The following is a 115,343-nucleotide window of genomic DNA, read 5'->3' as shown; positions in this document are numbered from 1 at the left end:
TAATTCGAAATGTAAATGAAAACGATTATCAAAATACATAAATTAAAAAAAGAAAGATAGGAGACGATTTTATGAAAAAAAGAGAATTAAAAAGAATTTTCGCGAAATTCTTAATGGTAGGTGCCAGCGCAACGCTTTTAACTGCTTGTAACAGCGGTGGAGACACAAAGGAACCTGCAGAAACGACTGAGGAAACAGCAGCAACAGAAGAAGTAACAGAAGAAGCAGCAGATGATGCAGAAAAAGAAGAAGTAAACTACGCTCAGGTTTTTGAAGAAGCAAAGACTGAACTGGATAAAGCAAAAGAAGGAAAAGAAGTAGATTTCGATAAAGTGACGGATTTATATACTACTAATTTGCAAAGCTTAGTTCAAGAACGGGATGCAGAACTTGAAAGCAAGCACGATGAGCAAATTACAGCAGCACTGCAGGCAGGAAAAGATGGCTCAATGGACAAAGTCGTCGCAAAGCAAGTGTTTGATAAATTGATGCAAAAAGTGTTTTATACAACGATGAAGCAGGAATTTAAGGAAGTAGAGGAAGGCTGGGCAGATAAAGAAGAAGTTAAAGCGGAAGTTGAGGAAGCGAAAGAATTTTATGCGATCCTGCAATCAACCGTTGAAAAGCGCGATGCTGCATACGGAACCACAATGGTGGATGTGATTGCCGGTGGATTTGACGAAATCGATAAAGCGGTTGAAGCCGATGATCTGCTTGCATTCCAGCTTGGAAAACAAGTCGTTGATAAAACGTTAATCAAAACGTTCTACTTCGCAACAGGTGCCATTCCAAACGGCTACGCAACAAAATTAGCGGAAGAAGCGAAAAAAGACGAGAAAGTGGCAAAAGTGGAACAAGCAGAAGGATGGGCTTTTTATCAGTCCGTTTCAAAATATTTAGGAAATCATGCGCCAGAAGAAGCTGCGTTTATTGAAAAGCAATTTGATTTGCAGACAGATGTGAAAACAGTAGACGCCGCTCAAGTAAACAAAGCATTTGTACGCGGATTTGCTCAAACCGCGATTGACGAGTACACAGAAAGCATTGAATTGTGGGGAGAAGACAAATCGGTTATTACGGCTTTAGAAGGTGCCCTGTTCATTGATGTAATCGGACAAGACATTAAAGCATCGCTGGGCGAGGAAGCTTATACAAAATTAACAGAACAAGCACAGCAGTATCTTGAAGCAGCAAAAGCAAAAGATAAAGCAGCAGGCGAACCTGTATTGAAAGAAATGGAAGCAACATTGCAAACAGTTATTGAAAAAGCAAAGTAAATCGTCTTTTGCTTGAAAAAACCTTGTTTATTACACAAGGTTTTTTCCTTTTCTCCTGAAGGATTGATAAGATGGTGAAGAAGCTTTTAATTGAATAAATGACTGAGGTGTTACGTTTGAAAATCATTGTAACAGGCGGGGCTGGATTTATCGGCAGCCATCTGGCCAAAAACCTAATACAAGAAGGCCATGAAGTATACATAATAGATTGTCTTCATCCTTATTACTCTATTGAAAGAAAAAGAAAACATTTAACCAATATTGAATCACATGGTGCTTTTCATTATAGTGACCTTAATTTATTGAATCAGGACGAAACAATGGCTGAATTTATCCGAATCCGGCCGGATGCAATCGTTCATTTAGCTGCCTTGCCCGGAGTGGCTTATTCCATTGAAAAACCGCTTGAGTATGTTGACTTTGATATTAAAGCGACGATCAATGTGTTAGAAGCCGCAGGGAAAGCCGGTGCTTCAAAGATTGTGTTTGCTTCTTCTTCTTCCGTATATGGAAATCAAGAGGGGCCTTTTACCGAGGAAATGGCGGTTGGAAAAGTCATTTCACCTTACGCGGCTTCCAAATTTTCAGCGGAATCTTTTTGCCATGTGTATGAAGATTTGTACGGTTTTCAAATGAATATTTTACGGTTTTTCACGGTTTACGGTCCATGGGGCCGCCCCGATATGGCGATCGGCAAGTTTATTAAGCAGTTAATACGAGGGGAAGAAATCACCGTGTTTGGTGAGGGAAGAGCCCGTGATTTTACCTATATAGAGGATATCATCCATGGTATTTATCTGACTTTGACTGTCCAAACGAATAGTGACATTTTAAATATTGGCTCCGGAAGGCCAATTACGATGGATACGTTATTGCAGGAATTAAAACAGCATTTCCCTGATATGAAAATAAACAAGGAAACGTCTCGCGCCGGAGATGTATTAAAAACATGGGCGGATATTAGTAAAGCTAAGCGGCAGCTTGGCTATGAGCCAAAGGTGGATTTTAAAAAGGGGCTCGATGAAACAGTAAAATGGGCAAAAGAGAATGAAGTATTCCTTTAAAACGGTCCTCTCCATTTTAACACTCGCTGGTTTTGCATTTTTAACGATTCATTCCTTCGATGCAAACTATTTAGGAAACAGTATAAAAAAAATCTTTCAGCATCCTGTTCTGCTCGCAGCCGTTCTGATAGTTTATTTTCTTTCCTTTTGCTTGAAAGCAGCAGCATGGAAACTTTATTTAAATGGGAAAGCCCACTTTTCAACCTGTCTAATCGGCATTTTATACAGCTTATTGATCAATCATCTGCTTCCTATCAAAGTGGGAGACCTTGTGAGGGCGAAAATAGCCAGCACAAGAGAGCCCATGCTGAAAGATGATGAAGCCTTTCATTCTGTTGTTGTATTGAGATTGCTGGATATGTTTTGCTTGGTTGGCATAGCGATGATCGGTTTATGGGCTTTGAAGGTTCAATTCCGCTTCCCACTGTGGCTCGTTATGATTAGCAGTTTTATTAGTCTGCTTGTTTTATTCACAGTTCATCATTATGCGCCCCTTTTTTTGAACAAGCATATTCAATTGTTCAAAAAAGCGTTCTCTGGGAAAAAGGGGCTTTTCATTATTGCCTGCACCTTTTTAAGCTGGCTGCTCGAAGCCGGAATTCTGTATGGAACAGTGATGATGCTACAAGGAGATTTGTCTTTTTTGGCATCGGTATTTGCCAATAGTGTAACGATTGCAGGGCAGGTTCTTCAAATCACGCCGGGCGGCATCGGCAATTATGAAAGCTTTCTTGTGTTTGCCTTAACTTTATTTGGTTTTCCGGTCAAGGAAGGCTATACGATCGGTGTTGTAACCCATGCGTTGAAATTTGTGGTTTCTTATATAGCGGGAGCCGTTGTGCTTCTGCTATATCCGATCTCGTTGAACACAATGAAAGAATGGATCAAGGTAAGGAGAGTGAGAGAAAAATGAAAAGTGCATCTAAATTTGAGAAAGTGGCTGCACGCTGTTGGAATTTGTTAAATGAGGGGAAACCCTTTACACCGATTTTTGTTGTTGGAACAATGTTGCTATATCATCTGATGACTCTCGGATCGATGGACGAAGCGCTGGATCTTTTCGGCGCATTTATCTACGTGGTTCCTTTGTTAATCTTTTTTTATTTGTTTGATTTTCCACTGTTTTTAAGAAATTATTTATGGGCACCGTTTATCGTTTATTTAATTGTATGGAACAAAGTAGAGGTCGAGCTTCTGTTTTTTGCCGTCGGTCTTTATTTCTTTTTTACCGTGTTTTTTTGGGGGACTTTTTATTATCACCTGCGAATTGGAACTTCATGGTTGAATTTTACCCGCTTTTGGAAGCTTGTCATGAAAAATAGTGATTCGACGAGTGGAAATGCGCAGGAACAGCTGCCAAAGTTTTTGTTGGTTTTATCAATTTGGGAATGGATTTTTGATGAAAATCGGATCGGCGGAGAAGTCGATATCATGAACTTGGGTTTGTTTTATGGATTTGTTTTACTATTTGCTTACATCCTTCACCGCAATCTTTTTGACTGGAAACCGGCCATGTATGAACGTTACACGAAAGAAGAGTTTCCAGAACCGACGAAAAGCCTTTCTGAAAAAGTGGTGGTGATCGTCATTGATGGGATGAGAAAAGAGCGCTTTTATGAAGCCCATACACCGTTTTTGGATTCTTTAAAAGAAAATGGCACGGAATACATGAATATGGAAACCGTCTATCCTGCCAGAACGGTCGTCTGCTTTTCATCGATGTTCACCGGTACATATCCGATGGAACATGGCATTAAGTCCAATATGGTTTGGAAGCTCGGGATCAAGGTTGAAAGTATTTTTGATGCCTTGCGAAAAGTAGGCAAAAAAGGCAGGTTGCTCGGAATTGCCCATTTGGTGGATTCCATGGGAAGTGATGTGGAAACAGTGACTGCTGTGATGCATAACGACAAAGCAGATCCAAACATCATGGAAAGAGCGAAAAAAATTATGAAAGAACAGGATCCGGACTTATTTATCGTCCAGATGATCGCGACGGACCAAACAGGCCATAGCAGAGGCGTATTATATGATGAATATATACAAAAAATACAAGAAGCCGATGCGTTAGTAGAAGACTTTGTTTCCTGGCTGAAGCAGGAAGGCAAAATGAATGATACAACGCTTTTCATTTGTGCGGATCACGGACAGGCAGATGGAATCGGTGGGCATGGCCATTTAGATGAAGGCGAGCGCTTCGTTCCATTCTTTGTACACGGTCCAAATATTGCTAAAGGGAAAAAAGTAGAAGAAAAACAAAGTCTCGTTTCATTAGCGCCAACCTTATCTTATTTATTGGGAGCTCCTTATCCAAGCCATAGCCGTGGAAAAGTATTAATGGACGCCATCGTGCAGAAAGAAGAGAAGAAACCATGAAAAAACAGCAGGTGATTGTTTTTCTGCCAGCATATAATGAAGAACAGTCAATCAGAGAAGTCATTCAGAGTATTCCGAGACATTTTCATCATCAGGTGGAAGTAAAAGTGCTGGTTATTGATGATGGGTCAAAAGACAACACAGTTAACGTCGCCAAATCCGCAGGAGCCGATTTCATCGTTAGCTTTGAAAAAAACCGGGGTTTAGGGGCAGCGGTGCGGGCGGGGTTAAAGGAATGCTTTGACAGAGGAGCGGATATAGGGGTCATGATTGATGCAGACGGCGAATACCCGGCCAGTCAGATTCCGGACCTGTTGCAGCCAATCCTTGCAGGAGAAGCCGATTATACGATGGGTTCCCGTTTTTTAGGGACGATTAAAGGCATGAAGATTCATCGCCGCCTTGGAAATTATGGATTTACCCTTCTCCAAAGCCTTGTATTGAAAAAGTGGATTTTTGACGGACAATCAGGAATGAGAGCATTCACGCGTCAAGCACTTAAGCATGGAGAAATCATCCATGATTACAATTATGCACAAGTCTTGACTTTTAACCTTGTCAGACAAGGCTTTCGAGTAAAGGAAGTCCCAATTCAATACCAGGTGCGTACAACAGGAGAATCCTTTATTACGTTTAGAGGGTACTTGTTTTCCGTTATACCTGCAATCTGGAAAGAATTAAGGCGACCTGTTCAAAAAGTGAAAATAGATGCCAGCGCCCATAAGGTAGATCTTAAAGGCAGCCGTACATTAAAAGCCCAAAAGCAAAAAACGCATGTAATAAATCTAAAATAAAAATTGACTTTTTCAATGATAATCATTATCATTTGTATAGGAGGATTTAATATGAAAAAATGGTTGCTTTCTTGTCTTTTATTCGTCTTTGTTTTGAGTAATTTGAATGTATTATCTGTGGGTGCTTATACATATGGGGACCCCAATGAAGAAGCATTAGCAGAAGCATACAAAGCAATGATGCTTGAATTAGATAAAAATCCAGCTGATTATGCTACGGCAAAAAAGCATTTTGAGACAGTAAAAGAAGAAGTAGATATGCATATGGGGCCGGAACCTGCAAAAATCATTCTTCAAAATCTTGAAGATGAAGATAAAGAACGAGTGATTGAGAATATGGATCAACTTCTTGTTTTAAATATGGCTAGACGATTGGAAAACATAGAAAAAAACTTCACAGAATATGATACGAGTAAGCGATTGCTGGCAAAAGCTCATGCAACGTATGAAGCGCTGTCTCCTAAAGTTGAATCACGCAATCCAGAACTGGATAAAGAAGTAAAAGCAGAATTTGATCAAGCTTTAAAGGCTCTAGGAAACCCAGGACTTTTTGGTGTTGGGAAACAAGAAGCGGATTTAGATCAGTTTAATGCGAGCAAGGAAAAGATTTTGACTTCATTACAAAAAGAGTTCGACTTGAAAAGTTTGGAAATTGGACATTTTTCAGAAAGTGCGACAGAAAAAGAGAACGGAAAAAATGAATGGACGGATGTTTCAAATATACGAAATTGGATTCCGCTTTTACTGATTGTTGGAGTTCTCATTGCCGTTATTGTTGTGGCAAGACGTAAAAGGAAAAAATGATCGTAGACGTTCATCCTTCATATTTCCTATGTGAGGAGAGGGAAAGGTTTTGGAAGTACAAGCGTTATTAATCATGTTCCGTGAGGTCTTGGAAGCCTTATTGATTGTCGGCATCATCACCACGTATTTAAAACGAATGAACAACAAACAATATACAAAGTACGTATGGCTGGGAGCAGGGCTTGCTGTACTGGCAAGTGCTGGCGTCGCTATGCTGTTCCAAGTTGTTTTTACCGGCTTTACGTCAATGGGCAGCGAAATGTATTTAAAGATCGGCATTATGCTGGTCTCGGCTCTCTTGCTAACCCAGATGGTGTTTTGGATGGCAAGCCATAGCAAAGACTTAAAAGGAGATATGGAAGGGAAAATGAACCGTTTTATCTCAACGGGCAACATCGTTGGCATGGTCATTCATTCCTTTTTAGTCGTCTTACGTGAAGGGGTAGAAACGGTCTTTTTCTTTGCTGCGATTACAGGGGGCAACATCGGTGCTGGGATACAGGGCTGGGGAGCTATAACAGGGGTTATCATTGCGTTTATTGTTTCCTACTTCTTCTTTAAAGGCACGATGAAAGTCACGCTTAAAACGTTCTTTAAAATTACCAGTGCATTTATTATTTTGATTGCCGCTGGTCTTTTGGTGCAAGCCATTTCAATGATGCAAGATTTAAGTATTATCGGAAGTGTTATTCCACATCTGTATGATCTTACTTGGTTCCTTCCAGAGCACTCCATCGATTATGATCACTATTTACGAGATCATGGCGTTGCTCCTATCTTATCAGGAGATATAGGCATTTTTCTGAAGGCGTTATTCGGATATTCCTCTATGCCGTCCATTGAAGAAGTCATCGCTTACATTGGCTATTTTGTAGGGATTTATTTGTTAACGTCAAATAAAGGGATTGAGAAGAAAGAACTATCAAACCAGATCAACGATATAAAATCCCAAGCATAATAGAAATTCATTTTCTACAAGGAGTACAAGGCATCTGCCTTGTACTTTTTCCTTGTGAAAAAGGTTTTCTTAAGCTCTAACATAAGAAAGGGTGGCGACATGGCGAAGAAAGAACGTTTTGTTAAACAACTGCACGTATCAAACAGCGTCGTTATGATGATAAGCATTCTATCTATAGCTTTTTTATTGTGGACCCAGTTAAAGTACATTAATTCTTTTGCTGCTACTTGGGATCAGGTTGATTTTTCGTTGGCTTTGGATCGATATGATTTAATGGCCATGCAGCCACATTTTCCTGGATATCCTTATTTCATCTTAGGGGGGAAATTGGTTCATTCATGGGTAGAAAATCAAACAGCCGCATTAACGGTTTTTAATATTTTGTTTTACTTTAGTGCTTTATTTCCGATGTATCAGCTGGCAAGAGAGTACCTTACCCGGTCATCTAGCTTGTTTATGGTCTCTCTGCTGTACTCTTCTAGCTATATGCTGGTTATTGTCAATCAGCCAATGTCAGAAGGGGCTGCAATAGCTTGCTTATGGTGGTATTTTTGGAGCATCGAAAAAGCACTCAAGGAAAACAATCGTATGGCTAAGATTTTACCACTGTTTTTGTTTAGTGTATTGCTAGGGATTCGATTGTCTTACTTGCCATTCGCTGTCGGCCTGCTTTATCTATTTTATAAAAAATGGGCAATGAAAAAGTACACAATGAAACAAATTGTTTTTCATTTAGGTGTAGCCATGCTGTTTCAATTCTTCTGGGTAGGGGCTCTTATTTTCTCTGAAGGCAGTTTAAAAGGATTTCTAAAACTTTCCCTTGCCTTTACAAGCGGCCATTTCAATAGTTGGGGCAATACAGCGGTAGCAAGCAGCATACCCTTCTCCGAAAGGGCAAAAACACTTGTGATGGATAACGTAATATGGACCGGGGTCTCTTCCCAATCGCTCTTTTTATTTGTGCTATATGTTTTATTGATTGGCTTATATTTCTATCGTTTTAGATGGAGTATTCTAAAACAAAATTCCGCTGAGCAGTTAGCTGTCATAATGAGTATTTCTTATTTCTTCTGGGCTCTTTTTGCTCAAAATATTGATAAACCAAGGCACATTCTCCCTATAGCCATGTTCCTTCTTTTTCTGTTGTTATTAAACGTGTTAAACAAGTTTAGCCATTCAATTATTTTGATTCTTTTTATGATGCTCTTAATTGGACAATCATTTAACTCCTTTCTCCTACTAAAAGAACAAGCCACTAGGGAGCCAGCCACTTATCAGCTAGCTAGCTACTTAAAAAAACTTGATGAGCCTGCAGTGGTCTATGCATGGGAAGAAACCAGGGTATTAGAGTACTTGAATGTTCCTGTCTCCTACAATAAGGTTGAAACATATCCTATTTTTCTTCATGATCAATCTTATTATACAAACAGCAAAATCTTATTAACCGATAAAGTGTTGAAAGGCTTTGAAACTCAGGAACAAAATCTTACGAACAGAGTTGAAAAAATAAAAGAATTTAAATCTAATGCGCTTTTTGATCCCGTTTATGATCGCATCATATTGTATGAATGGAAGTAGCTAGGAAAGGAAACTGAATAAATTCGCTTCAATATACGAAGCGGATTTATTATTTCTCACCAAATTTAATAAACGTCATTTCATCTTCAATTAATCCGCGGCAGCACATTGGATTCTCCATTTTGGCCCGTTGTAAACAGTATGGAAAGGACCTTGTTCATCCGGACCTTCAAGATGATGTCCATTATGATATCCAGAAGCATTCCTTATTATTAATACAATGAAAGTGTGATCAGATTAGACGAATTAAAAGAACGAAAAGTATTTTGAGGGTATATGAGTATTATTATCTCTGTGTTTGTTTTATTTGCTTCAATACAGGGTTTCTACACTACTTTTTCACTTGATCAAAGAGCCGTTTTTCAGAACGTGACTGGGTATGCCCATTTGGGAGGTGAAGTCACGCATGAAAAGATATAAAAATTATATTGACAATGTTCAAAAAATATAATTTAATAAGCTTAACAAATTAACTAAAACGTTTAAGTTGCTTTAAAGTTAAGGAGGGACACGAATTGTTTCTTGGTATAGATATAGGATCAGGCGGTACAAAAGTTATCTTGCTTAATAAAGAAGGACAACCGGTTGGGTCATCTGAAGTTTCGTATTCATTCGATGTTCCGAAAGAAGGTTGGACTGAACATGATCCAAATGAATGGTGGACAGCGACATTGAAAGCGCTAACCAAACTATTTGAATACAACGATCCCGCCAAAGTGGAAGCTATTGGAGTCACTGGCCAAATGCATAGCAGTGTACTATTGGATTCACAAGGTGCTATTATTCGAAAAGCTATTTTGTGGAACGATCAAAGAACTGAAGTAGAATGCAAAGAAGTTTTAAAACGTATTGGGGAAGATAAATATCGATCATTAACGATGAATACACTTTTTCCAGGGTTTACACTTCCAAAAATCATGTGGCTAAAAAAGAATGAGCCAGAACATTACGAGCGAATATCAACGATTTTCATGCCTAAAGATTTTATCAATTATAAATTAACAGGTATTATGGCAACTGATGTTACAGATGCTAGCGGGACAGGAATCTTCGACGTTTATAATCGAAAGTGGAATTCAAGTATAATCGAAGAACTTGAACTCAATCCGGAATGGTTTCCTCCCCTATACGAAAGTATAGAGGTGATTGGGGAAGTCAAAAGTGCTATTGCAAAAGCGACTGGTTTAAAAGAAGGAATACCTGTTATTGCTGGAGCTGCAGACAATGCTGCAGCGGCAATTGGAAACGGCGTCTTTAAGGAAGACAAAGGATTGATTAGTGTAGGTACCTCGGGAGTTGTACTAGTACCTATAAAAAACAGACCTGACAAGGAATTTTTAACAAAAATAAATTCTTCTCTTCATATTTTTTGTCATGCCCTGCCAAATACGTGGTATGCCATGGGTGTTACACTAACTGCCGGTGAATCGCTTAAATGGTTTCGGGATGCATTCGAAATCGAGGACGACTTCCAAAGCTTAATAATGAAAGCAAAGGCAGTAGACCCGGGATCGAGAGGACTCATCTTCACTCCTTACTTATCAGGAGAACGTACCCCACATAATGATTCGAATGCTAGAGGTGTTTTCTACGGCATGAATTTGACCCATCGTAAAGGAGATTTTATCCGTTCAGTGATGGAAGGGGTTTCATTCAGCTTAAAAGATTGTCATGAGCTGATTAAAAACATTGCTACTGTAGATTCCTTTGTAATAACTGGCGGTGCTGTAAAGAGTGATTTGTGGAGTCAGATTTTAGCAGATGTATTAGGAGTGTCGCTAAAAAAATCTGCTCAGTTTGAAGGACCTGCAATAGGCGCAGCAATCTTAGCAGGTATTGGTGTTGATCACTGGAAAACCCCAGATGAAGCAAACGGGAAAGTAGTAAACGAAGACTTGATTAACCCGAACGAAGAGCATTATTATTTATATAAGGAAAGCTTTGCAAAGTATCAAGACTTATACAAAAAGCTATCGACTGAATAATGTGGTCTACAAGTAAAGGGAGTTAGAAAATGGTAAAGAAAAAGAGACCAACGTTATATGATGTGGCAAAAGAGGCTAACGTTTCAATAGCAACTGTATCAAATGTTTTAAATAATAAAGACGAAGCAAGTGAAGAAACAGTTAAGAGGGTTAATGAGGCCATAAAATATCTTGGGTATTCTAGAAATGAATCGGCCAGAAGTTTAAAGAGTGGAGAAAGTAAGCTAATTGGTTTAATCGTCCCCGATAACAACCCATTCTTTACCGAAATACTGGACGGAATTCATGAAGAATGTGAATATTACGACTGGCAAGTCGTAGTGGCGACTTCTGAGGAAAGCGAAAAAAGACAAAATCAGTTAATAGATTTACTCTCAGCCCAGCAAGTAAGCGGAATCATTCTTGCTCCTGTTTCAAAAACACTTAACTCGGCAAAAATAGCGGGAAAAGCACCTATAGTATTGATAGATCGTGATGTAGAAGATGTTGAGCTGCCTATTATAAAAGCAGATAATATTGATGGAAGTTTTAAAGCAACAAAGACGTTGCTGAAAAACGGTCATAAAAGAATTGGTCTTATACTAGCTTCACCAGGAATTAGTACTACCGTAGAGAGAAGACAAGGCTACATAGACGCATTAAACAGCCAAAATATAAAAGTAGATGATGAACTCATTCAATTTGGCGGCAACTATACAGGGACGAAGGCTCAAATGAATGGGGGCTATCAAGCTGTGATGAATATGATGAAATTACCTTCACCGCCGACCGCTATTTTTGCTACCAACCATCTGTTAATGATGGGAGCGGTGAAAGCGATAAAGGAACTACAGTTTAATATCCCTAGAGATATTAGCTTTATCGGTTTTGATGACCATCCTTGGCAGGAAATAAGCGATCCCCCTTTTACGATCGTCGCTCAACCCGCTTTTGAAATGGGAAGACAGGCTGTTCATGCTTTACACAAATTAAAATCAAGTGAAGAAGTGATCTCAACTTCTTTGCCGCTGCAGCTAATTATTCGCGAATCATGTGGAACGGTAAAATAAGGGTCCACATGATTTTTATCGACTTGAACTTAAACGTTTAAGAAGGGAGAGATGTTAGATGACTGTTCAACCGTTTTTATTAGAAATGAAAGGGATTTCAAAGTTTTTCAATGGAATTAAAGCCATCAGCAATGTCAATTTAAACATCCGTAAAGGAACGGTTCATGCATTAATGGGTGAAAATGGAGCGGGAAAATCAACAACGATGAAGATTTTATCCGGAATCTATAAACCAACTGAAGGAACCATTCTCATGGAAGGGAAAGAAATTTTTCCGAATACACCTAAAGTGGCGTTAGACTATGGAATTGCGATGATTCATCAAGAATTGAGTCCCATTTTTGAAATGACAGTAGCTGAAAATATATTTCTAGGCAGAGAGCCTCTATATTCGAAAGTCCATTTAGTAAACTATCCAAAAATGTATAGAGACACGAAAAAAATGTTTGAAAATCTTGATTTATCGATTAACCCAAAAAAGAAGATGAAAGAATTAAGTGTTTCAGAGATTCAAATGGTCGAAATCGTGAAAGCGGTCTCTTACGATTCGAAAGTGATTATTATGGATGAACCTACATCCTCTCTTGCTGATAAAGAAGTAGAACAACTATTTAGCATTATTAATCGATTGAAAAAAGACGGGAAAGGAATTATTTATATCTCACATAAAATGGATGAAATTTTCCGAATTTCTGATGACATCACCGTTTTTAGAGATGGAGAATACATATCCACAAATCTAGCAAAAGACCTTGATCAAGAAACGTTAATTAAACAAATGGTCGGTCGAGAGCTTACCGATGTCTTTCCTGAGAGAAACCGCTCTGTTAAAGAGGAAATAGCCCTTAGTGTAGAAGGGATTTCCGCACCAGGTTATTTTGAAAATGTCAGTTTTCAAGTTAAGAAAGGAGAGATTTTAGGCCTAACTGGTTTAATGGGGGCAGGACGAACAGAAGTTGCAAAAGCGATATTTGGCATGATTCCTATTGAAAGCGGTTCTATTAAACTTAAAGGTGAACCAATAAAAATTAAGGAACCGAAAGATGCGATTAAACATGGAATTGCTTTAGTAACAGAAGATCGAAAAGAAGAAGGACTAGTGCTCCCTATGTCAGTTAAGCAAAACATTACTCTTTCATCATTAAAGAGCGTCTCATCAGGTCCTATGATGAAAAAGAATACTGAAAAGCAAGTAGCAGACGATATGATTAAGAGCCTCAAGATTAAAACGCACCATAGAAATCAGCTTGTAGAAACACTGAGTGGGGGAAATCAGCAGAAAATTGTCTTAGCTAAATGGCTTTTAACAAATCCAACGATCTTAATTTTAGATGAGCCGACGAGAGGCATCGATATTGGCGCTAAAACAGAGATTTATAGGCTGATGGATCACCTTACGAAAGAAGGATACTCTATTATCATGATTTCATCGGAAATGCCTGAAGTTTTGGGAATGAGCGATCGGATCATTGTACTGAGTGAAGGAAAAGTGATGGGAACACTAAGTCCAAAAGAAGCTACACAAGAAAAAATATTAAGTTTGGCTACAGCCAACAAGGTGGAGGTCTAAAATGAATAGCCAATTATCTACAAACTCCTATAAAGAAACAAAAGAAAATTCCAATGCCAAGTTTAAACACTTGTTATCAGAATATGGAATTCTGCTTGCTTTATTAGGTATGGCGGTCGCATTAACGATTTTAAGCCCTAACTTTTTAACGTCAGCTAATATGTTGAACCTCTTTAAACAAGTATCAATTAACGCCGTTTTAGCTATTGGCATGACTTTTGTTATTTTAACAAAAGGAATCGATTTGTCTGTTGGTTCCATCTTAGCTTTCTCAGGTATTATTACAGCATCTTTAGTTGTAGGAAATGACACAAATCTATTGCTTGGAATTGTTGCCGGTCTTGGAGCAGGATTATTTCTCGGTGCAGTTAATGGCATCATCATTGCCAAATGGAAAGTAACACCTTTTATTGCCACATTAGGAATGATGGCAATTGCAAGGGGGCTTACTTATATCTACAGTGAAGGTCAGCCAATTTCCGGTTTATCAGATGCTTTTCTAGTTATTGGAACAGGCGGCTTTTTAGGAATACCAATTTCAGTTTGGATTGTTCTAGTTGTCTTTATCATTTGTACTTTATTACTCTATCATACGAAATTTGGTCGATATGTTTATGCAGTCGGTGGTAATGAGAACGCTGCCAGAACATCGGGCTTGAATGTGGATAGGACATTAATGTCTGTTTATTGTATTAGCGGCTTACTTGCGGGTCTTGCTGGTGTTCTTTTAACATCTCGTATTTCATCGGGTTTACCGCAATCGGGGATTTCCTATGAACTAGATGCCATTGCAGCAGTTGTTATTGGTGGAACAAGTTTAATGGGAGGCCGTGGCCGCCTGTGGGGAACATTGGTGGGGGCACTCATTATTGGTGTCTTAAATAATGGATTAGATTTATTGGCGGTATCCTCTTACTGGCAGCAGGTGATTAAAGGAACGATTATTATTATTGCCGTTTTAGTAGATCGTAAGCGAACATGATGAAGGTAAGAGAAGGAATAAACTTTTTTATAAGCTGTGTTAGATGACGCTGTTGATCTTTGGTTCCTTTCAGCTCGCTGAAAGGCGTGTGAAACCTCGGTTATACACGATTGAGCCAAAAACCGTTTTATCAACAATATTGTTTAACAAAGCTTTTTTATAAAAATTAAAATTTAGGGGGAAATTTCATGAAAAAGATCAAAAATTCATTTTTAATGCTGGTTATCTTGGCATCTATCGCCATTGTAGCAGCATGCAGCTCTAATCTACAAACAAGTTCAGACAGCAAAAACAGCGGGGAAAAGAAAGATACGGATTCCATTACAATTGGTTTTCAAGTTTATGGCTTACGCGGGGAATTTGCGACAAATTTAACGAACGCAATGAAAGAACAAGCAAAAGAATTAGGTGTAGAACTTGTTGTAATGGATGGAAATTACGATGTCAGCACAGCTATTTCACAATTGAAAAACTTAGAAAGCCAGCAAGTAGACGCGATTATTGTTAACCCAATTGATCAAGAAGCACTAAATAACACTGTTAATGGAATTGTAGACGCTGGTATACCGGTATTAGGCGTAAATGCGTTCTTATCAGCTGAAAAATTGACTTCTTATGTTGGTTCACCAGATGTAGTTGCAGGCGAAACAGAAGCGCAAGAAATTGTAGATGCTTTAGGTGGAAAAGGAAATGTCGTTATTTTTGAAGGGCCAATTGGACAAACGGGTCAAACGCAAAGAAAAGAAGGTATTTATAACGTCCTCAATGAAAATCCGGAAATTAAGGTGATTGCCGAACAAACTGCCAACTGGTCAAGAGCAGAAGCGATGACGATCATGGAAAACTGGATTCAAACTCACGGTGATAAAATTGATGCGGTTATCGCTCAAAATGATGAAATGGCCATTGGGGCAATCAATGCATTGCGTGCTCAAAACATGAATGATTTACCAGTCGTTGGAGTGGATGGAGTGAAAGACGCTCTTCAAGCAGTAAAAAAGGATGAAATGATTGCAACGGTTTATCAAAATGCGATTGAACAAGGAAAAACAGTCGTTGAACAAGCAGTGAAAGCAGCAAAAGGTGAAACACTTGAGAAAAAGTATGAAATTCCGTTTGAGCTAGTAACAAAAGAAAACGTAGATGAATACCTCCAAAAATAATGAAAAAGTATTTAAGAAGGAGTAGTTGAATGTGATAAAAGATACAACAAAAACAGACGATTTTACAGATCTTAAAGGCACAATGAAATCAGCAGTGCTTACAAGTGTAAAGAATATCGAATTGCAGGAAATCGACATTCCAACACCAAAAAATGATGAGGTTTTGATTCGTGTAAAAGCGGTGGGCCTTTGCGGATCTGACGTCCATTATTATGAACATGGTAAAATCGGAAACTTTATTGTTGAAAAACCAATTATTTTAGGGCATGAAGCATCCGGAGATATCGTTAAAGTAGGGAAGACTGTGACGCATCTTAAAGAAGGTCAGCGTGTATCAATCGAACCAGGAGCAACTTGTGGTGAGTGTGTCCATTGTAAAGAAGGGCGTTACAACTTGTGCCCAAGTGTAGAATTCCTTGCGACTCCCCCTTATGATGGAGCTTTCTGTGAGTACGTAGCGATGAGAGCTGATTTGGTCTTCCCTATTCCAGACAGTATGAGCTATGAAACAGCTGCACTAGTAGAGCCATTTTCAGTAGGGGTACATGCGATTCGTCGGGGAGATCTTCAGCCGGGTGAAACAGTAATTATCATGGGAATGGGTCCGATTGGATTAGTAACAGCTGCTGCTGCTAAAGTGGCAGGAGCAAAAATGATTATCGGAGTAGATTTAGAACAAAATCGTTTGGATGTTGCAAAAGAAATGGGTGCTACTCATACTATTAATTTGCGTGAAGAAAATCTAGACGAAAAAGTGAATGAATATACGAATGGTTTTGGGGTAGACTTAGCAATTGAAACAGCGGGCAGTCCTAGTGCAGTTCAAGGAACACTTTCTTCAGTACGAAGAGGTGGAAGAGTAGCTATTGTGGGAATGTCACCTCAAGATGAAGTTCCTATGAGCATTTCTAATATTATCGACAAGGAAGTTGATATTAAAGGTATTTTCCGTTACCACGATACGTACCCAACTGCCATTGAAATGCTTTCATCAGGTGAAATTGATCTTGAAAAAATCATTACAAATGAATATCAATTAGCTGAAACAGCGGAAGCTTTTGAAAGAGCGATTCATGATAAAACAAACACACTGAAAATCATGATTTATCCAAGCTAATTATAACATTCAATCTTTGATTTCTCGAAGTTCTATAAATCAGTAAACTATATATCCACCTTTTTGGAGAATGTAGGAATCTACCTCAACAACAAACCAAAAAGGTGGATCTTTTTTTACAATCTAAAGTATATCTTTTTAGTCCTGTCTACTTGATAGGGGTCCTATCACAATACCGAGGTCATCTACTGGCTGCATGAGCAGCCAGTTTTTTAAACTGTCCATTTTACAGAGCACAGTTGAACTTATATAGAATGCTTTTTTACTGATTTCGCTAGGTAGCCCCCTCTAAACTTTCTTGCTTCGTAAGAAATTAAAAATGCGGAAGGTTCATATTCTTGTATTATCGAAAATACCTCTTTTTCTCTGCTTCGTAATGTTAAGATTTCAAGTTGAAAACGTTGACTGTCTTTTCCTTCTCCTACAAATAATGTGACACCAAAACCTTCCTGGCGTAATGTTGAGATGAAATCATCATTTCTATTCGTAATATTTGCGACAATTGTAGTATAACCAATGGCAAGTTTCCCTTCTACATATCCGCCAATGGCAATTCCTAAGGCAAAACCAATCGCATATACAAGCATGGCCCAAATACTTTGCTCACCGGTAAAGATAATGGCTAAACCAAATACATATACTAAAGCTTCTATAAATCCTAAAATGGAAGCAAGGAGCTTTTTTTCCTTTACTAAAAAAATAATACGCAGCGTATAGACCGGTACATAAATTAATTGAAGTAAAAAGATCAATAATATATCCATGGGTGCGCTCCTTCTCACTTATAAGTGCAGAGTTTAGTTACATAAAAACCAAAAAAGCTTACAGAAAAGATGAAGGATTCTTCTGTAAGCTGAGAAAACAATAACCTGTAGCAAGTTTGGTTTATAAATATCCTTTAATGTTTATTTTCGGTATTACTTGCCTCGCTCAGCGTAAGTGATTTCGTTTCAGGAGCCCAAGCGATTGATACAATGGCACCAATAATGAGTACAGCTGTGAGACAGAGCATTGTATATTGAATCCCTATACTTGCAATCCCCATTGGAAGCAAGAACGTACCAACTGCCGCACCCAATCTACTTGCAGCTGTTGCAAGTCCTACGCCAGAAGAGCGGATTTCTGTTGGAAAGCTCTCGGCCGGAAATACCCCAACCAAGTTACTGACAGCAGACATGATCAAGGTGAAGATGGCAAAAGAAAGAATCATGAATACTGTTGCACTGTTAGGTAAAATACTGAGAAGAGTGAGCGAAATGATTAACACTATAAAAGAGCTGATCAAAAATCCTCGACGAGAAAATTTAACTGTAAACCAAATGCCTAAAAGGGCACCTACAATGAGAAGTCCGTTTAATAGAAAATCTGTTCCATACCCTTGACTCAGTCCGATTACATCCAGAATGTTTGGTAAAAACGTGTAAATAGCGAAGTAAGGGATAACGAGACAAACAAAGAATATACAGTTGAAAGCAGTCCGTTTTCTTATCTCTTTACTGAATAAAGTTGCAAAACTGCTCTTCGTTTGTACAGGTGTTTCATCATCAAGTACGATATTCGATCCGACATGTTTCTTGACGATTTCCCGGGCTTCTTCCACCCGGCCTTTACTAATCAGCCATCTAGGTGACTCAGGTGTACCCATTCGCAAAACCAAAATAATGACAGCTGGAATCGCTGATGAAGCTAACATCCACCGCCAAGCATCTGGAGAGGTATCGATTGCAAGAATACCGATCAAGTTTGCCGCTACATAACCAAACGTCCAGATAACACTAAATGATCCTAATAATACCCCACGATGTTTACGCGGTGAAAACTCGGCTAACATCGTGTGTCCTACACTATAGTCGCCGCCCAGTCCAATTCCAATCAAAATTCTGTATAGTACAAGTTCTGTAGGACTATCTGCGAAAAACTGTAAAATGGATGCAGCAGTAATGAGGATAAAACTAAAGACAAATATTTTTTGTCTTCCTACATAATCAGATATCCAACCTAAAACTAAACTGCCTAAGAAAAGACCTATTAAAGCAGAACTTCCGATTAATCCAACCCAAAATGGCGTTAAATCCATTTGAGGTGTCAGTAAGGTAAGTGCAAATCCGACAATACCTAAAATATATCCGTCAGTGAAATGAGCCCCGAACGTCAGACCTGCAATTTTAATATGGAATTTATTTAGTGGTGCATCATCTAATTTAATTGTATTTCCATTAAGTGCTTCATTGTGGTTTCCCATTGAATCTCCTCCTGCTTCATTTTTCAAACCTCGACGGTTACTTGTAGAATGAAAAAACATGTATGAAATCACTTATAGAGGGAAGCGTTTTCATTTACGAATAAAAAGTTCGTAATACGAACGTGAAGTCCGTTATATGAATATGGTTGAATTATAATCTTGTACTTCAGTTATTGTCAAACTTTTTCGGGAATAAAAAATTACCAGATTTATTTTGGGAAATAGCAGGAGATGCAAACAAAAAAGAACGAGGCCGGCATTTACGATCAGTAAAATGTCAGCCTCGTTCTTTATAATTCAAATACAATTGATTATCTTTTTGTGGATTATTCTAACTGTTCTTCGATTTTTTTTGCAGCTTCTAGCATTCGATCGCTTAATAGTAAAAGTGCTTCCTCTGATAGGCGAAAACTCGGTCCACCTAGCGTGATAAATGCGACTAAATTTTTATTCTTGTCAAAGATAGGAGCTGAAATCGCATTTTCATTTTCATCTAGTTCACCAATCGATGTTCCCACCTTTTGAACACGAATTTTATCTAATTCTTTACGTAGTTCTTCGGGATCTGTAATTGTATATTTGGAAAATGGTTTAAGGGTCTGCTCTAATACAATGTTCAACTCCTTTTTAGGCAGCAAACTTAATAAAATCTTCCCGTTAGATGTACAGTGTAAAGGTGAAATGGTATGAGTATAGTCAACTAGTCTAACGCTATGGTCGGTGTCTATTTGATCAATAGTCAGGGTTCCATCATGCTTAGGAACACTGAGTAAAACAGTTTCACCTACTTCTTCTTTTAATTCTTCTAGCGTTCTGCGAGCTCTTCGTATGAGGGAACCGTATGGATCATGTTGAGAAGTTAATTGATGAAGGGCATACCCTAGCTGATACCCTTTTGAAACAGGATCCTTTTCTACAAAACCTTGATTTTCAAGGGTTCCAATCAAACGCCAGGCCGTGGTACGGTTCAGCTCAGCCTGTTTGGCCAGATCACCGACTGAAATGGGTGATGAACTTTCTCCAATAAACTTCAAAAGCACTAAAGCGCGTTCAACGGCTTGTACAGAAGAACTTTCTTTATTAACGGCTTGTTTTGTTGTGATTTGATTATTATTTTCCATCTTTTCATTATAGCGTAAGAGAATAAAAGAATGTCAATCAATTCACTCTGATCAAAAAAATTAATTAATTCATTGACTCATAAATTTTTCGGTCATATAATAGCTATAAGTTCTTAATGTGAACTTAACGTTCGTTATATGAACATATAAAAAGGCGTCATCCTTATAGAATAGAGGCTATATGGATGACATCGCTTTTTAGAATGAAAAAGTGTTGTAGGAGGGATTTCAATCAGTCAGAATGATGAGTTTGAAAAACGGACAGAGAGAGATTACTTCGGCAAAGTGGATATTCCCAAAAATGCTTTATATGGCATTCAAACGATGAGAACGGTGCAAAATCTTTCTTTCTCGGGTCAACTATTAAAAAATTATCCGGAATATATTGTGTCATTAGCTATGGTGAAAAAAGCTGCTACGCTAGCTAATCAGGAGGCTGGTATTTTAACTTCTTCTATTGGTAGCGCAATCTTAAATGCTTGTGATCAATTAATTCAAGGAAATTATCAAGACCACTTCATTGTAGATATTTTGCATGGAGGCGGTGGGATTGGTACGAATATGAATGTAAATGAAGTGTTAGCCAATTTGGCCAATGAATCGTTAGGAGAATCTTTCGGTGTATATGCACCTGTTCATCCTGTAGACCATGTAAACGCTTCTCAATCCACATCGGATGTATGCCATACATCTATCCGTCTGGCGATCGTGCGTTGTTTTGAACGATTGGATGATGAGTTAACAAAGATGCACGGTACGATGGAAAAAAAATCACAAGAGTTTATGGGCGTTACAACGATCTCCCGGACTTGTTTACAGGATGCGATGCGCGTTCAGCTAGGGGATGTTTTCAGTGGTTATGCATCAGTGCTGAAAAGACGTCACAGTTCTTTAAAAGAAGCCATTATGTCATTGCTTACTGTTAACCTAGGAGCGACTGTTATTGGAAATGGTGTAGGGGCACCAGAAAAATATAAAGAAGTGGTCATCGAGAAACTGCGTGAAGTATCGAATATGGATGTGACAATACGTGAAAATTTATTTGATGCCGCACAAAACATCGATGATTTAGCTCATATGTCAAAGCAGTTGAGTTTATTAGCAACATCACTAATCAAAATTGCGAAAGATTTAAGATTACTTTCATCGGGACCTGAAGCGGGATTTTCAGAAATCACCTTGCCATCGGTTCAGGCTGGTTCTTCCTTTTTTCCGGGAAAAGTGAATCCAGTCATCCCCGAAACGATGTTACAAAGCTGTTTTCAAGTCCTCGGATGTGACCGGATTGTTCAAGCTGCATTGGAACATGGTGAACTTGATTTAAATGTTTTTGAAGGAATGGCAGGCGCTAATCTATTGAATGGGTTACACATGCTGACGAACTCTGCTCATTCCTTTACAGAGCGATGTCTAAAGGATATAGCATCTAATGAAGAAAGATGTACAGAACTTTCAAATACATTTATTCCGGTTATCGTGGAATTGAAGGAACGATTAGGTTATTCGGCCGTTTCCAATTTAATGAAAGAACATGATCGTGAAACGATAAAAAACTTACTAAAATAATGGAGGCATAGACGATGACACAAGAAAACAACCAGTTTGAAGGAATTGAGCAGCCAAAATTAGAGTGGGCATACGAGTGGCTTAAAACAACGAAAAAGCTTTACATCAATGGAGAATGGATAGACAGCTCAGGTGAACGAGTAATCGAATCGATCAATCCGGCGAATGGAGAAGTTTTAGGTCATTTTCAACGTGCTGAAATGCAGGACGTAGATAAAGCGATTCAATCAGCAAGAACCGCTCTAGAACAAGGTTCATGGAAAGAGATGAGCCGAAAAGATAGAGGAAAAGCATTACGTAAAATCAGCGCACTTATTCATGAGCATCATGCGGAGCTTGCAACATTGGAAGCACTTGATAACGGAAAATTATATACAGAAGCGTACAACGATGATGTACAAGAAGCAGCGGACTTATTTGAGTATTACGCAGGATGGACAGATAAATATTATGGTGAAAACAATCCGGTAGAAGGTAATTTCTTAAGTGTCACAACGAGAGATCCGATCGGTGTATGCGGACAAATTGTGCCGTTTAATTTTCCAATTCAAATGGCTGTCTTAAAACTATCACCTGCCTTATCGATGGGGAACACCGTTATTTTAAAACCAGCTGATAAAACCTCTTACTCTGCTATTCGATTGTTTGAAATTATTGACGAGGCAGGCGTATTGCCGAAGGGCGTTATTAACTTAGTCCTCGGTGACGGTGAGGTTGGTTCTTACATTAGTCGTCATATGGATATTGATAAACTATCATTTACAGGTAGTACACATATCGGAAAACAATTAATCCGTGACTCGGCTGATAGCAATTTAAAACCAGTAACGTTAGAACTTGGCGGTAAGTCACCTAACATTATTTTTAGTGATGTTTCGGATTTAGATGCAGCGATCGAACGCTCGTTTTACGGGTTATTTACACATAAAGGTGAAAAGTGTTCTGCGCCGACCCGCTTATTTGCGCAACGTGAAATTTATGATGAGGTTGTAGAGAAAGTGGCTGAGTACGCTAAAAATTACAAATGCGGTGATCCGTTCGATCCAGCAAGCGATCAAGGTGCACAAGTGTCCAAACAGCATATGGAATCCATTTTAAATTACATTAAGAGCGGTAAAGAGCAAGGGGCACGGATTGTGGCGGGAGGAGAACGGGATACCGCTGGAACGAATGCGAAAGGCTGTTTTGTTCAACCAACTATTTTTGCAGATGTTGATAATAAAATGAAAATTGCACAGGAAGAGATTTTCGGACCTGTCCTTTGCATTATCCCATTCGATACAGAAGAAGAGGTTGTCAAAATGGCAAATGATACGATTTACGGTCTTGGTGCAGGACTCTGGACAGGCGATACTTCCCGTGCTCATCGCGTAGCTAATCAGCTTGATGCGGGTATGGTTTTCGTTAATAGATATGGATGCTATGACTTTGCTAGTCCATTTGGTGGAGTGAAACAAAGTGGATGGGGAAAAGAGTATGCCATTCATTCATTACAAGCCTTTACAAAAACAAGAGCGATTTGGTTCGCGTATTGAAAATTTACTTAAAAGAGGGAATCATACAATGAAAATAAAAGCAGCGATCATGACTGAAGTAGGCAAACCATTATCCATTCAACAAGTCGAACTTAGTGAACCAAAATCGAATGAAGTTCTTGTGAAAATAAAAGCAACGGGTGTTTGCCATAGCGATTTAAATGCTTTAAATGATCCAACGACGCCAACGCCGACTATTCTTGGGCATGAAGGTTCCGGAATTGTGGAGGCAGTTGGTTCAAGTGTCACAAATGTCAAAGCTGGTGATAAAGTAGCTCTAAGTTGGGTTCCATATTGCGGAACATGTGAATTTTGTGTATCAGGAACTGTGCATTTGTGTGAGTCTGCATTTGGTCCAATGTTTGAAGGAACGCTGCTTGATGGTACTTCAAGACTGAGTCAAGATGGAAAACAAGTATACCATAACTCTTTATTATCTACTTTTGCAGAATATGCGGTTGTTCCGGAAATGTCATGTATAAAGCTACCGGATGAAATGCCTTTGGCGCAAGCTTCCTTAATCGGATGCGGAGTGGCAACAGGTTATGGAGCCGCTGTGAACGCAGCCGGTGTTACACCGGGGTCTACAGTCGCAATCTTTGGCATTGGCGGAGTGGGCGTAAATGCGATTCAAGGAGCGTATATTGCGGGTGCTTCTAAAATTATTGCTTGTGATGTAAAACCGACTAATTTGGAAATTGCAAAACAGTTTGGTGCAACGCATACGATTAATTCAGCGGAAGTTGATGTAGAAGCAGCGTTAAAAGAACTGACAAATGGTGTAGGTGTGCACTATGCTATTGATTGTTCAGGTCATACTGCAGCGACCGAAAGTGCTTGGAAGGGTACAAGAAAAGGTGGTACGGTCGTTGTCGTTGGCGCATTTAATCCTGAACAAACGTTAAATATTCCAGCCGGAGGATTCCATAGAGTTGGAAAAGTATTAAAAGGAAGTTTTTACGGGGATACGCAGCCATTCCGTGATTTCCCTATGATTGCACAAATGTATTTAGATGGAAAGTTCAAGTTAGATGAGCTTGTGTTAGATCGTATTGAATTAGACAATATTAATCAAGCTTTTGACTCTTTCCATGACTGCAGTTGTGTCAATGTAGGAAGAGCAGTTATTGAATTTAATAATTAATTTCTTACTAAATTTCTTACTAAATTTCTTACTAAATTCCACTAAAGTGAAGGGTGTTTAAATTGCCATCATTGATCAATTTAAACACCCTTCTTATTCTCCTGACAGAACATAAAAGGAGTGTTAGAAAATGCGTATAGAAAAAGATTTAATTGGAGAATTGGTAATTGATAACGATGTTTATTATGGAATACAAACGGCAAGGTCTTGTCAGAATTTCCCGATCTCTGGTCGGACGATCGAATTATATCCCCATCTAATAAGAAGCATGGCTTATATCAAAAAAGCAGCAGCGATGTCTAATCACAGTGTCGGCGCTCTGGACGAAGAAAAGAAAAATGCGATTTGTCAAGCGGCAGACGAAATAATAAATGGGAAAATGAAAAATCAATTTCCTGTCGACATTTATCAAGGTGGCGGTGGAACTTCAACTAATATGAACGTTAACGAAGTGATCGCCAACCGGGCTAATGAACGATTGACAGGTCATAAAGGATATGACTGCATACATCCGAATGAACATGTAAATATGTCTCAATCAACGAATGATGTGCTTCCAAGTGCAATGAAAATGGCTTGCTTTTTCTATATAGAAGATTTATTAATCAGTTTAAATAAGATCGAATGCTCGTTAGCAAAGAAAACAGAGGAATTTTCCGATGTTGTGAAAATATCAAGAACATGTCTCCAGGATGCTGTACCTATTACTCTTGGTCAACAATTTAGCGGGTATCATTCTTTTGTCAAAAGACAAATAGAAGAAATGAAGAACCTGCAAAAAGATTGCTTGTCTATTGTAATTGGTGCAACGGCAGTTGGCACAGGGATCGGAGCTGCTCCTGGTTACATAGAAAAGATGTATGAATATTTGCCAGAGGTATCAAATTTAGCTGTCATCAAAGAGGATAATTTTTTCGATGGGCTGCAAAATGCAGATATTTATTTGAAAATCTCATCTTACTTAAAAGGATTATCGAGTGGATTATCGAAAATGTCCAGCGATTTAAGAATGCTTTCGTCAGGTCCAAGGGCCGGCCTTGCCGAGATCAATTTGCCAGCGGTCCAGCTAGGTTCTTCCATTATGCCAGGGAAAATCAATCCGTGTATACCCGAAATGGTGATGCAAGTTTGTTTTGAGGTATATGGAAATGATCAGACGATCACATTCGCTGTAGACCGAGGTGAACTGGATTTGAACATCTGGGAACCGATTATTTTGAAAAACATATTTGAATCTTTTTCTATTTTAACGAATAGTATTACGCTGCTTACTGAAAAGTGCCTAGACGGTATTGAAGCGAATAAAACGGTTTGCCTGAACAATGCTGAGAGCTCGTTATCTTTGTCCGTTGTTATTTCTTCTCTATTCGGGTATCGAGTAGCTAACGAGGTAGCTTTAGAAGCATACGAAAAAAATGTATCAATAAAAGAAGTAGCGGTTGAAAAAGGACTATTAAATGAAATAGAAGCAGCTGAGTTACTAAATCCCGTAAACTTAACTGATTCTGTAAAAATGCATCAATTCTTAAATTCACGACCTCATTTATAGGCTGAAAAAGATTTGAAGTCTAATAGGAAAGTAAAATAAACCTCTATATAAGATTGTTATTTTATAACGTTTTGTTTAAAAGGTAGATTGAAACAGCCGTAGGGACATTATGACTGTTACCTTCCTTTCTAATGGCTGATCTATGTACTAAAAGGGAAAGAAAATTCGCAACGTTAGGAGAAATAGGATATGTCAAATTTGCGAGAAGAAGCTCTCAACATGCACAAAGAAAAGAAAGGGAAACTAAGTGTTTCTTTAAAGGTCCCATTACGTGATGCAACAGATTTAAGTCTTGCATATTCTCCTGGTGTAGCGGAGCCTTGCTTAGAAATTCATAAAGATGAGGATAAAGTTTACGATTATACAATGAAGGGGAATCTTGTGGCAGTCGTGTCAAACGGAACCGCTGTACTTGGTCTCGGGAATATTGGCCCGAAAGCAGCCATGCCCGTTATGGAAGGAAAAGCAGCATTATTCAAATCATTTGCAGATATCGATGCATTCCCTCTTTGTCTAAATACAGAAGATCCTGATAAAGTGGTTGAAACAGTTCGATTGTTGGAACCCACTTTTGGTGGAGTGAATTTAGAAGACATTGCGGCCCCTCAATGTTTTGAAATAGAAGCTCGTTTAAAAAAGGTTTGTCAAATTCCTGTTTTTCATGATGACCAACATGGAACAGCGATTGTCACGGTTGCTGGGCTAATCAATGCGTTGAAACTAGCAGACAAAAAAATAGAAGAAGTTCGTGTTGTGATAAATGGGGCGGGTGCTGCAGGGGTGGCGATTATTCATCTCCTTCTTCGTATTGGAGTAAATGAAGTCCTGTTATGTGACACAAAAGGAATTATTTATGAAGGTCGTCCTGATGGGATGAACTTATTCAAGGAGAGATTAGCTCGTCTTACGAATAAGGAATTAAAACAAGGGACATTGGCAGAAGCCCTTTTAGGAGCAGATGTGTTTATCGGCGTATCCGCTGCAGGAGCCGTCACGGAAGAGATGGTTCGATCTATGAATCATCATCCGATTGTTTTCGCGATGGCTAATCCTACGCCTGAAATTTTTCCAGATAAGGCGAAAGCAGCCGGTGCATTCGTTGTAGGGACAGGCCGTTCTGATTTCCCGAACCAAGTCAATAATGTTCTTGCATTTCCAGGCATTTTCCGTGGAGCTTTAGATGTTCAGGCAAAAGAAATTAACGAAGAAATGAAGCTCGCCGCCGTTTATGCGATTGCTGAATTAGTCTCTGAAAACCTCCATGCAGATTATGTGATTCCAGATCCATTTGATCGAAGAGTAGCCGCATATGTAGCTGCCGCTGTTGCAAAAGCAGCAATAGAAACGGGTGTTGCCCAAAAGGTTGTTAATCCGGCAGAAATACAATACCGATTGCTTATGCTCTCTAAGGAAAAAGAATACGCATAAGAAGCAGGAGATATTACCTCATAGCCATCAGGTTAAGCAAAGCGCTGACAAAAAAGACGTTTTACAGAGAAGTTTTGGTGTAACCTTCCATTAGAAGTTAATGGGAGGTTTTTTATGCTATTTCATCAGCGTTTCCGACTAACGAAAAAACGCCAACGATAACACTTGATCGGTAGATTATTAAAAATGTATAAACATTGAAAAATAGACTGTTTGTATACTGGTTAAACCAACCGAACCGATAAATTCGTGAGTTTTCATTGGTTGGTGAACCTCCTAGGGCAGCTACAAGTTCATGTGTATAATTGATTATGGAACATAGTAATAAGCAACAGCTTACAAAACAAAGAGTTAAGATGATCATGTTCAGTTTCTACCTATTTCTATCCGCAAGTATCGTCCTCGTCCTCTTAGCTTTAAGGAAATAGGCGATAATAAAAAAAGGTGATAAGCCCAATATCGCTAAAATGCCAAGATTTCCATTTCTGGAGATTGTATCGGGTGGTATCGTAAATAACCTTTCTATTACAATAAATCCAACGAATGAAAAAAGAAGTAACCCCCAAGTTAAATAGTTCATCTTCAAAATGAATCACTCCTTGATTAACATATAACCATTTTTATGGTGAAAGGATAGATCCATTTTAATAGAACAAGTTCATATATTACTATAATTTATCTAGTATGGTCTGCTTATTTTGGTTTTTTATAGTATAATAGTAAAAAAGAATCAGGGGGCATATGTTTACATGACAGGGCAAAGAAGTGGGGGAATACGGAAAAAGCGTCGGCTGAAACGGCCGGTACGGCTCACGGTAGCAGCATTTTTTTTATTGATTATCGGGGCGCTTATGGTGAATGTGGTGGCGACAAAGCAAGAAGTGAGCAATGTAGAAATTGAGCAGCAGCCGAAACAAATAGTGGAACCGGAAAAAACAGCGATTACGATTAGCGCAGCCGGCGATTTTACGCTTGGTACGGATGAGGCGTTTACATATGAAGGATCATTTCCACATGAAGCAGAAAAAAATGGATTGTCCCACTTTGTCGGTGGACTCGGTGGTGTGTTTGAAGAAGATGATCTGTCGACGGTTAATTTAGAAACAACATTAACAGAAGCGACGGAAAAAGCAGTGAAAAAGTTCCGCTTTAAGGGAGATCCAGCGTATGCGCAAATTTTGACGATGGGCGGTATTGAAGCGGTCAACTTGGCGAATAACCACATTTATGATTATTTGCAACAAGGCTATGATGATACGATTACGAATCTGGAAAAAGAACAAGTCGGGTATTTTGGCTATGATAATCAATTTGAAACGGAGATTAAAGGCATAAAAGTCGGTGTGCTCGGCTATGAAGGCTGGCAGGATAGCGCAGAAATCCGTGAACAAGTTGAGGGAGATATTCAGAAGTTGCATAATGATGGCGTGGAAATCATCGTTGTTCATTTTCACTGGGGCGTTGAACGAAGCTATGTGCCGGAAGAGTCGCAAAAAACACTTGCCCGGTTTACAGTAGACACGGGAGCGGACCTCGTTGTCGGTCATCACCCGCATGTCGTGCAAGGAATTGAAGAGTATAATGACAAGTTTATCGTCTATAGCTTAGGAAACTTCATGTTCGGCGGCAACCGAAACCCAGCTGATAAAGACACATATGTGTTCCAGCAGACGTTTCATTTAGAAGACGGAAAGCTGACGGATGAGAAAGAAGTAAAAGTCGTGCCATTTTCGATATCATCCTTAACCGAGCGAAATGACTACCAGCCGACTCGTTTAAAAGGCACTGAAAAAGAACGGGTGATGAATAAAATTATTGACGTATCGAACCAGATCAACGGAACGGACGTTGACTGGATGAAATATGAAACAAAACCGTCCAATTAATGGGCGGTTTTTTGTTGCGTATATGTTGAAAGAAAGGGCTCTTAATCTTGGTTCATTTATCTAAGAAATGTACATATAGATTTCTTTTACCCAGGGAAAAAGAAAGATAAACAATATTTCGAAAAAACAAAAAATTTTTTGAATGTTTTATTCTTTAGGAATAAAGGTATATTAATTGTAACAACTAGGAAAGGACAGAGAAAAATGAAAGAAAAATCAGATAAATTTATTATATCAGCATATAATAGAGCAGTAGAGCTCCAACTTGAAGAAGAATTTATCCGAATTTTAGAAAATGAACTCGAGCGACGAGGGATTAAATATAGATTTTACTGCGCACAACGTATGTGATATATGAACCAAGTTTTATTTAGAAAATCCCCAAACTTCTTCAAGGGTAATCCGAAAAAGCTGATCGAGCTGTGGGGTTGGGTCCGGGATGTGGAAACTGACGCTTTTGGCGTACGCTTCAAGCATGATCAATTCTTCTGTCAAAAAAGTATTGATCATGCTGACTTTCGGCTCGAGCTCAAGTTCGTCACCAGCGATTTTTCGTTTAAGTAATGTTTCGATTTCTGTTTTTAACGGTCCGTTCGGTACGATGCGTTCAAGCAGTGTGTGAAATTCGAGCGGTGGGAATTCATTGTACTGCTCAATCCATTTTGCGGCGAGGACCGGTCTGAACACGTAAAAATATTTTTTGATTTTCACCTGATCCCCTTGCAAAAATTCACGGAAGTTTTTGTTCGCCATATTCAAGTAATGATACAGGCAGGAAGACGGGATAAAAGTGGCCTCACTCAACGTTTTCATCCGATCAATCGTCGAAAAGGCTTCATAATACACAATGTTTGACTGCAGCCATTCAAGCAGCGGAGGATTTGATTTGCGGAACAATTTCAATGCTTTCGTCAGCTCCCAGCCGCTTACATCAAGCAAATCGTTGATGGGCAGCTCTATGACGTCACGTTTTTTGCCGACACCGACTGGATCAATGCTTAAATAATAATTGGTTGGATGCACGTAAATAAACCGAACATCATAGTCACTGTCTTTCGATGGAAATCCCCACGCCCGACTGCCAGATTCACATGCGTACAATATTTTCACATTGTAATCTTCTTCGATTTTTTTCAGTGCATCAAGGATCGTTTTGTTCATTACGAACACCTCCAATTCACCATTAAAACTCACTTACAATAATCTCTTTTATCTCTTTCATTACATCATCAGGCAGCTTTTCGACAAAGACGGCATTTCGAGCGGCAAGATCAAGCGATTTGATGTGCTGACAAAGAATAGCTCCGGTTGTGTTTGTTCGATCATCTAAATTGACATTGAGGGGAAAGTCAGATTTTGAATTTGATATCGGACAGACAAGAGAGAGGCTGCTTAATTTATTAAAAAAGTCGTTGCTGACGATGACGGCAGGTCTTCTTCCGCTTTGTTCATGCCCTTTTTGGGGGTGAAAGTCGAGCGTTACAATGTCGCCTTGTCTGGCTTTGTAGGTCATTGTTCTTCACCAATGTTTTTACCTATGTCCAGTTCATCCATTTCATGTCGTACGGTTTTCAAATTATATCCAGAAAATCGTTCTTGAATGGTCATCGGACTGTTCTTTTTCTTCATGAACACTCCTTCTTCTTGCACGATAAATGAAAGGACATCGCCAGTATCTGCATTTAGCGCCCGACGTATTTCAATAGGGATTGTAATTTGGCCTTTACTCGTTACTTTTGCTTCGCTCATCTTTATCACTCCTTACTTTTCCTTACTTTACTATATGTGATGATGTGCATTTCGTCAATTCGCAAACAAGAATAGGAATAGTTAAAGTGATGATAAATGGGAGGATGAAGGAGTCTGACTGAAAAAGTTACATCATCTTATTTTGGTATTGATTATTTTGGAACAAAAGAATAAAAGTAAGTAAAGCGAAATAATGAAAAAGTTATTATCTGAGTTAAATATTGGTTGAATTGCAAATAAAGATTATGGTATTCCATTGATAGCAACATATGTTTCCGACAAGGAGCCATCTTCATTAAAGACTTTTATCTAAACGTAGTGGGATATGAATTTCGGCAAAATAAATTACAATAATGTTATAATAATTTGGAAATAGAAAGGATGTGTGTGTATGGAGCAGGAGTCGATGCGGTCGGAGATTTTGTCATGGATTAAGGCGATTGTGCTAGCGGTTGTCGTGACGGCTGCATGTAAGTATTTTTTCTTTGCGGGCGTTGTCGTACACGGGGAGTCGATGTTGCCAACGTTTGAGGATAAAGATAAAGTGATTGTAAGCAAGATGACGCAGATTGAGCGGTTTGATCAGATCGTGTTTCATGCGCCTGATTCCGAAGATAATTACATAAAGCGTGTTATTGGTGTGTCAGGTGATGAAGTCGAAATGAAAGATGATATTTTATATATAAATGGAAAACCGACAGCGGAGCCTTATTTAGATGAAAATAAGAAGAGCCTGATGATCGGACAGAAGTTGACCGCTGATTTTACGTTAGCCGAATTGACGGCTCATGACACGGTGCCGGACGGGTATTTGTTTGTACTTGGTGATAACCGGACGGTGAGCAAAGATAGCCGGATTTTCGGCTTGATTCGTGAAGATTCGGTGATTGGTGAAGTGCAGATGCGGTTTTATCCGCTCAGCGCCATTAAAACTTATTAATGTGATTATGCACATATAATAGTAGGGAATTGTTTGATTATTTGCAATAGCATCCTGTGATATACTACACGTAAACAACAGAAAAGAGGCACACTATGCTCACATTTGAAGAAAAAAAAGCGATTATTGAGACATTCCCGCAGTTGACGGCGAAAGATGTTTCGATGAAGCGCATCAATTACCATTTTGAAGACAGTTTGTATGAAAAAACAGTCGTCGTCCATCACCTGCATCCGAACGGAAATGGATTCGTTTTCGTCGCCGATTTGCCAGGCTATGAGGTAAATGATAAAGGACTTGTCAACATTCGTGAGGCAAGTGAAGCGGAGCTGCGCGCAGCGATTGCGGATTCGATTCGCTATCTTTCGGATAAACCGGAAGATGAAGTCATCGAACAAGTACCACTTTCCGAAGAGCAGGAATGGCGGAATCGAGACGGGCAAACGCTTCTCCTTGTAAACGAAGATTTATTGTGGAATGTGTACACAGGACTGAATTTAGAAGAAAGTTTTGAATCATTTAAAGAGGCGGAACGGTATTTGTTAGAAGAAGGGTTCCACCTGTATACCAAATAAATAAAGAGCCGCTCCTAAGAGGAGACGGCTTATTTTATGTGGTAATACTCTTTGATGAAGTGCATAAATTCATGAAGTCCCGGCTCGTCTCGCAAATTGGCAAGCATGCCGCGCAGGACGGGAAGGCGCGGTGATTCGCTTTTTAATTCTTGCTCAATAACATCGAGTGAGATTAAAATATCTTCGTCTTTCCAATCATTTTTTAACCTGGCGAGCCAGTCGAGGATCGTTTCGTCATTCAATTTGTCTTTAAACAGCTCATTCATGACAGCCGGATCAATGATAGGGCGAGCGGCTCTTTTTCTGAAGCCTGCTTCCATATCGTCTGCACTGTGTAAGAGAAATATGGCAAATTGGTGATAATCGATTTCGGCTTTGTCGATCATCATGACATGAATAAACGACTGCTGAATGCCTTGCAGCGCAATGGACAAATCCCAGAAATACGGTTTGATTGTGTCACCGTAAATGGACATGAGCCGTTTTCGATAAAACCGATGCGTTTCCAGCCGCATTTTGAAAATAAATGCTTCAATTTCATCGTTAAACGGAATGGCATTTTCCCGTGCTTGCATAATGAGAAATTCCTTATGCTGATGGATTTCGCGCACCTGACATTCGATTTGCTTCACAAATTTGTCCCGTGGTGTTAAATCCTCCTCTTCAATGGCGATCAATTTATCGTACATTAACTGAAAATAATAATGCAAAATGGCAAGCAGGAGTGCTTCTTTTGATTTGAAATGCAAATAAAAGGCGCCTTTTGATATGCCGCATGTGGTCGCAATTTCTTGAACGGAGGTCGCGCTGAATCCTTTTTCTGCAAATAATTTTATCGCTTGTTCAATGATGTATTTTTCTTTTTCGTTCATGATAGGTCACCTCATTGGTTTATTATGACCTAATGGTCACCTTTTTGAAACAATTATTTTATTGACGGTTGACCGACTGGTCATATATATTTATAAAAAAGGTGACCGATTGGTCAAAAGGAGATTTTTCATGAATGGCTTGATTCATTTCGTCTTAAAAAATAAATTCGCTGTTTGGCTGATGACGATTATTATCACCGCTGCGGGTTTGTACTCCGGGCTATCGATGAAGCTCGAGACGATCCCAAATATTACGCCGCCAATTGTGACGGTTATGACGGTGTATCCAGGTGCGACACCGGAAGAAGTGGCGGATAGTGTATCGGAACCAATTGAAAAACAGCTGCAAAATTTAAATGGCGTGAAAGTCGTCAGTTCGACGTCGTATCAAAACGCGTCGTCTGTGCAAGTGGAATATACATTCTCGACAGATATGGAAAAAGCGGAGCAGGAAGCAAAAGAAGCACTCGCTGATGTAGATTTTCCGGAAAATGTACAGGAGCCGGACGTTTCCCGCTTGAGCATTAACGCATTTCCGGTCATGGCGCTCAGTATTTCCGATGAAAGCCTGACACTGAGGGAACTGACGACAACGGTGGAGGAAGAGATTTTACCGGAAATTGAAGGGGTGGAAGGGGTTGCATCGGTTCAAATTTCCGGTCAGCAGGTGGAAGAAGCGACGCTTGTCTTCAACCAAGAAAAATTGGCGCAGCTTCAATTAGATGAGGAAACGGTTAAGCAAATGATTCAGGCGTCTAATATGAAGGCACCGCTCGGATTATTTACGTTTGGCAATACAGAAAAATCGGTGATGGTTGACGGTAATATTTCAACGCTGGAAGATTTGAAAAATATGCAAATCGGCCCAGTGAAGCTGTCTGACCTTGCAGATATCGAACTTGTTGGAAAAGCAGAATCGATTTCGCGAACGAACGGTCAAGAATCGATCGGTTTGCAAATTGTGAAGTCAGCCGACGCGAATACGGTAGATGTTGTGAATGCTGTGAAAGAGAAGGTCACAGAATTTGAAGCGGATATAGATGGACTGACGGTTACATCGACATTTGACCAAGGTGCGCCAATTGAAGAGTCGGTGAAGACGATGTTAAGTAAAGCATTATTTGGTGCGTTGTTTGCTGTTATTATTATTATGCTGTTTTTACGTGATGTGCGTTCGACGGTTATCTCGGTTATTTCGATTCCAATGTCGATTTTGATTGCGCTCATTTTGCTGAAGCAGATGGATATTACGTTAAATGTAATGACGCTCGGTGCGATGACGGTGGCGATTGGCCGTGTTATAGATGATTCGATTGTTGTTGTAGAAAATATTTACAGAAGGTTGTCACTTGAAGGAGAAGCATTGAAGGGCAAGGAACTCATCCGGGAAGCAACGAAAGAAATGTTTGTGCCGATTATGTCTTCTACTGTTGTGACGATCGCGGTATTTTTGCCGCTTGGCCTCGTTGAAGGGACAGTCGGGGAGTTGTTCTTGCCGTTTGCGTTAACGATTGTGTTTGCGCTTTTGGCATCCCTTTTGGTGGCGGTAACGATTGTGCCGATGCTGGCGCATACGATGTTTAAGCGTGGGGTAAAAGCGAAGACGCATGAAGAAAAGCCGGGAAAAATGGCAGCATGGTATAAATCGGTGTTGAACTGGACGTTGAATCATAAAATCATTACGTTTTTAGCAGCGATTTTGCTTCTGGCGGGAAGTTTTCTGCTCGTGCCGAAAATAGGCGTCAGCTTTTTGCCAGGTGAAGAAGAGAAAATGGTTATTATGACATATTCACCGGAACCGGGCCAGACACTTGAAGAAGTGACGGATATTTCAACGGATGCAGAAAGCTATTTCATGGACATTGAGGATGTCGAGACGGTTCAGTATTCAGTCGGCAGTGAAAATCCGATGAATCCTGGTCAAACGAACAGTGCGATGTTTTATGTGATGTATGACGCAGAAACAGAGAATTTTAGTGAGAAAAAAGAAGATGCCATCGCTGATTTGCAGGCGAGTGTTGATAAAGGCGAATGGGCGTCGCAAGACTTTTCTGCAAGCGCCGGCAGCAACGTGATTGCAGTGAATGTATACGGCGAAACGATTGAAGATATTGAGCCGGTTGTCGGTGAAATTGAAGCGATTATGAACGACAGCAACTCATTTAAAAAGGTTGAAACGGGGCTAGCTGATTCGTATGAAGAGTATACACTCGTTGCCGATCAAGAAAAACTGGCCGCAGCAGGTTTAACAGCGGGTCAAATTGCGATGGAACTAAGTCCTATGCGAGAACGTCCCGTATTGACGACCGTTGAAAAAAATGGCGAGGATGTCAATGTGTATTTGGATGTACCAGTTGAGACGTATGAAACGATTGAAGATTTAACAGGGAAAGAAGTGACATCACCGCTCGGCACGTCCGTTGCGATTAATGATGTGATGACGGTAGAAGAAGGCAAGACGTCGGATACAGTATCACGCCGTGATGGAAAAGTGTTCGTTGATGTAAGCGGTGAGCTAGAAGGCGATGATGTGTCGGCCGCGTCAGCTGATTTGCAGGCGGAACTTGATGCGCTTGATTTGCCATCTGGTGTAGACGTATCAATGGGTGGTGTGACGCAGGATATTAATGAATCCTTTACGCAGCTTGGTTTGGCGATGTTGGCCGCTGTCGCGATTGTGTATCTCGTACTTGTGATCACATTTGGCGGCGGACTTGCACCGCTGGCAATTTTGTTCTCCCTTCCGTTTACAGTCATCGGTGCACTTGTAGCATTGTTGATTGCGGGTGAAACGATTAGTATTTCGTCCATGATCGGCGCCTTGATGCTAATCGGAATTGTCGTGACAAACGCGATTGTATTGATTGACCGGGTCATTCGTAAAGAAAAAGAAGGATTGCCTGTGCGCGAGGCGTTGCTTGAAGCAGGAGCGACACGATTGCGGCCGATCTTGATGACGGCGCTCGCCACAATCGGTGCCCTGTTCCCGCTCGCTTTAGGACTTGAAGGTGGCGGATTGATTTCAAAAGGATTAGGTGTCACGGTCATCGGTGGATTGACGAGTTCGACGTTACTAACGCTCGTTATTGTCCCGATTGTGTATGAAGCGTTGTCGAAATGGATGAGGAAAAAAGCATAATTTGAGTGATAGGCAGTCTTCCATTGGGGAGACTGCCTGTTTTTTGTGGCGTTGTGTGCGAATCTGGGAAAATAGATGCGACTTCAAGGAAGGATAGAGTGGCATGGCACATAAAAAAGGATGCCCCGGGTTAAAATGGGGCATCCTTTTTATGATGAATGGCGGTCTTTTGATTTGCCGATTCGTTCTTGTACTTCGCCTTTGATTTTGTCTTTTTTACCGTCTGATTGAAGGCGGGCATTGTTTACTGCGTTTCCAACTTGATCTTTCACTTCGCCTTTTGCTTTGTTGAAGGCACCTTTGATTTTGTCACCGAGTCCCTTTTTATCGAAAGCCATGTTATTAAACATCTCCTTTTAGTGTTGTGTAGTTGATGTTTACCCGGCTCAAAATCAATTAAACATGATCATCATTTTCAACGATGGCATAGCGGTCGGTTTCTTTTTCAGAAAATCGGTTATACCGATGTTTGTAAAGGGCAAACAAGTATTGAATCAATACTTTGATTAGCGCGTATGTTGGCAGCCCGATGAGTACCCCCACGACGCCATATAAATGAGCAGCTGTCAGCAAGACGAAAATGATCGTAACAGGATGAATTTGAAGTGATTTCCCCATAATTTGCGGAGAAATAAATTTTCCTTCAAGCAGCTGTACGATCGTCCAGACGATGGCGAGCTTGAGTACCATAAATGGCGATGTGACGATGGCAATGATGATTGCCGGTGTAATCGCAATGACTGGTCCGAGATAGGGCACGACGCTTGTGACGCTGGCGATCGCTGCAAGTAGCAGAGCATAATCTAGGCCGATGATTAAAAATCCGATGTACATCATGATCCCAATGCAAAGACTGACAAGCATTTGTCCTTGGATGTAGGAACGAAGCTGTTCATCCATTTCAATGAGCATCGCACCGGTACGTCCGCGCATTTTTGGCGGCAATACGTGCAGGAAGCCGTTGTACAATTTAGTACCATCTTTCAATAAATAAAACAAAATGAATGGAACGGTGACGAGCGAGACGATGAAATTAGTAAGCGTGGCAATTAAGCCTGTGACGCTGTCTAACGTTTGACCGGCGATATCGGAAAAGTTCTGCGTCAGCGAACCAAGAAACTCTTCAGCGTTCGTCTGCATGTTTTTTGAAATTTCCATATATTGTGTTTCGAACGGTGAATTACGTGCCCACATGTCAATGTCCATACCGAGCTGGCGAGCATATCCAGGGAATGATGCGATTAAGGCTTCTGTTTGATCGCGTAAAAAAGGAAGAATCGTTAACAAGAGTATCGTAATCAAGCCAGATAAAACGACGAACACAAGTAAAATGCCCCATCCGCGTTTTATTTTATACCGTTGTAATGCATTGACGAGCGGGCTTAATAAATAGTAGCCGACGATTGATAAAATAACTGGCAGGGCCACCGTCCCAATGAAACCGCTCAGCGGGTCAAAAATAAACGATATGTTGGAAAAAACCATAATAATGAGCCCGATTAAGAGCACAATACTTAAAACGAAAATCGAGGTGCGTCCGCCTAAAAAGCGGACGAGCGGTGGCCGTTGCGGCTCGTTTTCTTTCATGACGCCAACTCCTCATACTGTCTTTTTTTAATTATAACGCACTGGCCAAAAAAACACGCATTTTCCGCTTTTCTGAAAACACTATTTTTTAAGATAGTCATAAATTCTCTCTTATAATGAAGAAAAAGGGAGGTCATCGCATGCACATTGTACTTATCATTGCTGGCGCGGTGCTTGTTGCATTCGCTTTCAATTTCTTTTTAATTCCACATGAAATTTTGAGCAGCGGCTTAAGCGGTATTGCGATTATGCTCGGTATTATAACGCCGCTCAACACTGGCGTGCTGAACTTGCTACTCAATTTTCCGCTTCTTATTCTCGGTGTCATGAAACTAGGTAAACGGTTCATTGCCTATACGATTTTGTCTGTCGTCACATTATCAATTGGGCTCTATGTTGTGCCTGTCATCAAGCTTTCAACCGAACCCATTTTGTCCTCCTTATTTGGCGGCGTACTGACCGGTATAGGGGCAGGCATCACATTCCGCGCATCAGCGTCATCGGGCGGATTGGATATTATTGCGATGCTATTAGCACGGAAAAGAGACTTTCCACTCGGTTTACTATTGTCGATGATGAACGCCGTGATCGTCGTGTTTGCTGGGTTTTTGTTCAGCTGGGACACGGCATTGAACACACTGATTGGGATTTATGCGACCGGAAAAGTCGTTGATATGATTCATACGAAACATATTAAACTAACGCTCAACATTGTCACTTCTAAAGGAGATGAAATATGTGAAAGGTTGCTTGCAAGTTTGTACCGGGGCATTACCGTGATAGATGCGAAAGGGGCGTACTCCGGGGAAAAACGGATGGTGCTCATGACAGTTATTACGCGTTATCAACTAAATGATGTAAAGCAAATCATTCACGATGTGGACCCGACTGCATTTGTAAATATAACGCAAACCGTCGAAGTAGTCGGATTGTTTCACCGAGAATAAGAAAAAGCCGACCCAGAGTGGATCGGCTTCGTTTTGATTACAGAATGTCTGTGACTTCACGGTCGATCAAACTTGCTTTTTTTACGGAAAGAAACGGGCCGGTTGTCGAAATGAACGCGCCTGATGCAATGATCGCATCCATTGCCTGCTGAATAGCCACGGCATTGACTGGTTCGATCGGTGCATCAATCGTAACACTCGCGCTTCCGCCCTCTGATGTGTTGAATTGGAGCTGCAATGTTTTGGCCATAAGAAAAGCCCTCCTTTTTTAGTTAGTTAATGATAGAAGTGTCACTGCGTTCGACTGATGAAAGCGGCAAAGATGAAAGTGTAGCAATTGCTGCGGCCGCTGCTTGGAACTGATCCGCTGTTGAGACTGGATCGACGTTTGAATACGACTTCGTTTTAAATACTGCTTTACCAGATTCATCAATCCCGTTATCAAACACGAGACGAAGCGTCGATTTGTTTAATATTGACTGAGCCATGTTGCATCCCCTCCTTTCATTTGTTATGTACAGCGAAAATTTGAAAATCGATACTCTCATTTGAAAAAAGTTTGTTTGGTAGAAAAAACGTCGCGTTGTCTGCCTAAAGAAACGTACGAACTATTTGAAGCGGGCACATATTTGACACATGTTACGATTTCATTTTGTCCGGAAGGGTCTGGATGGATTGGATGACGCCATCGAGTTTCGTTTCGATCCGGTACAGTAAGTAAAACGTGACTGCGATCGGGAATCCGACGTCTTGGATAAGCGGCAAAATCATGTCCATAGTGGCATTCCTCCTTTCTCTTTGTTATATACAGTGAATGCGTAAAAATCGAAACTACATTGGCGGCACTTCTTTTCATCTTAAAAATGAAAAAAACCGCGAAGCAATCATTCACTTTAGGCGGATTCTTTAAAGGATCGTTCGAGCACTTCATCAAAATAACGACGGTTGCCGATACCGGTCAAACTGTCGCTGAACGAGAGCTGCTTCAGTCTTTCATTTGCTTGCCGCAGTTCTTTTTCGGCCTGTTGCCTGAGTGGAAATTCTCGATCGAGTGAACGCGCCATTTCGTTGTACGCACTGTGCAAGGCTTTAAATTCATCGAGCGATTCATCGTGTACTTGATCGGAAATACGGTGGTTGTAATTGCCAAGCCGTAGAATGACCGTTCCTTCGAGCAGTTTATCAATCGGGAAAATAATTTGCTGTATGAGAAGCCGGATCACGACGAAAGCAATAAGAAAGACGAACAATAAAATCCCGCCGATAACAAACAACGAGTGCCAAAACTCGATATTCATTTCCGTTGTATCCATTTCGCCAATAAGCAACCATTTACCGTTATGAATCCATAGATACTGTCCGATGACGGTGTCACCTGCCGCATTCTCATACGAATTCAGCTGTGGTTCGTCTAAACGTGCGTGTTTAAACACATCGGTGTCGGACAGTGTTAACGGACTAGTCTCGTCCGTCCGGCTTAATACGAGCCCGGATGGATCGGTTAAATACAGATGGCCTGTTTCCCCAAGCTGAAGCGTATTGATGATGGAGCGAAGAGTGTGCAGCGCGGCCGTTCCGACAATAATCCCATCAATATCGTTTAATTCATTCCAGATTGGTGCAGAGAATAGGACGACCGGCTCATGATCTGTTCGGTGTTCTGTTACACCAGTCACAAACGTATGACCGGCGATCGCCGCTTGAAAATAATCGTGGTCCGCCACATTTAACATGCTAGCTTCGCTATTTTCAATCAGGTCATATTCCAAGAACCCGTCTTTATTTATAACGGAATGATGGCAAGTAGTCAGAAATAGCAGCGAGCGATCAGAAATCGAGGGGAATGGTCAGAAAGGAGAAAATGTATCTCATTATTAAATGTAAAGCCCCAACTTCTTAATAGAAGTCAGGGCTTGAATGATTGAAGCAAAAAGACGAATTCTTTTTATCCCGCATTAACGGGCAGTAAGACCCCCACTTCAAGTTTTCGAAAAGAAAAGAAGGATAAGTGGGGGATCAACTGCCCGTAAAAGCCCGATTGGTTCAACTAATATTCAGTGGGGGATGAAGAAAACCCCCCACTGAATGAAGTTTCACTTTATCCTATTATTATTCCGTTTTTTCTTCAGTAGTGCCATCTTCCGTTTCTTCTTCTACTTGATCTTCTTGCTGTTCATCGTCGACACCCGTATCTTGATCTTCTCCCTCAGCACAGCCCGTCAATCCCCCAAGTGTTAAAGTAGCGGCCATTCCACCAACTAGAAATTTTTTCTTCCAATTAGAATCCATGAATAACTCCTCCTATATAAACGGATTTGATGAAACATGCACTCCTTTTACAAAGTAAAAGAAGCGAAAGGTAAAGCATAGTGACTATAACACGAATTAAAATGGAAAAGTCTGAATTTACAAAAAATTAACATTAAGTAATAGATTTTTTATATAAACTTTGTAATGATGTGGTACTATTTACAAAGTTTATTAGAATTCATTGAACAGGAACCAGGGTATTCCAGATTAAGTAAATCTGTGTTTTTCTGAAAAATAAGGGTACATATACGGCATACTACTAATCAAACTCGAACTATGGGGATAAGGAGATGCAATCGTGAAAACACAATTAATGAAAATGCTGGATGCGCGGAAAGAGGAAATGATTCAAATACGCCGCTATTTACATGAAAACCCCGAGCTGTCGTTTCAAGAACAAAAAACGGCTCAATTCATCGTGGACTTTTACAAAGGAAAAGATATGGACGTTCAAACGAATGTTGGAAATGGCCTTGGCATCATCGTCACCATTCATGGCGGCAAACCGGGGAAAACGATTGGTCTCCGGGCTGATTTTGATGCACTGCCGATTTTTGAAGAAACGGATGTGCCGTTTAAATCGAAAAATGAAGGCGTCATGCATGCATGTGGACACGATGGGCATACGGCATACATGTTGGTGCTGGCCGATTGCCTCATTCAGTTAAAATCGTCAATTGCAGGTTCGATCAAAATTATTCATCAGCATGCGGAAGAAACACCGCCAGGCGGCGCAAAAAGCATTGTTGATTCCGGTGTGCTTGATGATCTGGACTCGATTTACGGCATTCACTTGTTTCCGACTGAACCGGCGGGTGTGGTCGGCTACCGGAGCGGCTATGCGATGGCCGGCAGATCGTATTTTAAACTCGTCATTCAAGGCACAGGCGGCCACGGATCTTCTCCTCATATGGCCAATGATGCTATTATCGCAGGCGCTCATTTTGTCACTGCTGTTCAAACGGTCGTCAGCCGCAGGTTAAATCCGTTTGAAGCAGGTGTCGTAACGATTGGTTCTTTCGACGGAAAAGGAACGTTCAATGTGATCAAAGACAGCGTGGAGCTTGAAGGAGATGTGCGCTACATGAACGGTGATACACAGCAGCTAATCGATAAAGAAATTCATCGCATTACAAGCGGAATCGAAGTGGAATTTGGCGTCAAATGCGAGTTGACGTATACATCTGATTACCCGCCGCTTTACAATGATCCGCAAGTGACTGAAAAGGTTGTCGCCAGCCTACAAAGCATGAATGATCCGGATATTCAGAAAGTGATGGAATTTCCGATGATTTCGGCATCAGAAGACTTTGCTTACTACGCTGAAAAAATTCCAGGCACCTTCTTTTTCATAGGCTGTATACCAAAAGGAGTCGAAACACCGTATTTTAACCATCATCCGAAATTCGATATTGATGAAGACGCTCTTCTCGTCGCTGCAAAATCAGTCGGCCAGGTCGTTTGCGATTACTTTAAAGTAGATTAATTCATCTATCTGGATAAAAAACATCTCCTTGGCATAATCCAAGGAGATGGTACATGTCACATGCGCCGATTTTCCACCGTTTTTAGCCGGTTTTGCTGATCGGGGACGCCCGCGATTTCTTCGAGTTTTTTATTTTTTTCCACTTGAATCTGTTTGACATTTTTTTCGAACACTTCATTGTATTTTTCTTCTTTTTCGCTCATTCAACTCACTCCTTTGAAATCAATTCACGTTAGTTTTTCCAGGAGTTTGCGATTGTATCCGCGATGTTTTTACCATTGGTGATGCAAGCTCCAATGCCGACACCGTAATACGAACAGCCGGCGAGTAGCACATTAGGAAAAAGATCCGCCATTTTTTGTGATAAAGACGAGACGGCCTGACTATGCTTCAAATGGTAATTAGGCATTAAATCTGTCCATCGAGTCACATTAACAGAATGCGGTTTTTCAGTTATGCCAAGACTTTTCTGAATGTCAGACAGCGCTGCCTTTGTTAATTCCTCTTCATTCAATTGTTTCAACGCTTCATAATTCAGATTCGAGCTTTTGTAAAATAACCGGACTAATAAACGGTGATGTTGAGATGTATGCGCCCATTTTCGACTCGTCCATGTACATGCATCGCACATTAAATCACTGCCTTCTGTGACGATAAATCCGGTCCCGTCAGCGGGGAGGCGGTCATCGGAAATATCAAATCCGATATATACGCTCGTCAGCGATGAATGGGTCAGCTCATTGAAATCCAGATCGAGCTCCGGCGCATTCAACATGCGCTGTGCGGCGTCATGCGGGGTGCTCAACACGACGAAATCAGCTTGAATGTTTTCATCGTTATCAAATGAAAGTTCATACGCATCGCCCGTTTTTTCAATGTGGGTGATACGGACCCCTTTTAACACACGTGCATTACCGGAACGTTCCTCAAGGCGGTCAATAAGTGTCGACAGGCCGTTTTTAAAGGAAATAAATTTTTTATTTCCAGCAGATTGAAAGGTTTTTTTGTTCTCGGAAAATCCTTTAATAATGCTGCCATATTTATTTTTGTAATCAAGTAAATAGGGCAGTGTCGATGCCATCGTTAATGTTTCCAGTTTCCCTGAATACACACCGGATAAAATCGGTGAGATTTGTTTTTCAACAATTTCTTTTCCTAAAAAGTGCTCCAAAAATGAGCCGACTGAACTGTCGATTGTAAAGTTATTTTCTGTTTTTTCGAAGTCAAGCATCGCTTCTCGCTTGCCTTTTTCCGAAATTAACGTGCTTCCAAAAAGTGACTCAACGCTTGTCGGGATGCCGAAAATGGTGTCTTCGGGAATTTTGTGCAGCGTGTTGTCGGTATAAATGTACGACGTGCCTGTTTCGTTGTAGACGAGTTCATCAAGCAAATCAAGTTCCTTGATGAGCGGCATCACACCTCCGTTCCGGGCAACAATCGAATCGGCGCCTGCTTCCATAATGAATTCATCGTTTTTCACTGTACGGATTTTGCCGCCCAGTTCCTCGTTTTGTTCAACGAGAATGACATTCAGATTTAGTTGTTGTTTTTGTAAATGATACAAGGCGGACAGGCCAGTGATGCCGCCTCCGATAATGACAGCTGTTTTCATAAACGTTCACTCCTCGCAATTATAATAGCATTTTTTCAACGGCTGCCTGCAGGTCAATTTCGACATTTCCTTTAATTGCGCGGCTAATCATGCACGATCTTTCCGCTTTTTCCGTCAGTTTGTACGCAAGCTGGACATCTTTTTCTGTCGCCTCCGCTTTTAATACAATATTTGGCCGATGAATAATTTTTTTATACGTAATGATGCCGTTCGTCACATCGACAATGCCTTCTGATTTCATGGTGAGGGATACCTTTTCGAGCTGATTGCGCTCTAGCATCGCAGCAAGCGTAATAATGTAGCACGTTGCGGCCGCTCCGAGCAGCATCTCATCAGGATTCGTGCCGACGCCCGGACCATCCATTTCAGGCGGGATGGACACGTCTGTTTTTAAATTCTTTGCTTCAATTGTCCCGACATCATTCCGGGCACCAGGCCAGTCCGCTTTTAAATGAAAGATGTGTTCCGCCATTTAATCCTCTCCTTCCGTTCAGTGTAACTGATCTTGCTGAAAATAACGCCAATCCTGCTCTTGCTTTCCTTTTCGCGTTATCTATACCTTATAGAAGAAATTTGACGAGTGGTCAAAAATAGCAATGAACGGTCAGAAGAGGCAGCAGTCATTGCATCGAAAAAAGTGCTGCCGGATTCGTTTGATGAATGGAATGTATAAAACACAGTTATTAATGCACTGTACGATTATCACCTAAAGTTTTATAATATTCTTACAATTAGAAAGGGGATAATCGTGTGAAAAAGTCATTAGTCGGTGTGGTTGTCTTTACCCTCGTTCTCAGTCTCGTTGGCTCATTTGCCAGTGCGGCTACGTTCAGAGATGTTCCAGAATCGAATCGTTTCTATGAAGAAATTGATCTGTTATCGAATCTTGAGATTATTTCGGGATTTACAGACGGTACATTCAGGCCGGAAGAAAATGTGACGCGTGCACAAGCAGCCATTTTAATCGGAAAAACATTTGACCTTGACGGTACAAAGAGAACAACATCGTTTTCAGACGTTCACTTATCTAATACAGCGTCAGGCTACATTGAGTCTGCTGTTGAAGAAGGAATTCTGTCCGGGTTTCCAGATGGTACGTATAGACCAAATCAAACCGTCACACGTGCGCAATTAGCGATCATCCTCGGTCGTGCATTTGACATCACAGAAGCGGTGGACATTCACTTTCCGGATGTATCGAAAACGGCTGCTGCGTATCCATATATTGAAAATGTGGTAGCGGCGGGAATTGCATATGGATACGAGGACGGTTACTACAGACCGAATAGGGCTGTCACAAGGGAACAGTTTGCGGCCTTTCTTGCACGAGCCTACGTTTATACGTCTGAGGCTCCTGAAGAAGCAGCCCTTTCTTCGTTTTTCCTAAAGAACGGTCAAACGGCTTCATTTAGAGGAGAGGGCAATGAGTATGCAACGTACACGACGCGTACAGTATGGCACAATAATAAACATGTAACGGTGTATGAGGACAATGGCGGTACAGTCGTGGCACGAACGTTTCGGATAGAAGATGATCGGATTGTCGTCGTGCGTGAAGAAGCGGAATCATACGAAGATTACACGCCAACTGTGAGTGAATTACAGGCGCTTGAGCCGCTCTATACGTATTTACAGCTTCCGCTTGAGGCCGGCGCTTCCTTTGACGGATGGACCGTCATCGATGATTCGGCTGTCCTAACAACGCCGCTTCGAACATTTAACCATGTCATCGTCATCGAGAAAATGAATGAACATGGGAATGTGAGCCGTAAGTACTTTGTAAAAGGATTTGGCGAAGTGAAGGCCGAATATGAAATGGCGGCAGATGGTGAAACAATTGTGATTACATCTGAGATTGAGCATATGGAGTGATGTAACAATTTGCGAAAAATAGCCTTCGTTCCTGCTTAAGGAAGGCTGGCTATTTTTTATGCAGACGAGGCAGGTAAGTTATTTCATAACATAGTCCGTGGCCCCATCCTTGGATCGTTCTCAACTTTTTTCTAAAGAGCCTTTTTTGCATAAAAAAAACCGATTCTCTTTTTTATTGTTGAGAACCGGTTGATGGTGGATCACTATGATTAATTCGGCTATATAAAATCACACTCTTCATCTTTTATGACCAAACTTTTTTTGTTCCATGAAAATTCCGTATTCTTGTGCTTTGACAATTTTTTCACCATAAGCGTTTATTGCTTTTTTCACTACTTTAATAAAGTTCAAGTTCATTCTCCTATTCTAAAATTATTTATTTTGTTCGATGACAACGCCGCATTGCTGTGCTTTTAAAAGTCCATACTCCTGCGCTTTGACAAGGTGTTTTCCGTAAGCATTCATCGCTGTTTTCACTGTTTGAATGAAGTTCATGTCCGTTCCCCTCTTCCTATTTGGTATGACTTAATTATCGGTCATAAAGTACTTTTTATCAAAGTGAATGTAAACGGCAACAATTCGGGTGTAAACGATAACATTGGCAATGAAAGCGAATAACATGAGCCTTTTTCTCACTAATTCATTCTTTTTCTTCAATTATCGTTATTTTCCATATTAATTAACTTTTACAAACGAAATTTTGTTTAATTTAGTCGATTAGGGAGTAAAAATGATTGGCTTGTTGTGTTAAAATATATAAAAAAAGGAAAATGGACGAGGTGGTTTAACAGTGATTTTTGCGTGAATCATTTTAAATGCGTTGTGCTTTGTAATTTTAAAATGTCATATATTCTTTTAAAAGGATTGAAAGCGCTTTTATATTTTGATAATCTTTGTTAATAAAGAACATGAATTTCTTATCAAGTTCGCCATCATATTTCAGAAAATTAAAAAAGTAATTTTTAAAATGGATAAATGGAGGCAGATAAACTTGAATGAAATTTTAATTGTTGAAGACGATAAGGATATACAGAAGATTATATTGATGAATTTATCTCTTGAAGGCTTTGGCTATACGATTGCCGGAACGAGAATGGAAGCTGGGAAAATTTATTTAAAGAATGGATAGAGGGAGGCAGATAAACGTGGATGAAATTTTAATTGTTGAAGATGATATGGATATACAGAAGATTATATCGATGAATTTATCTCTCGAAGGGTTTGGCTATACGATTGCCGGAACGGGAATGGAAGCGATTAAACAGGTTCGGGAAAATGAACCCGATCTTATTCTTTTAGACATCGAATTACCTGATATGAACGGAATTGATTTATGTCAGCAGCTGCGTGAAATGACGGCTGTCCCCATTTTATATGTAACCTGTAATAATGAGGACAGAGAAAAAATTTTAGCTTTTGCGATGGGGGGCGATGATTATATTGAAAAGCCCTTTAATTCGAGGGTTTTAATCGCCCGCATTAAAGCCCACTTAAGAAGAAATTCGATCAACCACAATCAAAATGCTTCTAAGAAGCGAATTTCTTTTGACGATATTGTCATCGATCTGTCTGCCCGGGAAGTAACACGGAATGGAAAAGTCATTGAATTAACAGCGAAAGAATTTGAACTGCTCACCTTTTTTGCTCAAAATCCAAATCAAGTATTCTCAGCGGAGCAGCTATTAGATCAAATTTGGGGATATGATTCGTTTAGTGAGAAGAGTACGATTATCGTCCATATTTCAAACTTGAGGAAGAAGATTGAAGAGTATCCAGTAAATCCTTCCTACATCGTTACAATGAGGGGGGTAGGCTACAAGTTTGTTCAAACGTCCATTTAATTTTAGGAAATCTTATTATTTTAAGATTTTACTATTTACAACGATGATCTCTTTTATTCCGTTTGTGATGATCGCAGCATACAGTATGTACCAAGGAAGCAATTTATCGAATCAAATTATGAAAGATCATATAGCAGATACAAAAAAAGAAGTTATTTCTCAAAAACTGTTATATCTTCAAAAAGAAACGCAAAATTTGAATACTGATTTGCACAATCTTGAAAATACGTTAAGATTAATTCAAAAACAAGCGGAAACCCTTTATAGTCAGCCTAATCTAGCTCTTACAAACGAACTGAATTTGACAAAAGGGAAAGAAGGCTATTTGTGGGAAACATTTGAAGATAAACATGAAAAAACAAATGTTTTTATTAGTTCTTTATCAAGTGATTCGCCTGAGGCTACAATCAATGATTTGAAAATAGCGAAGCAGCTTGAACCATTGTTTGTTCAAACGATGAAAAATGAATCCATGATCAATGCCGTTTACTTATCGCTACCGAGCTCTTCTTGGTTATATTATCCTTTTCTTGATGTAGAAGCAGCCATTGCGAAGAAGACATTTTCACCGAATATCCGTTTTCAAGATTACGAGTTTTATACAGTTGCATTGAATCCGGAGCGTAAAGTGAAATGGACGACACCTTATATATGGTCGGCTAAACCGATTGGCGATGTAACGAAACAGGACTGGCTCATATCTGTCGGAGCACCTGTTTATTTATCTACAGGCGATTTTAAAGGGATGGTCGGTTTAGATGTGCCAATTGAAAACATCACAAACAAATTAATGAATGTTGAATTCAGTGAACCAAACGCCTTTGCCTTTTTAATCGATGAGAAAGGGAATTTTATCTCGGGACAAACGAAAGCGGAAGGGATCAAGGAAAACGAGTTCATTATGAAGAGTGCGTTAAAAAATAAAGAAGGCATCCTGCCAATCACGTATTCGAATTCAGATGCTTATTTATTATCTTCGTCATTAAATAATGGATGGAGTCTCAACTTTATCATTTCAGAGTCGGATATTGTAGAACCTATTGTCAAAAGTACAAAGGCACAGACAAATAAGCATATGCTTCTTTTTTTGTCTCATCTTTTCGTATTTTTAATTTTCGGAATTGCCATTCTACTATATATGACGTATCGATTTTCACGAACGATCACCCAGCCTATTGATCAGTTAACGAATGCACTAAGAGAGAGTGCTGACGGCAATTTTGTGAAAGAACTTCATATTAAGCAAGAAGATGAAATTGGCAACTTAGCAGTAGCGTTTAACTTTATGAACCGAAAAATTCAAGAATTAGTTGGCGAATTAAATTTAAAAGCCCATCAATTAGAAGATAAAGTGTTAGAGCGGACGGAAGAGCTGGAAAGTGCCAATGAACGGTTAGTAAATACGAACCAACAACTTCAAGAATCAGAGAAACGACGAAAAGAATTTATGTCACAGATTTCTCACGATTTAAAAACGCCGTTAACGTCTGTCAGGGAATACACGGAAATTTTAGTGAATCATCCAGAACTTCCTAAAGTGCAAAAAAAAGAAATTATGAATTCCATCTTGCTGCGTAGCAACCATATTATCCAATTAATTAATGACCTATTTGAAATGAACACGGATGATGATGGAGACTACGTAAAAGAAGTCATTCCATTTGATTTCTTACTAGGGCAATCGTTAGACATGATCGCGATCCGATCAGAAGGATGCGATGTAGAAATTACGAAAGACTATGAAATAGGTTCACACTTCATTTTTGTTGACCCTAAAAAAATGAATCGCGTATTTATTAATATATTGGAGAATGCCGTTAAATATTCCAAACCAAAGAATAAAGAAAAAATAAAAATCGATATTTCCGCATATCAACAAGATAAAAATCTGATCATTACGTTCAAAGATTATGGAATCGGTATATCAGAAAATAATAAAGAAAAAATCTTTCTTCCGTTCTTTCGAGAAAAAAGGACAAAAACCGAAAAAATTAAAGGAAATGGATTGGGTTTGTCGATCGTGCAAAAAATTATTGCCGCACACGAAGGTCAAATTTTAGTAGAAAGCAAAGTAAGCGTAGGAACAACGATTACGATTGTACTTCCGTTAGTTGAAATATCGGACTTTTAACAACCTGGGCGGATACTACTTAGTAGTGTCCGTTCTTTTGTTGTATATGGATGTCAATATTACTTCATCTAGGCGACAGAAAGTATGCAATGATTAATTGAATATTTATTATATTTAGAATTTATGGAAAGTTTATTGTTAGTTAATATAGACTTTAGGATAACTTTATAAATAAATAATATGATACATGTATAGAAAAGAGAAACACACGAAAGAAAAGCAAACGGTTACAAAAAAGTATGAAAGCGTTAACAGATTGAATATTTATTATATTTAGAATTTATCGAAAGTTTATTGTTAGTTAATATAGACTTTAGGATAACTTTATAAATAAATAATATGATACATGTATAGAAAAGAGAAACACGCGAAAGAAAAGCAAACGGTTACAAAATATGAAAACGTTATCAGATAGAAACAAACGACTAAAAAGCGGGAGTGAAAGAAATGAGTGCAGAAACAGCATGGTTAGAAGAATTGACGTATTTAAATGATAAGCCAGGTGTGAAGCTCATTAAAGCTGGAACGTATAAAAAGAAGGAACTAAATGACATCCTCGGTATCCCGAATCTTGAAAGCCAAATTATCGACGTTCCGGTTTGCACAGATAAACATGCTCTACAAATGGGCTATTTCTCGATGCAACCTTCAGAAGACTTTGAATTTACGTACACATTCTTGGAAATCAAAATTGTGTTCAGAGGAAAAATTATTGTTCGTGATGATCAAGGGAAAAAATATGTAGCTGAAGAAGGTGACGTATTCGTTTTCAGCCCAACAACAACGGTTATCTTTGATGGTGAAAGTGACGGAGACGCTTTTTATACAGCACATCGCCTGCCTGAACCTTCATTTGTATAACATAACGATTAGGAGGCAGAACATTGGAAGTCATTTATGTAAATAAAAGCAACCGGCATACGTTTCTCGCAGAAAATGAACCAAGTGTGATCGCCTTAGGCTTTTTTGATGGAGTTCATTTAGGTCATCAACAAGTTATCAAAGAAGCTAAAAAAATAGCAGATGAAAAGCAGCTGCAGCTCGCCTGTATGAGCTTTTTCCCGCACCCTAAAGAAGTGCTTAAGAGAGACAAGAAAAAAATGCAATATTTAATGCCAATGATCGTCAAACAACGAATTTTGAAAAAGCTAGGTGTGAAAAAATTTTACATCGTGCAATTTGATCAAGACTTTGCTTCCTTAACACCTGAGCAATTTGTCCAAAAATATCTTATTGACTTTGGCGTAAAGTATGCAGTAGCGGGATTTGACTTTAATTATGGCCAATTCGGAAAAGGTAATATGGATCGAATAAAAGAGGACTCGAAAGGCTTGATTGAAGGAATAAAAGTAGAAAAAGTGGAGTTTGGTGGAGAAAAAATCAGCTCTACTTTAATAAGAAAGTTAATTTCTTCAGGGAAAATGGATATTGTCCACCGCTATTTAGGTGAGCATTACCATATACAAGGAAAGATATTTTCCACTAAAAATAGTGTTGAAGTCATAGCGAGCCCTTATTATCTTCTTCCTCCCCCAGGAGTGTATGAAGTGAGTATTACGAACGGGGATGAAATAGACAACCAAGTCGTATTAGTAACACAGGAAACGCCTAAAATTATCTTTTCTGCTCATAACAATCGTTTATTAGTAGATCAAGAAGACATTCACATTGGGTGGATCAAACGTTTATCACCTGGAATGTTTACGATTTTGGAGGAACAGCCTTCCTTATCCCAGGAAGCGTAACATGTTGAATAAACCGGTTATACTGCCGGATTTATTATAGAAAAAATAAAAAATGAAAATGATGGAGGTACAAAAATGAGTGCAGAAACAGCATGGTTAGAAGAATTGACGTATTTAAACGATAAGCCAGGTGTCAAGCTCATTAAAGCTGGAACGTATAAAAAGAAGGAACTAAATGACATCCTTGGTATTCCAAATCTTGAAAGTCAAATTATCGACGTTCCGGTTTGCACAGATAAACATGCTCTACAAATGGGTTATTTCTCTATGCAGCCTTCAGAAGACTTTGAATTTACGTACACATTCTTGGAAATCAAAATTGTGTTCAGAGGAAAAATTATTGTTCGCGACGATCAAGGGAAAAAGTATGTAGCTGAAGAAGGCGACGTATTTGTTTTCAGCCCAACAACAACGGTTATCTTTGACGGTGAAAGTGACGGAGACGCTTTTTATACAGCACATCGCCTGCCTGAATCTTCATTTTTGTAATACAAAAAGTGAAGAAAGTGATAGATGTCGTTTTTATAGAAACTGAATTTTCGAAATAATAAAAACTAAACGTATAGGAGTGTTAAACATGAGCCAATCTACAACAGAATCAACAAACTACAACTATTTAAGTAAAGAACCGAGCATTCAAATTATTAAAGCTGGTACTTTCCAGAAGAAAGAATTGAATGATATTCTAGGGATTCCGGCACTAAAAAGCCAAATCATTGATGTTCCGGTTACGTCAAAAGAAAATGCGATTACGATGGGTTACTTCGATATGCAGCCTGGTGAAGAATTTGAATTCGTGTATGAATTTTTAGAAGTGAAATTCGTCATTAAAGGTAAATTTGTCTTGCGTGATAGAGAAGGAAACAAATATGTAGCAGAAGCAGGAGATGTTGTCATCTTCACTCCGAATAAACCGGTCATTTTTGATGCTGAAAGTGATGGAGAAGCTTTTTACACGGCTCACCGTATCCCTGAAAAACCATTTTTGTAAAACTGACATAATCGTTTGTTCTATATGAATAGGCAGTAAGAAAAAAATAAAATTATTGGAGTGTTAAACATGAGCAGAGCAGAAACTAAAGATAATTATACGTACTTAAGTCAAAAACCAGGCTTACAATTAATTAAAGTTGGAAGCTATGACATGAAAGAATTGAATACAATATTAGGGATTCCAGAAGTGAGAAGCCAAATCCTTGATATTCCGATTACTGCAAACGAAAATGCAGCAACAGTAGGATTATACGCAATGCAAGAAGCTGACAAAGGTTTCGATTTTAAATATGATTTCTTAGAAATGAAAACAGTTGTCACTGGGAAATTTGTTTTAAGTGATGATCAAGGAAACAGCTTTACAGCAGAAGCAGGCGATGTTGTTATCATCAACGCTGGCACAACGGTTACATTCCATGGTGAGAGCGATGGTACAGCGGTTTATGTAGCACATAGATTGCCAGAACCTACATTTGCATAATTGATCGTTTAACTAGATTTTAAAGTCAAATCATAAATGTTCCCGTTTGCAGCACAAATGAAAGCGCTGTGAAAACGGACCAATGGGGGATGGGAACGCAGACGAAGATCGTTACTTTCTGTGGGCCTCCCCCGCTGAATAAAGTTTCATATTATTTATTAGATTTAGCCCTTATATATTCTAATTTTTTGCAAAGCCAAAGGGGGGTTATTGAACAATGCATACGGTCAATACCATGAGTTATCAAGATTTTGATTTTGAGGTGAATGGTCAAAAAGCGTTATTAGAAGATATTTTCCCAGGATTCAACGAATACGACCGCATTGGTGTCGTCGTAAGAGAAGTTGGCGGTGGGATAGGTGCCAGTGCCTTGCTGATGTCAGCGCTTACACGTTTTTATGACTTCTTTCGCCCGAATCTAGGCACCGAGCCAGGTCAGCAGTTTATTTATCCGGAATTCTTTGTCTTCCATGTTGGCAAAAAACATATGTCACATTATTGGATGGACATTTGGCCGCCGCATAAAGAAGTGTTGATCGAAGAGGACGATCCGGAACAAATTTTGGAAGCGATTAATGATCGTGGCATTACCCGTCTGCTCGTTGAAGACATCAATCCTTCACATCCTATTTTTTTAAGAGAAACGTTCAACGCTGCCAAACATCGTATCGTCAGCGCTTTGGCATATTCTCCGACGGGCCGCGTTGAAAACAGTGATGTGAAAATCACAAGTTGTGAAGCTGCTGAAAAAAATGTTGTTGGCTCTATCCGGATTTCAGAAGAGCTTTCGAAAGAAGAACTGGATCAGTTGGAGGAAAGACGCGAATCTCTTAAAGTGAACGGTCGTGTTACGGAAACATACCGACAAATTGGCGTTGTAGAAGCATTGCATATGCTTACCGAGAACACGGAACCAGGTGAAACGACACGCAGCTACTTTGCCTTACTTGAGATGGAAGAAGAGATGGAAGTGTAATTGTTGATCGTGTCTCTGAATAACGAAGAGTGATAAGCAACTCTCTCAATATAAATTTCTAATCTATAATTACGGAATATTATGAATAATAAATATATATTTAATTCATTTTAATAAAAAACATCTGAGGAGTGGAGAATGATGACAGTTAATAACACAACAATCGATAACACAAAAGTAGCAACAGAAGGAGTTATGCAAGTTCCAAGCTGGTGGACATGCCCGCCAGGATATGAAGAATTGCAAGCAAAGGCACATGAGCTTGGGAAAAATGAGCTGCTTCCAAGAGCTGCTATCTCGGATCAAGAAAGTCGTTATCCTCGTGAAAGTTTAACGAAAATTGCAGAAGCAGGATTTGGAGCAGCTACTCTACCGACTGAGCTTGGCGGTGTTGGCAAGGGGCTTACTGGTTTTGCTGTATTAGCTGAAAGTTTTGCTCAATATTGTGCTTCTTCAACGATGTGCTGGGTCATGCATACAGCGGCAACGCAATTAATGTATGTAGCAGGAAATGAAGAGCAGCATAAACGTTTTATCCCTGATGTGCTTAAAGGAAAAGTGGGCGCGTTAGCTTTCAGTGAACCAGCAACCGGAAGTCACTTTTGGAATGTTGTCAGTACAGCACCGCGCAGTGGAAATGGTTATTTATTGAATGCAGACAAATCTTTTGTTACGAGCGCTGGAGAAGCCGATTGGTATATCGTGGCGACTACGTATCCAGAAAGTACAAATGATGATAAGTTAATGTTTTTAGTTACAGATAATAATCAAGAGGGCATTACACAATACCCATACAATGCAATGGGACTACGCGGAAATTCCAGCGGTCCAATGAAGTTTAGAGACGTTTATGTTCCTGCGGAAAATCGTCTAGGCACTGAAGGCGGAATGAATTTCCACAATGATAATACACTTGATCCGTTGTTCTTATTAGGAACAGCTGCATGTTGGACTGGAATTGCGCAAGGCGCTCTTAATGCAGCAATTGACGGTGCCAAGAAGAAAGTGCATGCAGATACTGGGAAATCCGTTGCTGGATACCAAGTCATTCGTCATGAATTGGCGAAAGCTCAAATTACGATCGACAGTGCAAGAGCTATGCTGTACCGTACAGCTGAAGGTCTAGATCAGGCGATTGCAAATGGTACGCCGCTAGAGAAATGTCTTTTCCCTGTTTGGCAATTAAAAACGCATGCTGCTGACATTGTTATTCAAGTAACAAACCAAGCGCTGCAAGTTTCAGGCGGTAGAGGTTATTTGACAGGTCAAGTGGAAAAATTCTTACGTGATGGCCGTGCCGGTGCTGTTATGGGACCAACGAATGAAATTTTACGTGAGTGGATCGGTAAATCATTAATCGATGTTCCTTGGTTCGAGTAAAAGTATAAAAGTTACAAATATTTCAAATAGAAGATAAAATATTCTAGTATATACCGGAACCGAAGGGAAGTCATTTGGTTCCGGTATATCTCTCCATTGAACGAATTTTCATCGTAAGAAGCTGTTAGTATAAGGAGGAAATTGAAAATGAAGTTGCTAGGAATTTCAGGCACGATTACAGGAATAAAACCATTCCTTGTCGTTCAAAAAATATTAGATGAAGTAAAGCAAAACCATCCGGAAATCGAAGTGGAAATGCTTAATTTAAGAGATTATGATATTCAGTTCTGTGATGGGCGTGATCCGTCAACGTATACAGGAGATACGAAGAAAGTGATCGATATCGTTTCCTCAGCAGACTTTTACATTATCGGTACACCGATTTTCCAAGGATCGATTACGGGTGCCCTTAAAAACTTGTTTGATTTAATTCATCCGAAAGATCTACGCAATAAAGTAATGGGGTTTATTGCAACTGGCGGAACGTATCAGCACTATTTAGTCATTGAAAATCAATTGAATCCAATTGCAGGATATTTCCGTGCTTACGTTGCACCGGGATTTGTGTATCTGCATAATGATCATTTCAATCGTCAAAATGAGATAATTGATGAAGACGTGTTACAGCGTTTGACGGCTTTAGGCGAAGAAGTTGTCTATATGCAAAAAGCATTAAAAGCGCCAAAGAGCGATCATCAGTATACGGTATAAAAAAGAGAAAAATAAACAGTATGTAGAATAACCTCTTTTTCTAACAATTCAGCTAAGAAAAAGAGCGTTTTTCTTTTAGCTTTATGATAGACAAGGATTAAAACCGAATGAAAAAACAGAATATTGAAAAAATAAAAGTATTTTAGTTGATGGGTTTTTTCTCTACGCGGCCATTGGAGAAGGTTGGACTTATCTATATTCTTAGACGTGAGCAAAGGCTAGTGACCATGAAGAACCATGGCAGGAAATCTAGCAAACTCAAAAAAGAGAAATAAAGTGAAATGTCCGTCAGCAGGAGGTCAGACCCACAGAATGTGGGTCATTCAGATGTTGTTAGTCTGTGTTCCACTACCCACTATCCCTTACTCACTAAAGAGGAACTCAGGTAAATAGCGCTGCGTCCTGTGACAAAAATTAAAACGATTTCATTTAGGAGGGCAATTATTTTATGAGTTCATTGGCAGCTGCAAAAAAGAAACACAGAGAAAAGACAGTACGTTGGGGCTTTATGTGGGCTTTATGGACAGCCGTCTTATGGGGAGCATGGTATATACCGGGATCAGCGATCTGGTATGAATTCCCTTTCGGTTCTATGGCTATGGCGACAAATGAAGAGTATATAACCGTCGCAGCGGTCATCGCCGGTTTAAATGCCGTCGCTGTTTTACTGTTTATGTTTATATGGCTTGGCGTTTTAGGGAAGTGGAAAGATTACGGTCGCACGATTGTTCATTTTAGAAAAGTGACGAAATGGTACTTTATCGCTGCCATTTTCGGAGGACTGATGGCGATTTTCGGAAGCTTCTTGGCCATCGGCTTTGTTGGCGGTGTTTTTGCGGCCGTTGCAGGGCTAATGTACCCCATTGTAGGCTCTATATTAGCGAACAGATGGTACGGTGAAAAGATATCGCGGAGAGCGGCGATCGGCATCGGTATGATTGTTGTCGGAGGAATCGCCGTATTTGCTCCGGGTATTGTGGGAGAAATACAAAACAGTTCAGGTGCCTGGTTAGGCTATATAGGCGGTTTGATGGCAGCAATTGGCTGGGGAGTGGAAGGAGCGATCGCTGGACGGGCACTAGACGTTACAGATCCAGATGTAGGCTTAACACTTCGATTTACAGGTGAAGTTTTCTGGTGGGTAGCTGTCGTCTTACCTCTATTTCTAATATTTGGAGATGTACCTATTTTGACGATTATTGGTCAGACACTGACATCGGGAGCAGCGGTAATCTGGCTACTTTTAGCGGGTATCACTTTTGGTTTCTGTTATGTGTCCTGGTACAAATCTTTCCCATTGATTGGTGTTGGAAGAGGACAAGCAATCGGGGACTTATACGGGATTTTTTCAATCATTTTTATCAGTATTTTCACGCTAACTATGCCAGAATGGAATTTCATTTTAGGCGCATTGGTTGTTATTACCGGCGGGTTTGTCATGTTTACTGAAAAGAGGGATGAGATGGAAGTCCTTCGTGCAGTTCCTACAGATAGGAAAGATAAAGAGGAGGCGATCTAAATGCCTAAAATGCATCTTAAAGGAAGAATATTGCAAATCGTACGAGAGAATACCTTGGGAAAATCGGAAAAAGGCATATGGGATTATGATATAGCCAAACAAGTTCTTACAGAGTACGAGCTGCAGGGAGCCTATGCGATGGGCAGCGTCCGGATCGCGCTAACGGATTTATTTTCAGGAGCGTTGATCGAAACGAGTGAAGAAAAGTTAGACAATGGTGAGCACTTCGGTAAAGATAAAGTATTATTTAAATATACACTTACAAGCTTTGGTGAAGATCGGATGAAGGATGCAGGAATCATTTAAAGTAAAATACAAAAAAAGGAGTGGGTTTTGTGCTAGAAATGAACGGATTTTGGGGCTTTGCCTCTGCTCCCTATGTATCGATAATCGGAATAACTGTAATATCCCTAATATGTCTAACTATAGCTAGGTTGTATGTGACCAAAATATGAGTCGTTGTTCGTTGAATGAGTACTAGAATCGGATAAAATAAAAAGCCGTCTCAAAGAGGAATATCCTGAGGCGGCTCTTTCTCATTTTATATAGTTTTTAACTTCGCGAAAAATAGTAGAATAGGAAAAGAGAGGGGAATAATATGGGGTGGATTTTACTTACGTTAGGTATTTTTGCAGAAATTATTGGAACCATATCTATGAAGTTATCAGAAGGCTTTACCAAACTGATTCCATCTATTTCTATTTTTGTTTTTTACGGACTTAGTTTAACGCTGGTGACGCTATCGCTTAAAAAAATTGATATTAGTATCGCTTACTCGATCTGGGCCGGGCTCGGAACAGCGACAGTTGCGGTAATCGGATTTATTTATTTTAAAGAGCATCTATCTCTCTTAAAAGTTGGTTCGATTGTTTTGATTGTTTTAGGTGTTGTAGGATTGAATTTAGGAGAAAGTGCTCAAGATGAGGAATCTGAAATGGTTATGCCTGTTGAGAAAGTGAAATAATGACGATGTATATTTTGATGGCTTCGAATCCAAAAATTGAAGCCTTTTTCTTATGTTAGTAAAGCCATCTCTTATATCATTTTAATCAAATAGAAAAGAGGAGAGAAGATGATGCATAACGAAAAGACGATGCAGACGATTGAAGCAGAGTGGCATTCACACCTGCCAAAAATAGAAACGGCAACATTTGGCATGGGCTGCTTCTGGGGAGCGGATGCACGATTTGGACATTTGCCTGGTATCATCCGGACGCGTGTCGGCTTTGCAGGCGGTGCAACAGAAAACCCGACGTATCGTGGCATGGGGGACCATACCGAGACCATTGAAATGGATTTTAATCCAGAAATCCTATCTTTTGAAGAAATTTTACACGTATTTTGGAACAATCATACGTCAACGAACAGAGTGAATTATAAAGAGCGGCAATACATGTCCATTTTGTTTTATCACGATGAACAGCAGAAACAATCCATTCTGAACGTGAAAAAAGAGCTCGAAGACGATCGAAATGAAACGATCGAAACAGAAGTTGTACCGTATTCTGGTTTTACATTAGCAGAAGAGCACCATCAAAAATATTATTTAAAACGGTTTTCTATAGCCGTTGATCTATTAAATACACATTATCCATCTATGGATGCGTTTACTCATTCCACATTAACCGCCCGATTAAATGGGTTCGTGAGAGAGTTTGGTACGTTGAATGACATTAAAAACGAAGTGAGCGATTGGGATATAGGTGAAGATTCCCATCAAATCGTGCTGGATATATTGAAAAGAATCCGCTGGTAGAGAGGCGAACTTCATTAATGAGTAAAAAAATAATAAAAAGAGATATGTTAGGCAGCTTGAATCCGTTCTTTATGCGGGCTCTCGCTGCCTAATTTTTTTTGAAATTCATCACGTTGTAAATGCGTATTTTTCCAAAGTGGCCTGAATAAGCCTTAAGACGTAGTTTGAAATATGGCTCTAGCTCATTACGAAACATTTCAATCCTCGGTAAGATAAATGTAAGTTAATTGAGGAGGTGGAGGAAATGAAAAGATGTATGTTATTCGTCGGTGGATTGATCGCGTTCATTGTGTTATTAGTAACACTTGGGCCTATGATTTTATTGGGTGTCGGCGTTTTATTGCTGTATGTCATTTTTAAGCAGTTCATGAAAAGTGGATCGACCGCAGGAAAAATCGGCTGGGTGATTGTCGGTCTGCTGCTTCTTAGTACGGTTGTGTTATCTAATATTCATGCGGTGATCGGTTTTGTAGCGGCCTATGCCTTGTATGTCGTGATCTCAAAGTGGAGAAATAACGATCATGTGTTAGAAGGAAAAATAGTAGAAGAAGATGATCCATTTACTAATTTTGAACGGCAATGGGCAGAACTTAATAAATAATGAAGAGGAGATCTACATGAACCTATTTACACGTATTAAACAATCGATTTCAGCGGACCTTCACCATATGTTAGATCGAAAAGAACAACAGAACCCGATTGCAGTATTGAACCATTATTTGCGCCAAAGTGAGCAAGAAAAGGACAAGGTAAGAACACTGATCGAACGACAGTATCGGTTGAAGGATGAATTTATAAGTGAATATCACCACGCGCAGGAACTTGCGGATAAGCGTTTCGCACAAGCGAGTATCGCTAAAAAAGCGGGCGAAGAAGAACTGCATACATTTGCAATGAAAGAGTATGAAGACTATCAATCACGGGCAGAAAGAATAAAGATGTTAGTGGAAGAGTCTACACAGCAGCTGGAAACGTTGGAACACAAATATGATGAAATGAACTATAAGTTAAAAGATATGCACTTGCGGCGCATGGAACTGATGGGGCGTGAAAACGTGGCACGCACGAATCATCGGCTCAATAAAGTGATCGCAGATGAATCGGACAAACGATCTTCTCGTTTCACTGAAATGGAACAATACATTGACGGGTTAGAGAGAAAAGTGAATCATTCTTATGAGCACCATACATTTGACAGCAAAATGGCCAAGCTTGAAAAAGACATACAGGTAGATGATCAAGCTGAGGCTTACTAACACATACCTTAACAGCTACGTTTACATGATGATAGGTATGTCCAAAAAGGGATAAATGTTATACTGAACAGACATAGTGTTTGATGTCTGTTCGAATACATAGAAAGGGGGTCACCTCCATGTTTCAACGGTTGACGACAAATATGTTCAATTGGATCATGATTTTTGGGGTGATCCTCTTTATTATTGAAATTGTTTTTTTTGATGGCGGCATTATTTTTTCCGCTTTATTTTTTAGCGTATTAACATATGTGGGCTGGAAGAAATTAAATCGCTTATGGGGAAAATGTTTCTTTTGGGGAGGCTTCATCAGTTTAATCGTAACCATTTTGAACATGATCGCTGTGCGCTTCCTTTTTATCATTGGTATTATTTTATTTCTCATCCATTATGCGAAAACGAAAAAAGAAGCAGAACGAATCGAGCCGATGTTTCGTATGAGAGAGGGAAAAGCGGCGGCAGAGCCAATCATTCAACTAAAACCGTTATTTACTCATAAAATTTTTGAAGATCAGAAAACGGAAAATACGGCTTATCAGTGGCGGGACGTAAATATATATGGAGGGTTTGGTGATCGGATCATTGATCTGAGCAACACGGTTTTACCTGAAGACACGGCTGTTATTTCAATCCGTCACATCATTGGGAACATCGAAATTTATGTTCCTTATGAGGTGGAAGTGAGTATCCATCACAGTTCTATTTTTGGCCGTGCCCATCTCTTTGGAAACCATCATGAGAATTTAATGAATCAATCCCTTCTATATCAGACAGAAAACTATCATTCAACTTATCCAAGAGTCAAAATCATTACCTCTTTATTATCTGGGGACATCGAGGTAAAACGGGTATGAGCATCATGATCCGTCACATGATCACAGCCGCTTTGTTCAGCCTATTCCTTTCTTTTATGATGATTAGCGTAACACTGGCTGCTTTTCCACTGGAAGATTGGTCGATCCTTTTTGAACAAAAAGTAGCCGACGTCTCTTTTTTATTCGTTATTTTAATCCTCCCTATATTAACTGGTTTAGTCATTGGGATATCGACGGGTTGGTATTGGCGGCAGAGGCTTCATCGGATCGATCGACAGCTGAATGAACTAGTAAAAGGTCAAACGTATTTAACAAATGACGAACGATACAAAGAATTGAAAGACATTCAACAACGGATGGAACAAGTGCAGGAGAAGTTTAGAAGCCAAGCAGAACACGCGCAGCGTTTGGCAACGGAACGAGCCATCGAACGGGAAAAAAGCCTGCAGGAAATCGTCGTTCAGGAAAGGAATCGCCTCGCGCGAGAATTACATGATTCCGTCAGCCAGCAGTTGTTCGCAGCATCGATGATGATGTCGGCCATTAATGAAACAAGTCTTCCGGAAAAATCACCTATTCATCGACAGCTGCAAATGGTCGAAACGATGATTCATCAATCACAACTTGAAATGCGGGCGTTGTTACTTCATTTAAGACCTGTCGCATTAAAAGGAAAATCACTGCAGGAAGGTGTCGAAGAACTGTTAATAGAACTGACTCAAAAAGTACCGATGGAAGTGGACTGGAAGATAGAAACATTCACCGTTGAAAAAGGAATAGAAGATCAGTTATTTCGAATTTTGCAAGAGTCTGTGTCGAACACGCTTAGACATGCGAAAGCAACGGCACTTCAAGTCATGCTGATTGAACGGGATGATACGATCATTTTAAGAGTGATCGATGATGGAAAAGGGTTTGATATAGAAAACGTTCGATCAGGCTCGTACGGACTCCAAAATATGCGTGAACGTGCCTATGAAGTAGGAGGAATATTTAAAATCATCAGTTTACCAAACGAAGGGACACGGTTAGAAGTCAAAATTCCACGATTGAAAAAAGAAGGTGAGAATCATCATTAAAATAGTATTTGCAGATGATCATGAAATGGTCCGAATCGGTGTATCTGCCTATCTATCTTCACAACCTGATATGGAAGTCATCGCTGAAGCAGATGATGGCGGAGGGGCTGTTCAGCTTGCTTTATCCTTAAAGCCAGATGTCATCTTAATGGATCTTGTGATGGAAAAAATGGATGGGATTGAAGCGACGAGACAAATTATTGAAAAATGGCCTGAAGCAAAAATCATTATCGTGACGAGCTTTCTTGATGATGAAAAAGTTTATCCTGCCCTCGAAGCCGGTGCGACAAGCTATATGTTGAAAACATCAAAAGCGAGTGACATTGCGAATGCAATACGCGCTACTCATGAAGGGCAATCTGTACTAGAACCGGAAGTGACAGGGAAAATCATGACACGGATGCGGGAAAAGCCGATGGACCAATTGCATGATCACTTAACCGATCGAGAAATGGAAGTTTTGCTGCTTGTCGCACAAGGGAAAACGAATCAAGAAATTGCTGATCAGTTATATATCGCGTTAAAAACAGTCAAAGTTCACGTCAGTAACATGTTAGGTAAGCTCGACGTACAAGATCGAACGCAGGCCGTTATTTACGCATTTAAGCACGATTTAATTCAGTAAACATCTTGTTCCCAAGATTGCTTACCTCTAAATAGTTACGCCTGTTGAAAAAATGAAATCATGACGATTTATGTCTTGAAGGCTTCGAGTCCAAAACTTGAAGTCTTTTTCTTTTGCCATCTAAACTATCTTTTGTATCAATAATCTAGCATCAAGAGAAAAAGATGGTATCGTTTTGAGAGAAGAGTATGAAGACGTTCATAAAGAATTGATTCAATTGTTTAAAGAAACAACCGTTGAACGGACTGGAAGAGATGAGATCATCGAATATACGCTTGAGGCAATAATAAACGGAAATAAGGAGGCACTTAGTCTCATGCTGCCGGAAGAAAACAGAGACGAGATTTGGAAAAGTGCATTTGAAAAAAACATATATCCATACGAAACGGTGCTCGCCGTTTCAGGAGAAAATAAAAAGCTACTCGGACATGCCCATTCAGGTGATATCTTGCTTATTGGCGCAACGGGATATATGATCGGCAATGGGACCGGCAATTAAGCAAGACGAGACAATCGGAGATATTTCCACACTTAATATTGCCCCGACGTTATACGACTTATTGGATATAGAAGCTCCGCCGTTTGTGGAAGGTAAGAGCAGGAGAGAATTATGGAGAGAATAACAAAACAGCGGTCTGCCCCGTGCAGATCGCTGTTTTGTTTATAATGGCCATGATGAATAGAAAGACATGTAACAGGGAATAGATTGAAATATTATCGAAGCATTATCGTGCCCTGCTTAGTGGTTGACAGATATAATAAAAAGGTTATATAAGGAAAGTATCGTACATTAAATAGTAAAGATACAAAAAAATGGAGGGGTACGAGATGAAAAGAGTTAAAGTTGCCGGTCTTTTTACGGATAAAAGCAGAAATACCGAGTTTTTCATACTCAAACATAATGGCCGGCATATTGCTGCACTTCCAGAAATGTATGTCTCATTTTATGTTGGGGACGGACGAGAAGCCGCATTGAAGGTGTTAACCGGACCGTTGTCTGCAGGGGACGCAGAAAAATTGTATAACACCATTTTTGACTATGTTTGTACGCATGGGAACGAAGAAATGGGTTTCGTCAGCTGGTTTGAAGAAAAATATGGTCTCCCGTGGTACACATTTAACGAGGGGATGCAAAAAGCTGGGGTGACGTTACTTGAACGGGATCAGGCATTTAATCATGCCGTGTCTAGGTACTACAAGGAAAAAAAGATAGAGGATAAACGTCAGCCTGATTTAAGCAAATAAGAGTGAAATGGATCCGCTTTTTTTGTGTGAAAATTAGGCATGCATACAAAAAGATCAAACAGTATCCATTCCGTTCTTTATGTAAAGAGAAACTCTTATCAGTGGGGATATAGACAGATCGTTCTTATTTGTTCCGAAAAGCCATTCTGCCGTTCAATATTTGATTAGGGCTTTTTAATTGGAACATACCGGCTTCTGTAGAATAATCAATTTTCACATTTTCATCATAAAAGACCATTTTTGGTTTTTCAACAAGAATAGACATGTCATTCGTCATAAGTAACACATCATGATCCTCGTCAGGTGCGTCCACATACCATAACGTTGGGATGCCGTTTAGCACACAGCCATTTCCTTCTGTGTCCCATTTTAATTTTAAAAAACCATCCTCTCGATTTTGCAACGCACGTATTTTTTCAGCTGCAGCTGATGTGATTGTAATCTCCATCAATCTCCATCCTTTTTTCTTTTCAGTATACCATATTCGTTTTTTCACGAACCAATAGAAAAAGCCTTCCCGTTTTTAAATCGGAAAGGCTTTTATTATGCGACGTTCTGCTGTAAATCTGTTTCCTCAATCAACCATATATTTTTCGATATCATCCAGCATTTGATGCGCGGCTAGCACACCGCCTGCTGTATTCCAGATCGCGTCGTCCACTTTATAGACGCTTCCAGCTTTTGCGGCCTCAAGATTCTGGAATAAGGGATCATTTATCCATTCTTTTTCTGCTTTCACCGCTTCACCGTCGCCTGTGTCATAAGTGAAATAGAAAATGACGTCGCCGTCCATTGCGGGGATTCGTTCTTTCGTTGCATTCGTTTCAGCAAAATCATCTTTGTCCTGTTCAGAAGGACGGGCAAAGCCAAGCTGCTCCAAAATCACGCCTGAAAATGAATCTTTATGATAAATGCGTGTGTCGCCGGCCATAAAGCGAACCATCGATACTTCCTGGCTTAATTTATCACCAAATGTTCCTTTTAGTTCCTCAATGCGGTCGTTATACTCTGCCAGTACTTGTTCGCCTTTTTCTTCTTTATTCAATGCTTTCGCATACAGTTCAAAGTTTTCCTGCCAGTCGCCGCGTAACGTTTCCGAGAAAACCGTTGGTGCAATGGCCGTCAGCTGCTCGTAAATGGCTTCCTGACGCATTTTGTTGCCAATAATTAAATCAGGCTGCAACTTCGCGATTGCTTCCACATTCACGGGGTCTTCCATTCCCACAACTTCGACGCCTTCCATCTTCGTTGCGATGTGATCGTACCACGGATCGCCTGTCCATGATTGAACGGCTCCAACTGGTGTGACGCCAAGAGCGAGAAGAGCCTCTGTTCCTTCATTTGTTAAAATAACGACACGTTCCGGTGTTCCTTTGATTTCAGTTGAGCCCATTGCGTGCTCGACCGTGTATGTATCCGTATCTGGTTCAGCTGCCGTATCTTCATTTTCTTCCTTGTTTCCGCATGCTGCTAAAAAGAGTATGAGCACAGCTACAGTAAGTAAAAACCATTTTTTCATTTTCGTTCCTCCTGAAAAATAATGTGTGTTTGAGCAGAATAGTCTATCCACTTCAAAAAAGAGGGCGATCCGGATGGGCATTCGGATCGCCTAAACGTGCACAATGAATCGGTGGGGTTAGAACTTTGATAATGATTATCATTATCATTACTGCTTACCACTATCATCATAAACGCTATTTCTGAATCTGTCAACAATTAAATGAAAGTGATTTTCAAAATCATTGACGAGGGACGAATGTCTTTTTACAATGAAAGAAGTGAAAAATTTGACAGACGGGAAGCGTTTACGATGACAATAGGAAAAAGTGTGACGCTGCTATTGATTGGAACGGCCGTTGTAGTCGTTTTAATGGCAGCAAGCGTCGTGTATGGCTATACAGATACAACGTGGAAAGGGGTATACGATTCATTTACGGCCTTTAATGGGTCCAATGAACATTTAGTCATTCAAACCGTCCGCATACCGCGTGCGCTTATTGCGGCCTGTGTGGGTGCGAGTCTGGCGATGGCGGGAGTGATCATGCAGACACTCATGAAAAATCCGCTCGCGTCACCGGACATTCTCGGCATCAATTCTGGTGCTGGCTTTTTCGTTGTCCTAGGGCTTGTTTTGTTCGGCGTCAGCGGCAATCAGTCGATAACCTGGCTTGCTTTTATTGGGGCAGGAGTAGCCCAGCTGCTCGTATTTGTGCTCGGTTCAGCTGGGCGGGAAGGATTGACACCGATGAAAATGACGCTTGCCGGTGCGGCGATAGGAGCGATGTTTTCATCGATGACGCAAGGCTTTCTCGTCTTTAATGAAGCGATGCTGGATCAAGCATTGTTCTGGCTTGCAGGGTCCGTGGAAGGAAGAAGTCTTGATTTGTTACTGTCCGTATTGCCGTATCTCACAGTCGGTGTTTTTGGGGCCTTACTTATAGCGGGAAAATTAAATGTGTTGTCGATGGGGGAAGATATCGCTCGGGGGCTTGGTCTTCATATAGGTTTTACAAAAATCGTCGCGTCGATCTTAATCGTTTTACTAGCAGGAGGGGCAGTAGCGGTCGCCGGTCCAATCGGATTTATTGGCATTATCATTCCACATATTGCGCGGAGCTGGATCGGCTTGGATCATCGCTGGCTGTTACCTTTTTCGGGCCTGCTTGGAGCGGCCCTGCTTCTCGTATCCGATATTGCAGCGCGCTACATAATTATGCCGCAGGAAGTACCGGTCGGCGTTATGACCGCGGTCATTGGTGTGCCGTTTTTCATTCACATTGCTCGTAAAGGAGAAAAAAGCCGATGAAAGCATTCCGTCCTTTACATGGAGCTGTTTCATTATTAATTGACCAAAGAACTGTCTTTAAAATCATCTCTTTATTTGCGTGTCTGCTTATTGTCTTTATTGCAAGTGCCGCTCTTGGCGATATTAAGTTTAGCCCAGTTGTGGCATTTCAAACGATTTTTGGTTTCGGTGATCCGTTTCAGCATATGGTTGTTTATTCGTTTCGCATGCCGCGTATTTTAGTGGCGCTCTTCGCGGGTGCGGCGTTGGCGATGGCTGGCGCGATTTTGCAAGGACTCGTCCGCAATCCACTCGCTTCACCTGATTTAATCGGGATGACAGCTGGTGGAAGCGCGGCAGTCACGGCGTTTCTCGCAATCTTCAGCGACAAAAGCAACGCGCTCACGGTCAGCATCGGCTGGCTGCCGCTCGCCGCGTTTATCGGTGCAGCAGTAACAGCGCTGCTCGTTTATATGCTCGCTTGGAAAAATGGCTTGTCGCCAATCCGTCTTATTTTAATTGGAATCGGTTTGACCGCCGCGATGAAAGCCGTGACGACGATGATGATGATCATCGGTCCAATTTATCAAGCGTCTAAAGCAAATATGTGGATGACCGGTTCAGTGAACGGGTCATCATGGAGTGACGTTTCAATGATCGCACCGTGGACGATCATCAGTCTTGTTGCTGTCATGATAGCCGGCCGTCATTTGAACATGCAGCAGTTTGGCGATGAACTCGCCATCGGTGCCGGTGCACGGGTCGAACGGCAGCGCATTTTCTTTCTCGTACTTGCTACGGCACTCGTTGGCGGTGCGGTCGCCTTTGCGGGAGGCATCGGCTTTGTCGGATTAATGGCACCTCATATTGCACGCCGTCTCGTCGGTTCTCACGCAGGAGGGCTCATTCCAGCAACTGCGCTGATCGGTGCGATTCTCGTCATGCTCGCTGATCTTGCCGGCCGTACGCTCTTTTTGCCACTCGAAGTTCCAGCCGGTGTGTTCACCGCGGCAATTGGTGCACCGTACTTTATTTACTTATTATTTCGGACGAAAGGATAGATGAAGATGAGTGCTATTACAATGGACAGCGTTACACTCCGTTATGGAAAAGAAAGCATTATTGAAGAACTCGATTGGACCGTGCCAGAAGGGAAAATAACGGTGCTGATCGGTGGAAATGGCTGTGGGAAGTCGACGCTTTTCCGGTCCGCTGCCCGTCTTTTGAAGCCATCGTCTGGTCACGTATTGCTAGACAACATCCTTTTAGAAAAGATGTCGACAAAAGAAGCAGCACGCAAAATGGCGATTTTGCCGCAGTCACCGGCTGCACCGGAAGGATTGACGGTCTTGCAGCTCGTAAAACAAGGCCGCTATCCGCATCAGACGTGGCTGAAGCAATGGAGCGAAGACGATGAACAAGCTGTGCAAAAGGCTTTGCGGGCGACGTCGATGTTGGAACTCTCAGGCCATCCTGTCGATGAATTGTCCGGCGGCCAGCGTCAGCGTGCCTGGATTGCGATGACGCTTGCGCAAAATACGGATATTCTTTTGCTTGATGAACCGACGACATATCTTGATATGACCCACCAAATTGAGATTTTAGATTTACTGTTTGAATTGAATGAGCAGGAGGGCCGCACGATTGTGATGGTGCTGCACGACTTAAATCTCGCCTGCCGCTACGCCCATCATATCGTCGCTGTTAAAGATAAGACGGTCTATGCAGAAGGCGCACCAGAACACATTGTCGACGCGGACCTCGTCAAACACGTCTTCGGCCTTGACTGCTTGATTGAGCGTGATCCGCTTTACGGGACACCGCTTTGCATTCCGTTTGGAAAAGGACGGAGAGCCGTTACCGGATAAAAAGACCGCTTCCAATGGATGTAGGTCACGCTAAATTGGATTTCCTTCCGATAAGAACAGCTCAGCCGGAAGGAAATTGAAACAATTTGACAAGTGAAACGTACGTATACATGAAGAAAATAAAAAAGGGTGAACGTTTATGTATATGGATATTGAAGAACCGGAGCTCCATATTTCAACAAGTGCTGTAAAGGTATGGCGGCTGAGCAATACAATCGGACATGGAATAGCGATTTTTAGTATAGTGGTGCTCCTCGGATTGGATCACCTATTTGGGTGGTGGAGCTGGATTAGCTGGGTTTTATACGGGCTGACTGTTATTGTCGTGTTGTCGGCGATTTATTCCATTTTTGTTGAACCGCCTTTGCTGCAGTGGACGTGGCGGTATGGCGTGAATGAAGAATACGTACAGCTGAAGCATGGCGCTTTGACACGTGTTCATGTGCTCGTACCAATGACGAAAGTGGAGTACGTCAAAACAAACCAAGGGCCGCTCATGCGGAAATTCAAATTGTATAATGTGGAAATCGGCACGATGGCGTCCTCTCATTCGATCCCGGCTGTACCGGAAAAAGAAGCACTGGCGCTGCGGGCTCAAATTGCGCAGCTGGCGAAAATAAAGGATGAGGAATGACATGAAAAAACGTCTTCATCCTTTTCGAGTTGTATTGTCGATCGTGAAAATTCTCAAAAATCTGTTTTTTCCAGCGGTTTTTCTGTTTATATTTCATTCAGCTTCAGAAGCGCAGTGGGTGATGATCGGACGAATCGGTCTGCTTTTGTATATTGCTATAAGTTTGATTGTATCGATTTTAACATGGTGGACATACCGGTATGAATTCCGTGAACGAACATTGCACGTGTACAGTGGTATTTTTGTGAAATCAGAGCGTAATATGCCGGTAGAACGGATTCAAAATGTACAAAAACATACATCGTTCTTGCATAAATTGCTACGTATGACGTCATTGACGCTTGAAACGGGAACAGGCGGCGACGAAGCATCGGTGAAGCTCGATATGATTACGTTTTCGGAAGCAGCGCGCATTGAATGTCTGTTGAATCAAGATGAAGAGGAGAAACATGATGAACGGATGGTTCATTTTACAGTGAGCCGACGTGAACTGATTAAAGCGTCATTTACATCTCTCAGTTTTTTTGCGATTATTCCGCTTCTTGCTTCTTTTTATTTCACCATCGATGACTTTTTCAAGTTGAACGGTGTAACGAAAGACGTCATTGATTATGTGATGGGTGCATTGTGGGTGCTTGCACCGATTAGTGTTGCCCTGCTTATTGTTGGTGCGGCTGCCGGGGTGATCACAACGTATTTACGCTATGGAAACTTTGAAATTGCGTCTGATGAAGAGCGTATTTATTTGAAAAAGGGTATGTTAAATGAATCCTTTTTTACGATAACGAAAGAAAAAGTGCAGGCGGTTAAATTAAATCAATCACTGTTGAAGCGATGGTTCGGATTAGTTGGAGTGGAACTGATCAGCGCCGGCAATGTCGGAGATGAGGAAATGGAAACGAATTCACTGTATCCATTTTTGCCAGTAAAACAGGCATACACGATTGTGGAAGAATTACTGCCGGCCTATAAAATTGAAACGGACATGGATCAGCTGCCTCGTGCATCGCTTTGGATGAAGCTTATGCGGCCGAGTTACGTGTGGCTGATCACGACGGTCTCACTTATCTGGTGGAAACCACAATTCTGGTACGTTTCACTTGTATTGCTAGTACTTATTTTTCTCACGCGCATTCTTGAATTTTACAACGCCCGCTATAAGATGAGTGATACATTTTTGCAGCTGAAAACAGGTGCATTTACAACGGTACTGCTCGTGACGAGCCGGCAAAAAATCCAGGAAATCGAAGTGAAGCACAGTTTTTTACAGCGGAAGTGGCAGCTTGTCTCCATTAAAATTGCTAATAGGGGCAGGCCGGTTCATTTTTCGGAAATGGCTGATTTACCGGTTGAATCGGCTGAGAATATTTACAACTGGTACGCAAACAGGCTATAAAAAAGAGTAGAAGACCGGTAAAGTGACCGGCATTATGTTGGCCTGAACCAATTAGAATCCGCAGTCTACATGCTGTGGGTTTTTTTGTTACAATAAAAAGAGCGTAGGGAATGTGATAGAACTAAGTAAAGAAGCGATGGTGAAAAGGAGATGGAAATGAGATGGAAGAAGAAAAATCACTCATTGACACGCTGCTGAATGACACGCCGCCAGACAATTATTTAAAACAGGAAGCGCACCAATTAAAGGAAATAGACGTGGACGAGCGTTCGGAACAAGAAGAGTTGGACAGGCCATTACTGCCGCCTGAAATGATGACCGTGATTATGATCGCAGGGTTGATCGGTGGCATGATGCTCGTTGTATATACACTTATTTTTTGGGTTTTTTGATCAGAAAGTTAAGTGAGTGGTCATAACGTAAAATAAATGATCAGAAAGGATGACTTTCTTTTGAAAGAGTCAATAATATCCTTTTTCGAGTAGACAAGCCGCCTCCGTGTCAAATGGAAAGCGGCTATTTTTATAAAATGGGTGAAAGTAACCGGGCAAGTGATTCGCCAATTCGTTTTGGGAAGGTGCGGTGTTCATACCGCTCCCGACTGATCGGAACGGAATCGGAAAAATCCTTCAAAAAATCGACTTCGACTTTTTCAACAGCAGGCGTCCGGTTGTATAAAAAGGTCATAAGCTCATGATTGAGCCGGAAGCTGCGAACATCGAAGTTGGCGGTGCCAACAATGGCATGCTTTCCATCAATCAGTAGCACTTTTGAATGAATAAATGAATCATCGCGGTACGCAAATACTTTGACACCGGCACTTAATAAATCTTGAAAATAGGAATTCGTGCCATAGAATGAAATCGCGCGGTCGCCTTTGCCCGGCACGATGACGCGCACATCTTTTCCACTGCGGGCAGCGACCCGTACAGCAGCGAGTGCTTCATCGTCCGGCACGAAATAAGGAGACGCAATCCAAATTGACTTTTCTGCGGATTGAATCATTTCCATCATCGCATCGCGTACGTCACGTTCTACGTTATAAGGCCCGCCATACACGGTTTGTACCATTTCATCCGCTTCGTGTGATTCGGACGGAAAATACGCATCAAATCGAAATTTTTCTTTTAATTCATCAAGCAACGATGTTTTTGCGCTAGTCGCATGAATCCAGTCGGTAATAAACGATTCTTGCAGCTGGCGTACAGCCGGGCCTTTCATTCTTAAATGTGTATCACGCCACACTTCAAATTGGGATGTGTTGCTTTGATACTCTTCGCCGACGTTCAATCCGCCGGTAAAACCGGTATGTCCGTCAACAACGACCATTTTGCGGTGATTGCGCAAATTCGCGGTGCGTGTAAACCAGGGCGACACGATCGGATCGAAAGCATATGCTTCGCCGCCCGCTTCTTTTAATGGGCTCAAAAAGGATTTGGATAATCCAGATGAACCGAGTCCATCATATAAAAAGCGGACATGTACATTCGCTTCAGCCCGTTCAACAAGCGCATCACGTATGTTTGCTGAAATTTCATCTTCCCGGAAAATATAATATTGAATATGAATGTGATGTTCCGCGTGGCGGATTATATCTAAAATGGCAGGGAATGTTTCATCGCCGTTCGTTAAAATATCAACTTTATTGCCGGCAAGTGCTTCAAAACCGGTCATATTTTGAATGTTTTTCGCCTGCGGAAGCATGGCGGATATATCCCATTTTTCTCCATGAAACCGCATGGATGTAATAAACTTCGTCGTTTCTGTAAGGACAGATTTAGGAAGCCTCCGGTTACGGGGATCGCGTCCGAACACAGAATAGACAACCGCACCTGCGAGTGGAAAAACGAGTACAATCGCAATCCAGGCCACTTTTGAATTCGTACCGCGTGAATCGAATAAAAGCAAATTAAATACGACGAAAATCGAAATGATTCCCGCAAGATACGTAAACGCGACCGATAATTCATTGGAAAAGTAACGGAGTCCAAAATAGATGAGCGCAACAACACTAATTAATACGATAAGCTGCACCGCTTTTTCTCTCATGGCCGAACACACTCCTCTCATCTACTACTCAGTTTACCCGTATTTTTTAGAAAGAGACAGTTGAAAATTAAAAAAAGATACGGTATAGTGAAGGAGAATAAATGAATGAATATTCATTCAAAGGAGGACGTGAACGTGGTTCAGCACATTCAAAAAGCAGCGGTTATCGGGTCTGGCGTGATGGGTTCGGGCATCGCCGCGCATTTGGCGAACGTTGGTATTCCCTCTATTTTACTGGATGTCGTCCCGGAAAATGCTGAAAACCGAAATGTTCTTTCTGAAAGCGCTATCCAAAAGTTATTCAAACAAAAGCCAGCACCACTTGTGTCTAAACAGAACGCAGCTCTTATAACAGCTGGTAATTTAGAAGATGATCTTAAGCAATTAGCGGAAGCAGACTGGATTATTGAAGTGGTTCTAGAAAATTTGGACGTCAAGAAGACGGTGTTTGAAGCAGTAGACAGTTATCGAAAGCCAGGCAGTATTATTTCTTCCAACACATCAGGCATTTCTGTTGAAGCGATGAAAGAAGGCCGGAGCGATGATTTCAAAAGGCATTTTCTCGGCACGCACTTTTTCAATCCACCGCGCTATTTAAAGCTGCTTGAACTTATTCCGACGTCACATACGTTACCAGAAGTCGTCGACTATATGAAAATGTTCGGTGAAGATGTTCTTGGAAAAGGTGTAGTGCTCGCGAAAGATACACCAAACTTTATCGCCAATCGGATCGGCACGTATGGATTGCTTAACACGATGCACATCATGAATGAAATGAAGTTGTCTCCAGGTGAAGTCGATTCCATCACAGGACCACTCATCGGCCGTCCGAAAAGTGCCACATTCCGGACGCTGGATGTCGTCGGACTCGATACATTCATTCATGTGGCGAAAAATGTATATGATCAAGTAGACGGTGAAGAAAAAGCGGTCTTTGACGTACCGGATGTGCTCCTCCAAATGCGGGACAACGGCTGGATCGGGGCAAAAGCTGGGCAGGGCTTTTTTAAAAAGGATGGGCAGACGATTCTCGAATTAGATCCAAATTCAATGGACTATATAGAACGCAAAAAAATGAAAGCGGATTCAATAAAAGTGGCGAAACAACAAAAAGGGTCAGCAAAATGGAAAACGCTTGCTTATGCAAATGACGAAGCTGGCCAGTTTATTTGGAAGATACTTGCCCCAATGCTTCTCTATTCTGCCGGGTTAACCGGTAAAATTGCGGATAATATTGTCTCGATTGACCGGGCAATGAAATGGGGATTTGGCTGGAACGAAGGACCATTTGAAATTTGGGATCATCTCGGTGTCCGGGAGGCCCTTCAAAAAATGGAATCAGAAGGACGCGTTATTCCGGGCTGGGTAAAAGATATGCCGGGCCATTTTTATCAAGACGGTCACTATTACGATCCTGCAACAAAATCGTATAAACCGATTGATCAACAGGCAAAAGTGATTGATTTAAAACAACTGAAAAAAGAAGGGAAAGTCATTAAACAAAACAGCGGGGCAAACTTGATCGACATAGGTGACGGTGTGGCGCTTTTAGAATTTACATCACCGAACAACGCGATCGGCATGGACATCATACACATGATCAATGATGCTGTTGAGGAAGTTGAGAAAAAGTATAAAGGTCTCGTAATTGGAAATCAAGGAAAAAATTTCTGTGTCGGTGCGAATCTCGCGATGATTTTAATGGCTGCCGGAGATGAGGATATTTGGGAAATTGACATGGTCGTCAAAGGGTTCCAGCAGGCAATGATGAAAATAAAATACAGCACAAAACCGGTCGTCGCCGCACCGTTTGCGATGGTGCTTGGCGGCGGAACAGAAGTATGTTTACCAGCTGCGCACATTCAAGCATCGATGGAAACATATATGGGTCTCGTGGAAACGGGTGTCGGTCTTATCCCAGGCGGAGGCGGCAATAAAGAACTGTACATTCGCCACCTTGAACAAATGCCAACAGGTGTAACGGTCGATTTACAGGCGGTCGCGAACAATGTATTTGAAACGATTGCGATGGCGAAAGTGTCAACGTCCGCATTAGAAGCGCGTGACAACAACTATTTGTACCGGGCAGATGGTATTAGCATAAACAGTGATCATCTTTTATATGATGCTAAACAGACAGCGATCTGTTTATATGAAAAGGGCTACACAGCGCCGATCCGCAAAAAAGTACCGGTCACAGGTGAAACGGGTTATGCGATGTTATTGCTCGGCGCCCAATCGATGCATGCATCTGGCTTTATTTCCGATCATGATTTAACGATTGCCAAAAAGCTCGCCTGGGTCATTGCAGGGGGCAATGTACCGTTCGGATCGGAAGTGGATGAACAGTATTTGCTTGATTTGGAGAGGGAAGCGTTTTTACAGCTTGTCACCATGCCGAAAACGCAGCAACGCATGCAGCATATGCTCGTTAAAGGGAAACCACTTCGGAATTAAAGGGGAGAAAAGAAATGAAGGAAGCGGTTATTGTCGCTGGTGCACGCACACCTGTCGGCCGGGCAAAAAAAGGAACACTCCGTTACACGCGTCCGGATGATCTCGGCGCGCTCGTTGTAAAAGAAACGCTGAGACGAGCGGGAAACTACGAAGGGAACATTGACGATCTCATTATCGGATGTGCGATGCCAGAAGCAGAGCAAGGTATGAACATGGCACGAAACATTGGCGCTCTCGCTGGACTTTCACATGACGTGCCGGCTGTTACGATCAATCGGTACTGCTCATCTGGCTTACAGTCGATTGCGTATGCGGCAGAACGGATTATGATCGGCCACGCGGACACGATTATCGCCGGGGGAGCGGAATCGATGAGTTTAGTGCCAATGATGGGCCACGTCGTTCGTCCGAACGTGCGGATTGCAGAAAGTATGCCAGGCTATTACATGTCGATGGGGCATACGGCGGAAGAAGTGGCGAAAAAATATAACATTTCGCGCGAAGATCAGGACGCGTTTGCGGTACGTAGTCATGAGCGGGCAGCATGTGCAATTTCAGAGGGGAAATTTGTGGATGAAATTGTGCCGGTGAATGTGACAAATAGACATGTCGGGATGGATCACAAATTGATAGAGGAACATGTCTTGTTTTCTATGGATGAAGGGGTACGACATGGAACGACGGTTGATATATTGGCGAAGTTACGGCCGGCGTTTTCTTTGGCTGGAACCGTGACAGCGGGCAATGCGTCGCAAACGTCAGACGGTGCGGCAGCGGTCCTCGTGATGGAGCGAGAAAAAGCAGAGTCGCTTGGTTTGAAGCCCATTGCCAAGTTGCGCTCCTTTGCGGTCGGAGGGGTACCGCCGGAAGTGATGGGCGTAGGCCCGGTCGTCGCCGTGCCAAAAGCGCTGAAACTGGCAGGCCTTGAATTATCAGATATTGATTTGTTTGAATTAAACGAAGCCTTTGCATCACAGTCGATTCAAGTTATCCGCGAGCTTGGGCTGAATGAAGACATTGTCAACGTAAATGGCGGGGCGATCGCACTCGGTCATCCGCTCGGCTGTACAGGGACCAAATTGACGTTATCGCTTCTTCATGAATTGAAACGGCGCAACAAACAGTTCGGGATCGTGACGATGTGTATCGGCGGCGGAATGGGAGCCGCTGGTGTCTTTGAAATGATGTAACAAAGGGGGAAATGAATCATGGCAGCAAGAGGCGGTTCCTTTTTAATAGAAGAAGTGGCGTATCACTCGATTTTTACACCGGAAGATTTTTCGGATGAACAGAAAATGATTGCGAAAACGACCGAAGACTATGTATCAGGCAGTGTTTTGCCGGAATTGCCCTATCTCGAGAAGCATGAATTTGACCGAACGGTAAAACTATTACAAGAAGCAGGAGAACTAGGGCTGCTTGCCGCAGATGTGCCGGAAGAATATGGAGGATTGAATCTTGATAAAGTGAGTTCTGCGCTTATTGCTGAAAAAATGGCGGTCGCCGGCGGTTTTTCTCTTTCACACGGGGCGCACGTCGGCATTGGCACATTGCCGATTGTGTTATTTGGAAATGAAGAACAGAGGCACACGTATTTGCCGGACCTGGCCATGGGAAAACGATTCGCGGCGTATGCATTGACAGAGCCTGGTTCCGGTTCAGATGCGCTCGGCGCGAAAACGACTGCTCGTTTGAATGAAGCGGGAACGCATTACGTGTTAAACGGAGAAAAACAATGGATTACAAACTCTGCATTTGCGGATGTATTCATCGTATACGCGAAAATTAATGGAGAACAATTTTCAGCGTTTATTGTAGAGAAAGGCTACCCAGGCGTATCTACTGGTGCGGAAGAAGAAAAAATGGGCATTAAAAGTTCATCAACGCGGACACTCATTTTGTCCGATGCTGAGGTGCCAGTGGGAAATTTGTTGGGCGAAGCAGGCCGCGGTCATGTGATTGCGTTTAATATTTTGAACATTGGCCGTTATAAATTAGGCGTCGGCACGGTCGGAAGTGCGAAGCGGGCGCTCGATATTTCATTGAAATACGCAAACGAACGCCAGCAGTTTAAAACGAAAATCGCGAATTTTAATTTAATAAAAGAAAAGTTTGGCACGATGTCTTCAAAAGTATATGCAGCAGAAAGCGCCATTTACCGTACTGTTGGCTACTTTGAAGAGCAGATGGGCGCATTGTCTGAAGAAGAACGAAAAGACGGAAAGAAGGTTGCATTGTCGATTGCCGAATATGCGATTGAGTGTTCACTTTGTAAATTTTTCGGAACGGAAGTGCTCGATTACGTTGTGGATGAAGGGGTCCAAATTCATGGCGGCTACGGCTTTATGGAAGAATACGAAATTTCAAGAATGTACCGTGATGCACGCATTAACCGTATTTTTGAAGGAACCAATGAAATTAACCGCTTGCTTGTGCCGGGTACATTTGTGAAAAAAGCGTTCAAGGGTGAGCTTCCATTGTTTGAAAAGGCACAGGCGCTGCAAGATGAACTGATGATGCTTATGCCGGAAGAGGTGGATGACACGGTGCTTGCACAGGAAAAAATGCTCGTGAAAAATGCGAAGAAAATAGCGCTTCTTGCGGCGGGATTAGCCGTTCAAAAATATGGTAAAGCGCTCGAAGTTGAACAGGAAGTACTCGTCAACATCGCCGACCTCGTAAACTTAGTGTACGCAATGGAATCAGCCGTCCTTCGTACAGAGAAAGCGATTGAAAAGTTTGGCGAAAAGAAAAGCAACCAGAAAGTATTGTATACGCAAATTTTCTGCCAGGAAGCATTTAACGAAATTGAAGCGCACGCAAAAGAAACACTTGTTGCGATCGAGTCTGGCGACAGCTTGCGTATCATGATGTCGGCTTTACGAAAACTAGGCCGCCACACGCCAGTTAACGTCATCGTCAAAAAAAGGGAAGCGGCAGACAAATTAAGCGATGCGTTGAAATATGTCGTCTAACATGAGAAAAGACAGCCAGGTATCATTTGGGCTGTCTTTTCATTCTTTCATCTGATCAAGCATCGAAATTGTATCAACAAGGTGATTGTTAAAAATCTGCTTCGCAACAGATAGCAGTTCAACAATCATTGGATCACGAAGCGAATAAATGACTCGGGTTCCATCTTTTGTGCCTGTCACAATGTTTTTTCCGCGCAAAATGGTCAACTGTTGAGAAACAGTGGAACCTTCACTGCCAGCGAGGCTTTGAAGTTCATTGACGCTTTTATCACCTTCAGCTAGCAGCTCAAGAATTTTAATCCTCAATGGATGAGCAAGCGCTTTAAAAAAATCCGCTTTAAATTGTTGCATATCAAGATTCAATCTTTATTTCCTCCTTCTCACAAATAGGTTGTTGTCCCTTAGAAAAGGCTTCACACTCTCTAAAGGCAAAATGTCGGCAGCCGAGGCATTTATCTTTATTTAAATGTAACAGAGCGGCGTTGATCGCGTCACCTGTATGAGTGAAAAAATGATCTTCACCCATCGATTCGTATAAGCCTGTTTTCTTTAATACGCTTTCAGGCTGAGGATTTAATCCGGATATGAAAACTGTTCTATGTTTTGAAAAGCTTTTGACAATACTGGATAAGTGCGCTTCTCCGGTCGTATCCATAAAAGGCACTTTCCCCATTCGAAGCAGCAGCACCTCTGGTTTATAATTGACGGTCTTCATGATCGATTGTTGAAACGTTTGCACTGCTCCAAAAAAAAGCGGTCCTTGGATATTGTATATACTAATTTGCGGGCAATCGTGCGAATCGGTCACGACATGGCTTGCCACTTTCTCATGTTTGTCGAGAGGATTAGGCAACGCTTTTTCTACCACCATTGTATCACTCATTCGTTTCGTAAAGATGATGACAGCGAGAAGCAGACCGACTTCGACCGCAACAGTTAAATCCATAAAGACGGTTAATAAAAACGTGACGACTAATACGAGTGAATCTTCTGTTCTCGTTTTGACTAAATGAATAAAAACGTGCCGCTCACTCATATTCCAGGCTACGATCATTAAAATAGGTGCCATGCTTGCTAATGGAATTTTTGATGCGTATGGTGCGAAAAGCAATAAAATGATTAAAACAACGAGTCCGTGCACAATACCGGACACGGGTGAAACAGCCCCATTTTTAATATTGGTTGCTGTTCTCGCAATGGCGCCTGTCGCCGGGATACCGCCGAACAAAGACGTCACCATGTTGGCAATGCCTTGTCCAACCAATTCCCTGTTGCTGTTGTGTTTGCTATTTGTCATCCTATCTGCCACGACAGCCGATAAAAGCGACTCAATGGCGCCGAGGATCGCAATGACAAAAGCAGGTCGAATCATTTGCTGCATCTTTTCAAACGTGATCTCTGGCATATGAAATCGGGGAAGTGTGCCGGAAATGTTGCCATATGTCGAACCGATAGTAGCCACTTCACCTGGATATAGAAACGTGGCCAGCAATGTGGAAAAAACAAGGGCAATGAGTGGTCCCGGTATTTTCGGAAATACCTTTGGTGTATAAATGACGGTTAGTAAACAAATAACAGCTGTTAGGATGCTATATCCGTTCACAGTATGAATATTTAGTACGGCTTCTTTCATATTATCAATGAACGCCTCGTGTTTTTCGACGCCAGTCAAACCGAGAAAATTCGGAATTTGCCCGGTGAAGATAATAATGGCGATCCCAGATGTGAAGCCGATTGTGACCGGACGTGGGATAAAGGTAATGAGCGCGCCTAATTTAAAGAGCCCCATTAAGAATAAAAGAATCCCAGCTAAAAAACCGGCAATTAATAAATTTTCAAACCCGTATGTCATGACGATGCTGAATAAAATAGGGATAAAGGCACCAGTCGGTCCGCCAATTTGAAAGCGGGAGCCGCCGAACAATGAAATAAGGATGCCGGCGACGATGGTCGTATAAATGCCGTATTCAGGATTCACACCTGATGCAATCGCAAACGCCATCCCTAAAGGAATAGCAATAATCCCGACAACGAGCCCTGATAAAAGGTCTTTTTGAAATGTTTGTAGTGAGTACGGTTTATATCTGCCGGTAAAAAACCATTGACGCATATGAATCACCCTCTTAATATCTATATATTTGATTATTTGAATATATATAAGGTATGCTTCTTTTTTTAGATTGTCAAAGGGTTTTTGCAAAAGTTGTCGAATTTCATTCAGTTGAGGTGAAAAATATGAAATTTTATTGGTATCCGAAATGCGGAACGTGTCGCAATGCGAAAAAGTGGCTTGATGAGAAAGGTGTTACGTACGAAGCGATTCATATTGTCGAAGCACCGCCTTCAAAAGAAGAGTTGAAACGGGCATATGAAAAAAGCGGACTACCACTGAAGAAATTTTTCAATACAAGCGGGCAAAAATACCGTGAGCTTGGATTGAAGGATAAAGTAACCTCTGCATCTGATGACGAACTACTCCATATTCTTGCGTCAGACGGTATGCTGATCAAACGTCCACTCGCGATTGGCGATGAAACGGTAACGGTTGGTTTTAAAGAAGATGAATATAATGCGAAGTGGCAATGATGATCTTGCATTCTGTCTGATGAATCAGTAAAGTGTAGAGTATACTTATTTTAATCTGGAGGTATAAACAAATGAATGTGCCTAAAGAGCTGCGTTATTCTGAAGAACATGAATGGGTGAAACAAGAAGAGGGGAACGTGCGCATCGGCATTACTGATTTTGCGCAATCTGAACTAGGTGATATTGTATTTGTTGAGCTGCCAGCTGTTGGTGATGAAATTAAGGTTGACGAGCCGTTCGGAAGCGTAGAATCCGTTAAAACAGTTTCAGAGTTGTACGCACCGATCAGCGGAAAAGTTATTGAAATCAACGAAGAACTTGAAGACAGTCCTGAGTTCGTAAATGAATCTGCTTACGATAAAGCATGGATGATTTTAATTGAGCCGTCTGATGCGTCACAAATTGACAAATTGATGACAGCAGCGCAGTACGAAGAAAGAGTAAAAGAAGAGTAATTGCCGGGCCGGTCCATTGCCGGTCTTTTTTACTTTGCTTTTTTCCCGGAAACGAGTGAAAATAGAGTTAACAACGTGCAGCGGGGTGATGGTGATGATTCTGGAAAAAGCAATTATCGTCGAAGGGTTATCCGATCGTAAACGAGTGGCTGAAATTGTGAAAGAACCGGTAGACATCATTTGTACGAATGGGACGATTGGCATATCGCGTCTAGATGAACTTGTAGATGAATTGTTCGAGCGGGATGTGTACATTTTAGTCGATGCAGATGCATCGGGTGAAAAGCTGCGCCGTCAGTTTAAACGTGAGTTGCCTCATGCCCGTCATCTCTATATTGACCGTAGATATAAAGAAGTCGCCTCTGTCCCTCATCGCGATCTTGCGTCTGTTTTAATGGCGGCGAATATCGATGTACGCGGGGAGTTTTTAGAGAAAGAAGGATTGCCATAACAATGAAAACAGTTCAATCAATTTACGATTTTTTAGCCGCCCCCAAAGCGGCTTTATATGTGTACACGCCGATGTGCGGCACATGCCAAGTAGCCGGCAGAATGCTTGATATTGTTGAAGCGATGAACATTGATTTGCCGCTTGAGCGGATTGATTTAAATTATCATGAAGACATTGCCCGCGAATTTGCGATTGAAAGCGTTCCTTGTTTACTTTTAATGTCAGAAGGAAAACTTAAAAAGAAAATTTACGCTTTTCAGTCAGTTCCCTATATATATGAAGAAATAATGTCTCATTTTCAAATAGGATAAAAATGTAAAAAATATACATTTTTGCTGTTGACATAACTGTCATTCCGGTGGTAGAATCCATTCATATTCATAATAACTCTTATCAAGAGAGGCTGAGGGATGTGCCCGATGAAGCCCGGCAACCATCTTTTTTAGAAAAGGTGCCAAATCACACAAAGCAATGTGCTTCGAGAGATGAGAGAAAGGGAACTTTACGCACTGCCTTTCTGTTATTATCCGCAGACAGGCTTTTTTTGTGAAAAGGAGTTAACAACATGATTTTAATTGAACAGGTAAAGAAAATATTTCAAACAAAAAATGGCCCCGTTACGGCCGTTGACGATATAAATCTTTCCATTTTAGAAGGCGAGATTTTCGGTATGATCGGCTATAGCGGCGCAGGTAAAAGTACGCTTATCCGCATGTTGAACGGCCTTGAGGCACCGACGGAAGGATCTGTAACCGTTGCAGGGCGGACGGTATCAAAAATTAAAGGCGGCGAATTACGGAAAGCGCGCCAAGAAATCGGTATGATTTTTCAACACTTCAATTTACTTTGGTCTCGCACAGTGCGCGAAAATATTGCGTTTCCGCTTGAAATTGCGGGCGTGTCAAAAGCGGAACGGGACAAACGTGTGAATGAATTGATCGAGCTTGTCGGTCTTGATGGACGCGGGGACTCCTATCCTTCGCAATTGTCAGGCGGCCAGAAGCAGCGTGTAGGTATCGCTCGGGCACTCGCAAATAACCCGAAAGTATTATTATGTGATGAAGCAACATCGGCGCTTGACCCACAGACGACGGATTCCATCTTAGAATTACTCGTCGATATTAATGAACGCCTCGGGCTGACAATCGTGCTTATTACACATGAAATGCACGTTATCCGCAAAATTTGTCATCGTGTTGCGGTAATGGAAGCAGGTAAAATCGTTGAAATGGGCCCGGTGCTTGATGTATTCCGCCGCCCTGAACAGTTAATTACAAAACGATTTGTCCAGCAGGTGACGGAGCCGGAAGAGTCGAAAGAAACAGTCCGTCATTTAGTAGAGGCACACCCAGATGGAAAAATTGTTAAATTGACGTTCGTCGGTGTATCGACTGAACAGCCGGTCATTACAGAAATTATTCGACGCTTTGATGTCGCGGTCAACATTTTGCAAGGGAAAATTTCACAGACGCAAAATGGTGCATACGGAACATTGTTCGTCCATTTAACCGGTAATGCTTCTGAAGTCGACAAAGCAGTGGCGTTTTTAGATGCGCAGCAAGTAGATTCGGAGGTTATTATGTATGATTGAACAATGGTTTCCAAATGTAGACTGGGACAAAATGTGGGAAGCGACACTTCAGACGCTTTATATGACGAGCATTTCTGTCGTTATCACATTCGTTCTCGGCCTTTTGCTCGGCTTATTGCTCTTTTTAACATCGAAAGGACAGCTGTGGGAAAATAAAGCGGTCTATGGCATCACGGCGGTTATTGTCAATGTCTTCCGCTCAATTCCATTTATCATTTTAATCGTCCTGCTCATTCCGTTTACGAAAGCGATTATCGGCACGATTATCGGTGAAAATGCGGCGTTGCCGGCACTTATTATCGGAGCGGCCCCATTTTATGCACGCATGGTTGAAATTGCGCTGCGTGAAATTGATAAAGGTGTGATTGAAGCGGCAAGAGCAATGGGGGCATCCACAAGTACGATTATTCGAAAAGTGCTCATCCCAGAATCGTTGCCAGCACTCGTTTCAGGACTCACCGTCACAGCGATTGCCCTTGTGGGTTACACAGCGATGGCGGGTGTCATTGGGGCAGGAGGACTAGGAAATCTCGCCTTTTTAGACGGATTCCAGCGTAGCCGTAATGATGTGACACTGATGGCGACAATCGTTATACTCATTATTGTGTTTATCATTCAGTTTATCGGGGACACGTTCACACGAAAACTGGATAAACGATAAGATAAAATATTTTCAGGAGGAATGACATGATGAAAAAATGGCTTCTCGGGTTTTTAACAGCCGCGATCGTGCTTGCTTTGGCAGCATGCGGAGGTGGGGAAGAATCAACAGATAAAGAAAAAGCAGATTCTGGTACATCAGAAGAGGACAAAACAATTGTTGTAGCGGCAAGTCCCGTACCTCATGCAGTTATTTTAGAAGAGGCAAAAGCTGCATTAAAGGAAAAAGGATATACACTTGAAGTAGAAACATTTCAAGACTACGTTTTGCCGAATAAAGTGTTAGATGAAGGAGAAGTGGATGCGAACTACTTCCAACACGTTCCTTACCTTGAAGTTCAAAAAAAAGAACATGGCTATGATTTTGTGAACGCTGGGGGTATCCATGTTGAACCTATTGGCGTTTATTCTAAAAAATACAAAAGTTTAAAAGAACTTCCAGATGGAGCGAAAATTATTTTAAGTTCATCTGTTGCGGATCATGGACGTGTTTTGGCTCTTTTTGAAGAAGCAGGATTAATTACATTGAAAGACGGTGTGGTGAAAGAATCAGCGACACTCGATGATATTGCTGAAAACAAAAAGAATTTGAAATTCGACTATGATTATGAACCTGCTTTGCTTCCACAAATTTATAATAACGATGAAGGTGATGCCGTCATGATTAACTCAAACTATGCGGTAGATGCCGGCTTGAACCCACTCGAAGATGCAATTGCTCTTGAAGGAAAAGACTCACCATACGCAAATATTATCGCTGTACGTGCCGGCGATGAAGACAAAGAAAAAATTAAAGCACTTGTTGATGTTCTTCACTCTCAAGAAATTGAAGACTTTATGTTGGAAGAGTGGGGCGGGGCATTCGTACCGGTCAACAAATAAAACGTTAGAAACGTCTGGCTGCGAGCCAGGCGTTTTTTATGCTAAATTTTCAAATAATTGCGAATTCAAGAGGATATCGTTTATATTTTGCGAATGAGGAAATATAGAAGAGTATGCTGGACCTCACAACATGTGAGAGAGACTGAGCCGGGCTCACGGCTTTTGCGTGTCTTACCTGCACACTGTTATTATAAATACCGGAGGAACATTTGGTGCGGAGTGGAATTACTCTAAGCTAGATCACTTTTTGCTCATAATAAATGAGCGGAGCATGCCTCCAAAAAAAACGAAAAGGATTGATTCCCCATTAGTAACTCACTGAATATGAAGTACACAGAAGGCATGGAAAAAGCAATGCATGCATCCCACGGCGTAGGCTACGCGGTGTACAGTCAGAAGCATGAAGTGAGAATTGACGTCGAGCAGCAGCGTGAAGAAGAATATCTTACAAGCAGACGCATCGTTGCCGATTTTAACAGCAAACTTACCAATCACTTATCATAACCAAATGGAGAGAAGCCGGTGTAAAAAGCCGGTTTTTTTCAATTTATTTGAGAATACTAATTATAAGCAATATCAACTGTTGAATATAAATGCGATTTGTTATAAGATTGTAATGAGAATAAATTGAGAATAGAAACAATCGGTTATTAAAGCCGATGAATACGGAGGGTAAATCATGTCACAATCAACGTTAACAGTTAAAGATCTTCACGTCTCAATTGACGGGAAAGAAATTTTAAAAGGTGTGAACCTAGAAATTAAAGGCGGAGAATTCCACGCGGTTATGGGACCGAATGGAACGGGTAAATCTACTCTTTCTTCTGCGATTATGGGTCATCCTAAATATGAAGTTACACAAGGAACGATTACGCTAGACGGTGAAGACGTTCTTGAGATGGAAGTAGATGAGCGCGCACGTGCGGGTCTATTCCTAGGCATGCAATACCCGAGCGAAATTACAGGAGTAACGAATGCCGAATTCCTTCGCTCAGCTGTGAATGCGCGACGCGAAGAAGGCGATGAAATTTCATTGATGAAATTTATTCGTCAGATGGATAGCAACATGGATGTGCTTGAAATGGATCAAGATATGGCACAGCGTTATTTAAACGAAGGTTTCTCTGGCGGTGAGAAAAAGCGCAATGAAATTCTTCAATTGATGACAATTAAACCGAAAATCGCGATTCTCGATGAAATTGACTCCGGTCTTGATATCGATGCTTTGAAAGTTGTTTCAAAAGGGATTAACCAAATGCGCGATGAGAGCTTTGGCTGCCTGATTATTACTCATTACCAGCGTCTGCTTGATTACATCACGCCTGACCATGTTCATGTTATGATGCAAGGCCGTGTCGTCAAGTCCGGTGGACCGGAACTGGCGCAGCGCCTCGAAGCAGAAGGATATGACTGGATTAAACAGGAACTTGGCATCGAAGACGAAACGGTACAGTAATCGGAAGGGGCAGGAGGATAATTATGACTGAAACAAAATGGTTGGTTGATGAGTCGGTAATCCGCGACTTTTCAGCTGCAAACAACGAACCTGAATGGCTGTTAAATGTTCGTCTTGATGCATTTAACAAAGCGGAAGAATTGCCGCTTCCAAAGCCGGATAAAACGAAAATCGATAAATGGAATTTCACACAATTTGGGACCCACAATGTGAATAGTACGCCGTACGCATCGATTGCGGATCTTCCTGAAAAGGCAAAAGTAGTTGTCGGCGAGGATAACACGGTGCAAAACGTATACGTTCAACGAAATGGTGTGCCGTCTATTTTAAATATATCAGCTGAATTGAAAGAAGCAGGCGTTATTTTTACGGATTTTGAGACCGCAGTGAAAGAACATAGCGACCTCGTTCAAAAGTATTTTATGACGCAAGTGGTTAAAGCAGACGAGCATAAATTGACGGCTCTTCATGCAGCGCTTGTGAACGGCGGCGTCTTTTTATATGTACCGAAAAACGTGGAAATTAAAGAACCGGTACAAGCAGTGTTTATTCAGGATGACAAAAACGCGGCAATTTTTAATCATGTTATCGTCGTAGCGGAAGCGAACAGCTCCGTCACGTATGTAGAAAACTACATTTCTACAGTGGAAACAGAAGAAGGTGTTGCGAACATCATCACAGAAGTAATTGCAGGTGACAATGCCCGCGTTTCATACGGAGCGGTTGATACGCTTGCTGAGAATGTAACAGTATATGTAAATCGACGCGGTGTGACAGCTCCTCATGCACACATTGAATGGTCACTCGGAAGTATGAACGATGGCGATACGGTTTCCGAAAATGTAACGAATTTAATCGGCGACGGCTCTTATGCAGATACGAAAATGGTCGTTGTTGGCAGTGGGAAGCAGTCCATGAACTTTACAACGAAAGTCGTTCATTTTGGTAAACATACAGAGGGCTATATTTTGAAGCATGGTGTCATGAAAGATGAAGCGAAGGCAATCTTTAACGGGATTGGTAAAATTGAGCACGGTGCTTCGAAATCAAATGCTGAGCAAGAATCACGCATTCTCATGTTAAGCGAAAAAGCACGCGGCGATGCAAACCCGATTTTGCTCATTGATGAAGATGATGTAACGGCAGGACACGCCGCTTCTGTTGGCCGTGTCGATCCGCTTCAGCTATACTATTTGATGAGTCGCGGTATTACAAAGCGGGAAGCAGAACGTCTTGTCATTCACGGATTCCTGGCACCAGTTGTCAACAAATTGCCAATCGAAAACGTGAAGAAACAACTAAAAGGCATTATTGAAGGGAAAGTTCGTCAATGAATGCGAAAGAACTGAAAAAGTACTTTCCCATTCTGGATCAGGAAGTAAACGGTCATCCACTCGTTTATCTTGACAGTGCGGCAACATCTCAAAAACCGCTCCAAGTCATTGAAGCAATTAGTGACTATTACCGAACGTCGAATGCGAACGTCCATCGCGGCGTTCATACACTCGGCAACCGGGCAACGGATTTATATGAAGGTGCGCGTGATAAAGTACGCCGATTCATCAATGCGGGATCAACGAAAGAAATCATCTTTTTGCGTGGGACAACGACGGCACTTAACCTCGTTGCCGAGAGCTATGGACGTGCCAATGTAGGAGAAGGCGACGAAATTGTCATTACTTACATGGAGCATCATTCGAATATTATTCCGTGGCAGCAGCTGGCGAAATATACAGGTGCTACGCTGAAATATATACCAATGCAAGAAGACGGAACGATTTCATTGGAAGATGTGCGGGCAACTGTTACGTCCAACACGAAAATTGTTTCTGTCATGATGGTATCAAATGTACTTGGTACGATTAACCCGATTGCGGATATTACGAAAATTGCCCATGAACATGGAGCTGTAATGGTTGTAGATGCAGCACAGGCTGCACCGCATATTCATATTGATATACAAAAGCTCGATTGTGACTTTCTTGCTTTTTCTGGCCATAAAATGTGCGGACCGACTGGTATTGGCGTATTATATGGGAAAGAGCAACTACTCGATAACATGGAGCCGATCGAATTTGGCGGCGAAATGATTGACTTCGTTGGTCTTTATGAATCAACATGGAAAGAACTTCCGTGGAAATTTGAAGGTGGTACGCCCATTATTGCGGGCGCGATCGGTCTTGGGGCAGCCATCGATTTCTTAAATGAAATTGGCATCGATGCCATTGAACAGCACGAGCATAAACTGGCGTCCTATGCACTTTCAACATTGACGGAAATTCCGGATCTGACCATTTTTGGCCCGAAAAGTGGCCAAGACCGTGCAGGTGTTGTTACGTTTAATTTAGGTGACGTTCATCCACATGACGTGGCGACGGTTCTCGACGCAGAAGGCATTGCTGTACGTGCCGGCCATCACTGTGCACAGCCACTGATGAAATGGTGTGAAGTATCCTCTACAGCACGCGCAAGCTTTTATTTGTACAACACAGAAGAAGATATCGACAGACTTGCCGCCGGTTTGTTAAAAACAAAGGAGTATTTCTCAGATGTCTTTTAATAATTTAGACCAACTGTACCGTCAAGTGATTATGGATCATTACAAGAACCCGCGTAATAAAGGATCGATTGAAGACGGAAGCGTCACAGTTGATATGAATAATCCGACGTGCGGTGACCGTATCCATTTGACGATTAATGTAGAAGACGGGATTGTCACGGATGCGAAATTTGACGGAGAAGGATGCTCGATTTCGATGTCTTCTGCGTCGATGATGACGCAGGCGATTAAAGGAAAAGAGATCGATGAAGCGCTTCGTCTGGCAAACGTTTTTTCAGATATGATGCTCGGCAAAGACTATCCAGAAGACTTAGACCTTGGTGATATCGAAGCACTGCAAGGTGTTGCAAAATTTCCTGCACGTATCAAATGTGCAACATTATCGTGGAAAGCGATGGAAAAAGGGCTTCAACAAGAGAAGTAAAATTGACAGGAGGAATGCAACATGGCAAAAAAAGCCCCTGAAATTGGTGATTACAAGTATGGTTTCCATGACCGTGACGTATCACTATTCCGTTCAGAACGTGGTTTGACGCCGGAAATTGTGAAAGAAATTTCAAAAATGAAAGAAGAACCGCAATGGATGCTTGATTTCCGTTTGAAATCATTGGACCTTTTTTATAAAATGCCAATGCCTCAATGGGGCGGAGATATGTCCTCTTTGAATTTTGATGAAATTACGTACTATGTAAAGCCATCTGAAAAATCAGAGCGTTCATGGGATGAAGTACCGGAAGAAATCAAGCAAACGTTTGATAAACTTGGTATTCCAGAAGCAGAGCAAAAATATCTTGCTGGTGTATCTGCTCAGTACGAATCAGAAGTTGTGTACCACAACATGAAAGAAGAGCTAGAAGACATGGGTATCGTCTTTAAAGACACAGATTCTGCTTTGAAAGAAAACGAAGATATTTTCCGCAAGTACTGGGCGAAGCTTATTCCGCCGACAGATAATAAGTTCGCAGCGTTAAACTCCGCTGTTTGGTCTGGTGGTTCTTTCATTTACGTACCACCTGGTATAAAAATGGATACGCCACTTCAAGCGTACTTCCGCATTAACTCAGAAAACATGGGTCAGTTCGAACGGACGCTCATTATTGTTGATAAAGAAGCAAGCGTGCACTACGTAGAAGGATGTACGGCACCGGTTTATACAACGAACTCACTTCACTCGGCTGTCGTTGAAATTTTCGTTGAAGCGGGCGGATACTGCCGATATACGACGATTCAAAACTGGGCAAATAATGTGTATAACCTTGTAACAAAACGTGCGATATGTGAAGCAAATGCGACAATGGAATGGGTCGATGGCAACATCGGATCAAAATTAACGATGAAATATCCAGCTGTTATTTTAAAAGGTGAAGGTGCGCGCGGCATGACATTATCCATTGCCCTAGCCGGTAAAGGACAGCATCAAGATGCCGGTGCGAAAATGACTCATTTAGCACCAAATACATCATCAACGATCGTATCAAAATCCATCTCGAAACAAGGCGGTAAAGTAACATACCGTGGAATCGTTCACTTCGGACGTAAAGCGGATGGGGCACGCTCAAACATCGAGTGTGATACGTTGATCCTGGATAACAAATCAACATCTGATACTATTCCATATAACGAAATTTTGAACGATAACATTTCACTTGAGCACGAAGCGAAAGTGTCAAAAGTATCCGAAGAGCAGCTATTCTACTTGATGAGCCGAGGTATTTCACAAGAAGAAGCAACTGAAATGATCGTAATGGGCTTCATCGAGCCGTTCACAAAAGAACTGCCAATGGAATATGCCGTTGAAATGAACCGTCTGATCAAATTTGAGATGGAAGGTTCGATCGGTTAATACAACAAAAATCCCCTTTCGCGAGGGGATTTTTTTAAATAGAAAAAAGTCTAGGTTGCGTTCAATAGACATCTTGAATATTGGTGAGCTGCTCGTCCGCAATGGAGGCATCTCCAATATGGTGTGTGCTTGTGTTCGTGATATCTTCTTGAATGCTGGCGAGCTGTTCATCGACTATTCTGGAATCTTCAATGTGTTGTGTAATCGTGTTCGTAATGTCGTTGAAATAGCTGCTCGTATTTTCGATGAGGTGAATTGCATCATCGCTCAACTTTTTCTGGCTGTTCATACCACTTAGTGAAGCACGGGCATTGTCACCCACCTCGTTTGAAATTTGGGCCATCTCAGCCATCATCGACATAACTTGGCTATTAATGCCCGTTGCCATTTTCAGCACATCTTGGTTGCTGTATGTTGCTTTTTCGGCATCTTCAATTTTCGCTTGAATTGTTGTCGTCACTTCTTCAATATGCTTTGTGCTCTCAGCTGTGCTTTCAGCTAGTTTCCGTACTTCTGCTGCGACAACGGCAAAGCCTTTCCCATGTTCACCGGCACGTGCGGCTTCAATGGAGGCATTAAGTGCAAGTAAATTTGTTTGGCTGGCGATTGAACTGATTACTTGGACGATGTCTTTAATTGTTTTCGAATGTTCGCCGAGCTCTTTCATACTTTCTGCCGTGTCATTCATCTGACGCTCTAAGCTATGGACAAGCCGTGTGTTTTCATTCATCATTTTTTCATGTTCGGTCGTTTTTTGGGACAGTGCACCGGATGAATCAAGCAATAATTGGCCGGTATCGACAAGTTGGTGAGAGTTGTTGCTCGTTTGTTCACCAAGCGTTTTTACTTCATCAAATTGGCGTTGAATTTGCACGATAAGTTCTTGGAGATCATAGTGCTGTTGATTAACTTGCTGATGTTGTCCAATTGTGTTTAGCACTGTATCTTCAAACTGTTCGAAAAATTGAGCGTGTGTTTCTTGAAGGTGTCTATTTTCCTGTTCTAATTGTGCAATACGTTCGTTTGCTTCCTTTAATTCTATATTCATCTGCGTTTTTTGTTTTGATTTCCCCCAGGCCATGATACTTCCTCCTCATTTTGTTACCATTAGTGTAACAGAATTTTGGTTTAATAGGTGAAAAGTCTTATGTGGATTTTCAAAATTAACATAAGCTTAATAATTATGCTACACTCTTTATATGAGGTGATCACGTATGATTTATACGGGTGTAACAGGATGGGGGGATCACGATACGCTTTATACACAAGGTGTACGGTCCCGTGATAAATTAACGGAATACGCGGCTCATTTTCCGACAGTTGAAGTCGATTCGAGCTTTTATGCCGTACAACCGGAGCGGAATATGCGCAAGTGGACCGATGAAACGCCGGATGGCTTCCGTTTCGTCGTAAAAGCATATCAAGGAATGACCGGACACGAGCGGGGTGACATTCCATTTGAGTCAAAAGAAGAGATGTTTCATGCGTTTCAATTATCGCTGCTGCCGATGATTGAATCAAATAAGCTGGCGATGGTTTTGTTTCAATTTCCGCCATGGTTTGACTGTACACGTAAAAATGTCACGTATCTTCGGTATTGCAAAGAAAAAATGGGCGACGCGCCGCTTGCGATCGAATTTCGCAATCAAACGTGGTATAAAGCCGCTTTTATTGATAAAACACTTACTTTTTTAGAACAGGAAAAATGGATTCATACAGTATGCGATGAACCGCAGGCTGGCGATGGATCGATTCCGATTGTGCTTCAGGCAACCCATAAAGAAAAAACATTGATCCGTATGCATGGACGCAATCGGATCGGGTGGCAGAAAAATGGAAATAAAAACTGGCGGGAAGTACGCTATTTATATCGCTACAACGAACATGAACTGCGACAATGGGTTCACTTTACAAACGAACTTAAAACGCAGTCTAAAGACGTATATATACTATTTAACAATAATTCCGGCGGTGATGCGGCAGACAATGCAAAGCAGTTTCTCGATCTCTCCGGCATTTACTATGACAATTTAGCCTCACGTCAGCTTGATCTTTTTTAGGAGGACCACTCGTTATGGAATGGCTTATTTTACTCGCGATCGGGCTTATTGCCGCAGCGATCGGCGCACTCGTCGGTCTCGGCGGCGGCATTATTATCGTGCCGGCGCTGCTGTTTCTTGGCAGCACATCGCTGCTTGATCCGGTCTCACCGCAAATCGCGGTCGGCACGTCATCCGTTATTTTAATCGTTACCGGTCTGTCGTCAACGCTCGCCTACATGAAGCAAAAAAAGGTGGATTATAAACTCGGCTTTATTCTTTTTATCGGCAGTGCACCAGGCAGCATCATCGGCGCGTATGCGAACAAGGGACTCGACATGAGTCAGTTCAGTCTGTACTTTGGCTTATTTATGGTGTTCATGTCATTCGTACTCATGTTTAAAAATCGTGCAAAACCGATACTTGGTACACGTGGTATGCCCCGAACATTTACTGATAACGAAGGCACGCATACCTATTCAATCGAGCCTATTACTGGAACGCTCGCCTCGTTTATTGTTGGCTTTTTTGGCGGACTTTTCGGCATTGGCGGCGGCTCGCTTATGGTACCCGCAATGATTATGTTATTTGCGGTTCCGCCGCACGTCGCGGTGGCGACATCGATGTTGCTGATCTTCTTATCAGCAGGTGCCTCAAGCATTACGCACATCTCGCTCGGCAATGTTGAATGGCTATACGCCGTTGTACTCGTCCCGGGCGCTTGGTTTGGCGCTAAACTCGGTGCCTGGCTGAACGCGCGAATCGCCTCGAAAACGGTTGTGCTTCTGCTTCGTCTCGTTCTTATTTTTGTCGGTGTCCGTCTCATCTGGCAGGGCATCATTTAAAAGGTGGAATTATTTATGGAAAAAACGATACATATTTACCATACAAACGATTTACACAGTCATTTTGAAAATTGGCCGCGCATTGCTCTTTTTTTAAAGGAAAGAAGACACATTCACGAAGAAGCAGGCGAATACATATTTACGTTTGATATCGGTGATCATGTAGACCGCGCACATCCTTTAACAGAAGGGACGCTCGGGTCTTTCAATGTGGAGTTATTAAATAAGTCAAAATATGATGCGGTCGCTATTGGAAACAATGAAGGCATTACATTACCGAAAGAAGGGTTAAATCGCTTATATAAACAGGCGAAGTTTGCGGTTCTCTGTGCGAATATTTTTGATCAAAATGGTGCACGTCCAGAATGGGTATTGCCGTACACCTTCTTTCAGGCGGGGGATGTGACGATTGCGGTGACGTCCGCAACGGCGCAGTATACAGCTTTTTATGAAGAGATTGGCTGGGAGATTAAAGATCCGTTGAACGAGTTGAAAAAGCAAGTTAAAGCGCTCAAAAAGCGAGCAGACCTCGTTGTCGTGCTGTCCCATCTCGGCATGTATGACGATGAAAAAATAGCGCAGGAAACAGAAGCAGACGTTATTCTTGGGGGACATACGCATCACCTATTTCACGAAGGAAAAGAAGTAAATGGTACATTGCTTGCGGCGGCTGGAAAATATGGTTATTTTACCGGTCATGTGGAAATTGATATTAATGAAGAAACACGCACCATTTGTGCAAAACGGGCACGCGTATATGAAACGAATCAGTCATTAAAAGCGCCATACGATGAAAAAGAACAGCAGGAATCTTTTATGAAATTTGGGAAAAAGGTGCTGTCTATACCGGTTGTGCATCTTGAAAAGACATTAACGAGCGATTGGTTTAAGCCATCTGTATTGCCGCAAATGTTGACAGAAGCGCTGACGGAATGGTGCAGTGCAGATTGTTCGTTTTTAAATGCAGGTGTTGTGCTCGGAAATTTATCAGCCGGCACGGTGACGAAATACGATATTCACAGGCTGCTTCCCCATCCGATTAATCCGTGTGTGATTGAATTGACCGGAGCGGAACTATCCGAAGTACTGCGCCAGACGCGTGACGAAAATTGGGCGCATATGCAAATTAAAGGACTCGGTTTTCGCGGGAAAGTGATGGGGCGATTCGTCTACGACCGGATTGAGATGGACGGCCCAGCTTTTTTCATCGATGGGAATGTACTTGATTTGAAAAAAACGTACAAACTGGCGACACTCGACATGTTCACATACGGTCATTATTTTGTAGGGCTTCACCGGGCACGTATGAAAACATATTTTATGCCGGAATTTTTACGCGACGTATTAGAATGGAAATTATTGAAGTTATGAAGCCTCTTTCCGCATACAATGCGGAAAGGGGGTTTTTTTATGCGACGACGAAGAAAATGGCGAAGCAAGTCACAGTTGTCCATACGCCACCGCTTTATGATGGCTGTCCTTTTATTTATTATTGGTATTTTATTTATTTTATGGCTGATTAACCGGAATATTCAGCCGGTCCTTTTAAATTATGCAGACATGCAGAGCCAAAAAATTGCTTCGATGGTGTTACAAAAAGCAATAAGTAAAGAAATTACAGAAAACCTTGATATAAAAGACATTATGATTACAGAGAAAGGAGAAGGAGGGGCAACGACCTTCAACGCGGAAGTGATCAATAAAGTGCTCGCTGAAGTGACGGATCTTGCGGAGGAAAATTTAGATCAAGCAGAGGCGGGTAATTTACAAGAGCTAGAAAAGTTGTCAGGTGTTGATATTGATGTGAAAAAGACGATGCAAGGAGAAGGAATTGCCTATACCATTCCACTCGGACAAATTACGAACAACGCGATACTCGGCAATCTCGGACCGCGGATACCGATTCGATTCTATGCGCTCGGAGACGTTAACTCCAATGTGAAAACAAAAGTGGAACCGTTTGGCATTAATTCAGCCTATGTTGAAGTATACATTGCACTCGAAGTCAATGTGAGAGTGATCGTGCCATTTGCATCAGAGACGACGATCGTCAAGCAAACATTGCCAGTCGCAATGGGGCTCGTACATGGCACTGTACCGAATTATTACAATCCGGATTCAGTCGGTATTCCAGCAAAATAATGTGGTGGTAAAGGTTCGTGTTTTCTGATAAGATGCAAACGAAATTAAACGCATGAGCAATGAACGCAGTCTCTCATTGCTCTTTTTGTATGCTTATGTAGAGGAGAAACAGTATGGAAAATACAATCTTTTCACTGTTACCGCCAGTACTGGCGGCACTGCTTGGTATTCTTACTTATGCTTGGTTTTATGGGCAGCACATTTGCAGGACTGTTCGTCACATTTGCATTGCTCGGTGCGGTTGCATTTTCCTTGAAAAAGAAAAAAGCAGCTAATCAGTAATATATTCTTTTGCCTACTTGTATCATACAGAAGGGTCTTATTAACGAAAGAAGCCAGGGATGTTTGTTATAGGCAGTTCGGCTTTTATTTAGTTAGTAATTATGATAGAGTTAGCCTTATATTGTCCAATGATTGGAGATGAAGCAAATGAGCACGAAAGAAGAATATTTGCGTAAACCGGAATGGTTAAAAATAAAACTGAACACGAACGAAAACTATACAGGTTTGAAGAAAATGATGCGCGAAAAGCAATTACATACCGTTTGTGAAGAAGCAAAATGTCCAAACATTCACGAATGCTGGGCTGTTCGCCGTACCGCAACCTTTATGATTCTGGGCAGTGTCTGCACGCGTGCATGCCGTTTTTGTGCTGTGAAAACAGGTCTTCCAACAGAGCTTGATTTAGAAGAACCGGAACGCGTAGCAGATTCTGTTGTGCAAATGAATTTAAAGCATGTAGTAGTCACAGCAGTAGCCCGTGATGACTTAAAAGATGGCGGCGCTTACGTATTCGCGGAAACGGTTCGGGCAATTCGTCGGAAAAATCCGTTTACATCGATCGAAGTCTTGCCATCTGACATGGGGGGCATTGAAGAAAATCTGCAAATGCTTATGGATGCAAAACCGGATATTTTAAATCATAATATCGAAACAGTGCGCCGTTTGACACCGAGAGTTCGTGCACGCGCGAAGTATGACCGCTCGCTCGAATTTTTGCGTAGAGCGAAAGAAATGCAGCCAGAGATCCCGACGAAATCAAGCTTAATGATCGGTCTCGGCGAAACAAAAGAAGAAATCATCGAAGTAATGGATGACCTTCGTGCGAACAATGTGGATATAATGACGATCGGCCAGTACTTACAGCCATCGAAAAAACATTTGAAAGTCGTGAAATATTATCATCCGAACGAATTTGCAGAGCTGCGTGAAATCGCGATGACAAAAGGATTCAGTCACTGTGAAGCGGGTCCAATGGTGCGTTCTTCTTATCATGCCGATGAGCAAGTAAATGCAGCAGCAAAAGCGAGACATGAAAAAGGCGAGGCGCAGGCAGCAAAATGATTACCATTCAAAATGATACCTATGACCTCATTGAAGAGCGGATGGATGGTTTTAACGACGAAGCCTTCCGCGCCCGCTATAGTGACATTTTATCCAAATATGATTTCATTGTCGGCGACTGGGGATACGGCCAACTGCGGCTAAAAGGATTCTTCGACGACGGCAACAAAAAAGCATCATATGATAATAAATATTCTACTATACGAGATTACTTACTCGAATACTGCAACTTTGGCTGCGGCTATTTTATTTTAAAAAAGCTGCCCGTCTCAAGTGCAAAATAAAAACCGGCCGATGAAGCCGGTTTTTTGTGTACAAAATTGCTAATGTGCGCTAACATGCGCGAATCTATGAAAATAGGAGCTAATCAAGAAAAAAGACCCTGTCCGCAATGAACAAAGCTTCATCATTAAATGACTTCATACAAAAATTCTTTTAATTCGGCTGCTTCTTCCTCGCTCAAATCAAATGCATACTCAATATAGCCAGGCTCGTCCAAATCATCGCGACCAATAATCGCATACTTGTTTCCTTGTAAGTTTATAACGATCCGCTTTCCGTAGTAGCGGTCCGTCTGCATCAAGGCAAGATCATATCTCGCATGGTCACCAGCAAAACTGACGAAACGCGTCGTCGTCGTGTCCATTTCATCGTAAAGAAAAAAGCGTTCACTCATCCGTGGTCCTCCACTCGTTCATTTTCAACCATTGTATCACATGTTACAATAAGAGCGGAAAGGATGGATGCTTGTGTATTTTATTGACCGAAAAAAAATGGAAGCAACACTCCGCTTTATGGAAGAGCAATTGACCCTTTTTGAGCAACACTCGGCATGGGAAACATCGCTTGAACGGGCGGCGCTTGAACGCCTTGCGCAAAGAATCGTTGAATCAATCATCGATGTCGGCAACGCAATGATCGATGGTTTTATTATGCGTGACCCCGGCAGCTACGAAGACATCATTGATATTCTGAATGATGAAAAAGTCATTGCGCCAGAGCAGGCTATACCACTGAAAGATGTGATCGGTCTTCGCAAAACGCTCGTCCGCGACTACACCGATATTTCACATGATGAAATGGCGGCGCTGTTAATCGCGAATAAAAAAGAATTGATTGATTTCCCGAAACGAGTCCGCGCGTATCTAGAAAACGAACTAGGGCCCGTTTCCGCATTTTTACCTGAGTGAGGAGAGAGAAAATTGACAAAATATAAAGGGTATTTAATTGATTTAGATGGAACGATGTATCTCGGTACGGACATTATTCCAGGTGCTCCAGAGTTTATTGATCGATTGAATGCGGCGAACATCCCGTATTTGTTCATTACGAATAACTCATCACGCACGCCGAAGCAGGTGGCGGATAAACTTGTGAAAATGGGTATTCATACGACGCCGGAAAATGTGTTTACAACGTCACGGGCGACAGCTCAGTTTATTCACGATGAAAAACCGGGCGCATCCGTATATGTGATCGGCGAAGATGGAATTCTTGAAGCACTTGCGGATAAAGGATTAGAGGTTGTTACTCATGAAAACCCAGATTACGTTGTGACGGGTATTGACAGAGGCCTTACATATGAAAAACTCGCAGGTGCATGTCTGTCTGTCCGAAACGGTGCTCGATTCATATCGACAAACGGCGACATCGCTATTCCGACAGAGCGCGGCTTCCTGCCCGGCAATGGCTCGCTTACATCTGTTGTGACGGTCTCAACAGAAACGCAGCCTGTCTTCATCGGCAAACCGGAACCAGTTATTATGGAGCAGGCACTCGAAGTTCTCGGCACGACGAAAGAAGAAACAATTATGGTCGGCGATTACTATGATACGGATATACGTGCAGGTATTGGCATTGGCATCGATACATTGCTCGTCTACACAGGTGTTACACAGCCACACCACCTTGACCGCTACGAAATCAAGCCAACTCACACGACTCAAAATTTAAATGAATGGCCTATTTAAGAACCAGTGATTACTTAAACTTAGATAATAAATTAGTGGATAGTTAGTTCATTATGATGAGCTAACTATCTTTTTTTCTGGATAAAGTTAGACGAATGGGGGTATACAGATAGCATGACCACTATTAGGAGGGTATTCATGCAACTCCCGAAAAAATCGAAGTCGTACTGGAAAGATCATTGGATATCGCTGTCTTTTGCACCGCTAACTACAAATGTAACAGTTGATGTGACAGTCGTTGGTGGAGGAATGACGGGAATTATCACAGCTTGGCTTTTAGTGAAAGAAGGAAAAAAGGTTGCTTTACTCGAATCGAGAAGGTTGACAGATGGGACGACTGGCTTTACAACGGCGAAATTAACAGCGCAGCACGGCCTTATTTATGATGAACTGATCCGTACGATCGGCGAAGAAAAAGCCCGATTATACTATGAAGCACAAGAAGATGCGATCGCTTTTTTAAAGAAGACGTCAGAACAAATGTCCATTGACTGTGATTTTACAGCGCAGGATGCTTACGTATATGCGGAAACGAAAGAAGCGGTTTCGCAAATTGAAAAAGAGCTGGATGCGTATGAAATTCTCGGGATTAACGGGGGACTTGCGGGAACGGAAGCAAGGATGAAGCTCCCGTTTAAAGTAGAAGAAGCCATTGTGATGCGTGACCAGGCACAGTTTCATCCAGTCAAATTTTTGGAAGCACTTATTTGGGATATGGCAGATGAAGTGCTCATCTTTGAAGAAACACGGGCGGAATCAATAGAAAATAATAAAGTTCATACAACAGATGGATATGAAGTGACAAGCGAAAAGATCATTGTTTCCTCTCATTTTCCATTTAACGACTTTGACGGATTATATTTTTCAAAGCTACATGTCGAGCGATCTTATGCGATCGGTGTGAAAAGTGACAGGGAACTCGAAGAAGGAATATATATCAGCGCGGATAAACCATCGCGGTCATTGCGTTACGCCACGATGGAAAATGGGGAGAAACTGTTGATTGTCGGCGGTGAGAATCATCCAACAGGACGCAGCGAACAGGAAACGATGCATCACTATGAAAAATTAAACGACTTTACGCAGCTTCATTTTGGCGTCAAAGACATTTTGTATCGCTGGTCGGCACAAGATTTAATCACATTGGATCGTGTGCCGTATATCGGTTTTGGTGCTGAAAACATTCTCGTCGCGACAGGGTACGCAAAGTGGGGAATGACGAACGGCACAACAGCTGCTCATATTATGAGTGATCTCGTCATGGGCCGAGAAAATCGATTTACCGAATTGTTTGATCCGAAACGGATAAAAATGAAACGAGTCGATGTGAAAACATTTGTGACTGAAAATGCAAAAGTCGCAAAAGAATTAATCGGCGGAAAGCTGAAAGGATCAGAGAAAACGGTCGATGACTTGCAGCCGGATGAAGGTGGATTGGTCGTCGTGGACGGCAAAAAGGCCGGTGCATATAAAGATGAACAAGGGAACTGTCATCTCGTCAATACGACGTGCACACATATGGGCTGTGAGACAGAATGGAACGACGCCGAGCGTTCATGGGACTGCCCATGCCATGGCTCGCGTTATTCATATGAAGGTGAAGTGCTCGAAGGTCCAGCGCTTAAACCACTCGCCCAATTTGAAAGCGAAAACGAAGTAAAAAGCTAGTAAACTGAGTAAATAGTAAATGTTTCAGAAGATGAATAAGGAGCGTCCATTATTTGGAAGCCCCCATCATCATTTATTCTGTTTGCGCTGCGCGGTGAGCTAATCTGCTTGCCGCAGCAGCAGCAATTGCACCGACAATGTCATCTAAAAACGTATGCACCTGACCGGTTGATTTATCGTTTAGCAATTGTAAAATACCAGGTTTTTGTTTATCGATATACCCATAGCTCGTTAATCCAATTGTTCCGTATACGTTCACGATCGCCGTCGCAATTGTTTCATCAATCCCATATAAGCTTTCATCGGTTTCAATAATCGATTGAAGAGGCTCTTCAAGCATTTTTTTCTCTGCTAGCATATCAAGCTGGATACCGGTTAACACGGCATTTTGTACTTCACGTTTTCGTAAAACGGCTTCCACGTGTACAACTGCTTCTTCCAGCCGTAAATTCGGGTGGTACGGCTGTTGCAAGTAAACGACGAGTTCCGCGATATCTTCCACTTTCACACCGCGTTCCGCAATCCAGCGGCGCGCTGTTTTTTCTGACATACTCATTACGGGTTGTTTTTCTAAAGACAAAGTGAATCACACCTTTTTTCGTCATTATATTTTTATACACTATATTCATACCCATAATCATTGTGCCATACTCGTAATGAAAATGGTACAATAAAATAGAATAATCTGAAAAGAGGTGCACAGATGAAACCATTTGTGTATGTGACGAGACAAGTACCAGATGCGATTTTTGAACGACTAGCCGTTAAGTATGACGTAGAGATGTGGAAGGAAGCGGATAAAGCTGTTCCACGAGAGATCCTTCTAGAGAAGGTATCAAAAGCGGATGCGTTGCTGACAGTCATTACAGATGTGGTAGATGAAGAATTATTTTCACGAGCCAGCTCGTTAAAAGTTGTTGCGAATATGGCGGTTGGCATTGATAATATTGATCTTGATGCAGCAAGTAGGCATGGTGTATCGATTTGCAATACACCGGATGTACTTACGGATACGACAGCAGATCTAACATTTACCCTTCTTCTGGCTACTGCTCGCCGAGTAACCGAAGCGGCGGAATTTGTGAAAGATGGAAAGTGGACGAGCTGGGCGCCGATGATGCTCGTCGGAACGGATGTCCATCATAAAAAAATTGGCATCGTGGGCATGGGCAAAATTGGGACAGCTGTGGCGAAACGGGCAGCGGGCTTTGATATGGATATTTTGTATCATAACAGGAACCGCCATGAAGTGGCGGAAGAAATGCTTGGCGCGCAATATCGTTCACTTGACGCACTACTTGAGGAAGCGGACTTTGTCGTCTGTTTGGCGCCGCTCACCGACGATACACGTGGTTTGTTTCAACGAGAACATTTTCAGAAAATGAAAAATGAAGCGATCTTTATTAACGCGAGCCGTGGGCCTATTATAAATGAGCAGGCGCTAATTGAAGCACTCGAAGCAAAAGAAATTGCAGCAGCGGGACTCGATGTTTTTGACAAAGAACCGCTTCATGCTGCCCATCCTTTTTTAACGATGAAAAACGTCGTCGCGCTTCCGCACATAGGAAGCGCTTCGAAAGAGACACGTATGACGATGATGATGACGTGTTGTGAGAATATTGAAGCTGTTATTGACAATCGTCACCCAATGACGCTCGTCAATAAAGAAGTACTGCACTTCGATTAAAAAAGAGCTGATCCGTATATTGGATCAGCTCCTTCTTTATTAAAAAACTTGTTCCACTTCAACGACGCCAGGCACTTCTTCGAGCAGTGCACGCTCGATCCCAGCTTTCAATGTAATCGTGGAGCTAGGGCAGCTGCCGCATGCACCGAGCAGACGAAGTTTTACGATCCCGTCTTCAACATCAACGAGTTCACAGTCGCCGCCGTCACGAAGCAGAAATGGGCGTAATTTATCAAGGACTACTTGTACTTCATCGAACATTTCATGTTCTTGTACTTGCATGGATAATCGTCTCCTTTCCAATCAATATACATATTATAATGATTTTAAATAAAAAATGCAATTTATCACGGTAAAAAGAGGGGAAATGATGAAAAAGAAGCGATCGCTTTTTGTTTATGAAGCAGAAAAAATCTACGCAGGTCGCGTGAATTTACCGTCTTCAAAAGATACATATACATAGTATCAAGGCGTGGTGTCACGCAAAAATCCCGATCTCTCTTCCAGTAAAATACATCCATATTTTCTCACCGCTGGAGGATGAATTGAAAAAGAATGTGGCCATGTCGTTAATAGAATGAGGATCTCTCCCCGCAATGGGGAGATCTTTTTTGTTGATCGGTCAGAAATCATTGTGAGTGGTCACAAACTATGTCGAGTGATCAGAAATCATTGTAAGTGGTTAGAAACGACATCAAGTGATCAGGTAATCACGATAAGTAGTCAAATTGGTTAAGTTACTTTGAAAAACCTGCCATTTTTCAAAAAACGCCTCAAAATGAATCAGCGTCCAAATCATGAATTAAGAGCACTTCAAGCTTAGGATGTATTAATAAAAGGGCGGAAGAAAAGAGACCCACAGCAGTAAATAAGGTTTTTTATGATTCCTCAAAAAGCTGAAATACACAAGTTTATAGAAATAAATTATGTATATTTCACCTAGAATCAGTTAAGAAATATCAAATTATCGACAATCTCTTCTTTTGTGTCTGTGTGCAAAAATTTGAGATAAATAAAAATCTATAAAATTCTATTGATATAAATTAATAAAATGCCTTTTCCATAACCTCTAACACCAAACTATAATTTTATAGGGGGTGGTTTGAGCGGGGATACTTTTCGTGGTAGGGCCATAGATAACAATTAGATTTCGGTTTGCAGGGTTGTTTGTAAAGGCTTGCCCATTTGTCAATAATATTTGAGTATATGATGAAATATTTAATCTTAATTGACCATCACTACTCTCCAACTGGCTGTTAAAGTAGTCTATTTTTACATTTTGATATGGATTATCTTTTGCCATAACAAGTGCCTGATATTGTGGTGGGAAAATAAGAGGAACAGGTGCATTTGCATCATAATATCCAGTTACCCTATCTCCTACTGCCACTATTACATGGTCTACAAAGTAAGTAGTGGGTGACACCACGAAATTTACTAAGGCTCCGTGTCCGTTATCTACAGATATTAACTTATAACAACCTTCTCCTTCACCATTTAGCCCTATCATAAAATCACTAATCATGGTGACGGTACCATGAAAAGATGTAAAATTTATCATACTCATACCTCCATCGTTATTTAAACGTATCCCCATATAAATTATGCATTCCTAATACTTTGTGTTATCTGTACTAAATTACCTACAAAACAGCGATGGGAGGAAAAAAGTATAATGTGTGCATGACAGAAAATAAATATAATATTGTTAAAATATGTTATGTGAAAGGTGCTGTATGGAATGACAATCCTTATGAAATCGGAAAAGAAATTAATTGAAAAGTTTGGGATAAGGTTCCGTGCTCCTTCACTTTTTCCATTTGCACACATTTATCCTTTTCATGAATACAATGGGTTAAAAAATATAAAAGGATAGATAAATATGCCCGTTACGTTTCCAGTTAGCATTAAAACGGTTAAAATCAGCAGCGGTCCGGATAAAACAGTCTTTTATCCCAAGGTAATCGGTATGCAAGATCAAGGAATGGAAAGATCAATTAATCGGGCGATTGCCTATCAAACCCAGCAGCTCATAAATCAACAAGTTGGGAATATGCCGACAACAGTGGTACAAATGCTCGGTTCGTATGAAATCAAAAACAATCAACGCCAGGTTCTGAGCTTATCACTGTCCAATTATACGTACCACGATCATGCTGCCCATGGGATGACGTATATAAAGTCTTTAACATTTGATTTGCAAAAAGAGAAGCTATGTGAACTTAAAGACTTATTTAAACCTGGAAGTGATTATGTCAAAAGGCTCTCAACCTTGATTCGCATGCAAATCAAACAACGTGATATTCAGCTTCTAGGCGACTTCACAGAAATTCAGCCCAATCAAGACTTTTATATTGCAGACAAAGCTCTTGTTATCTATTTTCAGCTTTATGAAATCACCCCATATGTTTTTGGTTTCCCAATGTTTCCAATCTCCGTATTTGATTTACAGGATATCATTGACGAAAATGGTCCCCTCGGACGAATGGCTGTTAATAATTAACCATCCTTTTCACATAACAGTTAAAGAATAAGTTAAATCCTCAAATATAAACCTCATTTTGATAAGTCACGGTGAAGCGTATCATACGTAAGTGATACGGTTTATTTTATAATGAATCTTCGTTGATTTTTTGTTAGACATGGATTAAGAAACCTTATATTGAAAGTAGATCGTATTTTTGAACGTATAGAATTAAAATAAGCAGTGCTAGTAAATGCTAGCATTGCTTATTTTTTGTATACAATTTTCTAATCATTGAATGATTACTATTATTTTGTATAGTTATCAAAATAACCTTGTATAAAGACAATAGGTGTACCTTTATCTCCGCTTCCTGAAGTTAAATCGGATAGAGAACCGATAAGATCAGTAAGTTTTCTAGGTGTAGTACCTTGTGCCTCCATCGATCCTACAAGATCAGAATCTTTATTGTTAATAAATTGAGAGATAGCTTGTTTAAGTTCTTCACCTCTTAAATCAGCAAAGTTATTATCAGCAAGATATTTTAACTTTACTTCATTAGGTGTACCATCAAGACCTGATGTGTAAGCTGGTGATACAACTGGATCAGCAAGTTCCCATATCTTTCCTACTGGATCTTTGAATGCTCCATCTCCATAAACCATGACTTCAACATTTTTGCCAGTCTTTTCTTTGAGCTTATGCTGTATTTTATCAACGATAGGTTGGCAATTACGTGGGAAAAGTTTAACACTATCTTCTGTTGATTTATTTGATCCTAGCAGGCCATAAGCTTCATTACATCCACTGCCATCAATAGACTCTGATAATATGTTATCGAGGCTATAAATTTTATCTCCACCATTTGCTTTTAATATTCTCTTCGTTCTAAATCTTGTATGAATATCGCAAGTAAGAACACTTTTTGTGTAATTTAAAATGGTTTTTGCATTATTTGAGAAGATAACTTCACATTCAACATCGTATTCCTCAACTAACGATTTATAATAGTCAATATAATCAACACCAGTAAAAGTATGCTTAATATATCCAAAATGATCACGGAATTGTTTTTCTGTTAAAACATCTGTCCAAGGATTAACTCCCTTTTCATCAAGTACGTCTATATCTACTAAGTGATTACCAACTTCATCAGATGGGTAGCTAAGCATTAATACGATTTTTTTAGCTCCTTTTGCAATACCACGGAGACAGTTTGCAAAACGATTACGACTTAAGATAGGGAATATGACCCCAACAGTATCTTCTCCAAATTTGGAACGAACATCTTTAGCAATATGATCGATAGTCGCATAATTACCTTGAGCACGAGCAACGATTGATTCTGTTAAAGTAACGATATCTTTATCATTAATTTTAAAGCCTTCAACGTCTGAAGCTTTTAACACACTATCTACAACGATCTTCTCGATATCGTCCCCTTCATTTATTATCGGGCAGCGAAGACCTCTCACAACTGTTCCAACTACTCTTTCCAATATAATCGCTCCTTACAGCTATTAAAGTAAATTTAAAAGATTGTCTATTTGTACTATACATCGTTGTAATAATATAAGTAAAATTAATATGTTTAATGTCAGATATAAGGAGTGATTATATGGTGAGTAAATTAGATTTATATAAAGTTTTTTGTAAGGTAGCGAAAAGTGAAAGTTTTTCCAAGGCGGCAAAAGATCTTTATTTGACACAACCAGCTGTTAGTCAAGCGATTATGCAGTTAGAAAGAGAATTAGATATACGTCTTTTTAATAGAACACCTAAGGGGGTATCTTTAACAAATGAAGGTAGTATTCTGTTTGAGTATGTTAATTCGGCTATTAATTTAATTGACGTTGGGGAAGAAAAAATTTTAGAATTAAAGAATTTAACGACAGGGGAATTAAAGATAGGTGTAGGGGATACGATTTCCAGGTATTTCTTACTTCCCTATTTAGAAGCTTTCCATAATAGATATCCGAATATCAAGTTTTATATTGTTAATGGTACAACATTTGAACTCTGTTCGATCTTAAAATCAGGAGAGGTGGATATTGTCATTTGTAACCTCCCGATTGATGATCCTACATTAGAACTGAGACCATGTTTTGATATCCAGGATACGTTTGTTTACGGGGAGAAATTTAAAAAAATATTTTCTAAACCATTAAGCCTTCATGAATTAGTAAAACTGCCATTAATTTTTCTTGAACCAAAATCAAATTCCAGAAAGTATGTAGAGGATTATATGATTTCTAAAGGTATAAAGATTTCGCCCGAATTTGAATTAGGTTCCCATGATTTATTATTGGATTTTGCCAAAATAAATTTAGGAATAGCATGTGTGACGAAAGAATTTTCCCAAGAGTACTTAAATAAAGGATTAGTGTATGAAGTACAATTAAATGAAGAAATACCGAAGAGAAATATCGGAGTATGTTTTTTGAAAAGTGTACCTCTATCACCAGCTTCAACAAAATTTGTTGAGATCATAGAAAATAAATAGGTATAAAATATTTTTCTGTTAATTAATATTTATTTCGTAATTTAGCCACTGTTATCAATAATAATGGTAAAAATAAACCGTAACTCAAAGTAAAAGTCCACCAGATGGATAAAAGAAATTGATTAACATACGTTGTACTCGGCGCTGTTATAAGAGCAAGGGCATACACAATTAAAGCTAAAGGAACCATTAGCACTTTATGATCTTTAATTTTAAAAATTTGTGCTAGGCCTGCTGTTGCCGCATAAAAACAGATTGTCACTTTGAAATAAACAGTGAAAAACCAGATAAAAGCTAATATAGCTTCTATTCGCTGAAGAAAACTTCCTACACTTATTTTTCTGGCTAACGCATAAGATGGGTAAATGGAATTTGATGTTAAATGACTACCTAGAACCAAAATACTTAAAAGTATAATAATAAAGAGAAAACTACTGCCAGTGATCATTCCGATCACAAAGCTTTTGGTAATTCTCTTCGTTTGATTGACATACGGTAAAACCATTAAAAGAATTACAGATTCTAAGTAAAAACCAATAAGTGGAAGAGAACCGCGCAGTACTGGTTTTACCCCGTCTTCTAACACAGGCTGAATATTCTCAAGATTAATCTTTGGGGAAACTGATAGAAACAGAATCAAAAAAAGTAGGATAACCCAGGGGAAAATAATTTCCGCTGCACGAGCTAATGATTCGACCCCGACATGTATTCCCAAGATGATAATACTTAAAAAAAGAATAAGGATAGCGTTAATTGGTGTGTCCGGCATAATTTTAGTTGTCATGAAATCCCCTAATTCCCAAACGGTGATACTTGAATCAATTAAAGCAAAGAAAACAAATAGAACCCCAATGATTTTTCCAAACCACAAACTAAGAACTTTCTCACTGATATCGACTATATTCATGGAGGGAAATCGTTTCCCAAGAAAGCTGTACAACGTAACTAAAAAGATTCCCATGACAGCCGCGAGTAGGGCAGAAAGCCAACCGTCCTGTTTCGCTATAGATGTAACATCTGAAGGAACGAATAATAGGGTGTCACCGATGACAAATAAAATGACCAAACAAGTAAATTGCCGGGTATTTATTTTATTGTTATCAAACATTAATGTTATCTCCTCATGAGTAATAATATATCTTTTATTCCCTTTAATTCGAAGAAATATTCAGGGGATCTGATCTCTGTTTAACGCTTTAACGCAGTGGAGAACAGATATAGAGTACTTTAAAGCGATAAAGAATTCACGATGACATTTATTCATTTCCCAAATGTATTAAAAGTTGGGAAATAGGCATGATAATAGTGAAAACATCGGATGCTATATTCGGTGACTATAAATTTAGAATGGTAAAAGAAAATGAACAGTGCATGGAACCGGCTAATAAAAAAATGAAAAAAATAGCGAACATACCATATAAAGAAATAAAATATTGAGGGGGGAGGTAAAATGTATGAGGTTTTTGAAGAAACGAGGAAAAAACAGCGTTAAACGCCCTCTATTCGAGCAAGATGATCCAAACATGGAAATGAATAAAGACTTATTAAAAACAAGCCTACAAGAAAACATCCAACACGTAAAACAGCTGCTTGGAAATAGTAGCGATATCGTGATTAGGGAAATACAAATTGGCAAAAAGCAACTAGTTAAAGTATGCATTTTTTATACGGATGGATTAGTGGACACTAATTCCATTCAGAATTTTATCATGGAATCACTCATGTTAGATATCCATACCAGCCAGGAGCGAATGATATCGTCTCAACAGAGCGTTTTACAACAATTGAAGGATTGCATCCTTGCGGTTGGAGACATACGGGATGTGACGGAATTCCGTTCTTTATTAACTTCCTTGTTATCAGGGGATGTTATTCTCTTAGTGGATGGACATGCACAAGGTTTTACAATCGGTATGCGTGGTGGAAAAGACCGTGGTGTAATGGAAGCCACCACGGAAACCATTATTCGGGGACCAAAGGAAGGTTTTACGGAAAATTTGCGTACGAATACAGCGTTAATTCGCCGGAAAATTAAAACCCCCCAACTTTGGTTGGAATCGAAAAAAATCGGAAAATTGACCATAACCGATGTAGGGATCATGTATATCAATGGAATTGTAAATGACAAAGTCGTTGAAGAAGTGCACAGGCGTCTAGATCGAATTGATATCGATGGAATCCTAGAAAGTGGCTATATTGAGGAATTGATTCAAGATGAAACGTACAGTCCTTTTCCGACTATATATTATTCGGAGCGCCCTGATGTGATTGCTGCTGAGCTTTTGGAAGGGAAAGTTGCCATACTAGTGGATGGAACGCCGATTGTTCTAGTCGTCCCGGCACTGTTCGTCTCCTTTATCCAATCTTCGGAAGACTATTATCAGCGTACGGTCTTTAGCAGCCTTAATCGTATGCTTCGTTTTTTTTGTATTTTGATTGCTCTGTTAGGACCATCTGTATATATCGCTCTCACCACGTTTCATCAGGAAATGTTGCCAACTCCACTGCTGATTGGTTTAGCAGCTCAACGGGAAGGGGTTCCCTTTCCTGCATTCATTGAAGCTCTCATAATGGAAATCGGATTTGAAGTCTTACGGGAAGCTGGTTTACGAATGCCAAGGGCTATAGGGCCAGCTATGTCTATTGTAGGGACACTAGTGATTGGTACAGCGGCCGTTGATGCCGGAATTGTCTCGGCAGCCATGGTCATCGTTGTTGCGATCACTGCGGTTGCAAGTTTTGTCCTGCCTTCCTACGCCATATCTCAGTCCTTTAGAATGCTTCGTTTCCCTTTTATGGCGCTTGCCGCTTCTTTTGGCTTGTTTGGGATATTAGTCGGGTTCATTGCGCTAGTGCTTCACATGTGCAGCTTGCGTTCCTTTGGGGTTCCTTATATGAGTCCTTTTGCTCCTTTTATTCGTGAAGACATTAAAGATACTGTTATTCGGGTCCCTATATGGGGGATGTTTTCCCGCCCCCGTATAATCAGCCAGAAAAACAATAAACGCGTACAATCTTCGGCACCGAAACCGCCTCGGAATAACATGTGAGATTGACTAAGAAGCGATCAGAGTCTTACAACAAAAAAACAAAGCTGCTCTATTTGGATTTGATGAAGCCATGCATCGCACGATTCAAAAGCTTCAAAAAGGGATAAAAGGATCTGGAAAAAAATTATTGTATCGTATGTGAATTTTTGATAATAAACAGAGATTCGACCCCTCTGAACGTTATCTCGTTCTTTAATAAAGCAAAAGAAAGGAGTAGTCAAAAGTGGTGGCTGTTGCAGGAATCCTTGTCATTATGGCTGTGATCATCGCGATTAATGTTCCTCCACTGTTGAGGAAGAAATTAAAAAAGGAGTTGTGGATATTTTCCCTTCTTCTACTATTCGGAACCGTGTTAAGTATTGCCGAAGTCCTGAATATCAAGATTCCGAATCCATTAGATTGGATTACAGCCATTTTTAAACCGCTTTCCGACATGGTTGAAAAATTATTAACGTGAAAATGGAATATGCAAAAGATGCTTCGAACAGCAAAAATGGGCATGTGATCATTTATGTTATAGATCATCGTATATAAGGTTGGCGGTTCCGTTCCTGTTCATACGTCAGGCCAACGACTTTTAAAATCTTGAAGAATGAAGATGGATGCATAAAATGAAATCGTCACTTTAAAATAATCCGTAATAAACCAAATAATAAAAAAATAGAGCGAAAGGAGGTTAATCCATGAAACGGAGCTTTACGATGTTTATCATTCTGATTGTATGTTTATTATTCACTGCAGGTTGCTGGAATCGTCGTGAATTAAATGAACTTGCCGTTACGCTGGCCATAGGGCTGGATAAGACAAGCGATGATCAATATCTTCTAACTGCCCAAGTAGTAAATCCAGCGGAAGTGGCTGGAGATCGTGGAGCAGGCAGTACACCTGTAATCATCTATTCAGCAAAAGGGAAAACCGTTTCTGAAGCTATCCGGAAAATAACAGATGAGTCCCCTCGGAGAATTTATCCATCTCATCTGCGAGTACTCGTGATTGGAGAGTCATTAGCAAAAGAAGGAATTGGAAAACCATTAGACCTTTTTTCAAGGGAATGGGACATGCGATCAGATTTTTATATCGTCGTAGCTAAGGGAATGGACGCAAAAAATATTCTAAAGGTGCCCACAGCTTTAGAAAAAATACCCGCCAATAAATTGTTTAATACCCTTAGCATCTCATCAAAAGTATGGTCAGGTACAAGTGCCATTACATTAGATGAATTGATCACGGATATGGTAAGTGAAGGAAAACAACCGGTGTTAACAGGAATCCAAGCAGATATAAAAGGTGATGAAGAAACGTCTTTAAGCAAACAGAATGTAGAAATGATTGATATGCCTGCCCGATTGTCCTATAGCGGATTAGCAATATTTGATAAAGATAAGTTAGTGGGCTGGTTAAATGAGAAACAAAGCCAAACGTATACCGTCATTACAAGCAAAGAGAAGAGTACAGTTGTGGATGTATCGTGTCCGAAAGGTGGGAAATTTGTGTATCAAGTGATGAGTTCAAATACGGAAATGAAAGGTAAGATAAAGAATGGAAAACCTGAGATCGATCTAAATGTTCATGTGGAGGGCAATATAAGTGAAGTAGAATGCCCCATCGATTTGACAAAAACGGAATCGATTGAGCAATTAGAGGAAATGTACGAAAAAACATCAAAGAAGGTGTTTAAAAAGGCAATAAAACAAGTACAGGAAGAATACAAAATGGATATTTTTGGATTTGGTGAGGCGATTCATCGAGCTGATCCTCAAGCTTGGAAAAAACTCAAAAAAGATTGGCCTAAACATTTTGAGAACGTGCCTGTAAATATAAGGGTACAAGGAGAAATCCGAAGCGTAGGTACGATTGATAATCCATTCAACGAAAAGTTAAAGTAAATTGCTTAGTTTATAAAAGAAACAAAAATGGTTAAATATGTTCAATACTGTTCTGGTGCAAATATAGATAGATTGATATTTGAATATTCGAAAAAGTATTCAAACAGGGGCATTAGTAATTCATTAATTTGTTACGATCATCAATTTGGAATCCATCGTGATGCCTCTATACCTCCCGACAACCTCAAAATAAGAAGGGAGGGGCTTTTTATGCAGGAAAATACCCAACTTTCTGGCAATATCCTCTTTATTGATTTGTGTAGGGTGAAAAACTTTCGAACTTACGTACAAACGAGTAACCCAATCTTCAAGGTTTGTCGTGTAATAATTACTCATCATTATAAGCGCACCCTCAGACATAAAAGATCGGAATCGTTTCTTTCCTTCGCTTTATGTGTGACCCAATCAAAATGTTTCCTTATTCCTTCCATATCTTCTAGGGAAAGATTCTTCCATTTTTCAATATCAAAGAATCTAAAATCTTCTATAAAAAAGGTGTGTTTCTAGAAAGGGTTACGAAATGGAACTACTACATAAAACATAGCTGAACCTTGAATGGCTCGCCCTTCTATTTTTTATCGGCGTATTCTGTTACTACTATGGAAAAGCGACGGGTGAACTTGAAGCAGAAAAAAGCAAAAATAAAGACGACACGCTTTTCCAGAGCGGTCGCCAAAGAAATACCAATCCAAGAACATCATACCATACTTTCCTAAGATAGGCATTTCAGTGCTCGTCGATAGCAATCGAGCCAGGTTTCCCCGTACCTGTTCCGGATGTTATCGATGGACATCATCCATGCAGAGAAGGTGAAAATGATGATACAAGGCAAAAAGCCATCACGGGCTGAAAGAAAAGTGATCCTTTCTTGAATCCATTAAACTGGCTGGTCAGTGAGAAGCATAATGGTATGTACACACTTGTGCATCGTCACACTGAACAAGTCAAAGAAATACCAATGGGTATCGCGGTGGAAAAATAGGTTAAGAGGAAGAGTCATCATGTTAAGAGATTACACGATTATCGAGCAAATAGAGATGATGTACGCATCTAGGTTTCCACGTAAGTGCCCACATACAGGTTGTTTTCCAATCGATAGATTCAAGGTCATAGAAGAAGTTAAAACGCCTGAATGGCCAGCAGAACCGCCAAAACGAACGCCGGAAATTGAATTAAACAGGATATATGTCGCAAAACTTATGTGGAACTGGGAAACTTCAAAAGATCGATGTGATAAAGAATATTATGTCATTGCTGAGGATCCGGCAGTCATGTAGATTATTATCTTAATCCGGAACTAGAGGGATTACTCGGCAGCCTGCCTGTGCATTGGTTTGATCATTTTAGACTCAAAGAAGAAAACAGACGAAATGTCCGCTCAATTTAATCAATCTTTTTCTCGAAAATTAATAAAGGAATTGTGACAAATTTGTATTCGTATATAATATATCTCCAATTAATCTTTTGATATATGGTATATACGAGAGTGCTAGTAAAAATTTCCGGAAATATGGTTACTAACTATTTTACATATAAAGGAAGGGATGACCAGTAGGTATCCCGTTCCAATTAAAGACTATTCAGTTTTTAGTGGGGGACATATCCCCACACTTACATTATGGACAACTAAAGTCTGATTTATACATGGATTGTTAATTTACCAATCTTTCTATCACAATTGCTGCTTCATCCACAGTTTCATACTGTTCAACAGATTGAGTTTGAATCATTGTTACTTCAATTGTAGAAGTGTTTTTTAAGCAACAAACAGATGCTATAGATTGTCCGTCTTTTTCAAAGGTATGAGTGATGTCGATCGTGTTGTAAGAACATAAGGTTCTTAACAGATCTTTCAGGCTATCTAAAGACATATTCACCTCTCCTCTCTAGCCAGTGGCTAGCATAGTAGGAATTCGGGAACAGATAAAAATCAGCCGGGACAGAGCCTGTATGGAAAAAGCCAGATTACCCCAGCTTTAAATATTCGTAGGTACCATAGCAAAATGTTTCAGATGGTATTAATATTTCTAACCAATAAAAATTTATAAAAAATAGTCAAGATTGTATCCAGTTGACGCATTAGGGGGGAGCAAAATGAAAGCCTACGCATTGAAAGAGAAAACAGGCAGATATCGTTGCCATAACGTTTATGTGAAAGATGAAAGTTGCCGAATCGCTTATATGGAGAAGAATTTTTAAAAGTAGTATCCATTACAATCAAAGTTGATGAAGGTTGATCAACAGCCCGTCGAAAAAGCAACTATTCC

At 40.9% G+C, this 115,343-nt stretch carries 118 protein-coding genes, 1 pseudogene and 1 riboswitch; of the genes and pseudogenes, 88 read left to right on the top strand and 31 right to left on the bottom strand.

Going from position 1 to position 115,343, the window contains the following annotated elements; translation table 11 throughout:
- The first annotated feature begins 71 nt into the window (after positions 1 to 71).
- From A3M5_RS0114120 to A3M5_RS0114055, 14 genes are all read left to right on the top strand, one after another.
- Entirely contained in the window at positions 72 to 1,277 is a 1,206-nt protein-coding gene (locus tag A3M5_RS0114120; RefSeq protein WP_018394423.1) for a hypothetical protein, read from the top strand.
- A gap of 116 nt (positions 1,278 to 1,393) precedes the next feature.
- Positions 1,394 to 2,341, top strand: coding sequence for a GDP-mannose 4,6-dehydratase (locus A3M5_RS0114115; protein ID WP_018394422.1), 948 nt, complete (start codon positions 1,394 to 1,396; stop codon positions 2,339 to 2,341).
- Positions 2,325 to 3,254 carry a lysylphosphatidylglycerol synthase transmembrane domain-containing protein gene (locus A3M5_RS0114110; RefSeq protein WP_018394421.1) on the top strand — a complete coding sequence of 310 codons (930 nt, stop codon included), beginning with the start codon at positions 2,325 to 2,327 and terminating at the stop codon, positions 3,252 to 3,254. The genes A3M5_RS0114115 and A3M5_RS0114110 overlap by 17 nt, the downstream gene beginning before the upstream one ends.
- Positions 3,251 to 4,717 carry an alkaline phosphatase family protein gene (locus A3M5_RS0114105; RefSeq protein ID WP_018394420.1) on the top strand — a complete coding sequence of 489 codons (1,467 nt, stop codon included), beginning with the start codon at positions 3,251 to 3,253 and terminating at the stop codon, positions 4,715 to 4,717. The genes A3M5_RS0114110 and A3M5_RS0114105 overlap by 4 nt, the downstream gene beginning before the upstream one ends.
- Positions 4,714 to 5,511, top strand: coding sequence for a glycosyltransferase family 2 protein (locus A3M5_RS0114100; RefSeq protein WP_018394419.1), 798 nt, complete (start codon positions 4,714 to 4,716; stop codon positions 5,509 to 5,511). The genes A3M5_RS0114105 and A3M5_RS0114100 overlap by 4 nt, the downstream gene beginning before the upstream one ends.
- 51 nt (positions 5,512 to 5,562) lie before the next feature.
- Positions 5,563 to 6,315 (top strand): hypothetical protein, encoded by a 753-nt coding sequence (locus A3M5_RS0114095; RefSeq protein ID WP_018394418.1) that lies wholly within the window; start codon positions 5,563 to 5,565, stop codon positions 6,313 to 6,315.
- Positions 6,316 to 6,364: 49 nt separating this feature from the next.
- Positions 6,365 to 7,273, top strand: coding sequence for an FTR1 family iron permease (locus A3M5_RS0114090; RefSeq protein WP_018394417.1), 909 nt, complete (start codon positions 6,365 to 6,367; stop codon positions 7,271 to 7,273).
- Between the two features lie 99 nt (positions 7,274 to 7,372).
- Entirely contained in the window at positions 7,373 to 8,851 is a 1,479-nt protein-coding gene (locus A3M5_RS0114085; protein WP_051080875.1) for a hypothetical protein, read from the top strand.
- Positions 8,852 to 9,366: 515 nt separating this feature from the next.
- Positions 9,367 to 10,836 carry a xylulokinase gene (gene xylB, locus A3M5_RS0114080; protein ID WP_018394415.1) on the top strand — a complete coding sequence of 490 codons (1,470 nt, stop codon included), beginning with the start codon at positions 9,367 to 9,369 and terminating at the stop codon, positions 10,834 to 10,836.
- 29 nt (positions 10,837 to 10,865) lie between these two features.
- Positions 10,866 to 11,885: a substrate-binding domain-containing protein gene (locus tag A3M5_RS0114075; RefSeq protein WP_018394414.1), complete on the top strand. Its 1,020-nt coding sequence runs from the start codon at positions 10,866 to 10,868 to the stop codon at positions 11,883 to 11,885.
- A gap of 58 nt (positions 11,886 to 11,943) precedes the next feature.
- Positions 11,944 to 13,455, top strand: coding sequence for a sugar ABC transporter ATP-binding protein (locus A3M5_RS0114070; protein WP_018394413.1), 1,512 nt, complete (start codon positions 11,944 to 11,946; stop codon positions 13,453 to 13,455).
- A 1-nt stretch (position 13,456) separates the two neighbouring features.
- Entirely contained in the window at positions 13,457 to 14,437 is a 981-nt protein-coding gene (locus A3M5_RS0114065; RefSeq protein WP_018394412.1) for an ABC transporter permease, read from the top strand.
- Between the two features lie 188 nt (positions 14,438 to 14,625).
- Positions 14,626 to 15,600, top strand: coding sequence for a substrate-binding domain-containing protein (locus tag A3M5_RS0114060; protein ID WP_018394411.1), 975 nt, complete (start codon positions 14,626 to 14,628; stop codon positions 15,598 to 15,600).
- Positions 15,601 to 15,631: 31 nt separating this feature from the next.
- Complete coding sequence (locus A3M5_RS0114055; RefSeq protein ID WP_018394410.1) at positions 15,632 to 16,717, top strand: NAD(P)-dependent alcohol dehydrogenase; 1,086 nt, start codon at positions 15,632 to 15,634, stop codon at positions 16,715 to 16,717.
- Between the two features lie 245 nt (positions 16,718 to 16,962).
- On the opposite strand, the gene A3M5_RS0114050 is transcribed toward A3M5_RS0114055, so the two are convergent.
- The 3 genes from A3M5_RS0114050 to A3M5_RS0114040 form a co-directional block, all read right to left on the bottom strand.
- Positions 16,963 to 17,481, bottom strand: coding sequence for a DUF2179 domain-containing protein (locus A3M5_RS0114050; protein WP_018394409.1), 519 nt, complete (start codon positions 17,479 to 17,481; stop codon positions 16,963 to 16,965).
- 134 nt (positions 17,482 to 17,615) lie between these two features.
- A complete protein-coding gene (locus tag A3M5_RS0114045; protein WP_018394408.1) occupies positions 17,616 to 18,959 on the bottom strand; it encodes an MFS transporter in 1,344 nt (447 codons plus the stop codon).
- A 326-nt stretch (positions 18,960 to 19,285) separates the two neighbouring features.
- Positions 19,286 to 20,080, bottom strand: coding sequence for an IclR family transcriptional regulator (locus tag A3M5_RS0114040; RefSeq protein ID WP_018394407.1), 795 nt, complete (start codon positions 20,078 to 20,080; stop codon positions 19,286 to 19,288).
- Positions 20,081 to 20,365: 285 nt separating this feature from the next.
- On the opposite strand from A3M5_RS0114040, the gene A3M5_RS0114035 reads away from it, so the two are divergent.
- The 7 genes from A3M5_RS0114035 (at position 20,366) to sda (ending at position 29,539) form a co-directional block, all read left to right on the top strand.
- The gene (locus A3M5_RS0114035) at positions 20,366 to 21,646 is read left to right on the top strand and encodes a lyase family protein (RefSeq protein WP_018394406.1); all 1,281 of its coding nucleotides are present in this window, start codon (positions 20,366 to 20,368) and stop codon (positions 21,644 to 21,646) included.
- A 14-nt stretch (positions 21,647 to 21,660) separates the two neighbouring features.
- Positions 21,661 to 23,181: an aldehyde dehydrogenase family protein gene (locus tag A3M5_RS0114030; RefSeq protein WP_018394405.1), complete on the top strand. Its 1,521-nt coding sequence runs from the start codon at positions 21,661 to 21,663 to the stop codon at positions 23,179 to 23,181.
- Positions 23,123 to 24,325, top strand: coding sequence for a Zn-dependent alcohol dehydrogenase (locus A3M5_RS0114025; RefSeq protein WP_018394404.1), 1,203 nt, complete (start codon positions 23,123 to 23,125; stop codon positions 24,323 to 24,325). The genes A3M5_RS0114030 and A3M5_RS0114025 overlap by 59 nt, the downstream gene beginning before the upstream one ends.
- Before the next feature lie 130 nt (positions 24,326 to 24,455).
- Positions 24,456 to 25,874, top strand: coding sequence for an aspartate ammonia-lyase (locus tag A3M5_RS0114020; protein ID WP_018394403.1), 1,419 nt, complete (start codon positions 24,456 to 24,458; stop codon positions 25,872 to 25,874).
- Between the two features lie 189 nt (positions 25,875 to 26,063).
- On the top strand, positions 26,064 to 27,302 hold the full coding sequence (gene ystJ / locus A3M5_RS0114015) for an NADP-dependent malic enzyme (protein ID WP_018394402.1): 1,239 nt from the start codon (positions 26,064 to 26,066) through the stop codon (positions 27,300 to 27,302).
- Positions 27,303 to 28,051: 749 nt separating this feature from the next.
- The gene (locus A3M5_RS0114005; RefSeq protein ID WP_018394400.1) at positions 28,052 to 29,188 is read left to right on the top strand and encodes a CapA family protein; all 1,137 of its coding nucleotides are present in this window, start codon (positions 28,052 to 28,054) and stop codon (positions 29,186 to 29,188) included.
- Between the two features lie 204 nt (positions 29,189 to 29,392).
- On the top strand, positions 29,393 to 29,539 hold the full coding sequence (gene sda / locus A3M5_RS0114000) for a sporulation histidine kinase inhibitor Sda (protein WP_018394399.1): 147 nt from the start codon (positions 29,393 to 29,395) through the stop codon (positions 29,537 to 29,539).
- Between the two features lie 15 nt (positions 29,540 to 29,554).
- Here the strand turns inward: sda and A3M5_RS0113995 are convergent, their stop codons facing one another.
- From A3M5_RS0113995 to A3M5_RS23025, 3 genes are read right to left on the bottom strand one after another with little or no spacing between them, the layout of a single operon-like run.
- Entirely contained in the window at positions 29,555 to 30,349 is a 795-nt protein-coding gene (locus tag A3M5_RS0113995) for a nucleotidyltransferase domain-containing protein (RefSeq protein WP_018394398.1), read from the bottom strand.
- A 22-nt stretch (positions 30,350 to 30,371) separates the two neighbouring features.
- Positions 30,372 to 30,701, bottom strand: coding sequence for a type II toxin-antitoxin system PemK/MazF family toxin (locus A3M5_RS0113990; RefSeq protein WP_018394397.1), 330 nt, complete (start codon positions 30,699 to 30,701; stop codon positions 30,372 to 30,374).
- Positions 30,698 to 30,937 carry an AbrB/MazE/SpoVT family DNA-binding domain-containing protein gene (locus A3M5_RS23025; protein WP_018394396.1) on the bottom strand — a complete coding sequence of 80 codons (240 nt, stop codon included), beginning with the start codon at positions 30,935 to 30,937 and terminating at the stop codon, positions 30,698 to 30,700. The genes A3M5_RS0113990 and A3M5_RS23025 overlap by 4 nt, the downstream gene beginning before the upstream one ends.
- A 391-nt stretch (positions 30,938 to 31,328) precedes the next feature.
- On the opposite strand from A3M5_RS23025, the gene lepB reads away from it, so the two are divergent.
- Both lepB and A3M5_RS0113975 read left to right on the top strand, forming a co-directional pair.
- On the top strand, positions 31,329 to 31,877 hold the full coding sequence (gene lepB / locus A3M5_RS0113980; protein ID WP_018394395.1) for a signal peptidase I: 549 nt from the start codon (positions 31,329 to 31,331) through the stop codon (positions 31,875 to 31,877).
- A 95-nt stretch (positions 31,878 to 31,972) separates the two neighbouring features.
- Complete coding sequence (locus A3M5_RS0113975) at positions 31,973 to 32,452, top strand: hypothetical protein (RefSeq protein WP_018394394.1); 480 nt, start codon at positions 31,973 to 31,975, stop codon at positions 32,450 to 32,452.
- Between the two features lie 29 nt (positions 32,453 to 32,481).
- On the opposite strand, the gene A3M5_RS0113970 is transcribed toward A3M5_RS0113975, so the two are convergent.
- Complete coding sequence (locus tag A3M5_RS0113970) at positions 32,482 to 33,324, bottom strand: TetR/AcrR family transcriptional regulator (RefSeq protein WP_018394393.1); 843 nt, start codon at positions 33,322 to 33,324, stop codon at positions 32,482 to 32,484.
- A 130-nt stretch (positions 33,325 to 33,454) separates the two neighbouring features.
- On the opposite strand from A3M5_RS0113970, the gene A3M5_RS0113965 reads away from it, so the two are divergent.
- On the top strand, positions 33,455 to 36,463 hold the full coding sequence (locus tag A3M5_RS0113965; RefSeq protein WP_018394392.1) for an efflux RND transporter permease subunit: 3,009 nt from the start codon (positions 33,455 to 33,457) through the stop codon (positions 36,461 to 36,463).
- A 149-nt stretch (positions 36,464 to 36,612) separates the two neighbouring features.
- Here the strand turns inward: A3M5_RS0113965 and A3M5_RS0113960 are convergent, their stop codons facing one another.
- Both A3M5_RS0113960 and A3M5_RS0113955 read right to left on the bottom strand, forming a co-directional pair.
- On the bottom strand, positions 36,613 to 36,801 hold the full coding sequence (locus A3M5_RS0113960) for a CsbD family protein (protein ID WP_018394391.1): 189 nt from the start codon (positions 36,799 to 36,801) through the stop codon (positions 36,613 to 36,615).
- A gap of 58 nt (positions 36,802 to 36,859) precedes the next feature.
- Positions 36,860 to 38,050 (bottom strand): AI-2E family transporter, encoded by a 1,191-nt coding sequence (locus tag A3M5_RS0113955; protein WP_018394390.1) that lies wholly within the window; start codon positions 38,048 to 38,050, stop codon positions 36,860 to 36,862.
- Positions 38,051 to 38,190: 140 nt separating this feature from the next.
- On the opposite strand from A3M5_RS0113955, the gene A3M5_RS0113945 reads away from it, so the two are divergent.
- Positions 38,191 to 38,997 (top strand): YitT family protein, encoded by an 807-nt coding sequence (locus A3M5_RS0113945; RefSeq protein ID WP_018394388.1) that lies wholly within the window; start codon positions 38,191 to 38,193, stop codon positions 38,995 to 38,997.
- Between the two features lie 37 nt (positions 38,998 to 39,034).
- Here A3M5_RS0113945 and A3M5_RS0113940 read toward each other — a convergent pair whose 3' ends face one another.
- The 5 genes from A3M5_RS0113940 to A3M5_RS0113920 form a co-directional block, all read right to left on the bottom strand.
- Positions 39,035 to 39,247 carry a DUF2922 domain-containing protein gene (locus A3M5_RS0113940; protein WP_018394387.1) on the bottom strand — a complete coding sequence of 71 codons (213 nt, stop codon included), beginning with the start codon at positions 39,245 to 39,247 and terminating at the stop codon, positions 39,035 to 39,037.
- Between the two features lie 22 nt (positions 39,248 to 39,269).
- Positions 39,270 to 39,485 (bottom strand): DUF1659 domain-containing protein, encoded by a 216-nt coding sequence (locus tag A3M5_RS0113935; RefSeq protein ID WP_018394386.1) that lies wholly within the window; start codon positions 39,483 to 39,485, stop codon positions 39,270 to 39,272.
- Between the two features lie 151 nt (positions 39,486 to 39,636).
- Positions 39,637 to 39,774 (bottom strand): YvrJ family protein, encoded by a 138-nt coding sequence (locus A3M5_RS0113930; RefSeq protein ID WP_018394385.1) that lies wholly within the window; start codon positions 39,772 to 39,774, stop codon positions 39,637 to 39,639.
- A gap of 116 nt (positions 39,775 to 39,890) precedes the next feature.
- Positions 39,891 to 40,784: a sensor domain-containing diguanylate cyclase gene (locus A3M5_RS0113925; RefSeq protein ID WP_286130774.1), complete on the bottom strand. Its 894-nt coding sequence runs from the start codon at positions 40,782 to 40,784 to the stop codon at positions 39,891 to 39,893.
- A 322-nt stretch (positions 40,785 to 41,106) separates the two neighbouring features.
- The gene (locus A3M5_RS0113920; protein WP_018394383.1) at positions 41,107 to 41,286 is read right to left on the bottom strand and encodes a hypothetical protein; all 180 of its coding nucleotides are present in this window, start codon (positions 41,284 to 41,286) and stop codon (positions 41,107 to 41,109) included.
- Between the two features lie 319 nt (positions 41,287 to 41,605).
- Between A3M5_RS0113920 and A3M5_RS0113915 the strand changes: the two genes are divergently transcribed.
- Positions 41,606 to 42,793: an amidohydrolase gene (locus A3M5_RS0113915; RefSeq protein WP_018394382.1), complete on the top strand. Its 1,188-nt coding sequence runs from the start codon at positions 41,606 to 41,608 to the stop codon at positions 42,791 to 42,793.
- A 56-nt stretch (positions 42,794 to 42,849) separates the two neighbouring features.
- On the opposite strand, the gene A3M5_RS25465 is transcribed toward A3M5_RS0113915, so the two are convergent.
- Genes A3M5_RS25465 through A3M5_RS0113900 form a run of 3 tightly spaced genes read right to left on the bottom strand, consistent with a single transcriptional unit; the run spans position 42,850 to position 44,877 of the window.
- Positions 42,850 to 42,996, bottom strand: a complete 147-nt coding sequence (locus tag A3M5_RS25465; RefSeq protein WP_018394381.1) for a hypothetical protein — start codon at positions 42,994 to 42,996, stop codon at positions 42,850 to 42,852.
- Positions 42,997 to 43,025: 29 nt separating this feature from the next.
- Entirely contained in the window at positions 43,026 to 44,405 is a 1,380-nt protein-coding gene (locus A3M5_RS0113905; RefSeq protein ID WP_018394380.1) for a protoporphyrinogen oxidase, read from the bottom strand.
- Between the two features lie 19 nt (positions 44,406 to 44,424).
- Positions 44,425 to 44,877: an OsmC family protein gene (locus A3M5_RS0113900; RefSeq protein WP_018394379.1), complete on the bottom strand. Its 453-nt coding sequence runs from the start codon at positions 44,875 to 44,877 to the stop codon at positions 44,425 to 44,427.
- A 278-nt stretch (positions 44,878 to 45,155) separates the two neighbouring features.
- On the opposite strand from A3M5_RS0113900, the gene A3M5_RS23820 reads away from it, so the two are divergent.
- Positions 45,156 to 46,277 (top strand): S-layer homology domain-containing protein, encoded by a 1,122-nt coding sequence (locus A3M5_RS23820; protein WP_018394377.1) that lies wholly within the window; start codon positions 45,156 to 45,158, stop codon positions 46,275 to 46,277.
- 372 nt (positions 46,278 to 46,649) lie between these two features.
- On the opposite strand, the gene A3M5_RS26460 is transcribed toward A3M5_RS23820, so the two are convergent.
- Complete coding sequence (locus A3M5_RS26460) at positions 46,650 to 46,772, bottom strand: hypothetical protein (protein ID WP_018394375.1); 123 nt, start codon at positions 46,770 to 46,772, stop codon at positions 46,650 to 46,652.
- Between the two features lie 496 nt (positions 46,773 to 47,268).
- On the opposite strand from A3M5_RS26460, the gene A3M5_RS25460 reads away from it, so the two are divergent.
- From A3M5_RS25460 to A3M5_RS0113765, 22 genes are all read left to right on the top strand, one after another.
- Positions 47,269 to 47,406 carry a hypothetical protein gene (locus A3M5_RS25460; RefSeq protein ID WP_018394374.1) on the top strand — a complete coding sequence of 46 codons (138 nt, stop codon included), beginning with the start codon at positions 47,269 to 47,271 and terminating at the stop codon, positions 47,404 to 47,406.
- A gap of 16 nt (positions 47,407 to 47,422) precedes the next feature.
- Positions 47,423 to 48,118 (top strand): response regulator transcription factor, encoded by a 696-nt coding sequence (locus tag A3M5_RS0113865; RefSeq protein WP_018394373.1) that lies wholly within the window; start codon positions 47,423 to 47,425, stop codon positions 48,116 to 48,118.
- Complete coding sequence (locus A3M5_RS0113860) at positions 48,099 to 50,249, top strand: sensor histidine kinase (protein ID WP_018394372.1); 2,151 nt, start codon at positions 48,099 to 48,101, stop codon at positions 50,247 to 50,249. Before A3M5_RS0113865 ends, A3M5_RS0113860 begins: the two co-directional genes overlap by 20 nt.
- A 447-nt stretch (positions 50,250 to 50,696) precedes the next feature.
- Entirely contained in the window at positions 50,697 to 51,110 is a 414-nt protein-coding gene (locus A3M5_RS0113855; RefSeq protein WP_018394371.1) for a cupin domain-containing protein, read from the top strand.
- A gap of 23 nt (positions 51,111 to 51,133) precedes the next feature.
- Positions 51,134 to 51,994 carry an FAD synthetase family protein gene (locus A3M5_RS23010; RefSeq protein ID WP_018394370.1) on the top strand — a complete coding sequence of 287 codons (861 nt, stop codon included), beginning with the start codon at positions 51,134 to 51,136 and terminating at the stop codon, positions 51,992 to 51,994.
- Between the two features lie 45 nt (positions 51,995 to 52,039).
- Positions 52,040 to 52,483: a cupin domain-containing protein gene (locus A3M5_RS0113845; RefSeq protein WP_269765890.1), complete on the top strand. Its 444-nt coding sequence runs from the start codon at positions 52,040 to 52,042 to the stop codon at positions 52,481 to 52,483.
- Positions 52,484 to 52,571: 88 nt separating this feature from the next.
- Positions 52,572 to 52,985 (top strand): cupin domain-containing protein, encoded by a 414-nt coding sequence (locus A3M5_RS0113840; RefSeq protein WP_018394368.1) that lies wholly within the window; start codon positions 52,572 to 52,574, stop codon positions 52,983 to 52,985.
- Positions 52,986 to 53,054: 69 nt separating this feature from the next.
- Complete coding sequence (locus tag A3M5_RS0113835; RefSeq protein ID WP_018394367.1) at positions 53,055 to 53,468, top strand: EutQ-related cupin domain-containing protein; 414 nt, start codon at positions 53,055 to 53,057, stop codon at positions 53,466 to 53,468.
- 217 nt (positions 53,469 to 53,685) lie between these two features.
- On the top strand, positions 53,686 to 54,444 hold the full coding sequence (locus A3M5_RS0113830; protein WP_018394366.1) for a hypothetical protein: 759 nt from the start codon (positions 53,686 to 53,688) through the stop codon (positions 54,442 to 54,444).
- A gap of 138 nt (positions 54,445 to 54,582) precedes the next feature.
- Positions 54,583 to 55,824 carry an acyl-CoA dehydrogenase family protein gene (locus A3M5_RS0113825; protein ID WP_227431851.1) on the top strand — a complete coding sequence of 414 codons (1,242 nt, stop codon included), beginning with the start codon at positions 54,583 to 54,585 and terminating at the stop codon, positions 55,822 to 55,824.
- A 147-nt stretch (positions 55,825 to 55,971) separates the two neighbouring features.
- Positions 55,972 to 56,535, top strand: a complete 564-nt coding sequence (locus tag A3M5_RS0113820) for an NADPH-dependent FMN reductase (protein WP_018394364.1) — start codon at positions 55,972 to 55,974, stop codon at positions 56,533 to 56,535.
- Between the two features lie 448 nt (positions 56,536 to 56,983).
- On the top strand, positions 56,984 to 58,054 hold the full coding sequence (locus A3M5_RS0113815) for a DMT family transporter (RefSeq protein WP_018394363.1): 1,071 nt from the start codon (positions 56,984 to 56,986) through the stop codon (positions 58,052 to 58,054).
- The gene (locus A3M5_RS0113810) at positions 58,055 to 58,360 is read left to right on the top strand and encodes a hypothetical protein (RefSeq protein ID WP_018394362.1); all 306 of its coding nucleotides are present in this window, start codon (positions 58,055 to 58,057) and stop codon (positions 58,358 to 58,360) included.
- Between the two features lie 292 nt (positions 58,361 to 58,652).
- A complete protein-coding gene (locus A3M5_RS0113805; RefSeq protein ID WP_018394361.1) occupies positions 58,653 to 59,018 on the top strand; it encodes a DMT family transporter in 366 nt (121 codons plus the stop codon).
- Positions 59,019 to 59,126: 108 nt separating this feature from the next.
- Positions 59,127 to 59,810, top strand: a complete 684-nt coding sequence (gene msrA / locus A3M5_RS0113800; RefSeq protein WP_034298635.1) for a peptide-methionine (S)-S-oxide reductase MsrA — start codon at positions 59,127 to 59,129, stop codon at positions 59,808 to 59,810.
- Positions 59,811 to 60,054: 244 nt separating this feature from the next.
- Positions 60,055 to 60,411 (top strand): lmo0954 family membrane protein, encoded by a 357-nt coding sequence (locus A3M5_RS0113795; RefSeq protein ID WP_018394359.1) that lies wholly within the window; start codon positions 60,055 to 60,057, stop codon positions 60,409 to 60,411.
- A gap of 16 nt (positions 60,412 to 60,427) precedes the next feature.
- Positions 60,428 to 61,066: a PspA/IM30 family protein gene (locus A3M5_RS0113790; protein ID WP_018394358.1), complete on the top strand. Its 639-nt coding sequence runs from the start codon at positions 60,428 to 60,430 to the stop codon at positions 61,064 to 61,066.
- A gap of 119 nt (positions 61,067 to 61,185) precedes the next feature.
- Positions 61,186 to 61,920 (top strand): cell wall-active antibiotics response protein LiaF, encoded by a 735-nt coding sequence (liaF, locus tag A3M5_RS0113785; protein WP_018394357.1) that lies wholly within the window; start codon positions 61,186 to 61,188, stop codon positions 61,918 to 61,920.
- The gene (locus tag A3M5_RS0113780) at positions 61,917 to 62,960 is read left to right on the top strand and encodes a sensor histidine kinase (protein WP_018394356.1); all 1,044 of its coding nucleotides are present in this window, start codon (positions 61,917 to 61,919) and stop codon (positions 62,958 to 62,960) included. The genes liaF and A3M5_RS0113780 overlap by 4 nt, the downstream gene beginning before the upstream one ends.
- Positions 62,953 to 63,585, top strand: a complete 633-nt coding sequence (locus A3M5_RS0113775) for a response regulator transcription factor (protein WP_026221731.1) — start codon at positions 62,953 to 62,955, stop codon at positions 63,583 to 63,585. Before A3M5_RS0113780 ends, A3M5_RS0113775 begins: the two co-directional genes overlap by 8 nt.
- Positions 63,586 to 63,760: 175 nt before the next feature.
- The gene (locus A3M5_RS0113770; RefSeq protein WP_018394354.1) at positions 63,761 to 64,084 is read left to right on the top strand and encodes a hypothetical protein; all 324 of its coding nucleotides are present in this window, start codon (positions 63,761 to 63,763) and stop codon (positions 64,082 to 64,084) included.
- 329 nt (positions 64,085 to 64,413) lie between these two features.
- Positions 64,414 to 64,830: a hypothetical protein gene (locus A3M5_RS0113765; RefSeq protein ID WP_018394353.1), complete on the top strand. Its 417-nt coding sequence runs from the start codon at positions 64,414 to 64,416 to the stop codon at positions 64,828 to 64,830.
- A gap of 124 nt (positions 64,831 to 64,954) precedes the next feature.
- On the opposite strand, the gene A3M5_RS0113760 is transcribed toward A3M5_RS0113765, so the two are convergent.
- Both A3M5_RS0113760 and A3M5_RS0113755 read right to left on the bottom strand, forming a co-directional pair.
- On the bottom strand, positions 64,955 to 65,278 hold the full coding sequence (locus A3M5_RS0113760; RefSeq protein ID WP_018394352.1) for an iron-sulfur cluster biosynthesis family protein: 324 nt from the start codon (positions 65,276 to 65,278) through the stop codon (positions 64,955 to 64,957).
- A 126-nt stretch (positions 65,279 to 65,404) separates the two neighbouring features.
- Positions 65,405 to 66,349: an ABC transporter substrate-binding protein gene (locus A3M5_RS0113755; RefSeq protein ID WP_018394351.1), complete on the bottom strand. Its 945-nt coding sequence runs from the start codon at positions 66,347 to 66,349 to the stop codon at positions 65,405 to 65,407.
- A gap of 291 nt (positions 66,350 to 66,640) precedes the next feature.
- On the opposite strand from A3M5_RS0113755, the gene A3M5_RS0113750 reads away from it, so the two are divergent.
- The 6 genes from A3M5_RS0113750 (at position 66,641) to A3M5_RS0113725 (ending at position 71,905) form a co-directional block, all read left to right on the top strand.
- Positions 66,641 to 67,636 (top strand): FecCD family ABC transporter permease, encoded by a 996-nt coding sequence (locus A3M5_RS0113750; RefSeq protein ID WP_051080874.1) that lies wholly within the window; start codon positions 66,641 to 66,643, stop codon positions 67,634 to 67,636.
- Positions 67,633 to 68,676, top strand: a complete 1,044-nt coding sequence (locus A3M5_RS0113745) for a FecCD family ABC transporter permease (protein WP_018394349.1) — start codon at positions 67,633 to 67,635, stop codon at positions 68,674 to 68,676. The genes A3M5_RS0113750 and A3M5_RS0113745 overlap by 4 nt, the downstream gene beginning before the upstream one ends.
- 6 nt (positions 68,677 to 68,682) lie before the next feature.
- Positions 68,683 to 69,483 carry an ABC transporter ATP-binding protein gene (locus A3M5_RS0113740; RefSeq protein ID WP_018394348.1) on the top strand — a complete coding sequence of 267 codons (801 nt, stop codon included), beginning with the start codon at positions 68,683 to 68,685 and terminating at the stop codon, positions 69,481 to 69,483.
- 139 nt (positions 69,484 to 69,622) lie between these two features.
- Positions 69,623 to 70,117 (top strand): PH domain-containing protein, encoded by a 495-nt coding sequence (locus A3M5_RS0113735; protein ID WP_018394347.1) that lies wholly within the window; start codon positions 69,623 to 69,625, stop codon positions 70,115 to 70,117.
- A gap of 1 nt (position 70,118) precedes the next feature.
- Positions 70,119 to 71,513 carry a PH domain-containing protein gene (locus tag A3M5_RS0113730; protein ID WP_018394346.1) on the top strand — a complete coding sequence of 465 codons (1,395 nt, stop codon included), beginning with the start codon at positions 70,119 to 70,121 and terminating at the stop codon, positions 71,511 to 71,513.
- 161 nt (positions 71,514 to 71,674) lie between these two features.
- Positions 71,675 to 71,905, top strand: coding sequence for a hypothetical protein (locus A3M5_RS0113725; protein WP_018394345.1), 231 nt, complete (start codon positions 71,675 to 71,677; stop codon positions 71,903 to 71,905).
- 130 nt (positions 71,906 to 72,035) lie between these two features.
- On the opposite strand, the gene cls is transcribed toward A3M5_RS0113725, so the two are convergent.
- Entirely contained in the window at positions 72,036 to 73,547 is a 1,512-nt protein-coding gene (gene cls, locus A3M5_RS0113720; RefSeq protein WP_415874107.1) for a cardiolipin synthase, read from the bottom strand.
- Positions 73,548 to 73,697: 150 nt separating this feature from the next.
- On the opposite strand from cls, the gene A3M5_RS0113715 reads away from it, so the two are divergent.
- Genes A3M5_RS0113715 through A3M5_RS0113705 form a run of 3 tightly spaced genes read left to right on the top strand, consistent with a single transcriptional unit; the run spans position 73,698 to position 78,994 of the window.
- On the top strand, positions 73,698 to 76,019 hold the full coding sequence (locus A3M5_RS0113715; protein WP_026221728.1) for a 3-hydroxyacyl-CoA dehydrogenase/enoyl-CoA hydratase family protein: 2,322 nt from the start codon (positions 73,698 to 73,700) through the stop codon (positions 76,017 to 76,019).
- Positions 76,020 to 76,033: 14 nt separating this feature from the next.
- Positions 76,034 to 77,209 carry an acetyl-CoA C-acetyltransferase gene (locus A3M5_RS0113710; RefSeq protein WP_018394342.1) on the top strand — a complete coding sequence of 392 codons (1,176 nt, stop codon included), beginning with the start codon at positions 76,034 to 76,036 and terminating at the stop codon, positions 77,207 to 77,209.
- Between the two features lie 18 nt (positions 77,210 to 77,227).
- Complete coding sequence (locus tag A3M5_RS0113705; protein WP_018394341.1) at positions 77,228 to 78,994, top strand: acyl-CoA dehydrogenase FadE; 1,767 nt, start codon at positions 77,228 to 77,230, stop codon at positions 78,992 to 78,994.
- A gap of 39 nt (positions 78,995 to 79,033) precedes the next feature.
- Here A3M5_RS0113705 and A3M5_RS0113700 read toward each other — a convergent pair whose 3' ends face one another.
- Both A3M5_RS0113700 and A3M5_RS0113695 read right to left on the bottom strand, forming a co-directional pair.
- The gene (locus A3M5_RS0113700; protein WP_018394340.1) at positions 79,034 to 79,357 is read right to left on the bottom strand and encodes an ArsR/SmtB family transcription factor; all 324 of its coding nucleotides are present in this window, start codon (positions 79,355 to 79,357) and stop codon (positions 79,034 to 79,036) included.
- The gene (locus A3M5_RS0113695) at positions 79,347 to 81,104 is read right to left on the bottom strand and encodes a SulP family inorganic anion transporter (RefSeq protein WP_018394339.1); all 1,758 of its coding nucleotides are present in this window, start codon (positions 81,102 to 81,104) and stop codon (positions 79,347 to 79,349) included. The genes A3M5_RS0113700 and A3M5_RS0113695 overlap by 11 nt, the downstream gene beginning before the upstream one ends.
- Positions 81,105 to 81,229: 125 nt before the next feature.
- Between A3M5_RS0113695 and A3M5_RS0113690 the strand changes: the two genes are divergently transcribed.
- The 13 genes from A3M5_RS0113690 to sufB all read left to right on the top strand — a co-directional run bounded on the left by A3M5_RS0113690 (position 81,230) and on the right by sufB (position 91,478).
- Positions 81,230 to 81,580 (top strand): arsenate reductase family protein, encoded by a 351-nt coding sequence (locus A3M5_RS0113690; protein ID WP_018394338.1) that lies wholly within the window; start codon positions 81,230 to 81,232, stop codon positions 81,578 to 81,580.
- Between the two features lie 71 nt (positions 81,581 to 81,651).
- Positions 81,652 to 82,035: a glycine cleavage system protein GcvH gene (gene gcvH, locus A3M5_RS0113685; protein WP_018394337.1), complete on the top strand. Its 384-nt coding sequence runs from the start codon at positions 81,652 to 81,654 to the stop codon at positions 82,033 to 82,035.
- A gap of 94 nt (positions 82,036 to 82,129) precedes the next feature.
- The gene (locus A3M5_RS0113680) at positions 82,130 to 82,486 is read left to right on the top strand and encodes a hypothetical protein (RefSeq protein WP_018394336.1); all 357 of its coding nucleotides are present in this window, start codon (positions 82,130 to 82,132) and stop codon (positions 82,484 to 82,486) included.
- Positions 82,487 to 82,488: 2 nt separating this feature from the next.
- Positions 82,489 to 82,797: a thioredoxin family protein gene (locus A3M5_RS0113675; RefSeq protein ID WP_018394335.1), complete on the top strand. Its 309-nt coding sequence runs from the start codon at positions 82,489 to 82,491 to the stop codon at positions 82,795 to 82,797.
- Positions 82,798 to 82,873: 76 nt separating this feature from the next.
- Positions 82,874 to 82,978, top strand: a riboswitch (SAM riboswitch).
- Positions 82,979 to 83,051: 73 nt separating this feature from the next.
- Positions 83,052 to 84,077 carry a methionine ABC transporter ATP-binding protein gene (locus A3M5_RS0113670; protein ID WP_018394334.1) on the top strand — a complete coding sequence of 342 codons (1,026 nt, stop codon included), beginning with the start codon at positions 83,052 to 83,054 and terminating at the stop codon, positions 84,075 to 84,077.
- Entirely contained in the window at positions 84,070 to 84,738 is a 669-nt protein-coding gene (locus tag A3M5_RS0113665; protein ID WP_018394333.1) for a methionine ABC transporter permease, read from the top strand. The genes A3M5_RS0113670 and A3M5_RS0113665 overlap by 8 nt, the downstream gene beginning before the upstream one ends.
- Positions 84,739 to 84,767: 29 nt before the next feature.
- Positions 84,768 to 85,619, top strand: a complete 852-nt coding sequence (locus tag A3M5_RS0113660; protein ID WP_026221725.1) for a MetQ/NlpA family ABC transporter substrate-binding protein — start codon at positions 84,768 to 84,770, stop codon at positions 85,617 to 85,619.
- 324 nt (positions 85,620 to 85,943) lie between these two features.
- Entirely contained in the window at positions 85,944 to 86,123 is a 180-nt protein-coding gene (locus A3M5_RS0113655) for a YuzK family famiily protein (RefSeq protein ID WP_018394331.1), read from the top strand.
- A 175-nt stretch (positions 86,124 to 86,298) separates the two neighbouring features.
- The gene (gene sufC / locus A3M5_RS0113650; protein WP_018394330.1) at positions 86,299 to 87,075 is read left to right on the top strand and encodes a Fe-S cluster assembly ATPase SufC; all 777 of its coding nucleotides are present in this window, start codon (positions 86,299 to 86,301) and stop codon (positions 87,073 to 87,075) included.
- 20 nt (positions 87,076 to 87,095) lie between these two features.
- Complete coding sequence (gene sufD / locus A3M5_RS0113645) at positions 87,096 to 88,409, top strand: Fe-S cluster assembly protein SufD (protein ID WP_026221724.1); 1,314 nt, start codon at positions 87,096 to 87,098, stop codon at positions 88,407 to 88,409.
- The gene (locus tag A3M5_RS0113640; protein WP_018394328.1) at positions 88,406 to 89,635 is read left to right on the top strand and encodes a cysteine desulfurase; all 1,230 of its coding nucleotides are present in this window, start codon (positions 88,406 to 88,408) and stop codon (positions 89,633 to 89,635) included. Before sufD ends, A3M5_RS0113640 begins: the two co-directional genes overlap by 4 nt.
- Complete coding sequence (gene sufU, locus A3M5_RS0113635) at positions 89,625 to 90,059, top strand: Fe-S cluster assembly sulfur transfer protein SufU (RefSeq protein ID WP_018394327.1); 435 nt, start codon at positions 89,625 to 89,627, stop codon at positions 90,057 to 90,059. Before A3M5_RS0113640 ends, sufU begins: the two co-directional genes overlap by 11 nt.
- A 21-nt stretch (positions 90,060 to 90,080) precedes the next feature.
- A complete protein-coding gene (gene sufB, locus A3M5_RS0113630) occupies positions 90,081 to 91,478 on the top strand; it encodes a Fe-S cluster assembly protein SufB (RefSeq protein ID WP_018394326.1) in 1,398 nt (465 codons plus the stop codon).
- A gap of 61 nt (positions 91,479 to 91,539) precedes the next feature.
- Here sufB and A3M5_RS0113625 read toward each other — a convergent pair whose 3' ends face one another.
- Positions 91,540 to 92,208 carry a methyl-accepting chemotaxis protein gene (locus tag A3M5_RS0113625; RefSeq protein WP_231373291.1) on the bottom strand — a complete coding sequence of 223 codons (669 nt, stop codon included), beginning with the start codon at positions 92,206 to 92,208 and terminating at the stop codon, positions 91,540 to 91,542.
- A gap of 484 nt (positions 92,209 to 92,692) precedes the next feature.
- Between A3M5_RS0113625 and A3M5_RS0113620 the strand changes: the two genes are divergently transcribed.
- The 6 genes from A3M5_RS0113620 (at position 92,693) to A3M5_RS0113590 (ending at position 98,132) form a co-directional block, all read left to right on the top strand.
- Positions 92,693 to 93,538 (top strand): DUF72 domain-containing protein, encoded by an 846-nt coding sequence (locus tag A3M5_RS0113620; RefSeq protein WP_018394324.1) that lies wholly within the window; start codon positions 92,693 to 92,695, stop codon positions 93,536 to 93,538.
- 14 nt (positions 93,539 to 93,552) lie between these two features.
- Positions 93,553 to 94,362 (top strand): sulfite exporter TauE/SafE family protein, encoded by an 810-nt coding sequence (locus A3M5_RS0113615; protein ID WP_018394323.1) that lies wholly within the window; start codon positions 93,553 to 93,555, stop codon positions 94,360 to 94,362.
- A gap of 15 nt (positions 94,363 to 94,377) precedes the next feature.
- The gene (locus tag A3M5_RS0113610; protein WP_018394322.1) at positions 94,378 to 95,733 is read left to right on the top strand and encodes a bifunctional metallophosphatase/5'-nucleotidase; all 1,356 of its coding nucleotides are present in this window, start codon (positions 94,378 to 94,380) and stop codon (positions 95,731 to 95,733) included.
- Between the two features lie 39 nt (positions 95,734 to 95,772).
- Positions 95,773 to 96,504, top strand: coding sequence for a sporulation protein YunB (gene yunB, locus A3M5_RS0113605; RefSeq protein WP_018394321.1), 732 nt, complete (start codon positions 95,773 to 95,775; stop codon positions 96,502 to 96,504).
- A 429-nt stretch (positions 96,505 to 96,933) separates the two neighbouring features.
- Positions 96,934 to 97,848, top strand: a complete 915-nt coding sequence (lipA, locus tag A3M5_RS0113595; RefSeq protein WP_018394319.1) for a lipoyl synthase — start codon at positions 96,934 to 96,936, stop codon at positions 97,846 to 97,848.
- Positions 97,845 to 98,132: a YutD family protein gene (locus A3M5_RS0113590; protein WP_018394318.1), complete on the top strand. Its 288-nt coding sequence runs from the start codon at positions 97,845 to 97,847 to the stop codon at positions 98,130 to 98,132. Before lipA ends, A3M5_RS0113590 begins: the two co-directional genes overlap by 4 nt.
- Positions 98,133 to 98,257: 125 nt before the next feature.
- On the opposite strand, the gene A3M5_RS0113585 is transcribed toward A3M5_RS0113590, so the two are convergent.
- Positions 98,258 to 98,524, bottom strand: coding sequence for a DUF3055 domain-containing protein (locus A3M5_RS0113585; protein WP_018394317.1), 267 nt, complete (start codon positions 98,522 to 98,524; stop codon positions 98,258 to 98,260).
- 73 nt (positions 98,525 to 98,597) lie between these two features.
- Here A3M5_RS0113585 and A3M5_RS0113580 point away from each other — a divergent pair, with 73 nt between their 5' ends.
- The 3 genes from A3M5_RS0113580 to A3M5_RS0113570 all read left to right on the top strand — a co-directional run bounded on the left by A3M5_RS0113580 (position 98,598) and on the right by A3M5_RS0113570 (position 101,486).
- The gene (locus tag A3M5_RS0113580) at positions 98,598 to 99,038 is read left to right on the top strand and encodes a DUF86 domain-containing protein (RefSeq protein ID WP_018394316.1); all 441 of its coding nucleotides are present in this window, start codon (positions 98,598 to 98,600) and stop codon (positions 99,036 to 99,038) included.
- A 12-nt stretch (positions 99,039 to 99,050) separates the two neighbouring features.
- The gene (gene nucF / locus A3M5_RS0113575; RefSeq protein WP_018394315.1) at positions 99,051 to 99,818 is read left to right on the top strand and encodes a 5' nucleotidase NucF; all 768 of its coding nucleotides are present in this window, start codon (positions 99,051 to 99,053) and stop codon (positions 99,816 to 99,818) included.
- A 138-nt stretch (positions 99,819 to 99,956) separates the two neighbouring features.
- Positions 99,957 to 101,486 (top strand): FAD-dependent oxidoreductase, encoded by a 1,530-nt coding sequence (locus tag A3M5_RS0113570; protein ID WP_018394314.1) that lies wholly within the window; start codon positions 99,957 to 99,959, stop codon positions 101,484 to 101,486.
- Positions 101,487 to 101,559: 73 nt separating this feature from the next.
- Here A3M5_RS0113570 and A3M5_RS0113565 read toward each other — a convergent pair whose 3' ends face one another.
- Positions 101,560 to 102,042: a phosphatidylglycerophosphatase A family protein gene (locus A3M5_RS0113565; protein ID WP_034299351.1), complete on the bottom strand. Its 483-nt coding sequence runs from the start codon at positions 102,040 to 102,042 to the stop codon at positions 101,560 to 101,562.
- A gap of 147 nt (positions 102,043 to 102,189) precedes the next feature.
- Here A3M5_RS0113565 and A3M5_RS0113560 point away from each other — a divergent pair, with 147 nt between their 5' ends.
- Positions 102,190 to 103,173, top strand: coding sequence for a 2-hydroxyacid dehydrogenase (locus tag A3M5_RS0113560; protein ID WP_018394312.1), 984 nt, complete (start codon positions 102,190 to 102,192; stop codon positions 103,171 to 103,173).
- Between the two features lie 39 nt (positions 103,174 to 103,212).
- Here the strand turns inward: A3M5_RS0113560 and A3M5_RS0113555 are convergent.
- Positions 103,213 to 103,443, bottom strand: a pseudogene (locus tag A3M5_RS0113555) (NifU family protein); the annotation flags it as partial.
- Positions 103,444 to 104,242: 799 nt separating this feature from the next.
- Complete coding sequence (locus A3M5_RS0113545) at positions 104,243 to 104,734, bottom strand: hypothetical protein (RefSeq protein WP_018394309.1); 492 nt, start codon at positions 104,732 to 104,734, stop codon at positions 104,243 to 104,245.
- Positions 104,735 to 105,055: 321 nt separating this feature from the next.
- On the opposite strand from A3M5_RS0113545, the gene A3M5_RS0113535 reads away from it, so the two are divergent.
- Positions 105,056 to 105,676, top strand: coding sequence for a DUF3298 and DUF4163 domain-containing protein (locus tag A3M5_RS0113535; protein WP_018394307.1), 621 nt, complete (start codon positions 105,056 to 105,058; stop codon positions 105,674 to 105,676).
- Between the two features lie 269 nt (positions 105,677 to 105,945).
- On the opposite strand, the gene A3M5_RS0113530 is transcribed toward A3M5_RS0113535, so the two are convergent.
- Positions 105,946 to 107,136 (bottom strand): coenzyme F420-0:L-glutamate ligase, encoded by a 1,191-nt coding sequence (locus A3M5_RS0113530; protein ID WP_018394306.1) that lies wholly within the window; start codon positions 107,134 to 107,136, stop codon positions 105,946 to 105,948.
- Between the two features lie 119 nt (positions 107,137 to 107,255).
- Between A3M5_RS0113530 and A3M5_RS0113525 the strand changes: the two genes are divergently transcribed.
- On the top strand, positions 107,256 to 108,140 hold the full coding sequence (locus A3M5_RS0113525) for a LysR family transcriptional regulator (RefSeq protein WP_018394305.1): 885 nt from the start codon (positions 107,256 to 107,258) through the stop codon (positions 108,138 to 108,140).
- Positions 108,141 to 108,162: 22 nt separating this feature from the next.
- Here A3M5_RS0113525 and A3M5_RS0113520 read toward each other — a convergent pair whose 3' ends face one another.
- Positions 108,163 to 109,248 carry a GerAB/ArcD/ProY family transporter gene (locus tag A3M5_RS0113520; RefSeq protein WP_018394304.1) on the bottom strand — a complete coding sequence of 362 codons (1,086 nt, stop codon included), beginning with the start codon at positions 109,246 to 109,248 and terminating at the stop codon, positions 108,163 to 108,165.
- A 346-nt stretch (positions 109,249 to 109,594) separates the two neighbouring features.
- Here A3M5_RS0113520 and A3M5_RS0113510 point away from each other — a divergent pair, with 346 nt between their 5' ends.
- From A3M5_RS0113510 to A3M5_RS0113490, 5 genes are all read left to right on the top strand, one after another.
- Entirely contained in the window at positions 109,595 to 111,190 is a 1,596-nt protein-coding gene (locus tag A3M5_RS0113510) for a spore germination protein (protein ID WP_018394302.1), read from the top strand.
- 223 nt (positions 111,191 to 111,413) lie between these two features.
- Positions 111,414 to 111,647: a hypothetical protein gene (locus tag A3M5_RS0113505; RefSeq protein ID WP_018394301.1), complete on the top strand. Its 234-nt coding sequence runs from the start codon at positions 111,414 to 111,416 to the stop codon at positions 111,645 to 111,647.
- Between the two features lie 244 nt (positions 111,648 to 111,891).
- Entirely contained in the window at positions 111,892 to 113,076 is a 1,185-nt protein-coding gene (locus A3M5_RS0113500) for a Ger(x)C family spore germination protein (RefSeq protein ID WP_231373238.1), read from the top strand.
- An 868-nt stretch (positions 113,077 to 113,944) separates the two neighbouring features.
- Positions 113,945 to 114,058, top strand: a complete 114-nt coding sequence (locus tag A3M5_RS26865; RefSeq protein WP_502685413.1) for a DUF6906 family protein — start codon at positions 113,945 to 113,947, stop codon at positions 114,056 to 114,058.
- 19 nt (positions 114,059 to 114,077) lie between these two features.
- Positions 114,078 to 114,353: a hypothetical protein gene (locus tag A3M5_RS0113490; protein ID WP_018394298.1), complete on the top strand. Its 276-nt coding sequence runs from the start codon at positions 114,078 to 114,080 to the stop codon at positions 114,351 to 114,353.
- A 375-nt stretch (positions 114,354 to 114,728) separates the two neighbouring features.
- On the opposite strand, the gene A3M5_RS0113485 is transcribed toward A3M5_RS0113490, so the two are convergent.
- On the bottom strand, positions 114,729 to 114,947 hold the full coding sequence (locus A3M5_RS0113485) for a hypothetical protein (protein ID WP_018394297.1): 219 nt from the start codon (positions 114,945 to 114,947) through the stop codon (positions 114,729 to 114,731).
- Positions 114,948 to 115,343: the final 396 nt, after the last annotated feature.

It is taken from the genome of Bacillus sp. 37MA (assembly GCF_000372765.1).
Taxonomy (GTDB): domain Bacteria; phylum Bacillota; class Bacilli; order Bacillales; family Domibacillaceae; genus Domibacillus; species Domibacillus aminovorans.
This window is presented reverse-complemented; position numbering and strand designations above follow the sequence as displayed.

Bases quoted from the DNA above. Each gene is read 5' to 3' on its own strand.
- A3M5_RS0114030 (WP_018394405.1), top strand. From the start codon at position 21,661: ATGACACAAGAAAACAACCAGTTTGAAGGAATTGAGCAGCCAAAATTA.
- A3M5_RS0113905 (WP_018394380.1), bottom strand. From the start codon at position 44,405: ATGAAAACAGCTGTCATTATCGGAGGCGGCATCACTGGCCTGTCCGCC.
- A3M5_RS0113940 (WP_018394387.1), bottom strand. From the start codon at position 39,247: ATGGCCAAAACATTGCAGCTCCAATTCAACACATCAGAGGGCGGAAGC.
- A3M5_RS0113520 (WP_018394304.1), bottom strand. From the start codon at position 109,248: ATGTTTGATAACAATAAAATAAATACCCGGCAATTTACTTGTTTGGTC.
- A3M5_RS0114070 (WP_018394413.1), top strand. From the start codon at position 11,944: ATGACTGTTCAACCGTTTTTATTAGAAATGAAAGGGATTTCAAAGTTT.
- yunB (WP_018394321.1), top strand. From the start codon at position 95,773: ATGCGACGACGAAGAAAATGGCGAAGCAAGTCACAGTTGTCCATACGC.
- A3M5_RS26460 (WP_018394375.1), bottom strand. From the start codon at position 46,772: ATGAACTTCATTCAAACAGTGAAAACAGCGATGAATGCTTACGGAAAA.
- A3M5_RS0113525 (WP_018394305.1), top strand. From the start codon at position 107,256: ATGGTGAGTAAATTAGATTTATATAAAGTTTTTTGTAAGGTAGCGAAA.
- A3M5_RS0113815 (WP_018394363.1), top strand. From the start codon at position 56,984: ATGAGTTCATTGGCAGCTGCAAAAAAGAAACACAGAGAAAAGACAGTA.
- A3M5_RS0113750 (WP_051080874.1), top strand. From the start codon at position 66,641: ATGACAATAGGAAAAAGTGTGACGCTGCTATTGATTGGAACGGCCGTT.
- A3M5_RS0113570 (WP_018394314.1), top strand. From the start codon at position 99,957: ATGCAACTCCCGAAAAAATCGAAGTCGTACTGGAAAGATCATTGGATA.
- A3M5_RS0113565 (WP_034299351.1), bottom strand. From the start codon at position 102,042: ATGAGTATGTCAGAAAAAACAGCGCGCCGCTGGATTGCGGAACGCGGT.
- A3M5_RS0113820 (WP_018394364.1), top strand. From the start codon at position 55,972: ATGAAGTTGCTAGGAATTTCAGGCACGATTACAGGAATAAAACCATTC.
- A3M5_RS0114050 (WP_018394409.1), bottom strand. From the start codon at position 17,481: ATGGATATATTATTGATCTTTTTACTTCAATTAATTTATGTACCGGTC.
- A3M5_RS0113920 (WP_018394383.1), bottom strand. From the start codon at position 41,286: ATGGATTCTAATTGGAAGAAAAAATTTCTAGTTGGTGGAATGGCCGCT.
- ystJ (WP_018394402.1), top strand. From the start codon at position 26,064: ATGTCAAATTTGCGAGAAGAAGCTCTCAACATGCACAAAGAAAAGAAA.
- A3M5_RS0113625 (WP_231373291.1), bottom strand. From the start codon at position 92,208: ATGAATGAAAACACACGGCTTGTCCATAGCTTAGAGCGTCAGATGAAT.
- A3M5_RS0113560 (WP_018394312.1), top strand. From the start codon at position 102,190: ATGAAACCATTTGTGTATGTGACGAGACAAGTACCAGATGCGATTTTT.
- A3M5_RS0113670 (WP_018394334.1), top strand. From the start codon at position 83,052: ATGATTTTAATTGAACAGGTAAAGAAAATATTTCAAACAAAAAATGGC.
- sufC (WP_018394330.1), top strand. From the start codon at position 86,299: ATGTCACAATCAACGTTAACAGTTAAAGATCTTCACGTCTCAATTGAC.
- A3M5_RS0113490 (WP_018394298.1), top strand. From the start codon at position 114,078: ATGTTAAGAGATTACACGATTATCGAGCAAATAGAGATGATGTACGCA.
- lipA (WP_018394319.1), top strand. From the start codon at position 96,934: ATGAGCACGAAAGAAGAATATTTGCGTAAACCGGAATGGTTAAAAATA.
- sda (WP_018394399.1), top strand. From the start codon at position 29,393: ATGAAAGAAAAATCAGATAAATTTATTATATCAGCATATAATAGAGCA.
- A3M5_RS0113790 (WP_018394358.1), top strand. From the start codon at position 60,428: ATGAACCTATTTACACGTATTAAACAATCGATTTCAGCGGACCTTCAC.
- A3M5_RS0114025 (WP_018394404.1), top strand. From the start codon at position 23,123: ATGCCATTCATTCATTACAAGCCTTTACAAAAACAAGAGCGATTTGGT.
- A3M5_RS0113780 (WP_018394356.1), top strand. From the start codon at position 61,917: ATGAGCATCATGATCCGTCACATGATCACAGCCGCTTTGTTCAGCCTA.
- A3M5_RS0114095 (WP_018394418.1), top strand. From the start codon at position 5,563: ATGAAAAAATGGTTGCTTTCTTGTCTTTTATTCGTCTTTGTTTTGAGT.
- A3M5_RS0113960 (WP_018394391.1), bottom strand. From the start codon at position 36,801: ATGGCTTTCGATAAAAAGGGACTCGGTGACAAAATCAAAGGTGCCTTC.
- A3M5_RS0113830 (WP_018394366.1), top strand. From the start codon at position 53,686: ATGCATACGGTCAATACCATGAGTTATCAAGATTTTGATTTTGAGGTG.
- A3M5_RS0113740 (WP_018394348.1), top strand. From the start codon at position 68,683: ATGAGTGCTATTACAATGGACAGCGTTACACTCCGTTATGGAAAAGAA.
- A3M5_RS0113500 (WP_231373238.1), top strand. From the start codon at position 111,892: ATGTTTATCATTCTGATTGTATGTTTATTATTCACTGCAGGTTGCTGG.
- gcvH (WP_018394337.1), top strand. From the start codon at position 81,652: ATGAATGTGCCTAAAGAGCTGCGTTATTCTGAAGAACATGAATGGGTG.
- A3M5_RS0114045 (WP_018394408.1), bottom strand. From the start codon at position 18,959: ATGGGAAACCACAATGAAGCACTTAATGGAAATACAATTAAATTAGAT.
- A3M5_RS0113995 (WP_018394398.1), bottom strand. From the start codon at position 30,349: ATGAACAAAACGATCCTTGATGCACTGAAAAAAATCGAAGAAGATTAC.
- A3M5_RS0113640 (WP_018394328.1), top strand. From the start codon at position 88,406: ATGAATGCGAAAGAACTGAAAAAGTACTTTCCCATTCTGGATCAGGAA.
- A3M5_RS0114075 (WP_018394414.1), top strand. From the start codon at position 10,866: ATGGTAAAGAAAAAGAGACCAACGTTATATGATGTGGCAAAAGAGGCT.
- A3M5_RS0113610 (WP_018394322.1), top strand. From the start codon at position 94,378: ATGGAAAAAACGATACATATTTACCATACAAACGATTTACACAGTCAT.
- A3M5_RS0113965 (WP_018394392.1), top strand. From the start codon at position 33,455: ATGAATGGCTTGATTCATTTCGTCTTAAAAAATAAATTCGCTGTTTGG.
- A3M5_RS0113765 (WP_018394353.1), top strand. From the start codon at position 64,414: ATGAAAAGAGTTAAAGTTGCCGGTCTTTTTACGGATAAAAGCAGAAAT.
- A3M5_RS0113675 (WP_018394335.1), top strand. From the start codon at position 82,489: ATGAAAACAGTTCAATCAATTTACGATTTTTTAGCCGCCCCCAAAGCG.
- A3M5_RS0113710 (WP_018394342.1), top strand. From the start codon at position 76,034: ATGAAGGAAGCGGTTATTGTCGCTGGTGCACGCACACCTGTCGGCCGG.
- A3M5_RS0114005 (WP_018394400.1), top strand. From the start codon at position 28,052: ATGACAGGGCAAAGAAGTGGGGGAATACGGAAAAAGCGTCGGCTGAAA.
- A3M5_RS0113955 (WP_018394390.1), bottom strand. From the start codon at position 38,050: ATGAAAGAAAACGAGCCGCAACGGCCACCGCTCGTCCGCTTTTTAGGC.
- A3M5_RS0114105 (WP_018394420.1), top strand. From the start codon at position 3,251: ATGAAAAGTGCATCTAAATTTGAGAAAGTGGCTGCACGCTGTTGGAAT.
- A3M5_RS0113690 (WP_018394338.1), top strand. From the start codon at position 81,230: ATGAAATTTTATTGGTATCCGAAATGCGGAACGTGTCGCAATGCGAAA.
- A3M5_RS0114040 (WP_018394407.1), bottom strand. From the start codon at position 20,080: ATGGAAAATAATAATCAAATCACAACAAAACAAGCCGTTAATAAAGAA.
- A3M5_RS0113945 (WP_018394388.1), top strand. From the start codon at position 38,191: ATGCACATTGTACTTATCATTGCTGGCGCGGTGCTTGTTGCATTCGCT.
- A3M5_RS0113615 (WP_018394323.1), top strand. From the start codon at position 93,553: ATGGAATGGCTTATTTTACTCGCGATCGGGCTTATTGCCGCAGCGATC.
- lepB (WP_018394395.1), top strand. From the start codon at position 31,329: ATGGAGCAGGAGTCGATGCGGTCGGAGATTTTGTCATGGATTAAGGCG.
- A3M5_RS0113665 (WP_018394333.1), top strand. From the start codon at position 84,070: ATGATTGAACAATGGTTTCCAAATGTAGACTGGGACAAAATGTGGGAA.
- msrA (WP_034298635.1), top strand. From the start codon at position 59,127: ATGATGCATAACGAAAAGACGATGCAGACGATTGAAGCAGAGTGGCAT.
- A3M5_RS0113585 (WP_018394317.1), bottom strand. From the start codon at position 98,524: ATGAGTGAACGCTTTTTTCTTTACGATGAAATGGACACGACGACGACG.
- A3M5_RS0114065 (WP_018394412.1), top strand. From the start codon at position 13,457: ATGAATAGCCAATTATCTACAAACTCCTATAAAGAAACAAAAGAAAAT.
- A3M5_RS0113660 (WP_026221725.1), top strand. From the start codon at position 84,768: ATGAAAAAATGGCTTCTCGGGTTTTTAACAGCCGCGATCGTGCTTGCT.
- A3M5_RS0113760 (WP_018394352.1), bottom strand. From the start codon at position 65,278: ATGGAGATTACAATCACATCAGCTGCAGCTGAAAAAATACGTGCGTTG.
- A3M5_RS0113805 (WP_018394361.1), top strand. From the start codon at position 58,653: ATGGGGTGGATTTTACTTACGTTAGGTATTTTTGCAGAAATTATTGGA.
- A3M5_RS0113970 (WP_018394393.1), bottom strand. From the start codon at position 33,324: ATGAACGAAAAAGAAAAATACATCATTGAACAAGCGATAAAATTATTT.
- A3M5_RS0113835 (WP_018394367.1), top strand. From the start codon at position 53,055: ATGAGCAGAGCAGAAACTAAAGATAATTATACGTACTTAAGTCAAAAA.
- liaF (WP_018394357.1), top strand. From the start codon at position 61,186: ATGTTTCAACGGTTGACGACAAATATGTTCAATTGGATCATGATTTTT.
- A3M5_RS0113705 (WP_018394341.1), top strand. From the start codon at position 77,228: ATGGCAGCAAGAGGCGGTTCCTTTTTAATAGAAGAAGTGGCGTATCAC.
- A3M5_RS0114020 (WP_018394403.1), top strand. From the start codon at position 24,456: ATGCGTATAGAAAAAGATTTAATTGGAGAATTGGTAATTGATAACGAT.
- A3M5_RS0113680 (WP_018394336.1), top strand. From the start codon at position 82,130: ATGATTCTGGAAAAAGCAATTATCGTCGAAGGGTTATCCGATCGTAAA.
- A3M5_RS0114060 (WP_018394411.1), top strand. From the start codon at position 14,626: ATGAAAAAGATCAAAAATTCATTTTTAATGCTGGTTATCTTGGCATCT.
- A3M5_RS0113590 (WP_018394318.1), top strand. From the start codon at position 97,845: ATGATTACCATTCAAAATGATACCTATGACCTCATTGAAGAGCGGATG.
- A3M5_RS0113655 (WP_018394331.1), top strand. From the start codon at position 85,944: ATGAAGTACACAGAAGGCATGGAAAAAGCAATGCATGCATCCCACGGC.
- A3M5_RS0113825 (WP_227431851.1), top strand. From the start codon at position 54,583: ATGATGACAGTTAATAACACAACAATCGATAACACAAAAGTAGCAACA.
- A3M5_RS0113930 (WP_018394385.1), bottom strand. From the start codon at position 39,774: ATGGACATGATTTTGCCGCTTATCCAAGACGTCGGATTCCCGATCGCA.
- A3M5_RS0113545 (WP_018394309.1), bottom strand. From the start codon at position 104,734: ATGATAAATTTTACATCTTTTCATGGTACCGTCACCATGATTAGTGAT.
- A3M5_RS0114100 (WP_018394419.1), top strand. From the start codon at position 4,714: ATGAAAAAACAGCAGGTGATTGTTTTTCTGCCAGCATATAATGAAGAA.
- A3M5_RS23025 (WP_018394396.1), bottom strand. From the start codon at position 30,937: ATGAGCGAAGCAAAAGTAACGAGTAAAGGCCAAATTACAATCCCTATT.
- A3M5_RS0114110 (WP_018394421.1), top strand. From the start codon at position 2,325: ATGAAGTATTCCTTTAAAACGGTCCTCTCCATTTTAACACTCGCTGGT.
- A3M5_RS0114120 (WP_018394423.1), top strand. From the start codon at position 72: ATGAAAAAAAGAGAATTAAAAAGAATTTTCGCGAAATTCTTAATGGTA.
- A3M5_RS0113855 (WP_018394371.1), top strand. From the start codon at position 50,697: ATGAGTGCAGAAACAGCATGGTTAGAAGAATTGACGTATTTAAATGAT.
- A3M5_RS0113975 (WP_018394394.1), top strand. From the start codon at position 31,973: ATGCTCACATTTGAAGAAAAAAAAGCGATTATTGAGACATTCCCGCAG.
- A3M5_RS0114085 (WP_051080875.1), top strand. From the start codon at position 7,373: ATGGCGAAGAAAGAACGTTTTGTTAAACAACTGCACGTATCAAACAGC.
- A3M5_RS0113810 (WP_018394362.1), top strand. From the start codon at position 58,055: ATGCCTAAAATGCATCTTAAAGGAAGAATATTGCAAATCGTACGAGAG.
- A3M5_RS0113900 (WP_018394379.1), bottom strand. From the start codon at position 44,877: ATGGCGGAACACATCTTTCATTTAAAAGCGGACTGGCCTGGTGCCCGG.
- A3M5_RS0113620 (WP_018394324.1), top strand. From the start codon at position 92,693: ATGATTTATACGGGTGTAACAGGATGGGGGGATCACGATACGCTTTAT.
- A3M5_RS0113935 (WP_018394386.1), bottom strand. From the start codon at position 39,485: ATGGCTCAGTCAATATTAAACAAATCGACGCTTCGTCTCGTGTTTGAT.
- A3M5_RS0113535 (WP_018394307.1), top strand. From the start codon at position 105,056: ATGCCCGTTACGTTTCCAGTTAGCATTAAAACGGTTAAAATCAGCAGC.
- A3M5_RS0113485 (WP_018394297.1), bottom strand. From the start codon at position 114,947: ATGTCTTTAGATAGCCTGAAAGATCTGTTAAGAACCTTATGTTCTTAC.
- sufU (WP_018394327.1), top strand. From the start codon at position 89,625: ATGTCTTTTAATAATTTAGACCAACTGTACCGTCAAGTGATTATGGAT.
- sufB (WP_018394326.1), top strand. From the start codon at position 90,081: ATGGCAAAAAAAGCCCCTGAAATTGGTGATTACAAGTATGGTTTCCAT.
- A3M5_RS0113725 (WP_018394345.1), top strand. From the start codon at position 71,675: ATGGAAGAAGAAAAATCACTCATTGACACGCTGCTGAATGACACGCCG.
- A3M5_RS0113755 (WP_018394351.1), bottom strand. From the start codon at position 66,349: ATGAAAAAATGGTTTTTACTTACTGTAGCTGTGCTCATACTCTTTTTA.
- A3M5_RS0113510 (WP_018394302.1), top strand. From the start codon at position 109,595: ATGAGGTTTTTGAAGAAACGAGGAAAAAACAGCGTTAAACGCCCTCTA.
- A3M5_RS0113695 (WP_018394339.1), bottom strand. From the start codon at position 81,104: ATGCGTCAATGGTTTTTTACCGGCAGATATAAACCGTACTCACTACAA.
- A3M5_RS25465 (WP_018394381.1), bottom strand. From the start codon at position 42,996: ATGAGCGAAAAAGAAGAAAAATACAATGAAGTGTTCGAAAAAAATGTC.
- A3M5_RS0113990 (WP_018394397.1), bottom strand. From the start codon at position 30,701: ATGACCTACAAAGCCAGACAAGGCGACATTGTAACGCTCGACTTTCAC.
- A3M5_RS0113745 (WP_018394349.1), top strand. From the start codon at position 67,633: ATGAAAGCATTCCGTCCTTTACATGGAGCTGTTTCATTATTAATTGAC.
- A3M5_RS0113840 (WP_018394368.1), top strand. From the start codon at position 52,572: ATGAGCCAATCTACAACAGAATCAACAAACTACAACTATTTAAGTAAA.
- A3M5_RS0113735 (WP_018394347.1), top strand. From the start codon at position 69,623: ATGTATATGGATATTGAAGAACCGGAGCTCCATATTTCAACAAGTGCT.
- A3M5_RS0113730 (WP_018394346.1), top strand. From the start codon at position 70,119: ATGAAAAAACGTCTTCATCCTTTTCGAGTTGTATTGTCGATCGTGAAA.
- A3M5_RS0113795 (WP_018394359.1), top strand. From the start codon at position 60,055: ATGAAAAGATGTATGTTATTCGTCGGTGGATTGATCGCGTTCATTGTG.